Source organism: Pseudomonas canadensis (genome assembly GCF_000503215.1).
Lineage (GTDB): Bacteria > Pseudomonadota > Gammaproteobacteria > Pseudomonadales > Pseudomonadaceae > Aquipseudomonas > Aquipseudomonas canadensis.
In genome coordinates, this window is the sequence record NZ_AYTD01000001.1 from 57672 (window position 1) to 171123 (window position 113452).

Below are 113452 nucleotides of genomic sequence, written 5' to 3' on the forward strand. Positions count from 1 at the left end.
GCACCGCCATCAGCGTCAACCCGGCCGATCAGGTTTCGACCTTTGAAATCAACCAGCAGGCCGGTGAAATCCGCAGTAATTCCGGCACCGCGATTGATGCAGCCAACCTTGCGACGCTGAATTGGACGGGTGGCAACATCATCGGTGACGTGCTGAACCTGAACGCGGTGAACATCGACGGCCAGGCGGGTTTCACAGGCAGCCGCATCATTGCGCCGGTGTCGATCAACTCAGGTTCCCTGAACCTCTCCGCGCCAGGCACTGCCATTACCGGCAACCTCAACGTAGCCAGCGGCGCCGGCATTGATATGCACCTTTCCGACAGCGTAGTGCCGACCACGCCGTACTTGACCGTCAACGGCGCAGCCAACTTTGCCCAAGCCTCGAAGCTGACGGTAAGCGCCAACCCAGGTGATTTCGCCAGCACCAACAGCGGCACCCAATACACCCTGCTGCAAGCCACCAGCGTGCAAGATGGCGGGCTGTCCGTGGCCAGTTCTTCGTCGCTGCTGGACGTGCTCAGCTATTCGGACGACGCACAAACGGTCAAGGCTGTGGTGGCGGTCAAAGACAACCAGCAAGTGCAGCAGGAACTGGCTGGCGTAGGCGCGAGCGCGGCTTCGGCCACGGCGGTCAACACCTTCAAGAACGACGTATTGAGCCGACTCGGCCAAAACGATCAGGTGTTCCAGGCCCTGGCCAACGCCGGTACGGCGCAGCAACTGGCGCAGATCGGTGACCAGCTCAAGCCTGACGTCAACCGTGGCGCCCTGGATGTGGCGTTGTCCGGGCAAACCGTCATCAACGGCGCGATCTTCAATCGCCTCACTGACCAACGCGAAAGCCACCAGGCCGGTGGCGTGTGGGTGCAGGGCCTGAGCAGCAACATGGACCAGGACGGCCGTGGTGGTGACAACGGCTACTCGGCCAACAGCAGCGGCATGGCGGTGGGTGTGGACAGTCGTGTGAACGACACCACCACGTTGGGTGTGGCGTACAGCTACCTTAATTCCAACATCCATTCCGACCTTGGCAACAAAACCGATGTCGAGGGCCACGCGCTGTCGCTGTACGGCAACTGGGCGCTGCAGAACTGGTTTGTCGACGGCAGCCTCAGCTACGGTCATAACGACAACGACAGCAAGCGCCACATTGCTGGCACCACGGCCAAGGGCAGCTACGACAGCAATGTGTTGTCGGCCAGTGTGATCGGCGGCTACAGCTTCAAGCCGTCCGAGACGGTCGTGATCGAGCCTCGTGTGGCTGCGCGTTACGCCAACGTACGCATGGATGGCTACGACGAGAAAGGGTCGTCTGCCGCCCTGAGCACACGTTCGCAGCGTTATGAAGTGGGCGAACTGGGCGCCGGTGTGCGTCTGGCCGGCAACCTGCCGATGGGCGCAGGCAGCCTGCAGCCGGAAGCGACGTTGATGGCGTATCACGACTTGATGGGCGATCGCGTGGCGCAAACTTCCAGCTATATGCTCGGTGGTTCGGCATTCACTGTGACCGGCGCGTCAGTGGCACGTGATAGCTACGAGGCCAGTGTGGGTGTGAACTACCAGGTTTCAGACTTCACCGTAGGCGCCAGCTACACCCGTCAGGCGCGCAGTGGGTTTGATGCCGATGGTGTGATGCTCAAGGCGCGGTATGCGTTTTAAGCTCGGTTAAGGCATTACGCTGTACCGGTGGCGAGGGAGCCCGCTCCGTCGCCACCGATTTCATCAGAACAACTTGCGCTGCACCGCCTCATCCAGCGTACTGCGCGTCAACGCTTCGACCACTTCCCGCGTGTCGGTCTGGAACGGCAGGCCCACGATCAACACCAGGTGCACCCAGGTGCGCACCGACTCACTCTTTTTGACCCGGCCCAATTCCTTGCCGTCCTTGTCCTTGAACACCGTTTCAAGGGTGAAGATGTTCTTTGCGGTGGTGGGGATGATGCAGATCGTGAAGCCGGTGATGAACGCCGACACCGGGCTGTACTCTTCATTGTTGTGCAGCGTGGCATCCACATAGAGGTCCGAGTCGACCTTGTCGGTGCTGACCCGCGAAAAGCGATTGGACTGTTGGAAAGTGTCGGACACCGCCTTTTCCCACAGTACGACCGGGGCCCCGACCGCCGCATTGCCTGGACCGCCGTTGACGTGGTTTTGCGCCGTGGTGCGCACATACACCGTCGGTTTTTGCGCCGGCGCGTTAGCCGTCGGAGGCCAGGTCTGGACCGCTGGCAGTTCGTGTTGTGAGTAGGACACACAGCCGGTCAGCAAGACGGCCGCGAGTACCAGGCAGTGTTTGATCAATCCTTTCATGTGTTGCTCCTGAAACTAAGGTTTCGCCAGGTTGGCGGTAGCGGTGTCGAGCAGTTGCGTGACCAGTTTGGTCAGTTGCTGGCCGCCCATCGACGGCGCCCAGTACTGGCCGCTGTACAACCCGACGTTGTGTTCGAACTTGATCGACTCCTTCGCCGACGCCAGTTCCTTGCCATCGCGATCGACGATGACCAGGTCGCCGGCGACGTCAAAGCTGTCGACGTAGATCGGTCCGTTGACCCAGATCCAAATGGTCAGCGTCAGCAGCGCGCCGGGTACATAGGCCGGGTGCGGGGCGCGATGCCCCTTGAGGGAAGTCATATTGAATTTGAGGGTGACGTCGTGTTCGCCCAGGCGTACCGGATACTCGGTCACCTGCTTGAAATAGCCCGCCGAGCGTACGTACTGATTGATCTGGGCCGTCAGGGAGCGGCTGATGGCCGTTTTGTTGGCCTCGTTGACGTCGCTGGCATTCACCGTCACATCGGCGACTTGGGCACTGCGCGCGCTGCTGACGGATGCTGGGTGGAGTGGGGCGCCGATAGGGCCGGTGACGGTGTAGGAGACACAGCCGGTCATCGACAACGCCGTCAGCAGGGCCGCAGCCCGAAGCAGTACTTTAAACACGCAATATCCCTATAAGTGAGCAGGCCAAGTCAGTGTCTCGACTGGGCGGCGGATAACTTGAGGCGTATTCGTCACTGTACGAAACCTGTCGAAACACCTTGAGAACCGCTCTCAACCCCGTAAAATGCCGCGATTGTTTAAAGCACGATACTTTTCAGGGACGAATTCAGACATGCGCTTGCTTGCCGTGTTTCTCGCGGCCTGCCTCATGGCGGGCTGTGCCTCCAAGCCGGACTACTACATCTCTCCGGCGCCGGTGACTATTCCCAAGACGGCTACTTACTGGCTCGACACCTTCGATGTTGAGGTGGTGGGAAAGAACGAACGCTTCCTGCCGGATGACAAAGTGCGCCAGCAACTGGGTGTCGATCTGGTCGACCGCCTGCTCAAGGCCAAGCGCTACGCCAGCAGCAAGGACAAGGCCGATTACCTGCTGGATGTGAACGTCATTTATACCCGGCGCATACAAGACACCCAAGGCGGTTTCATGACGGCCATTGTCGATGACAAGACCATCCTCGCCAGTGTCGACTTCAACTACCAGGTCAAGGTCAAGAAAGCCGGCGCCGAGGTGCTGCATTTCTCTCAGGTTCGCCAAGGGTTGATGCCAGGTGGGTACAAGGGCGACTGGCAGAACATGAAAACGATGGCCGGTGTGCTGACCAACTCTGGCAATTCCAGCGTCGAGACCTTCTACACCGGTTTATTGAGCCGATTCATCGTTGACGACCTTCGCGACATTCCGTCCCGCTAGCCTTAGCTGCCGCACCCGTTTTTCCACTTAGGAGCACCCTGTGAAAACACTGTCAAAAATCCTGCTGTCCGGCCTCACCGCCGCAGCGCTGTTGACCGTGGCCGGTTGCGCCACGGAGAGCAACCGCGCCATGCCGGTGGAACAAGTCGCCAGCGCCAACGTCGCCTATTCAGGCGTGCGTGTACCGATTGCCGTGGGCAAGTTCGACAACCGCTCCAGCTACATGCGCGGCATCTTCTCCGACGGCGTTGACCGCCTCGGCGGCCAGGCCAAGACCATCCTGATCACCCACCTGCAGCAGACCAACCGCTTCAGCGTGCTCGACCGCGACAACATGGGCGAGATCTCCCAGGAAGCCGCGATCAAAGGCACCGTGCAGAAGCTCAAGGGCGCTGACTACGTGGTGACGGGCGACGTGACCGAGTTCGGCCGCAAAGAAACCGGCGACCGCCAGCTGTTTGGCATCCTTGGCCGTGGCAAGACCCAAGTGGCTTACGCCAAAGTCGCGTTGAATATCGTCAACATCAGCACCTCCGAAGTGGTGTATTCCACCCAGGGCGCCGGTGAGTACGCGCTGTCCAACCGTGAAGTGATCGGCTTCGGCGGCACCGCCAGCTACGACTCCACCCTCAATGGCAAGGTCCTCGACCTGGCCATGCGTGAAGCTATCAACCGCCTCGTCGACGGCATCAACGCCGGCGCCTGGAACCCACGCAACTGATCAGCAGCACCTCAAGGAGCAGTACAAGGATGAGCAAGGCAGTCAAGTTGGCGCTGGTGCTGACAGCAGTGGCGACGGTCGCGGGGTGCCAGACGGCGCCCCAACCCCTGTATCAGTGGGAAAGCTACCAGCCGCAGGTCTACGAGTACTTCAAGGGCGAGCCCAAGGAAGCGCAGGTCGAGGCGCTGGAGCGGGATCTGCAGAAGATCAACGCCAGTGGCCGCAAGGCCCCGCCGGGTTACCACGCCCACTTGGGCATGCTGTACCTGAGCATGGGCAAGGATGACCAGATGGTGCAGGAATTCCGCACCGAGAAGGCGCTGTTCCCTGAGTCCGCTGCGTACATGGATTTCCTGCTGAAAAATGCCAAGACTGGAGTCGCAACCAAATGAGCCTGTTGAAACTCACCGGCGCCTTGCTGGCCCTGGCCTTGCTCGGCGGTTGCGCGGCCCCCAAGACCATCGACTACACGGCGTACAAGCAGGCGCGGCCCAAGTCGATCCTGGTACTGCCGCCGCTCAATGAGTCGCCGGAAGTGCAGGCTTCCTACAGCATGGTCTCGCAAGTGACCTACCCGTTGGCCGAAGCCGGTTACTACGTGTTGCCGATTGCCCTGGTGGATGAAACCTTCCGCCAGAATGGCCTGACCACTGCCAACGATATCCAGGCCGTGCCCCCGGCCAAGCTGCATGACATCTTTGGCGCGGATTCAGCGTTGTACATCACCGTGACTGATTACGGCACCAAGTACATGCTGATCTCCAGCGATACCTCCGTGACGGCCTCGGCCAAACTGGTCGACCTGCGCACCGGCACCACCCTGTGGACCGGTTCGGCGCACGCGTCCAGCGAGGAAGGCAACAACAACGGCGGCGGCATCGTCGGCATGCTGATCACGGCGGCGGTCAAGCAGGTGATCAACAGCTCCACCGATGCGGCGCACCCGATCGCCGGTATTACCAGTGCGCGCCTGCTGTCGCCGGGGCAGCGTGCGGGGATCCTGTACGGTCCGCGTAACCCGAAATACGGTACTGACTGATTGAGCGGTTCGGCGGGGCAGGTGTTTCTGTCCCGCCGAACGGTTTAACCCGAACAGCCAGCACCTTGCGTCTGACCTTGTGAACGGATCATTCATTCACGAGGTTTAGCCCATGTCCCATCCTCTGCTCTTCCTGCGTCCTGCTGCCCAGGGCTTTGCGGTTACCTTGCTGGTGACGCTGACCGGTTGTGGGCTGTCCTCTTCCCATGATGTGGCCAAGCGTGACGAAGCGGCGCCTGTTTCCGAGTTGCAAAGCATCCCCGTGCAAGGCGCGTTAGCTAAACGCATGCCCATGCCCGCACCCATGAGCGCCAGAATGGTGATGCAGGAGTCCGCGGCGATGGATTACCGCAGCGAACCTCGCGAACACTACGAAAACCTGCCGGACAACCCGGTGCATCGCGTGGCTGAAACGCCGGTGTCTACCTTCAGTGTCGACGTCGACACCGGCAGTTACGCCAACGTAAGACGTTTCCTCAACCAAGGCAGCCTGCCGCCCGACGGCGCTGTACGACTGGAGGAAATGGTCAACTATTTCCCCTACCACTACGCGCTGCCCACCGACGGCTCGCCCTTTGGCGTGACCACCGAAGTCGCCGCCACACCATGGAACCCGCGCACCCAACTGCTGCGCATCGGCATCAAGGCCTCCGACCGCGCCGTGGCGCAGTTGGCGCCGGCCAACCTTGTATTCCTGGTGGATGTGTCCGGTTCCATGGATCGCCGCGAAGGCTTGCCACTGGTGAAAAGTACGCTGAAATTGCTGGTGGATCAGTTACGTGAACAGGACCGCGTTTCATTGGTGGTCTACGCCGGGGAATCCCGTGTGGTACTCAAGCCCACGTCCGGACGGGACAAGGTGAAGATCCGCAACGCCATCGACCAACTCACTGCCGGCGGCTCAACGGCGGGCGCATCCGGCATCGAACTGGCCTACCAGATGGCCCGCGAAGGGTTTATCGACAAGGGCATCAACCGCATCCTGCTGGCGACCGACGGTGACTTCAACGTGGGTATCAGTGACTTCGACAGCCTCAAGCAGATGGCGGCTGAACAGCGTAAAAGCGGCGTGTCCCTCACCACCCTGGGGTTCGGTGTGGATAACTATAACGAACACCTGATGGAACAGCTGGCCGATGCAGGCGACGGTAACTACGCCTACATCGACAACCTTCGCGAAGCGCGCAAGGTACTGGTGGACCAACTCAGTTCGACCCTGGCGATTGTGGCTCGGGACGTGAAACTGCAGGTGGAATTCAACCCTGCGCGTGTCAGCGAATATCGCCTGCTGGGCTATGAAAACCGCGCCCTGAAGCGTGAGGATTTCAACAACGACAAGGTCGACGCGGGTGAAATTGGCGCAGGGCATACGGTCACGGCGTTGTACGAAATTGTGCCGAAGGGCCAGAAGGGTTGGCTGGAGCCCTTGCGCTACGCTGCTGCGTCGACCGCCGAAGATAAATCCACTGAGCTGGCGATGCTGCGTGTGCGCTACAAGCCTGCGGCGGGTGGTGAAAGCCAGCTGATCGAGCGGCCCATCAGTAATGAGTCCACCAACGCCAGCGATGACCTGCGCTTCGCGGCAGCCGTGGCCGCTTTCGCCCAACAGCTCAAGGGCGATGGCCGCTACACTGGCAGCATGAGCCTGCAGGACACTGCCGCACTGGCCCGCTCAGCCCGAGGCAATGACCCGTTCGGCTTGCGTAACGAGTTCGTGCAGTTGGTGGAGCTGGCTCAAAGCCTCAAACACTGAATTTGCCTGCAGCGTCGAACCAATGTGGGAGCTGGCTTGCCTGCGATAGCATCAATGCGGTGTGACTGAAACACCGAAGCGTCTGCATCGCGGGCAAGCCCGGCTCCCACAAGAAATCTGCATTGATCCATCGAAAGGAGTTCGCCACCTACATGGCCGTACCCGATGATTCACCCAGCGACGAAGCGCTGCTGGCCCGCTACCGAACCGGCGACAGCGCCGCGTTCGAAGCCCTGTACGCCCGGCACCGCCAGGGCTTGTACCGATTCCTCGTGTCCTTGAGCAACAAGGCCGAACTGGCCGAGGAAATCTACCAGGAGACCTGGCTCAGCCTGATCCGCAGCGCCACCCAGCCACAAGGCCGGGCGAGTTTTCGTACATGGTTGTTCCAGATCGCCCGCAACCGCCTGATCGATTACTGGCGCAAGCACGGCATCCACAACCCGCTGCACGACAGTTACGACGAGCAACTGCACGCCCAGGCCGACGACAGCGCCGGCCCCGAGCAGCAACTGAGCCTCAGCCGCGACCAGGCGCGACTCGACGCCGCGCTGCAAGACCTGCCCGAAGACCAGCGCGAAGTCTTCCTGCTGCGCCTGCACGGCGACCTCGAAGTCCCGCAAATCGCCGCTCTCACCGGCACCCCGCTGGAAACCGTCAAAAGCCGCCTGCGTTACGCCCAGCAGAAACTGCGCCGCCTGCTGGCCGAGGAGATACCCGCATGACCGACTCCCGCCACACCCAGGACCCCGACGACGTGCTGCTCCAGCACATGCGTCAACACAGCACCGGCGAGCCGCCCGCGTCCCTCGACGCCTTCATCCTCAACGCCGCCCGCAGTGAAGCCCCGGCACCGCAGCCAAGCCTGTGGCAACGCTGGCTGCAAGCCTGCCAACGACCACGCTGGCAGATGGCATTCGCCACCGTCGCAGGCTTGGCATTGATGATCGGCGTGGTGACGCGCGAACCCGTGCCGCAACCCGAAATCTCCACCGCGACCTTCTCCGCGGTTCATGAGGAAGCCGCGCGTCCCGCCCCGGCACCGATGTCCGCGCCGGCGCCGGTGGCCCGACTGGCTGTAGCCCCCAAGGCTGAGAGCGCGCAAGTCATGGGCTCGATGGCGGATGAATCGAGCGCCAAGCTCAGCAAGCGCGCGCCGGTGGTGTTGCCGGGGTTGGAGGAGGGGTTGCAGGAGATTGTGAGCCTGCGTGAGGCTGGGGAAACCAAGGCGGCGGATGAAAAGCTGTTGGAGTTGTACAAGCGCTTTCCCGGTGAAGATTTGCCGGCGCTGTTGGAGGCGTTGCAGAAACACTGAATCGTCGTCCACAAAAAAGCCCCAGGCCTTTCGACCTGGGGCTTTCTCATCATATCTGGTGCCCCGGCGGGCCTTAAACCTGACAACTAAATAGATGATTTATAAGGGTTTTTATTTTATTTTATTTGCTGGGGTACACAGAGGGATACATGTTTTTAGCGACTGGCAAGGGGCGCGCGTGCTGTGAGTCGTCATGAGTAGTGAAAGATGGCCTCACCCCTTAGTGTGTGCCTCATCCTAAAATGAGGCTCCCGGATAGGCACCTAGCATGGAGGTGTTCAGCACCTCATATCCGAGTAATCGCCCAAAAAGCAGGCGTGGAGGGTATATTGACCATCTCCCACTAGGCTATTAAGCGACACTAATAAACTTCTTTCAACTCTTTTTTCTCAAGCATATTGAGTAAATCAATTTCGGTCCAATTAATAAACCACGGCATAGTTAAGGCCTTCTTTAGAAAACCATTAATTTGCTGGTCATTAGGGATCTTTTGCCCAATGCTTCTGTAAAAACGTTTCACATATTTCGACTTCCTATCGTCATCTAAATATGGGCAAGAGATTGAGTCTAGAAAAATGCAGGCTTTCTCCGTGTTTGTCGATAAGTCAGATAAATCACGGAGCGATAGATCTATACCTCTTTCCACGATCGTTTTTGTCGGTGAATATGCTTCGAGATTTTTTATATAATACAGGCAGCTCATAAGATCATAATATGAACTCTGCGCCGTCAAAAGCTCGTTAAGAACTACGGGTGGAAGCATGCAATCAACTCCGAGTTCAGAGCAGGCCAGTACAATATTAAGAGCTTCTAAGTAAACAAAATTTCTAGTGGTTGATTTGAAGTAAATCAAGTCGCCGGTTAGCAATTGTAGCGTTAGTTCATGGACGCGTTGGTTTATTGAGGCGTTATGCTCTGGAAGGTATTTTTTGGTGAATCGAGATATCAGTATGATAGAGGTTGATAGCTTATAAGAAGCATTGACTGATGGTGCTGTGGTATAAAAGAAAAATAAAACTTCAGTTAGTGTGTCAAGTGCATCAGTGTAGTGGCTCGTTACTTCTATCTCTTCAGGGCTTTTGATATTTATTATTTTTTTAATACGGTTGGTTATCGCAGAAATTATGTACGATGACACAGAGTCATAATCTACCTGGTTGCTTGAACAAATTGACTTCACACTGTCAATGAAGCTTTTTGTTAATTTTTTAGAATTATAGATACGTTTTGGAATAAGCTTTTCATTGTTTTCACGAGAGTCTAGAAAGTTGTCGCTGAAAGTGTTGATTGCGAAATTGGTTTCTGTGATCACTCTGGATTTTGTTGAGAAAAAAGGGCGTGAGTATTGTACTACCTTATTCCGGTTGACATGTAAGTTGTAATTGTTGAGCTCTTCTGTATATATTTCCGCTATGAGTTTGGTATGCTCATTAGTTTTGGCGAATATAAATATATCGTCTACATATCTTCTTATTGTATAATCTTTTCCATTTGTCGCTGGAGGGCTTAAACTATCTAGCCGCTGCTCTACTGTGCTGTCAATACGTTGAAAAATAATTTCTGCGAAGATTCGACTAATTTCCGGTCCGATAAGGATTCCGTTAGTTTCATTGTAGTTGGATTGTTGCATTAGGCTATCGAAAACTTGCCCAAAAGTTGTAGTGATTCTTAGATTGCTCTTAGTGTTTTCTTTGGATTTTGTAGCCCAGGCTATTGAGTGTGTATAGATACTGTCAAAACACTTGGAGACATCTAAGCACAAAAAAATTCCGTAATCTTTTTCTATATTCAAAAAATCTTTCGAGTTATAGAACTTGAAAAGCCTATCGTGTCCGCGGTATGCGAAATATGAACTGCTGTGCTTTGTCAACTGATCTGTATCTACGTTGCTGACATCGCCCCGTTTAAACTCGCTTATGTTTTCCCAGGAGTTTTTATAGAAGAAAGTACTCGCTACTTTGTAAGGTGCTCTTATAGAAAATGCGCTGGAGTTACAAAAGTGACAAATTAATTTCCCATATTTTTTGTAGAACTCTACAAATTTCAGCTGTGAGGCGGGGTGTATGATCGCTAACGTGCGAAGCTCTGTAGTGGTTTTTCTGATTTTGTACTTGTAGGGTATTGTCGGTTTGAGGTTTTGTTGCTTAATGATATTATTGATAATGGCTACAAAAATTTCATTCTTGTCTCCGTTCTTGATATTTTTATGAAAGCCATCATTTGAATGTATTAACGGTGTTTCATAAGGTAACGTCTCCGTAGAAAGAATCCGGAGAAAATCGTCTTTCCTTATCTTTTCCCTTATGATTCCTTTAGACATATTTCCAGCACCGTTGTATCTCAGAAAGACGCTTTTCTGAGAAATGTAAGTAGATTTTTTTCTCGTGGCCCCGTCGAAAGCTCCACTGCAATAAATTTCTTCTTTGTGTGTCATTTGTATTGCAAAAGAATAGATGACAGGCCCTTCCATGCCCTGAAGTTATAACCTTTTTCAGGAATAGGTCTAACTCGCTTAAAGCTTCAGATTTCTCGTGGGAAATTCGGTGATAATTATGATAAATACCGGCCAGCCTTTTTCTGTCTCGATCCGAATCAATTACGCTAAAATTGGAGCAGAGAAAAGAAATCCTATCCTCTAATAGCTCGAAATCTTTATCGCTTGCGTATGAGAGGAGACTTTTGATTATTCTGGTCTTTATTTTATTGACCTTTGTATCTGCGATATCTAAATCCACTATTCTCGGTTTTTTTCCGTCGTTTGAAGTTTGCTCTTTCACCTTGAATTTGTAGCCTAAGAACTCAAAGTCTATCGCGGGCTCTTTTGTATTTATCGCTTGAATTGCTGCGCCTTTTTCGTTGTACACGCGCGATCTTTCTTTTATGACTTGTTTCTTGCTGTTTAGTGTTAATCCCGTTGGTAGCCAAGACTTAATGAGTTTAGTGAATTTTCGCCTATTCTCGTCTCCGCTCGTTATTAGGATTATATCGTCGACATATCTGGAGAAATAGAAAACTTCCGCATGGCTTGAGACTTTTTTATCGAAGTCGGAAAGTATTAGTTCGGAAAGCGTTGCGCTTACAGATAGTCCCCTAGGTATACCATTCTGACCTGATCTTTGAAAGTATCGTAATATATCTAATATGTGTCTTTTTGTTGGTGAAGAAAGAAGTTTTATCGATTCAATTCGCGATGAAATATCAGCTAAAGAAATTGACTCGTAAAAGCTTTTTATATCGAGTCGATAAATCCGGTATTGAATGCCTTCTGATAGTAGTGCTTCAATATTAGCTACAATGGAGTCTCTATCCATCATTCTAATATTTGCCAGTTTTAGGACGTTTGCGTTGATTTTTCTCAGAGTGAGTTCGTCCGAAAATTTCGGGACTTTAACTACGCACTTGCCTCGAATTGTACTTATTGTGAAAGCACTTAGGTCTGGAAAGCCATCCTTGCCCCGAGTACAAGCGTCAGTTATTTGCTTTTGTCGTTCACTATCGTTGTGTAACGCTCGATATTTCCGGAAGTCCGATTTTCTGATCTCTCGGCTAAGAGAGGTTTCGTTGAAGCTTTGATCGAACATTTGGCCTCCTAGCCTCTGGGAAGAGATCCAGATTGTGGTGAGCGTTAGCGTTTAACTTAATCTTCGGGGTGCTTCTTCAAACCATTGAGGTCGATAGTCGCATAGACTTTCGATCCCGCCCAGTGCCAATGCGAAAGGAGTATCAATCTCGGGTTTGGATTGGCCTGATCACCGAACAGATCTCATTCATGTTGTGAATACCGCGTTTTAGAGTCCAGGGTATGAGCTTTTTTGAGCCCCCCGAATACCCCAGAAGCCAACTCGTTAGGCGTCAGTTACATTTTTCTTTAGGGCTGCTCGGTTTTGCGGTCATTGATGTGGACCAAATCAGGCTGGCGTGCAGGGATTCGCAGGGTAATTTCATAGGTTGCTAAAGGCTGATCGTATGCTGTGGCAATGGGCTAGGACATCCGCAGCGTATGCAGGGAAATCGAGGTATTTAGCCCGCAGGTGTGGTGGGGGACAACGGCGCGCGCCGGGTGGAGCGCCAGCCGGCCAGTGGTGGTTTTCCTAAACAGTGGGATCAGTTGCGTCATTGCGGCTCACGTGGCTACCGGATCGCGTCGCCACCGATCTGTCATTTGCATTCGTGCTGACAGGGGGAATCAGTCAGGAGGAGACGTCGGCTAAGAACTCAAGGACTGCAACTGATCCGTAGCGGCCACCTACTGGCGATTCTGACGGGCCTGCTTCAATGCCTCAGATGCTGAGCTCGCGGTCAATCAGCTTTGCATTTCCCTTTCTGCCCGGCACTGTTCAGCATGCCAGTTTTGCCAGGTTGACAACTCATTTTTAAATGTTTCTGAGCAAACCAGTCTGGGCCGGATCAAGTGCACATCACTAGCTTCCTCAGCAAAGACGTAGCGATCAGCATGCTCAATGATCATCTTCCGTATCAAGCTAGCCGTCTTAACATCAAGTGTGGTACCTCGCGGCCACACTTGGTTACCGATGCAGGTGTAGAGTAAGTGCTTCGGACTTAGGGGCAGGAGTATGTCTCCATTATTGACTCCCCACCCACCACCAAAGTCATAGTTCTTCGAGTCCTGAAAATTAAGACGTATAAGCGGGTTGTCAGATGTGGGCCATGACATACCATCCGGAGCATGCAAGATAGTCCATTTGTGAGTTGGTAAGCGGCCTAGCGTTTTGGTTAACAGGTGCCTCATTTGCCAAATCCACAATCGCCTTCCCACAACGGTTTCTGCTTTTACTTGACCGCCTCCCTCCGGGAGAGTCTCGATGGATATTTTGAAGAGAGAGGGGGCAACGCTTTCATCCGAAGATATTGGGAATGGTTGGTTCCTCTGAGCGGCCTGCTCCATTTTAAGGGCGGAACGTTGCATGCTTTCATCCATTAATGTCTGCAATGTCTCGTTCTGTCGGCGTATGAACTGTCTCAGACGAGCCGGAGTGCGTACGTCTAGGGCAACCGCGAACCGCACCAGCCGTCTCCAGTGCTCGGGCAGCATCCGATCTTCTCGAACAACTCGACGGATAGCTTCCTCCGCAGGATTTTCAAATTCATTGTCGAGCCAGCGTTCGAACTCGTCTGTTTCTTCCTGCCCTGCAAGGTAGGTGTAGAGGTGTTGGTGAAAGGCAATTCCTTTCAGCGACTGTTTTTTCCACAGGGGAACATTATTGCTAGGGACCAATAGCCGATAAGTGAGGATTTGGCCCGTATCAGCCCACTGCTTCAGGTAAAGCTTGGGCACGTAATGGTTGTCTTTACGCAGTTGCGGCATCGGCGCATTTTCCCGTTGTGAAGGGGGAGGTCAGGGCAATCATACATGCTCAGTGCCGCCGGACTGGCAACCACTGCCATAGGCTCTCGTGGCTCTGTACTCCTTAAACAACCGCGGTTTCTAATTGGTAAAGCTCACAACAATAATCTGGTATTCACGGCCGACCGCTTTGGCCCTGCGTTGCCGCTGCTAGGTGTTACGTGCGTTGGGAGTAAGGCATTCTTATAGGAGTGAAAATGGGGAAAATAGGGACAGATTTATTTACGTTCAGACCAAAGCCCTATTCATTGCGTGACAACACACCTAACGCAGAATTGCAGGCTAGGAGCAATGCCAGCTGCCGCCCTGAGATCACAAGAGCCATATGAGATGCAACTATCTGAAAATTCCAGAAAGTTGCGCCCCAAGGCTTACAAAAAATCGCCCACAAAAAAGCCCCAGGTCTTTCGACCTGGGGCTTTTTCATCATATCTGGTGCACCCGGCGGGATTCGAACCCACGACCCCTGCCTTCGGAGGGCAGTACTCTATCCAGCTGAGCTACGGATGCTTGTGCGGGCGACATCATACCCATGTCGACCTTGGGCGTCCATGCTGGTCTTTGGGCGTTTATACGTAGGAGTTGGCCCCGCAGAGGCCCTGCGCCGGGTGCCGCTGATCGATGTGCTGGAACCTGGCTGAAACACGCTGATCAGAAAGTTTCGGCAAATGCGCCGTTTTCGTTCTTTTTTTCGAACAGACTATTGCCCTGCACCCCCATTGATCCTAGGATTCGTTTGAGATTTCAAACGCTCTGTCTCCCGCGCGCGCTTCCACTTCTCTTGCGCGCTGGGGCTGATTTCCCTGACGGCAGCCCACAAGGCGCCTTTCAACAACTCTAATTCGCTCCGCGTGCGCGCGGTGCTGTTAAGGAAAGCCGACATGCAGCTTAAAGATGCCCAGTTGTTCCGCCAGCAAGCCTTTATCGATGGCGCTTGGGTCGATGCGGACAACGGTCAGACCATCAAGGTCAACAACCCTGCCACGGGCGAGATTCTTGGCACCGTGCCAAAGATGGGCGCCGCTGAAACCCGCCGCGCCATCGAAGCCGCCGACAAGGCGCTGCCGGCCTGGCGTGCACTGACCGCCAAGGAGCGCGCCAACAAGCTGCGCCGCTGGTTCGAACTGTTGATCGAAAACCAGGACGACCTCGGCCGCCTGATGACCCTCGAGCAAGGCAAACCACTGGCCGAAGCCAAGGGCGAAATTGTCTACGCCGCCTCCTTTATCGAGTGGTTCGCTGAAGAAGCCAAGCGCATCTACGGCGACGTGATCCCGGGCCACCAGCCCGACAAGCGCCTGATCGTGATCAAGCAGCCGATCGGCGTGACCGCTGCGATTACCCCGTGGAACTTCCCGGCCGCGATGATCACCCGTAAAGCCGGCCCGGCCCTGGCCGCGGGTTGCACCATGGTGATCAAGCCGGCTTCGCAAACGCCGTTCTCGGCCCTGGCCCTGGTTGAGCTGGCGCACCGTGCCGGTATCCCGAAAGGCGTGCTGAGCGTTGTGACCGGCAGCGCTGGCGACATCGGCGGCGAGCTGACCAGCAACCCGATTGTGCGCAAATTGTCCTTCACCGGCTCGACCGAAATCGGTCGTCAGCTGATGGCCGAATGCGCCAAGGACATCAAGAAAGTCTCCCTAGAACTGGGCGGCAACGCGCCGTTCATCGTGTTCGACGACGCGGACCTGGATAAGGCCGTCGAAGGCGCGATCATTTCCAAGTACCGCAACAACGGTCAGACCTGCGTCTGTGCCAACCGCCTGTACATTCAGGATTCGGTGTACGACGCCTTTGCCGAAAAACTCAAAGTGGCAGTCGCCAAATTGAAAATCGGCAACGGTCTGGAAGACGGCACGACCACTGGCCCGCTGATCGACGAAAAAGCTGTGGCCAAGGTCCAGGAACACATTGCCGATGCCCTGAGCAAAGGCGCCAAGCTGTTGGCCGGTGGCAAGGTGATGGAAGGCAACTTCTTCGAGCCGACTATCCTGGTCGACGTGCCGAAGGACGCTGCCGTGGCGAAGGAAGAAACCTTCGGCCCGCTGGCGCCGCTGTTCCGTTTCAAGGACGAAGCCGAAGTGATCGCGATGTCCAACGACACCGAGTTCGGCCTGGCCTCCTACTTCTATGCCCGCGACCTGGGCCGTGTGTTCCGTGTGGCCGAAGCCCTGGAATACGGCATGGTCGGCGTCAACACTGGGTTGATCTCCAACGAAGTGGCGCCGTTTGGCGGCATCAAGGCCTCGGGCCTGGGCCGTGAAGGCTCCAAGTACGGGATCGAGGATTACCTGGAAATCAAATACCTCTGCCTGGGCATCTAAGCTCAGCAAGAGATCGCAGCAAACGCAGAGGGCACGAGAGCGCTGACCCTTTGCGTGTTTCACCCCGTAATTCGTAGTGGCCGGGAAAGCTGTGGCAGTCGATCATCGCATGCTGCCGCAGTTGCCTCCCCGCCACGTATTCCTTGGACCACGCCACCCGATGAGTGGCGAATGAGGACTTTATGAGCAAGACCAACGCATCCCTGATGAAACGCCGCGAAGCCGCTGTCCCGCGCGGTGTTGGCCAGATTCACCCGATCTTCGCCGAATCCGCGAAGAACGCCACCGTGACCGACGTTGAAGGTCGCGAGTTCATCGACTTCGCCGGCGGTATCGCCGTGCTGAACACCGGCCACGTGCACCCGAAAATCATCGCGGCCGTGACCGAGCAACTGAACAAGCTGACGCACACCTGTTTCCAGGTACTGGCCTACGAGCCTTACGTGGAACTGTGCGAAAAAATCAACGCCAAGGTCCCAGGTGATTTCGCCAAGAAAACCCTGCTGGTCACCACCGGTTCCGAAGCCGTCGAAAACGCCGTGAAAATCGCCCGCGCCGCCACGGGCCGTGCCGGTGTGATTGCCTTCACCGGCGCCTACCACGGCCGCACCATGATGACCCTGGGTCTCACGGGTAAAGTCGTGCCTTATTCGGCCGGCATGGGCCTGATGCCAGGCGGCGTGTTCCGCGCGCTGTTCCCGAACGAACTGCACGGCGTGAGCGACGACGACGCCATCGCCAGCATCGAACGCATCTTCAAGAACGATGCCGAGCCGCGTGATATCGCTGCGATCATCATCGAGCCGGTGCAGGGCGAAGGTGGGTTCTACGTCGCGCCTAAATCCTTCATGAAGCGCCTGCGTGAACTGTGCGACAAGCACGGCATCCTGCTGATCGCTGACGAAGTGCAAACCGGTGCCGGCCGTACTGGTACTTTCTTCGCCATGGAGCAGATGGGCGTTGCCGCCGATCTGACCACCTTCGCCAAGTCCATCGCCGGCGGCTTCCCGCTGGCTGGTGTGTGCGGCAAGGCCGAGTACATGGACGCCATCGCGCCAGGCGGCCTGGGCGGCACCTACGCCGGTAGCCCGATCGCTTGCGCCGCGGCCCTGGCCGTGATGGAAGTGTTCGAAGAAGAGCACCTGCTGGACCGCTGCAAGGCTGTCGGCGAGCGTCTGGTGACCGGTCTGAAAGCTATCCAGGCCAAGTACCCGGTGATCGGCGAAGTGCGCGCTTTGGGCGCAATGATCGCGGTCGAGCTGTTCGAAGGTGGCGACAGCCACAAGCCAAACGCCGCTGCGGTTGCCGCCGTGGTAGCCAAGGCACGTGACAAGGGCCTGATCCTGTTGAGCTGCGGCACCTACGGCAACGTGTTGCGCGTACTGGTCCCGCTGACCTCGCCGGACGAGCAGTTGGACAAAGGCCTGGCGATCATCGAAGAGTGCTTCTCCGAGCTGTAAGCGGATGCTGACCTGATCGACAGAAAAAACCCGCTTCGGCGGGTTTTTTTATGCCCATTGCCGCACATTCAGGCCGTGTTCATTGTACGCAGGCGTCTGCATTGTCTAAGGTTGCAGCATTGCCGATGGAGCGTGCTGGATGACTGCTGTTGATTTACCCGCTGTACCCCGTGTGTTGATTGCCGAGGCGGACCCTTGGTCGCGGGATTTGCTCAAGCAAGTGCTGTTGAATGTGCGCTGCGACGCGCGGCTGGATGTGTGTGCCGATGGGCAACAGGCGGCGACGTTGCTGCGAGAGAAAGCCTACGATCTGATCCTGGCCGATTGGGAGCTGCCGGGTGTCGACGGCTTGAGCCTGTTGCGCACTGTACGCCAGAAGCGTCGCTCGCCCGGTCTGCCGTTCATTCTGCTGAGCAGTCGCAATGACAGCGCCAGCGTGCGCGAAGCCTTGCCACTGGCGCCCACGGCGTACCTGACCAAACCCCTGAACATGGAAGGCCTGACCCAGCGCCTGCAAGACCTGCTGCTCAATGAAGGCGAAACGGTGTACTGCGAGATTCCGCCGCTGGCGCCGGGCATGACCTTGCCGGTGTTCCTTGAGCGCCGCCGCGAAGCGTCCGATGGCGCACCCTTGCGAGTCGATGTGAAAGCCGCCGTGCAACACAGTCTCGGCCCCGATGGCTTGGACCTCAAGCGCCTGGAAGACCAGGTGCGCATGGACCCGCAAATCACCGCCGTGCTGATCGCCGCCGCCAACAGCGCCGGCCATCACGGTACCCCCGTGCAAACCTTGCCTGCTGCGTTGCAAAAGCTGGTGCCGGGGCAAAGCATGAACCTTATTCTCGGCCTGGCGCTCAAGCACAACGTGGTGTTGGGCGACCCGGCCTTGGTGGCCTATGCGGAGCGCCATTGGCAGTTGTCCCAGGACACCGCCGACTACGCTCGGCGGCTGGCACGCATGCTGGAGTTGGACCACGAACGCTGCTACAGCGCTGGTATCCTCCATCGGCTCGGTGACCTGGCGCTGTTGCGCTGCCTGGAAGATTGGCGCCAGGGCGGTGGTGCACTGGATGAGGAAGCGATTGGTGAGTCGCTCTACACCTTCGGCGCAGCCTATGGTTCGGCACTGCGCGCGCGTTGGCGTTTGCCGCTGGAACTGCGCCAGTTGATCGCGGCGATTTACTCGTTGGAGGGCGGTGTGTATGCCAGGGATGCATTGGTGGTGAACCTGGCGGCGCAGATGGCGCGTTTGACTGAGCATGAAGGTTTGGAAGCGCTGGCCAGGGGCAAGACTGCGCGATTACTCAAGGTCGGCTTGGCGGAACTGACGCGGATCCGCAAGGCCTGAAGTCCACACCGAACCCCTGTAGGAGCTGGCTTGCCAGCGATAGCAGTGGAGGCTGACACACCGCCATCGCTGGCAAGCCAGCTCCTACAGGGTGATCGGTGTTAGCCCGCTATGACACGGTTCTTGCCCTGGCGCTTGGCCTCGTACATCGCTGCATCGGCGCGGGCGAACAGGCTGTCCAGTGTCGAGTCTTGTTCGGTGAGGCTGGCCAGTCCCTGACTGATAGTCACGCTGAAAACCTGGCCTTCATAGCTGAAACTCAGTTCCTGAATTTCCCTGCCCAGCCGCTCCGCCACTTGCAAGGCCATTTCCGGCGCGCAGCCGGGCAGGACGGCTGCGAATTCTTCGCCGCCAATGCGCCCGAACAGGTCGCCACGGCGCAATACCCCGCGACCGCTCTCGGCGATGCGGCGCAACACCTGATCACCTTCCAGGTGGCCATAGCTGTCGTTGACGTCCTTGAAGTCATCGATGTCCAGCAGCAGGAAAGCCAACGGCGCACCTTGGGCACAGGCCGTATCGAAGGCCTGGTTGGCGCATTCGAAGAAGTGCCGACGGTTGCTGCTCTGGGTCAGCACGTCGGTGGTGGCCAGACGGTGCAGTTCCAGCTCCAGTTGTTTCTTTTCAGTGATGTCTTCGGCCATGCCCACCACGATCAACGGTTCGCCGGGTTCGACCTGCTGGTTGATGTAGCACTTGTCGCTCAGCCAGCGGATCTGCCCGTCGGCGGTGATGATGCGATACTCGCGGTCCTCCACGGCACCCTGTTCCAGCACGCGGGCCAGGCTGTGCTCGGCGTAGTCGAGGTCTTCGGGGTGAATACTGTTGCGCCATTCCCGATGGTCGGCCAGCAGCAGTCCGGCGGAACGTCCGAAAACGCGTTCATAGGCTGGGCTCACGTACAGCACGCGGCGCGTTTCCCAATCGATGGCCCACAGCACGGCGTTCACGCTCACCAGCATCGAACTCAACAGCTGTTCGCGCTCGCTCAACCGCTCGACTTCACCCTGGGCATGCACCAGCGCCAACAGGGTCGCGGCGGCAGCCGGACGCGGATGTTCAGCGGTGGGAGGATCGGGCAAGTATGGATTTTCGTGAACCATCGGCACAACTCTCTCTGGGCGCGCCGCAAGTTGGAACAGCGGTCACTACAAGGGGCCACCATGATGGCGAAGTGTTCATTGAGAGAGGCGAATTGCAGTGAAGTTCCGTCAACAGGACCGATTGCCGGTGTCCGAGAAATGACGCCAAAAAGCCGATGGCTGGGAGGGCAGGCCCTCCCAGCGCACTGTCAGACCGCTGCAGGACGCAGTGAATAGGTCTTCAATTGGTGGGCAAAATCCCGCAGGGACTGGATGCCGCTGGCCTCGGCCTCATGCACCCATTCCTTGATGGCCGCGAGCATATCGTGGCCATTGGAACTGGTCTTCAGCCAGATCTGCTGCAGCGCCAGGCGCTTTTCGTAGATCACTTTCAGCGCCTGGCTGTGTTCCAGCATGCTCTGGATACGCACATGGTGGCGGTCATCCAGCAAACTGGTTTCTCGCGATAACAGGCGCTTGGCACGGTGGAATTGGTGGCGAACGGAGTGATCGACCTTTTCCAGCTCCTGCTTGACCAATGGGGCGATCACCAACTTGCGGTACTGGGCCATGATCTGGAAACGGTTATTGAGGATCGCCATGGCGGTGTCCATGTCCAGATGACCCTTGCCTTCCACACGGTGGGCGATGGGCGCGACGCGTTGCACCTTGGCCAGGCGCAGGAAGCTGAAGACTTTGATCCATGCCCAGCCCATGTCGAATTCCCACTTCTTCACCGACAGCTTGGCGGAGTTGGGGTAGGTGTGATGGTTGTTATGCAGCTCTTCGCCACCGACGATGATGCCCCACGGCACCAGGTTGGTCGCCGCGTCACGGCATTCGAAATTGCGATAACCCACGGCATGCCCCAGGCCGTTGATCACGCCGGCGGCCCAGAACGGGATCCACATCATCTGGATCGCCCAGATGGTGATGCCGATGGTGCCGAACAGCAGCAGGTCGATCACGCCCATGATCGCCACGCCCAGCAACGGGTAGGGCGTGTAGATTTTGCGTTCGATCCAGTCTTCCGGGCAGTTCTTGCCGTAGATGCGCAACGTCTCGGGGTTTTCGGCCTCGGCGCGGTACAGCTCGGCGCCTTTGCGCATCACGGTGGACAGACCCTTGATGACCGGGCTGTGCGGGTCGTCGACGGTTTCGCACTTGGCGTGGTGCTTGCGGTGAATGGCGGTCCACTCGCGGGTGTTCTGCGCCGTGGTCAGCCACAGCCAGAAGCGGAAGAAGTGTTTCAGGCCGGCATTGAGCTCCAGGGAGCGATGGGCTGAATAACGATGCAGATAGACTGTGACCGCAACGATGGTCACGTGGGTCATCAACAGAGTGACCGCCACCAGTTGCCAGGCTGACAGGTCAAGAAAACCGTTGTACCACATAGGCTGTATGGCCCTCAGATAAAGAAAAGAACAGCTCACGCATTATCACTAAGCCTACAGAGAAAACCAGCCGCCCTTTCAGATAGGAGTGACTGGATGTTTCTTATTCTATAATCCGCAGCCTTTGTAGGGCGATTCTGTTTTTTGGTAAGGATTACTGACCATATGCTGTTTTCATACCGAGGTGCCCTGCGTGCCGGGCTGGTATACCTGCTGGTTTCCGTTCTGTGGATCGGCGTAACCCAGCGCGTATTGATCGAGTTTCTCGATAACCCGAGTGAGCTGACCCACTGGCTGCAGGTGCGCGGCTATGTGTGGGTGGCGCTCAGCGCCCTAGCGATTTACCTGATCTGCGCCCGGTTTGCCCGGGCCAACCAGCTGCAACAGCCCCTGAAAGAAAACCGTGAACGCCTGCGCCAGGCCGCCGCCGTGTTCGATTGCACTCGCGAAGGCGTGTTGGTCACCGACGCACAGGGGCTGATCGTGCACGTTAACCGGGCGTTCATGGAGATCACCGGCTACAGCCGCGAAGACGTCATGGGGCATCAGCCCAGCCTGTTCAAATCCGGTCGCCATTCGTCGAATTTCTACCAACAGATGTTCCAGAGCCTGGAACGCACCGGCGAATGGAGCGGTGAAATCTGGAACCGACGCAAAAGCGGTGAGATTTATCCACAGTGGCAAACCATTCGGGTGATTCACGATGACCAGGGCAAGGTCAGCCATTATGTGGCGGTGTTTTCCGACATCAGCGCCATCAAGGACTCCGAGCACGAACTGGCCCACCTCGCGCACCACGATCCGCTGACCGACTTGCCCAACCGCCTGCTATTCACCGACCGCGCCGAGCAGGCGCTGGCCTCGGCGCAGATCCACAAGCGTGGCTGCGCCTTGCTGTTGCTGGACCTGGACCACTTCAAGATCATCAACGACAGCCTGGGCCATAACGTCGGAGACCAATTGCTCAAGCTGGTGGGCGAGCGGCTCAAGGCACTGTTTGGCCCCGGTGTGACCCTGGCGCGCCTGGGTGGAGATGAATTCGCCGTACTGGCGGAAAGTTGTCCACAGGTGGCCCAGGCGGCGGGTCTGGCGCAGCGCATGCTGGAGGCGATGAAACAGCCCTTCATCTTTGATGGCCACCAGCTGTTTATCAGCGCCAGTATCGGGATCAGCCTGTTTCCCAACGATGCCCTGAGCGCCGAGCAGTTGCTGCGTAACGCCGACTCCGCGCTGTTCAAGGCCAAGAGCGCCGGGCGCGAGGGCTACGCCTTGTACACCGAGGAACTGACTGCCCACGCGCAGAATCGCGTGGAAGTCGCCAGCGAACTGCGCCGCGCCCTCGAACAGCAGGAACTCTGCGTCTATTACCAACCCGTGCACGACCTGCACAATAGCCGTCTGATCGGCGTCGAAGCGCTGGTGCGCTGGCAGCATCCGGAACGCGGCCTGGTGCCGCCGGGGGAATTTATCCCGATCGCCGAGCGCACCGGGTTGATTGCCGAAATTGATGCCTGGGTGATGGACCAGGCGTGTCGGCAGATGTGCCAATGGCTGGCCGAGGGGGCACCGTTGAGTTTTATCGCCATCAATGTGTCTAGCCGCCTGTTTGCGCGGCGTGAGCTGTATGAACAGGTCGCCCAGGTGCTGCATGACACGGGCCTGGATCCGGCCTTTCTCGAGCTGGAAGTCACCGAAAGCGCGGTGATGGAAGACCCGGAGGTCGCGCTGGAGCAGATGCACCGTCTCCGAGAGTTGGGGTTGCGCCTGGCGATCGATGATTTTGGCACCGGTTACTCGTCACTGCTGCGCCTCAAGCGCCTGCCGGTGCAGAAGCTCAAGATCGACCAGGGCTTTGTTGCCGGTCTGCCCTGGGACGAAGATGACGCGGCCATCGTGCGCGTGGTGATCGCCCTCGCTAAAAGCATGGGCATGCAGGTGCATGCCGAGGGGATCGAGCAGGTTGAACAGGCGCGGTTTCTGTTGGATCAGGACTGCGATATGGGGCAGGGGTATTGGTTTGGCCGGCCGATGCCGGCCCACGAAATTGATTGGCACCGAGCCCCCCCAATCCAGACCTGAAATGCAGTCAAAAGGTGGGAGCGGGCTTGCCCGCGAATGCGGTGCATCAGTTAACACATTTTTAGCTGACACACCGCTTTCGCGGGCAAGCCCGCTCCCACATTTGGATCTTCTCTAGGCTTTATTTACGTACTTGGGCACCAAACCCGCACGCAACCCCACGTTCCACCAGAAAATTCTTTCTGGTTATATAAACATTCTTAAATAGTATTTTTAAGAATATCCGCGCTTATCTACTATCGCTCTCACGCCGCAAGCAGTGCCGCCACTGCGAGGCACTATTCATTTCAGGAGCGAGACCATGAGCGCATCTTTACGTAGCGTCGACGGCCAGGACGAAGCAGCCATTTTGCGTGAGATCCAGAGCGCCTTGCGCGATCTGCGGTTTGGCGCGGTGGAAATTACTGTGCACAACGCTCAAGTGGTACAGATCGAACGCAAAGAAAAATTCCGTTTGCAGAACCCGGGTAACAAACCGAGCTAAGCACTGACGGCGATAGACCCGCACTTAATAAGAAAAAGCCAACACCCCAGAATTTCAGGAGCTTCTATGTCGTCGATTCGCCGTTATGCCCTGGCCGCCCTGGCCAGCGCCGTGTTTGCAGGTTCCGCCGTTGCCAAGGACTACGAGTTGCTCAACGTCTCGTACGATCCGACCCGTGAGCTGTACCAGGACTACAACGCTGAGTTCACCAACTTTTGGAAACAGTCCCACCCCGGTGACAACGTCAAGATCCAGCAATCCCACGGTGGTTCGGGCAAGCAAGGCCGCGCTGTGATCGACGGCCTGCGCGCCGACGTGGTCACCCTGGCCCTGGCCGGTGACATCGACGAAATCGCCAAGCTGGGCAAGACCCTGCCGGAAAACTGGCAGACCCGCCTGCCGGACGCCAGCACCCCGTACACTTCGACCATCGTGTTTCTGGTGCGCAAGGGCAACCCTAAAGGCATCAAGGACTGGGGCGACCTGATCAAGAAAGACGTGTCCGTGATTACCCCGAACCCGAAAACCTCCGGCGGCGCCCGCTGGAACTTCCTCGCCGCCTGGGCCTACGGCCTGAAAACCGGTGGCAGCGAAGCCAAGGCCCAGGAATACGTGAAAGAGCTGTTCAAGCACGTGCCTGTGCTGGACACCGGCGCTCGCGGCTCGACCATCACCTTCGTCAACAACGGTCAGGGTGACGTGTTATTGGCCTGGGAAAACGAAGCCTTCTTGGCCCTGAAAGAAGACGGCGGTGCTGACAAGTTCGATATCGTCGTGCCTTCCCTGTCGATCCTCGCGGAGCCGCCAGTGGCCGTGGTCGACAAGAATGCCGAGAAAAAGGGTAACACCGAGATCGCCACCGAATACCTTAAACACCTGTACAGCCCGGCTGGCCAGGAGATTGCGGCGAAGAACTTCTACCGCCCACGCGATGCAAAAGTGGCCGCCAAATACGCCCAGCAGTTCCCGAAACTGGACCTGGTGACTATCGACAAAGACTTCGGCGGCTGGAAAACTGCCCAACCGAAATTCTTTAACGACGGTGGCGTGTTCGACCAGATTTACACCGCGCAGTAACCAACACAATCTGGTGGCGCACGCTATGCCCTGTGGGAGCTGGCTTGCCTGCGATAGCATCGCCGCGGTGTGACCGACATACCGCGACGCTTGCATCGCAGGCAAGCCAGCTCCCACAGGACGTGTGTGCCTCCAGTGGTTTCCCCTTAACCAAGGACTCTTATGTCGCGTCGTATCTCCCCCGTCATACCCGGCTTCGGGCTGACGCTGGGCTACACCGTGGTGTACCTCAGCCTGATCGTACTCATCCCCCTCGCGGCGATGTTTGTACACGCCGCTCAACTTACCTGGGATCAGTTCTGGAACATCATCTCCGCACCGCGCGTGCTGGCTGCGTTGCAACTGAGCTTCAGCACCGCGCTGTACGCCGCGCTGATCAACGGCGTAATTGGTACGCTACTGGCCTGGGTGCTGGTGCGCTACACCTTCCCCGGCCGCAAGATCATCGATGCGATGATCGACCTGCCATTCGCCTTGCCCACCGCTGTGGCCGGTATCGCACTGACGGCGCTGTACACACCTAACGGCCTGGTTGGCCAGTTCGCCGCCGACCTGGGCTTCAAGATCGCCTACACGCCGCTCGGTATCACCCTGGCGCTGACCTTCGTCACGCTGCCGTTCGTGGTGCGCACGGTGCAGCCGGTACTGGCCGATATCCCCCGGGAAGTCGAAGAAGCCGCTGCCTGCCTGGGCGCCAAGCCGTTGCAGGTGTTCCGTCACATCCTGGTGCCCGCGTTGCTGCCTGCCTGGTTGACCGGTTTCGCCCTGGCGTTCGCGCGTGGTGTCGGTGAGTACGGCTCGGTGATCTTCATCGCCGGCAACATGCCGATGAAAACCGAGATCCTGCCGCTGCTGATCATGGTCAAGCTCGACCAATACGACTACCGCGGCGCCACGTCCATCGGCGTGCTGATGCTGGTGGTTTCCTTTGTCCTGCTGCTGCTGATCAACTTGTTGCAGCGGCGCATCGAACGTCCATAAGGAGGCGCGGAACATGTCCCAATCGTCTATTTCCGCCGCGTCCTCGGCCAACGCTGCCCGGCGTGGCAGCGCTGCATCGCGACGTATCCTGATCGGCCTTGGCTGGCTGGTATTTGCGCTGTTCCTGCTGTTGCCGCTGTTTATCGTGGTGACCCAGGGCTTGAAGAACGGCCTCGGCGCGTTCTTCACCGCGATCCTCGAACCCGATGCGCTATCGGCGTTGAAACTCACGGTGATCGCCGTGGTGATTTCGGTGCCGCTCAACCTGGTGTTCGGCGTCAGCGCCGCCTGGTGCGTGAGCAAGTACTCGTTCCGTGGCAAAAGCATCCTGGTGACGCTCATCGATTTGCCGTTCTCGGTGTCGCCAGTGATCGCCGGTCTGGTCTATGTGCTGATGTTCGGCGCCCAGGGCTTTTTTGGGCCGTGGCTGCAGGACCATGACATCCAGATCGTGTTCGCCTTGCCCGGTATCGTGCTGGCAACCATCTTCGTCACCGTGCCCTTCGTGGCCCGTGAACTGATCCCGCTGATGCAGGAGCAGGGCACCCAGGAGGAAGAGGCCGCGCGCCTGCTCGGTGCCAACGGCTGGCAGATGTTCTGGCATGTGACCGTGCCAAATATCAAATGGGGCCTGATCTACGGCGTGGTGCTGTGTACCGCACGGGCCATGGGTGAGTTCGGCGCGGTGTCGGTGGTGTCCGGCCACATTCGCGGCGTAACCAACACCCTGCCGCTGCACGTCGAGATTCTCTACAACGAATACAACCACGTTGCCGCGTTTGCGGTGGCGAGTCTGCTGCTGATCCTGGCGCTCTTCATCCTGCTGCTCAAGCAGTGGAGCGAGAACCGTATTAATCGCCTGCGCGCCGGTGCGGCTGAGGAATAAGTCATGTCGATCGAAGTCCGTAATGTCAGCAAGAACTTCAACGCCTTCAAGGCCCTGAACAGCATCAACCTGGACATCCAGAGTGGCGAGCTGGTGGCGTTGCTTGGCCCGTCCGGCTGCGGCAAGACCACCTTGTTGCGCATCATCGCCGGCCTGGAAACCCCGGATGACGGCAGCATCGTGTTCCACGGTGAAGACGTCTCAGGCCACGACGTGCGTGATCGCAATGTCGGCTTTGTATTCCAGCACTACGCGCTGTTCCGCCACATGACCGTGTTCGACAACGTGGCGTTCGGCCTGCGCATGAAACCGAAGAACCAGCGCCCGAACGAAAGCCAGATCGCGGTCAAGGTGCACGAGCTGTTGAACATGGTGCAGCTGGATTGGTTGTCGGATCGCTACCCGGAGCAGTTGTCCGGTGGTCAGCGCCAACGTATCGCCCTGGCCCGCGCCCTGGCGGTCGAACCCAAAGTGCTGCTGCTGGACGAACCCTTCGGCGCCCTCGACGCCAAGGTGCGTAAAGAACTGCGCCGCTGGCTGGCACGCCTGCACGAAGACATCAACCTGACGTCGGTGTTCGTGACCCACGACCAGGAAGAGGCCATGGAAGTCGCCGACCGTATCGTGGTGATGAACAAGGGCGTGATCGAGCAGATCGGTTCACCGGGTGACGTCTACGAAAACCCGGCCAGCGATTTCGTTTATCACTTCCTGGGTGATTCAAACCGCCTGCACCTGGGTGAAGACAAACACGTGCTGTTCCGTCCCCACGAAGTGTCGCTGTCACGGCATGAGCTGGAAGACCACCATGCTGCTGAAGTGCGGGATATTCGCCCGCTGGGCGCGACCACGCGTGTGACGTTGAAAGTGGAAGGCCAGAGCGAGTTGATCGAAGCTGAAGTGGTGAAAGACCACGACAGCCTGACCGGCCTGGCGCGCGGCGAGACGCTGTTCTTCAAACCCAAGGTTTGGCAAAAAGCCTGAGCCTAAAACACCGCAAAACCCTTGTGGGAGCCGGGCTTGCCCGCGATGGCGGACTTTCAGTCGACAATGATGTTGGCTGGTCCACCGTCATCGCGGGCAAGCCCGGCTCCCACAGTGGATCTTCATTAATCTTCAGACCGTGGCGCGTTTTCCTCTAACGGCCACCGGGCCCGAACGCTCCTCGATCTGTTGCTTGAGGTCATGGCGCAACCCCAGCAGAAACGCCAACTCCGCCACCACAAACAACGGCCCCACGATCAGCCCCGACACGTCATCCACAAACGCCGGCTTCTTGCCTTCGTAGTAATGCCCGACGAACTGAATCACCCAACCCACCACAAACATCCCAATGCCGCTGCTGAGCCACACCAACGTGCTCTGCGCCGCCAGCACATGCCCGGCCCATACCGACAAGCCCATCAGTAGCGTCATCAACACACCCAGCGCCAGTTCCAGGCGTAGGTAAAACCACGCCGACAGCAGTGCGACGATCGCCGCTGGTGAAATCCACACCCCACCGATCGCCCATTCCGGGCGCGACAGCAGCACGGCCACCGCAACAACAATCAGTGGAATGCCGACAAAGTGGCTGGCGATATTGCGCGGGTCGCGGTGGTAGGCAGCGTATTGACTGAGGTGGTCGACGAGGCTTTTCATTGTTATTCCTCCTGTAGGATGTTTAATCATCTCCCGTCAGGCGGCGACTGACTGTCAACTGGGCGACAATCTCTGGAGTTCTCATGATTGCGGCAACCTGGCATGCCCGATTGGCCACCGGCCAGTGGTTCAGCCACCTGCCTGTACCGCTACAGGATAGTTTGCTGGCGGCGGCTCGGCTGCGTCAGCTGACGGCGGGGCAGTACCTGTTCAGGCGCGGTGATCCGCCCTGTGGGGTGTATGCGGTATTGGAGGGGGCGGTGCGGGTCAGCGCGGTCAATGCGCAGGGCAAGGAAGCTATTCTGAGCCTGGTTGAAACGCCTTACTGGTTCGGCGAGATCTGCCTTTTCGACGGTTTGCCGCGTACCCACGACGCCTTGTCGGTTGGGCCGTGCACGCTGTTGCAGGTACCGCAATCGGCGATGCTCGAGATTCTTGACCAAAGCCCGACGTATTGGCGCGACATGGCGTTGTTGATGAGCCAGAAGTTGCGCCTGTCGCTGATCAATATCGAACAGATGAGCCTGATGCCGGCGTCGACACGTATCGCTCACCGGCTGCTGATGATTGCCGGCGGGTACGGCGAGATAGAGCATTCCCGTCGCGTCCTGCAACTGCCCCAGGAAGATCTGGCCGCGATGCTGAGCCTGTCGCGCCAGACCACCAACAGTTTGCTCAAGGCGTTAGAGCAGCAGGAGATCATCAAGCTGAGTTACGGCGCGATTGAAGTGCTCGACCTGCCGCGCTTGCGGCAGGCCGCGGGGGCTGGCTAGGAACCGCGATACGTCGAAAAACCGTAAGGGCTCAGCAGCAGCGGGATGTGGTAGTGCTGGTCGGCCTGCTTGACCTCGAATATCACCGGGACTTCCGGGAAAAACGTCTCGCGATTGGCTTTCTTGTAGTAGTCACCGGTCTTGAACACCACGCGATACTCGCCCGGCTTCATGGCTTGGTTGGCCGGGAACAGTTCGGCGATGCGCCCCTGCTGGTTGGTGACACCTTCGGACAGCGACTGCCAGTGATCGCCTACGTGTTGCTCCAGGGTGACGCTGACACCGGCAGACGGCAGGCCGTTTTCCAGGTTCAGCACATGCACGCTCAGCGGGTTGCCGGCCGCCAGGGCCAGGCTGCTCAGGCCGCTCAGGCTGAGGGCGGCGAGGGTCATAGTCAGGGTTTTCATCGAGGTTTCCTCAAGGGGTGATTGTCAGGCCAAGTTGATTGGCCGCCTTTACCGCGCACGCTTCGTCCTGCTCGGCACCGCCGGCACCGGCAATGCCAAGCGCGCCTACCAGTTCAGAGTCGGCGAACAGCGGCACGCCGCCCCCGAGCAACAGCAATTCGGACAAGCTGTTAAGGTTGGCGGCCTCGGGGTTGTTGCGCGCACGCTCGGCAAACAAGCGAGTGGGGGTTTTAGTCGACAACGCCGTGTACGCTTTGCGTTGGCTGGCGATGCTGTTGTGTGGACCTACGCCGTCGGCCCGCAGGCTCAGCAACGGATTGCCGCCCCGGTCGAGTACGGTAAGTGCCGCCGTGCACTGCGCCAGGCTGGCGTCTGCCAGTTGGCGTGCGGTGTGCAAATCCAGGTCGGCGTGGCGCGGCAGCGGTGGTGCTGCCAGGACGCTGGCGCTGATGGCGAAGCTCAAGAAGAAGGCATTACGGTACATGGGAACGGCTCCAGAAAGCAGGCCGCTACCTTAGCCAGCGGTCTCGGTCAAAAGCCGAACAATTCGATTACAGGTTTGTAATGAACCAAGAGGTAGGCATGCAGGTGTTGTTAGTGGAAGACCAGCCGAAATTGGCGCAAGTCATGGCCCAGGGCTTGAGTGAGGCCGGCTTCGCAGTGGAAGTCGCAGCCAATGGCATGGCCGCTCAGCGGTTTGTGGAAAGCACTGACTATGACTTGGTGATCCTGGATGTCATGTTGCCGGGTTTGAATGCCTGGAAGTTGCAGCAGGCGATTCGCAAGAAGGGCGAGACGCCGGTGTTGTTCTTGACGACCCCGGAAGGGATCGAGGACCGTCTGCGCGGGTTGGAACTGCATGAGGATGATTACTTGCTCAAGCCGTTTGAAGCCAAGGCCTTGGTGGTGCGGGTGAAGAAGTTGTTGCGGCGTGACCGTGGGCGCTGATTGATCCGGCATCTTCAATACCTGGACCACCGCCATCGCAGGCAACCAGCTCCCACATTTGGAATGCATTCCCGTGTGGGAGCGGGGCTTGCCCGCGATGGGGCCATCACGAACACCGCACATCCACCTACCGCAACCCATCCCTGAACTGCCCCGGCGTCATCCCCGTCCAGCGCTTGAACGCGCGGTTGAAACTGCTGGTATCAGCAAACCCCAGCAAATGACTGATTTCCGCCAATGAGCATTGCGGATCCCGCAAATGCAGCAACGCCAAATTCTCCCGGCACTCATTGAGCAACGCATCAAACCGGCAGCCTTCATCCGCCAGATGGCGTTGCAGGCTGCGCAGGCTCAGGTGCAGCGCCTGCGCAACCCGCTCGGCGCTGGGTTCGCCGTCGGGCAACTGCGCTTCGATCACCCGTCGGACCTTGCGCTCCCAGGTCAGCGGTTGCAGTTGGGCGAGGGTGCGCTTGAGCACGGTTTCATTGTGCTCGGCCAGTTCGGGGTTGGCGTCGTCCAGGTGGCTGTCGAAATCCTGCGCGGCGAACTCCAAGCGGTCTTCCTCAGCGCCGAAAAACACCGGCGCGCGAAACACCGTATGCCATGGCTTGGGATCGGCCGGTTCCGGCCTTCGCAGGTACACCGCCAGCGGCGCGTATTCGCGCCCCAGGCGATTGCGACAAGTGCGCACATAGATCGCCGCAAACGCATCGATGGCCTCGAACGCTGGCGCTGGGTTTCCCGGTAGTTGCAGCAAGCGGAACCGATAGCGTTCGCCGTCGCCACTCAGCTCCAGGCTCAAGGCATCGCTGACCACCTGGTGATACCGCACGATGCGCTCGAACACTTCCCGCAAGCTGCCACTGGCCACCAGCGCATACCCCAACGCATGAAACGTGGTGGGGCTGACGAACCGCGACACCCGCAGCCCAATCGCTGGATCGCTGCTGGCCTGCACCGCCAGCTCCCACAAGCGCGTGGTGGCCGACAGCGGGTAGCGCGCATTCGGGTCGTCCATCTGCTGTGGGTCGAGCCCGGCTTGCACGCACAGCGCGGCGCTGTCGAGGCCCAGGGCGTCGAGCTGCTTGCGCAGGGCGCGGGTCCAGCTGGCAAGGGAAGTGGGTTCGGTCATGGCGATTGGCGCTTGCGGTCAACAGGTTGGCGTCCGGGGCTAGCATCCTGATTGATCGCTTGGGGCAGGATGTGAGCACCAATAAGCAAGAGGATGGAAGCATGGACGGTACTTCTGCAAGTCCCCAGCAGATGAACGCGCAACAGCGTTCGGCGCATATCCGTGAAGTGGTGCTGGCCGAAGGCGTACGTCTGCGCCAGCAGCACCCCTGGTTGCTGCATCAGGACGCGTTGGGCGCAGGCATCCTGGCGTTTGCGCTGCTCGGCATGCTGGGCTCGGCGGCGCTCTACATCACCGGGCGCATGGCCTGGTGGGTGTGCCTGCTGCTCAACGCGTTCCTGGCGTCATTGACCCACGAGCTGGAACACGACCTGATCCACAGCATGTATTTTCGCAAGCAGCGCCTGCCCCACAACCTGATGATGGGCCTGGTGTGGCTGGCGCGGCCGAGCACGATCAACCCGTGGGTGCGCCGGCACCTGCATCTCAACCATCACAAGGTCTCCGGCACCGAGACCGATATGGAGGAGCGCGCGATCACTAACGGCGAGCCCTGGGGTTTCGCGCGGTTGCTGATGGTCGGCGATAACGTCATGTCGGCCTTCATCCGCATCCTGCGGGCCAAGACCTGGAAGCACAAACTCACGATCCTCAGGCGCTCGCTGCTGGTGTATGCACCGCTGGCATTGCTGCATTGGGGCGCGTGGTACGTGTTCCTTGGCTTTCATGCCGCCAATGGCATTGCCAGTCTGCTCGGTGCGCCCATCGAGTGGTCAGCCAGCACCGTGCAGATGATGCAGGTGATTGATATCGCTACCGTGGTGATCATCGGCCCTAACGTGCTGCGCACCTTTTGCCTGCACTTCGTCAGCTCGAACATGCACTACTACGGCGATGTGGAACTGGGCAATGTGATCCAGCAGACCCAGGTATTGAACCCTTGGTGGTTGTGGCCGTTGCAGGCGTTCTGCTTCAACTTCGGCAGCACCCACGGCATCCACCATTTTGTGGTGAAGGAGCCGTTCTACATCCGCCAGATGACCGCCAAGGTGGCGCACAAAGTGATGGCTGAGATGGGCGTGCGCTTCAATGATTTCGGGACGTTTGCGCGGGCCAATCGGCTGGGTTTTCCACCGCCTGCAGGGTTTCGATCAGCGCCTTCGCGGCAGGCGACAAACGCACCCCAGCGCGGCTGATCACCCCGCAACGGTTGCTGAGGCTGTCCAACGCATGTGGCAGATTACGCCAATGCAGCACCTGTAATTGACCACTGGCGAATGCCTCGACGAAAGCCTCTTCGGCGCCCAGGCCGATGGCGTCGCATTGCTTCACGATGGTGGCCAATGCGGCCAATTGCTCAAGCTCGATGGCAGGCGCAAAGTCGACGCGCCCGCTGAGGTTGGCCAGCAGCTTGCGAATGCCGGGCGCGATCAGGGGGGTGGCCAGCGGGTAGGTGAACAGGTCGTTGGTGGAAAGGCTGTCCTTGGCCAGTAGCGGGTGCCCGGCGCGGCAGAAAAACACGCTGCGCCGAGGCGTCAGGGCCTGGGTCTGAAAGTTCGGGTCAGCCTCGAAGTGACGCACATCGGCGATAAAGAATTCGATCTCTTCACGGTTCAGGCTGCGTCCGAGTTTTTCCCAGTTATCCACCTGCAATGCAGTGCGCACCTTGGGGTAGGTGGAGACAAAGCGCGCCATCGTCTGGGGCACCAGGTTCACGGCGGCCACCGCATCGCTGCCGAAGCGCACTTCGCCGGCGTCGAGCTTGGTCATGCGCGTGACTTCATGGCTCAGCAACGCCGCGCCTTGCACCAGGCTCAATGCGTGTTGCAGCACCACCTGGCCTTCGGGGGTGGGACGCAGGTCTTTGTTCGCACGGTCCACCAGCACACAGCCGAATTCCTGCTCCAGGCCTTGGATGCTGCGGCTGAATGCTGGTTGCGTGATGCCCATGGCGTCCGCCGCGCGCACGAAACTGCGGTGCTCGTTGAGCGCGATGAAGTAGCGCAGTTGGCGAAGGTCCATGGTATGCCCGGCATCCTGTAGGGGAACCGGGATTTTAAGGGCGATGCTTATTCCGTCAATGAAGCATGTTTGTTTTATCTAGATCTTAAATGCATATCTATAGAGCGGGTGCCGTGCGGTAAGTGGCGGGGCTGAATACCCGGGTCACCACCAGCATCGCGACCGCCGTCACCGTCAGCACCACCCAGGCGCTGACAAAACTGCCGGTGAGTTCACGCAGCCAGCCGGTCAGCCACGGCGAAATCGCATTGATCAAAAAGCCCACGCCCTGCACGAACGCCGCCAGTTGCCCGGCCTGGCGCGGGTCGCGGTGGTGGTCGAGGGTCAATAACAGGCTTAGGGCAAAACACGCGCCCAGGCCGAAGCCACACAGCGCCACCCACAGATGAGGAAACTGCAACGGCGCGATCAACAGGCCGAGGTAGCCAATGGTCTGGGCCAGCAGGCTGATCCACAGCAGTGGCCGCCGATCGATCCCGCGTTGTGCCAGCACCGGCATCAACAGCGCGGCGATGACCTGAAAGATCGTCATGAAGGCCAGCAATGAACCACTGGGCAACACGCCCCAACCCAGTTGCTGATAGTAGGCCGGCAGCCACGCCACCATGCTCATGTAGCCGCAATTGACCAGGCCGAAGTACAGCGCCAGCAGCCACGCACGGCGATTGCGCAGGCCCTTGAAGGCGGGGATGACATTCGCGCTTTTTGCCGCACCCAGGGGCAACCAGGCCCACAACAACAGTGCGGCCAATGCCGGCAGCAACCACACACCGAGCCCGGCTTCCCACCGCTGAAAATGCGTGGCCACCACTGGGCTGAGCAGCGCCGCCAGCCCACCACCGGCCATCAGCGAGGCTGAGTAAACCCCCATCGCCACCGGCACGCGGTGATGAAATTCGCGCTTGATCATCGCCGGCACCAACGCCTGGATCAAGGCGACACCGGCCCCACCGAGCAGTGCGGTCACCAGCAGTGTCGAGCCCTGGCCCATCAGCCAGCGGGCCAGGCACGCCAGCAGGATCATCATCAAGCCCAGGGCAATGCCACGCCGCTCACCGAGTTGCGCTTCAACACGCACGCCCACCAGTGCCACCAGGCCCATGCACACCACGGGCAGGCTGGTGAGCAAGGCACTGCTCTGGAAACTCAAGCCGGTGGCCAGGCGAATCTCGCCGAGCAACGGGCTGATGGAGCTGAGGATCGGCCGCAGATTGAGGCCGAGGACCACCAACAGGCCCCAGCCGGCGAGGGATTTATTCAGGGGCATGCAGGTTTTTCCAGTGCTGGTACAGCGTAGTCATGGCCGCATCAGGCAGATGCCGGATCGGCAGGCGCTGCTCACTCACTGGCAGGCCCACCTGCTGCCCGATCGCCGCCGTGGACAGGCCAAAGGGCTCGGCCATTTCGTTGCTGGCTGCAAACACCACCCGTTCCACACCGCACAGGTACATGGCACTCAGGCACATAGGGCAGGGTTGGCCGCTGGCGTAGATGACGCAACCGTCCAGGCGCGCGCCGAGTTGCTGGCTGGCAGCGCGGATCGCCAACAATTCGGCGTGAGCGGTAGGGTCCTGGGTCAGATGGATTTCATTCACCGCTTCAACCAGCACTTCGCCGTCGCGCGTCAACACCGCGCCAAACGGTCTGCCACCTTGGGTGACGTTGGTCTGGGCAAGTTGGATCGCGCGTTGCAGGTGCTGGTGATCGTCGGTCATGGAGATCCCTCCGGGCATGATTGGAGGGTGAAGTATGGTGAGTCGTCAGGGTATTCTGAAATTAAATATAACCATGCCAAGCAGTGGCAAATGGAATGGTAAACGCCCATGTTCGATCCCGTGTTGTTGCGCAGTTTTGTCGCCGTGGTGGATTGCGGCAACTTCACCCGCGCCGCCGAGCGCCTGCACTTGACTCAGTCCACGGTCAGCCAGCAGATCCGTCGCCTGGAAGAGGCGGTGGCGTGTCAGTTGCTGGACCGTAATCAGCGCCGCGTGGTCGCTACTGCGGAAGGCGAGCGCTTGCTGGCCTATGCACGACGCATCCTCGCGTTGCATGAAGAAGCCGCCGACGTATTGATCAGCCAGCAAAGCGACGGGGTGCTGCGCCTTGGTGTGCCGGAGGACTTTGCGTCCGAACGGCTGATGCCGCTGCTGTCGGCGTTTGTGCTGGCTTTCCCTAGGGTGCGCCTGGAGGTCACCAGCGGTCTCGGTCCCGAGTTGCAGCGCCAGTACCGCAGCGGAGAGTTCGACGTCTTGCTGGTCAAGCAGATGGGCGACAGCGACGACTGCCTGGCCTCATGGCCGGAGCCCTTGTGCTGGGTTGATAGCCGCAGCACGCCGTCCCTGGGCCGCGCCCCGTTGCCGTTGGTGGCATTTCCCGTGGGCGGCCTGTACCGCAATGAAATGCTGCAGCACTTGGAAGTTGGCGGCTGGCGCTGGCGCATCGGGTATTCCAGTGCGAGCCTGGCGAGCGTGTGTGCGGCGGTGGCGGCGGGGTTGGGCATCAGTTTGTTGCCCCGTCGAGTCGTACAGCCAGGGCACAGCGTATTGGGTCCGGACAGCGGCTTGCCCAGGGTGGAAGGTGTGCGGCTGGCACTGTATGGCCGCAGTGGCTTGGGTGCGGCTGGGCAAAGCCTGCAACGCCAATTGCTTGATTTGTGTGCGAACAGCCCTGTCTGAGCGATGCCTTTTCTGAATATTTTTTATGCCTGAAAGGCATTCAAAAGCAACGCCTATGCGCCAGCCCGCGCAGGACGGGGCTTTGCCGTTTCTGCATGTTTCATTTATTCAATTTAGATCTATCTATAACTTTAAAGATTACTTTAAGAGATAAGCGTCTGGCCCCGATGATTCAGCCCTCGACGGCCTTCCATGCAGGCCTGTCGGTTTTTTGTGTCAAAAACCGTAGGGAGTGAATCAATGGGCAATGTCCAGACCGCCGCCAGTGCACACGAGGCGCCATGGCGCCAGGCACCGGGTGGTGAGTTGGTCGACCTTGGCCGGCCGCACCGCGCGCCGTTGGGGCAGCTGCGCACGCAGAAAACGCCGAAGCGTTTCTCCAGTCGCCGCGAAGGGATCCTGCTGGGTTTGCTGGTGTTGGCCCTGCACGGTGCGGTGATTTACTGGGTGAGCCAGAAGCCGACCCCGGTGCTGCCGATTGTGCCACCGGAAATTCCGCCGATGACCATCGAATTTTCCCAGCCGGCCCCCCCTGTGGTGGAACCGCCACCGCCCGTGCCGCCACCGCCACCGCCGCCTGTGGTCGAGCCACCGCCGCCGGTGGTGGATGAATTGGCTGCCAAACCGGCGCCGCCAAAACCGATTCCCAAACCCAAGCCCAAGCCGGTTCCAAAGCCTGAGCCCAAGCCCGCGCCGAAACCTGTCGAGCAGCCGCCTGCGCCACCGACACCGGCACCGCCTGCGCCTCCAGCACCACCGGCGCCGGCCCCGGTAACACCCGCTTCGGCCAACGCTGCGTACCTGAAGAACCCGGCACCGGAATACCCGTCACTGGCTCAACGACGCGGCTGGGAAGGCACGGTGTTGCTCAGGGTGCATGTCCTGGCCAGTGGCAAGCCGGGCGAAATCCAGGTCCAGAAAAGCAGCGGTCGCCAGCAACTCGACGACGCCGCGTTGTCAGCGGTGAAGCGTTGGAGCTTCGTACCGGCCAAGCAGGGCGATGTGGCCCAGGACGGCTGGGTCAGCGTACCGATCGATTTCAAGATTCACTAACTATTCGGCTGCGGTGTGTTGCACACGCCGCGACCTGCACAGAGGGAAAACATCATGGCATTAGCATCTCCACTTGAATCCATCGAAAGCGCGGTGATCTGGCTGCTGGTGGTCTTTTCGGTCGCCACCTGGGGCCTGGCCCTGCTCAAGGGCGTGCAGTTCGGTCGCCTCAAGGCGCAGGATCGCAAGTTCCACAAACAGTTCTGGGCGGCGTCGAGCCTCGACTCGGCTGCCGAGCTGGCCGAAACCCAGCCGGGCGCCGCTGCCCGCGTGGCCCAGGCCGGTTATGCCGCGATCCAGGTGGGCGAAACCCCGCACGCGGCGGACCTGAGCCAGGCGATTAACCACCAGGACCGCCTCGAACGCGCCCTGCGTCAGCAGATCGTGCGTGAGCGCCGCTCCCTGGAAACCGGCCTGGCCGTGGTCGCCAGTATCGGCAGCACCTCGCCGTTCATCGGTCTGTTCGGCACCGTGTGGGGCATCATGGAAGCCCTCAAGGGCATCAGCGCCGCCGGTTCCGCCAGCCTTGAAACCGTGGCCGGCCCGATTGGCGCGGCATTGGTCGCCACCGGTGTGGGTATCGCCGTCGCGGTGCCTGCGGTGCTGGTCTACAACTATTTCCTGCGTCGCCTGAAGCTGACGGCTGCGGACCTAGACGACTTTGCCCACGACTTCTACAGCCTGGCGCAGAAAAATTCCTTCCGTGTGCTGCTGCACCCGACCCTGAACAAAACCACTGCCAGTAACCCGCAAAAAGTGAAGGAGGCGTCCTGAGATGGCCTTTTCCACGCAAGACAGCGATGAGGTACTGAGCGAGATCAACGTCACGCCGCTGGTGGACGTGATGCTGGTGCTGCTGGTGGTGTTTATCGTCACTGCGCCGCTTTTGACCAACGCAATCCCGATCAACCTGCCCAAGACTGAGGCGGTCGCGCCGGTGGAGCAGAAAGACCCGCTGGTGGTGAGCATCGACGGCGCCGGCAAACTGTTTATCAACAAGGACGAAATCCAGCCGGACCTGCTGGAGTTCAACCTGCAGGCGGCCAAGGCCAAGGACCCCGATGTGCGGGTGCAACTGCAGGCTGACGATGGCGTGAACTACGGCGAAGTGGCGCGAGCCATGGCGTCTATCGAACGCGCAGGGATTACCAAGCTGTCGGTGATTACCGCTCGTTAAGTTACACAAGCCTCGACAATTTTTTGGCCGTCTCCTTGGCAGGGTGCGGCCTTTTTTTTGTGTAAAACCCATATGCATTTTTGGTTATTAATAAATAGCTTCTTATTCCTTAACGAATATAACACCCGTCCCTATACTGTTCAGCAACGTTAAACGCTGCAGGAGGGCACACCCATGCACAGCGAGTCGATTCGTTATCTGATCGTGCCGGGCTGGCAAGGATCGCCAGAAGATCATTGGCAAAGTCACTGGCAGAACAGCCTGCCCAATAGCGCCCGCGTGGAGCAGGCCGACTGGCTGACCCCGCGTCGCGAAGACTGGGTCGCCGCGCTGGCCGAGGCCATTGCGGCCGACAGCACGCCAGTGATCCTGATCGCCCATAGCCTGGGCTGCATCACCGTGGCGCACTGGGCGGCCACTGCGCCGGTGCAGTTTCTGCGTCAGGTACGCGGCGCCTTGCTGGTGGCGCCGGCCGATGTCGAGCGTCCTGCTTGCTCTCCGGCATTGCGTAATTTCGCGCCGATCCCGACCGATCTGTTGCCGTTTCCCAGTCAGGTGGTCAGTTCCGATAACGACAGTGCCGTCAGCGCACCAAGGGCCCTGGAATTGGCGCGTAACTGGGGTGCCGAAGCGGGCATTCTCTCCGGTGCTGGCCATATCAATGTCAAGTCCGGCCACCAACGCTGGGAGCAGGGATTTGCTTACCTGTACCGCCTGCAAAGTCGCCTTGAGCATCATGCCCGGCGCACTGCCTGAACATTTTTCAACGCCCCGTCCCTTAAGTGGATTTGGGGCGGGAGCCTGCCATGAGTCTGCATGAAACCTACGGTCAGCCATTGCTGACCTTTCCCGACGCGGAAAAAAGCCCGCTGAGCATCCGCGCCAAGGCGCTGGTGTTTGTCGATCCCCGTTCGCGCCAATTGCGCGAAGACCTCGAGAGCCTCGCGCCGCGCGCCTTGCCCGTATTGATTCGTGGCGAAACCGGTAGTGGTAAAGAGTTGCTGGCGCGGCATATCCACCGTGGCAGCGACCGTACCGGCTTGTTTGTCTCGGTCAATTGCGGTGCGATCAGCCCGACCTACGCCGATGCTGAATTGTTCGGCTACGCCGCCGGTAGCCACAGTGGTGCAGCCAGCAGCCGGGCCGGTTGGTTCGGTTCGGCGAATGGGGGCACCTTGTATCTGGATGAGATTGGCGATTTGCCGTTGCCGATCCAGGTAAAACTGTTGGCCGCGCTGGAAAACCACGAAGTCACCCGTGTCGGTGCCCATCAGCCGAGCCCGGTGGATGTGCGCCTGGTCGCCGCCACCAGCATCGACCTGGCTCAGGCCGTGGCGGCCGGCAAGTTCCATGAGCGCCTGTTCCACTATCTGAGCGAAGGTCGGTTGGATTTGCCGGCGCTGCGCGAGCGGGTCGGTGACATCTTGTCCCTGGCCGAATACTTCCTGGGCATCTACAGTCAGCGCCTGGACCTGCCGGTGCCGCTGATCAGCGATGCCGCGCAGCGTGTGCTGGAACACCACAGCTGGCCGGGCAATACCCGTGAGCTGGAAAACGTCATTCACTTCGCGTTGCTGGTGAGCAGCGGCGACGAGATCCTGCCCGAGCATTTGAACCTGCCGGTCGCAGGTTCGCCGTTGGAACAGGTGCAGCGCATTTTCCAGAGTGCCAGCCCCGCCGAGCAGGAAACGCTGCGTAAATTCCTACATGAACAAAATGGAATATCAACGTGAATAAAAGATATTGTTCGGGAATAAAAAATCTAGGTATTGTCCCCTCCACGCCGCGATAGCACTTCGCTGGCACACCTCATAAAAAACGGTCGTCAGAGACGCCCCGGAATTTCGATAAGGACACTGCATGAAAAAGGTTCTGTTGTTTACCGCACTGGCGGCTGCCCTGACTGCAAGCTTCGCCCAGGCCAACGAGAAACTGGTGGTGGCCGCCACCCCGATCCCGCACGCCGAGATCCTCGAACTGGTCAAGCCTACCCTCGCCAAAGAAGGCGTGGACCTGGAAATCAAAGTCTTCACCGACTACGTACAGCCCAACGTACAGGTTGCCGAGAAACGCCTGGACGCCAACTACTTCCAGACCCTGCCGTACCTGGAAAACTTCAACAAGGGCAAGGGTACCAACCTGGTGACTGTGGTCGGCGTGCACGTTGAACCCTTCGGCGGCTACTCGAAAAAGATCAAGAACATTTCTGAGCTCAAAGATGGCGCCACCGTGGCCATCCCGAACGAAGGCTCCAACAGCGGCCGTGCCCTGTTGCTGCTGCAGAAAGCTGGCGTGATCACCCTGAAAGACCCGACCAACGCCCTGGCCACGCCAAAAGACATCAAGGACAACCCCAAGCACCTGAAATTCAAAGAGCTGGAATCGGCCCTGCTGCCACGCGTGCTGGACCAGGTTGACCTGGACCTGATCAACACCAACTACGCCCTAGAAGCTGGCCTGAACCCAGCCAAGGACGCGCTGATCATCGAAGACGCCAAGTCGCCATACGTGAACTTCTTGGTGGCTCGTCCGGACAACAAGGACAGCGATGCTATCCAGAAACTGTCCAAGGCCCTGACCAGCCCGGAAGTCAAAGCGTTCATCGAAAAGAAGTACAACGGCGCGGTAGTGCCTGCGTTCTGATGTAACCCAAACCCCCTTCAAGGTTTGAACGCCGACGGCTGTTACAGCGTCGGCGTTTTTTTATGCTCGGCATTGGAATGCGGTTAAAACTGTGGGAGCTGGCTTGCCTGCGATGGCGGTTTGTCAGCTAATGGCGTGCTGGCTGATCCACCGCTATCGCAGGCAAGCCAGCTCCCACCTTTGTCGGCGGTGTATTTTAGAGAGCGCGGCTGTTGATAGCCCGCCGCAGCGCCACCAACCATTTCACCAGCTCCTGCGGATCAATCGGTTTCACTTCCTGCATGGTTCGATCCCTCGAATCTCAGACCCTCCAACCATAGCTGTCACCCGTCAAACCCGCGAATCCGGGGGTTATCTTTTTGGGTGATATCAATATGCTATTTAGGTATTTAAATTTTCTTTTTTATACCTTTAAAGTTCGCGCTACCCGGCGTTACCCATGCCGGATCGGATTGCGCTCGCTGCATTACCCTTGCGGCGTCATGGACTGGAAATGACCTTCGATTTCGCTTTTATCCTCAGCACGCTCCCGGCGTTTCTGAAAGCCGTGGGCGTGACGCTGCAAGTCGGCCTGTTCGCCATTGCCACCTCGTTACTGGTGGCGCTGATCAACGCGGCGCTGCTGGTGTTTCGCATGCCGTACCTGTCGCGCCTGGTGGCGCTCTATGTGGAGCTGGCGCGCAACACGCCGCTGTTGATCCAGCTGTTCTTCGTGTACTTCGCGCTGCCGGCCCTGGGTTTCAATATCTCCGGGTTCTGGGCGGCGATCATCACCATGACTTTCCTCGGCGGCGCCTACCTCACCGAAGTGTTGCGTGCGGGCGTGGAGGCCGTGCCGCTGGCGCAGATCGAGTCGGGCAAGTCCATCGGCCTGTCCGACTGGCAACTGCTGCGCCATGTGATCCTGCCTCAGGCCGGTATCCTCAGCCTGCCGGCGTTGTTCGCCAATTTCATCTTCCTGCTCAAGGAGACCACCGTGGTTTCCGCCGTGGCGGTGCCGGAGATTCTCTACACCACCAAGAGCTACATCGCCCTCTACTACAAGACCTACGAAATGCTCGCCGTGCTGACGTTGATCTGCGTGTTGCTGTTCTTGCCGCTGTCGCTGTTGCTCAGCCGCCTGGAAAGGAGGCTCCAGCATGGCCAGTTCGGGTCTTGAGTTGCTGTGGGTGTCGTTGCCGCAACTGGGCAAGGGCGCTGCGCAAACCCTGTCGATCTCGTTCTTGAGCATCGCGTTCAGCACCATCGGCGGCGTGTTGTATGGCGTGCTGCGCACGTTGAACAAACGGTTGATCAACGCGGTGCTGCGGGTGTACCTGGAGCTGTTCCGCGCGATCCCGGTGTTGGTGTGGTTGTACCTGCTGTTTTTCGGGCTGCCGATTTTCTTCGGCCTGAGCATTCCGAGTTTCTGGTGTGCAGTGCTGGTGCTGTCACTGTGGGGCGCCAGCGAGGTGGGCGAAGTGGTGCGCGGTGCCTTGCATTCGCTGCCACGCGGGCAACGTGAAGCGGGGTTGTCGATTGGTCTCTCGGACCCGCAGCTCTATGGCTACGTGCTGCTGCCCCAAGCCCTGAAACGCATGACGCCGCCGACCATCAACGTCTACACACGCATCATCAAGACCAGCTCCCTGGCGGTGCTGATCGGCGTGGTGGACGTGATCAAGGTCGGCCAGCAAATCATCGAACGCACCTATGAGTCTGTATTGATCTACGGCGTGCTGTTCCTGTTTTTCTTCTTTATCTGCTACCCGTTGTCGGCCGCCTCCAAGGTGCTGGAACGGCGCTGGGCCCAAGCATGAGTGCATTGATCGAGTTCCAGGGTTTCAACAAATTCTTCGGCGAGGCGCAGGTGCTCAAGGGCATCGACCTGAGCGTGCAAAGCGGCGAAGTGCTAGTGATCCTTGGCCCCAGCGGCTGCGGCAAAAGCACCTTGCTGCGTTGCCTCAACGGCCTGGAAGTGGCGCATAGCGGCAGCCTGCGGTTTGCCGGCAAAGAACTTTTGGACAAACACACCGACTGGCGCCAGGTGCGTCAGGACATCGGCATGGTGTTCCAGAGCTACCACCTGTTCCCGCACATGAGCGTGCTCGACAACATTCTGCTCGGCCCACTGAAAGTGCAAAAGCGCGACCCGCGCGAAGCCCGCGAACAGGCCGAGAAACTGTTGGAACGCGTGGGCTTGGCCGACAAGCGCGACGCCTTCCCGCGCCAGCTGTCCGGTGGCCAACAGCAACGCATCGCTATCGTCCGCTCGTTGTGCATGGACCCTCAGGTCATGCTGTTTGACGAAGTCACCGCAGCCCTCGACCCGGAAATGGTCAAGGAAGTGCTGGAAGTGATCCAGGGCCTGGCCCGCGATGGCATGACCTTGCTGATCGTTACCCACGAAATGGCTTTCGCCCGCGCCGTCGCCGACCGCGTGGTGTTCATGGAGGCCGGTCGCATCCTCGAACAAAACACCCCCGAGGCATTCTTTACGAACCCGCAAACCGCACGAGCGCAGCAGTTCCTGGAGAAGTTCTCCTTTGTTTCAACACTGCCCAAGAAAACCAAGGAACTGGAGCTGATATGAAAAAGTTACTGCTGCCACTGTTTGCCGTCGCTCTGCTGGCCGGCTGCGATAAAAAGGCCGAAGAGCCTGTAAAACCTGCCGCTGTCAGTTACATCGATAAGATCAAGGCCCGTGACAAACTGATCGTCGGTGTCTTCACCGACAAACCGCCGTTTGGTTTTGTGAACGAAGCTGGCCGTTACGTAGGCTTCGATACCGACATCGGTCGCCAATTCGCCAAAGACCTGCTGGGCGATGAAAACAAGGTCGAGTTCGTTGCCGTCGAGCCGGCCAGCCGTATTCCGTTCCTGCAAAGCGATAAGGTCGACCTGATCCTCGCCAACATGACCGTGACCCCGGAACGCAAGGAAGCAGTCGACTTCACCAACCCCAACCTGAAAGTCGCGGTGCAGGCCCTGGTACCAAACGACAGCGCGGTAAAAAGCCTGGATGACCTGGCCACCCGCACCACCATCGTCACCACCGGCACCACCGCCGATATCTGGCTGACCAAGAACCACCCGGACTGGAAACTGCTCAAGTTCGAGAAAAACTCCGAGTCGTTGCAGGCGTTGTCTGCCGGCCGTGGTGATGCCTATGCCCAGGACAACCTTGTGCTGTTCAGCTGGGCCAAGCAGAACCCGGGCTACCGTGTGCTGGAAGAAACGCTGGGTGATGAAGCGCCGATTGCACCCGCGGTGAAGAAGGGCAACATCGAACTGCGCGACTGGGTGAACACCGAGTTGGCGAAGTTGGGCGAGGAGAAGTTTCTGCTCAAGCTGTACGACCAATATGTGCGTAAAGAACTGAGCGATGACACCAAGCCGGAAAGTGTGATTGTTGAAGGCGGGAAGTGGCAGGGCTGATTCAGCTATCGCCGGCAAGCCGGCTCCTAAAGGTCACCGTAGTCCTTGTAGGAGCCGGCTTGCCGGCGATGAGGCCCTCCCAGTCACCGGCTATTGCGGCCAATGCCACGCCGGCGCGTCCAGAATCCCTTGCCCAACTATCCGCGTCTCCCCCAACACCTTCTCCAACACAATCGAATTGCACCCCTCATCCTGCTGCAACGCCGCAATCAAGCGGCTGGCATGGGACACCACCCACACCTGGCACTGTTGGGATGCCTGGATGATCAAGCGCGCCAACGCAGGTAGCAGGTCCGGGTGCAGGCTGGTCTCCGGTTCGTTCAGTACCATCATGGTCGGTGGGCGAGGTGTGAGCAGCGCCGCGATCAGCAGTAAATAACGCAAAGTCCCGTCCGACAGCTCCGCCGCCGACAATGGCCGCAGCAAACCTTCCTGATAAAACTCAATCGCAAAGCGCCCGCCCTGCAAGGGCTCGATATTCAGGCGTGCGCCGGGGAAAGCGTCGCTGACTGCGCGCTGCAATGCCTCGGGATCGCCGATTTCACGAATGGTCTGTAACGCCGCCGCCAGGTCGCGCCCGTCGTGATGTAGCACTGGCGTGCGTGTGCCCAGTTGAGGTTGGCGCACCGGCGCGTCGACATCGCTGCGAAAGTGATCATAAAAGCGCCAGCCACGGATGCTTTCGCGCAGCAGCAACACCTCCGGCGAACCGCGCAGGCTGCCAACCTGATCAAACAGGCTGTGGTAGTTCGGCGTGTGCTGGGCGAGCACATCCCAGGCGCGGCCCTCACGCGCCCGCACCATCGGCCCGGAACGCTGCACCAGCAGGCTGGCCGGGCGGTAGATAGGGCCGGCCCAGATGCATTCCTTCTTCACTTCCGGGTCCAGCGAGAAATAGGACAGCGTTTTTTCCGGCAGCCCCAGGGAAATGGCGTAGCTGAAATCTTCCCCGGCAAAGCCCAGGCGCAAGCGTTTGACGTCCTGACGCACGATGGGCTCGACCGGCACCTCACCGCTGCGCATGCGCCGGCTGATGGTCTCCGGCCCGGCCCAGAAGGTCGAATCCAGCCCACCCTCACGGGCCAGCGCATTTATCACTCCGCCCTGGGCGGTTTCCGCCAGCAGGCGCAGGGCGCGGTACAAGTTGGACTTGCCGCTGCCATTGGGGCCGGTGACCAGGTTGAGTCGGTCCAGGGGCACTACCAATTTATTGATCGAGCGGTAATTGGCCACCGCGAGGGTCTTGAGCATGGGCATTCAGTCGGCGTGGGAACCATTGGAGTATGGGAGCCTCCATGCAGATAAGGAACCCTGAACTAAGCTCACAGTCGCATACACACTGGCACGTCGGCATCACGCACAAGGAGCCTGCATGGGCGGTCGCATTTGCACCTGTATTTTCGGAATTGGCCTACTCGCGCTGCTGAGCGGCTGTGGCGAGGAAAAGGCTGAGCCCAAGCAGCACTCGCGGGTATTCGTGCAGACCGTGCAGCCGGCGGATTTTGCCGCAGCAGTCACGTTGACCGGCGATATCCAGGCCCGTGTGCAAACCGATCTGTCCTTCCGTGTGGGCGGCAAGATCATCCAGCGCATGGTGGACGTGGGTGATCGCGTCAGCGCCAAGCAAGTGCTGGCCAAGCTCGATCCCAAAGACTTGCAGACCAACGTCGATTCCGCCCAGGCCCAGGTTGTGGCCGAGCAAGCGCGGGTCAAACAGACGGCCGCCGCCTTCGTGCGCCAGGAAAAGCTCCTGCCCAAGGGCTACACCAGCCGCAGCGAATACGATTCCGCCCAGGCCGCGTTGCGCAGCAGCCAAAGTGCCCTGGCCGCCGCCCAGGCCCAACTGGCCAACGCCCGCGAACAGCTCGGCTATACCGCGCTGATCGCTGAAGCGCCGGGAGTGATTACCGCGCGCCAGGCAGAAGTCGGCCAGGTAGTGCAGGCCACCGTGCCGATCTTCAGCCTGGCGCGCGATGGCGAGCGCGATGCGGTGTTCAACGTCTATGAGTCGCTGCTGGTGGAGCCGCCGCCGGAGGCGCCGATCACCGTCAGCCTCTTGGATAACCCGAGCATCAAGGCCGTGGGCAAGGTGCGTGAAGTCACGCCTGCCGTGGCGGCCAACACGGGTACCGTGCAGGTGAAGATCGCTCTGCAAGCGCTGCCCAAGGGCATGGAGTTGGGTTCTGTAGTGAGCGCTACCGCCAACGGCCCGGCCAAGGCCAGTATTGAATTGCCTTGGGCCGCGCTCACCAAGGACCTCAGCGAACCTGCCGTATGGCTGATCGACAGCGACGGCAAGGCGCAATTGCACAAAGTCACCGTGGCGCGCTACCTCACCGGCAAAGTCATCATTGGCGATGGCCTAAAGGGCGGCGAAAAAGTCGTGGTGGCTGGCGGGCAATTGCTGCACCCCGGCATGATCGTCGAGATCGCCCAGCAAGGAGCCCAGCCATGAAGCGCCTGATGGTGTTACTCGCCGCCAGCCTGTTGCTGGTGGCTTGTTCGAAGGAAGAGCCAACACCCGAACCGGTGCGCCCCGTGCTGTCCATGGAAGTGAAAGCCGAGGACCAGGAAAACCTCGGCCGTTTCGCCGGCACCATCCAGGCCCGTTATGAAAGCAACCTGGGTTTCCGTGTGCCAGGCCGCATTGCCCGCCGCGCCGTGGATGTGGGCGCCGAGGTGGAGAAGGGCGCCTTGCTCGCCGTCCTCGACCCTACCGATCAACAGAACCAGTTGCGCGCAGCCCAGGGCGACCTGGCCCGCGTCCAGGCGCAATTTATCAACGCCCAGGCCAACGCCCGGCGCCAGCAGGAACTGTTCAACCGGGGCGTCGGCGCCCAGGCCCAATTGGATATTGCCCAGACCGACCTGAAAACCACCCAGGCCTCTCTCGACCAGGCGCAAGCGTCCGTCAACCAAGCCAAGGACCAACTCAACTACGCCGAACTGCGCACCGACCACGCCGGCATCGTCACGGCCTGGAATGCCGAGGCCGGCCAGGTAGTCAGCGCCGGCCAGCAAGTAGTGACCCTGGCCCGCCCGTACATCAAGGAAGCGGTGATCGACCTGCCCGCCGGCCTGGCCGAGCGCCTGCCCCATGACGTGGTGTTCCTGGTCGCCGGGCAATTGGACCCCAGCGTCAACACCACCGCCATCGTGCGCGAGATCGAACCCCAGGCCCAGAGTGCCACACGCACCCGTCGTGCGCGCCTGACCTTGGCCGAAACACCGCCCGCGTTCCGCCTTGGCACGGCGATCAGCGTGACCTTGAGCACCGCCATCGCGCCGCGCATCGAATTGCCCCTGAGTGCCTTGCAGGAGGTCGACGGCAAGACCCGCATCTGGCTGCTCGACACCCAAAGCCAGACCGTGCAACCGCGCGACATCACGGTGATCAGCCGTGACGCCAGCAGCGCCTTGCTCAACGGCGGCGTCAAACCCGGCGAGCGTATTGTCACCGCCGGCGTGAACAGCCTGAAGCCTGGGCAAAAAGTCAAAATCGACGAGGACAGCCCGCGATGAAAGGGAGCTTCAACTTATCCGACTGGGCCCTCAAGCATCAGTCCTTCGTCTGGTACCTGATGTTCGTCGCGCTGTTGATGGGCGTGTTCTCGTACATGAACCTGGGTCGCGAGGAAGACCCTTCGTTCACCATCAAGACCATGGTGATCCAGACCCGCTGGCCGGGTGCGACCCAGGAAGAAACCCTCAAGCAGGTCACCGACCGCATCGAGAAAAAACTCGAAGAGCTCGACTCCCTCGACTACGTGAAAAGCTACACCCGGCCGGGCGAGTCCACGGTGTTCGTGTTCCTCAAGGACACCACCAGTGCCAAGGCCATCCCCGAGATCTGGTACCAGGTCCGCAAGAAAATCGACGACATTCGCGGCACCTTCCCTCAGGGTTTGCAGGGGCCGTCGTTCAACGATGAGTTCGGTGACGTGTTCGGCTCGGTGTACGCCTTTACCGGCGACGGCCTGTCGATGCGTCAGTTGCGTGACTATGTGGAGCAGGTGCGCGCCGAGATCCGTTCGGTACCGGGGCTGGGCAAGGTCGAGATGATCGGCCAACAGGACGAAGTGATTTACCTGAACTTCTCCACGCGCAAACTGGCGGCCCTGGGGATTGACCAGCGCCAGGTCGTGCAGAGCCTGCAATCGCAGAACGCGGTGACGCCGGCCGGTGTGATCGAGGCCGGGCCGGAGCGCATTTCGGTGCGCACGTCGGGGCAGTTCGCCTCGGAAAAGGACCTGGCCAACGTCAACCTGCGGCTCAACGACCGCTTCTATCGCCTGGCGGACATTGCCGACATTAGTCGAGGCTATGTCGACCCGGCGCGGCCGATGTTCCGCTTCAACGGCAAGCCGGCAATCGGCCTGGCGATTGCCATGCAGAAGGGCGGCAATATCCAGTCGTTCGGCAAGGCCCTGCACACGCGAATGGACGAACTGACCGCCGACCTGCCGGTGGGCGTCGGCGTGCATAAGGTGTCCGACCAGGCGGAGGTGGTGGAGGAGGCCGTCGGCGGCTTTACCAGTGCGCTGTTCGAAGCGGTGATCATCGTGCTGGTGGTGAGCTTTATCAGCCTCGGCATGCGCGCCGGGCTGGTGGTGGCGTGCTCGATTCCGCTGGTGCTGGCGCTGGTGTTTGTGTTCATGGAATACAGCGGCATCACCATGCAGCGGGTGTCGCTGGGCGCGTTGATCATCGCCCTCGGCCTGTTGGTGGATGACGCGATGATCACCGTCGAGATGATGATCACGCGTCTGGAAAAAGGCGAAACCAAGGAGCAGGCGGCGACCTACGCCTACACCTCCACGGCGTTCCCGATGCTCACCGGTACCCTGGTGACGGTCGCCGGTTTTGTGCCGATCGGTCTCAATGCCAGCTCGGCGGGCGAGTACACCTTCACCCTGTTCGCGGTGATTGCCGTGGCGATGCTGGTGTCGTGGGTGGTGGCGGTGCTGTTTGCGCCGGTGATCGGCGTGCATATCCTCAGTGCCAATGTGAAGCCTCACGATGCTGAGCCGGGGCGGATTGGCCGGGCGTTCAATGGCGGCATGCTGTGGGCCATGCGTAACCGTTGGTGGGCGATTGGCATCACCGTGGCGCTGTTTGTGGGGTCGGTGTTTTCCATGCAGTTCGTGCAGAACCAATTCTTCCCGTCATCGGACCGCCCGGAAATCTTGGTTGACCTGAACCTGCCGCAAAACGCCTCGATCAACGAGACGCGCAAGGCCGTCGACCGCCTGGAAGCGATCATCAAGGACGACCCGGACATTGCACGCTGGAGCACCTACATTGGCCAGGGCGCGATCCGGTTCTACCTGCCCCTCGACCAGCAACTGGAAAACCCCTACTACGCGCAGTTGGTCATCGTGAGCAAGGGCCTGGAAGAGCGCGGCGAATTGATCGCGCGCCTGCAAAAGCGCCTGCGCGATGACTTCGTCGGCATTGGCAGCTTTGTGCAGCCGCTGGAAATGGGTCCGCCGGTAGGTAGGCCGATTCAGTATCGCGTGTCGGGCAAAGACACCGATCAAGTGCGCAAACACGCCATCGAATTGGCGACCTTGCTGGACAAGAACACCCACCTGGGCGAGATCATCTACGACTGGAACGAGCCGGGCAAAGTGCTGCGTATCGACATCGCCCAGGACAAGGCGCGGCAACTGGGGCTGTCGTCGGAAGACGTGGCGCAGTTGATGAACAGCGTGGTCAGCGGTGCCTCGGTGACTCAGGTACACGACGATATCTACCTGATCAACGTGGTCGGCCGTGCCGAAGATGCCGAGCGCGGTACGCCGGAAACCTTGCAGAACCTGCAGATCGTCACGCCTAACGGCACCTCGATTCCGCTGCTGGCGTTCGCCACGGTGCGCTATGAGCTGGAGCAGCCTTTGGTGTGGCGTCGCGACCGTAAACCGACGATCAGCATCAAGGCGTCGGTGCGTGATGAGATGCAGCCGACGGACCTGGTGAAACAGCTCAAACCGGAGATTGACAAATTCAGCGCCGGCTTGCCGGTGGGCTACAAAGTCGCCACCGGTGGCACCGTGGAAGAAAGCGGCAAGGCCCAGGGCCCGATTGCCAGCGTGGTGCCATTGATGCTGTTCCTCATGGCGACCTTCCTGATGATCCAGCTGCACAGCGTGCAGAAGATGTTCCTGGTGGCGAGTGTCGCGCCGCTCGGTTTGATTGGCGTGGTGTTGGCGCTTATCCCCACCGGCACGCCCATGGGCTTTGTGGCGATTCTGGGGATCCTGGCGCTGATCGGCATCATCATCCGTAACTCGGTGATTCTGGTGACGCAAATTCATGAGTACGAAGTGGCGGGCTATACGCCGTGGGATGCGGTGGTGGAAGCCACCGAGCATCGACGCCGGCCGATCCTGCTGACGGCGGCAGCGGCGAGCCTGGGCATGATCCCCATCGCCCGTGAGGTGTTCTGGGGGCCGATGGCCTACGCGATGATTGGCGGGATCATCATTGCGACGTTGTTAACACTTTTGTTTTTGCCTGCGCTGTATGTGGCTTGGTACAAGATCCGCGAGCCCAAACACGAACAGAGCTGAACATGCCCCACTTCCTGCGCCACGGTTTGTTGATCTGCACCCTGTTGCTGTCGCCCGTGGCTTTGGCCGGTACCGTTCTGGAAAACGCGCTGTGGCGGGTCGAACTCGACCCGGCCACCCTTGCGATCCGCGTGACCCCCGGCGGGCAACCGACAATACAAGCTTCCAGCGGCGTAGCGGCGCGTGCTGTCAGTCAGCTTGCACACAGCGACCAACAGGCCGATTGGCAGTGGGATGACGGTGCCTTTCGTGTGAGCGCTACCCTTGAGCAGCGCGACCTGGCGCTGTCCATCCGTGCGCGTGAGCCGGGTGAAATCCCCATTCTTCAACAACCGGCCAGTGCCTTGGGCAAAGGCTTTATGTGGCCTTTGGCCGAAGGGCATTACGTACCCGCCGATAACGCCGTATGGAAAACGTTTCTGCTGGAGCAAGGCGACCTCAATACGACCCAGGATCTCAGCCTGCCGCTTTGGGGTGTCGACCATGGCACGTTTACCCTCAACTGGTTGCTGACCAACCCCTACAACAATCGCCTGCGCTGGCAACAGGACCGGGCGCTGTCCCTGGCCCATGAATTCACCTCGCTCGACCCTGGGGCGCCGATGACCTTGCGGTTGCATCTGGGCGATGGCGATCCTTTGGCCGGCGCCAAGCGCTATCGCCAGTGGCTGGTGGAGCAGGGGCGGTACGAGCCTTTGGCGGACAAGCTGCGCCAGACGCCCGAGGCGCAGAAGTTGCTGGGCGCCAGTCATATCTACCTCTGGGGCAATGACCTGCTGGCATTGGAGGATGTGCTTGACTGGCCGCTGCTGCTCAAGCGCTTGCGTGGGCATGAACTCAAAGGCTTGCTGGATAAGGAGTCTGCCAAGGTACTGGCGCAGGCCTCGGCGTTGAACCGCTATGAGCAGACGGTGCTGCTGCGAGGTCTGAACGCAGCGATCAACAAGAAGGCCCGGCAGAGTTGGCAGATAGCAGAGCCCGATATGGCACGGCTCGCTGCGCGCTATGGCGAATTGCGCAGCGAGTTGGCCGTGGACTTTGCCGGTGCCCTCAGTGAAAACCCGTCAGCCTGGGGCAACCCGGTGATTCAATCGCTGAGCAACGCCGGCTTGCCCCGTGTATTGCTGACCCTTGGCGAAGGCTGGGAAGGCGGCCTGTGGCACCCCGAGGCGATTCGTGCCGGTGTCGATGCGGGTTTCCTGATGGCGCCCTACGACTCTTATGAAACTGCGTTATCTGCCACGGAAAACCCCGATTGGACCACCGCCCACCTTGGCAGTAATGCCTACCGCAACTGCGCGATTGTGTTGAAGGGCGGCAAGGTCAAGACCGGTTTTCAACAGTCCGGGCACTACACCGACCCGCGCTGTGTGCGGTCGTTGCTGGAGGCGCGGGTGCAGGCCGTCCAAGCCAAGGCCGGCTTCAACGCCTGGTTCCTGGATGCCTACGCCACCAGCATGGTGTTTGACAGCTACCGCGACAGTGCGCCGATGACCCAGGCGCAAAACGCCGAGGGCAACATCGACGCCTCCCGCTGGATCAATACCGCGCTCAAGTTGCCCACAGGTTCTGAAGACGGCAACGCCATCACGGCACAGGGCATTCTGTTTGCTCATGGCATGCAGACGCCGGTGATCGGTTGGGGTGATCCAGCGATGACCAAGGACAAGCAGTCACCCTATTACGTCGGTAACTGGTTCCCGCCGGAGCAGCCGGCGGTGTTCTTCAAGCCGGTGCCGCTGAAAGAACCGTTTCGCACGCTGTACTTTGAGCCGAGCATGCGCTTGCCGCTGTATCAGACGGTGTTCCATGGCTCGGTGATCACGACCCATCACTGGTTGTTCGATAGCCTGAAACTGAGCAATGTGCAGGTAGAAAACGAGCTGACCCAACTGCTCTACAATGTACCGCCGCTGTATCACTTGAGTGCTGCGACCCTGAAGCAGCGACTGCCACTGATCCAACGCCAGGATGCCTTTTTCCGCCCACTGCATCAGCGTTTGGCCACGCAGGAACTGACCGGGTTTCGTTGGCTGACAGCGGATCGGTTGGTGCAGGAAACCACGTTTGCCGATGGAACACGGTTGGTGGCGAATTTTTCCAGTGAGAAAAAAGCAGGGTATGCCGCTCGGAGTGTGACGGCGCTACTGAAGGGTGAAAAAGCCGAGGTATATCAGGTGAAATAACCTGTGGCGAGGGAGCACGCTCCCTCGCCACAAAAAGCGGTCAGGGTTTGCGCCAGACGCTGGCTAGCCAAGGCTGCTGGTCACGAGGCAGCCCGGCGGGGCGGTAGTAGTGTTCCAATTCGACAAAACCTGCGGCGGTGAGCAACGTTTGCCACGCCTCCAGGTCGTGATAAGACCCATACCGCGGCCCATTCCAGCCTTCCTGATTCTCGCCCCGAGGATTGGAGCTGAACAACACACCGCCTGCCTTCAGTGCCCCGTGCAACTGTTTGAGCACACGCGGCAATTCCTGCTTGGGAATATGAAACAGCACCGCATTGGCAAACACCCCGTCGAAGCGCTCGACAGGCAAGTCCAACTTCAGGAAATCCTGCTGCAACACCTCGCAACCACTGTCTTCCCGTGCCATCTGCGCAAACCGCTCCGAGCCGTCCAACCCCACGGCGATATGCCCCATGCGCGTAAACGTCTGCAAATCCCGCCCCGGCCCACAGCCAAAATCCAGCACGGTAAACGGCCCTGTGCCCTGGATATGTCGCAACAGCGCGTCGATGTTCTGGCTCACATCGTGATCGCGGGTGCCTTCACGGAAGTTCTCGGCCACCTTGTTGTAGTGGCCGAGGGTGGTGGAGGTGATCTGGTCGAGGTCGTCGGGGGCGAGTTTCATAGCGAGACACTTGGGCGGTTAATCGGTGACTATATCCCATGTTTCGCTAACAGGCTTGGGGCGGTGAGTGGCTCACATATCTATATCGTATATACCTCCAGATCGTATTTCATTACCGAAGACACGAAGGTAATAACTGAGCTGTATTGGGTCGCTAATGTGCTGGCCTAGCTGGAGGATCTGCCCCTCGGAACGGGTGGGTTCAACCACGGAGGCATAAGTTTCTGCCAAATAAATACGAATAGTGGCGTTAAGCGGCGTTGCTACTGCATTGCCTACACCAGTTGCCATAAACATGAGTACAAGCGTCGCGCACCTGCCGAAGCTGAGGATGTTGAACATATTATTCGTCTTCCAGAGTCAGTTAATTATGGCCTCACCGCGCATGTGCGCAAATACAGCATTGACTGCACACCCATCACAGCAGTGGCGCTACCACCGCATCCAGGTTCTGTGCACTATCAACATTCGTCCCTGCGGCATAACTCCCGCTCTGCGAGAGCGCGTTCAGTTTGTTTTTCTTGCCGCCACCGATTGAGGCAAGGCAACTGATAGTCGCGGGATTATTACTCGTCGCCGGCGCCCAGATACACCCAGTGCTGTATTGATTACTGTCAGTGCTATTGAGCGCCACGGTGCTGTTGTCAGCGACGCTGAACGCTTGCGCCCAAACCGCCCCGGTGGGGGGGACAATCAGTTGAATGCCTAACACCCCAGCACTGGGGAGCCACGTCAGATAGCTGGTTCTGCCCGTAGCATCCTGGCGAGCTACCAACGCAATTCCCACGTTGTTGATTGCCAGTCCGGCGTTCTTGGAGTTAACCGCGAGGGTCAGCGTCAGCGGTGCTGTATTAGGCGTGTTCCAGACAGTCGTCCGGGTCAGGTTGATGTCGGCCTGGGGGTACTCGCAATCACCCACCGCTTGCACCGAGTTATTGATGCCGCGGACAGTGCAGCGGTTGGCCCCACCCGCGATAGGTAGGGACGTGACGGCATAGCCGGAGGCATTCGCCTGGGCAATTTGGGCTGTGGTAATGCCGTTTGTGCCTGGGCAATTCAGGGCAATGCTGGGATAGCCGCTGGCCAGGGTGTTGTTCACGTCGGTGGGGATGCACTTATCGTTGTAGCCGAGCAGCCCAAGCAGAGACGAAAAAATTCGCACAGGCGTGCCACTGCCGGCTAACCACACGACAGTGGAGCGCTCTTCGTTACTGCTGATGCTCCACCCAATCATGTCTCCGCGCTGGTTGAACGCAGTGATAGTGGTTCGCACATCTGCGGCACGCAGCAATGTGCCCGGAAGCGGCGCGAGGGCAATCGGTGGGCTGCCTGGCGTCGCTGCGTTCCAGACCACTGCCGTGTAGACATTGTTGGCATTGCTGCAGGTACCCCCAATCCAGCCACCAGTGGAGACGACGCTGACGAAACAGGGTTGATGAGCAAGCAGTGGTGCCAGTGGCGTCTGCGAGTTGGGTGTGTTCACGTTTGCAACAAAGGGTACGTTGTTGGCGCTGGTACTGGCAGGAGAGCAATTGCCGACGGCGATACCGTTGTCGTTGACGCTAGCGGTTTCGCACTGCTCGCCTGCCGCATGGCCTAGGTTGACGTACGTGGCGGCGTTGGCGTTCAACCCAAATGCGCCCGCCAGCAGGAAGCCTATGAAGCTCTTCAGGAGCTTGTTCATTTTGAGCCCATCCTTGGAGAGAGATGGGCTGATTAGAGGCGAAAAGAAAAAAGGCAACAACTGTCAGAGTTAACAGGTACAAACCAGTACTCACCGCTTGTTCAGCACCCGCGCCAACCGATCACCCCCCAACTGAATCACCGCCACCAGAATCACCAGCAACACGATCACCGTGAGCATGATCTCCGTATCAAAGCGCTGATACCCATAACGGTAGGCAATATCGCCCAATCCTCCCGCGCCAATCGCGCCAGCCATGGCCGACGAGTTGATCATGGTCACCAGGGTGATGGTGAACCCGCCGACAATCCCCGGCAGCGCTTCCGGCAGCAGCACATGCCAGATGATGTGCCAGCGACGGCAGCCCATGGCTTGCGCAGCCTCGATCAGACCGTGATCGACTTCACGCAGGCTCACCTCGGCGATCCGCGCGAAAAACGGCGTGGCGGCGATGGTCAGCGGCACGACGGCGGCCCATACGCCATAGGTGGTGCCGACGATCAACCGGGTGAACGGAATCAACGCCACCATCAGGATCAGGAATGGAATCGAGCGGAACAGATTGACGAACGCCCCCAGCACGCGGTTAAGCGTCGGTGCCTGGTAGATGCCGCCTTTGTCGCTGGTCACCAGGAACACCGCCAGCGGGATGCCCACCAGCAACGCAATCAGCGACGACACGCCGACCATCAACAAGGTGTCGATGGCGCCCTGCACTAAACGATCAAACCACATAGCCCAGCACCTCCGCCTGTTGTGCCCAATTGCCGGCGCGGATGCGCAGCTCGTTGGCGTCGTGGGTCGATCCACTTACCGCCAGCAGCAGTTGCCCGAGGGCATGTCCCTGGATGCGTTCCACGCCGCCTTGCAGCAAACGCACGCGCCCGCCGAGGGCGCTGAACAGCGCAGCCAGGTCCGGCTCGTCGGTATCGCTGCCGGTGAACTGCAAGCGCAGCACCACGGCGGCGTCGGCGGATGCCGGTGTGGCTTGCAAACGGCTCTGCAACTCGTCCGGCAGCCCGTGTTGCAGCGGCGCCAGCAGGGTTTTGCTGACGTCATGCTGCGGGTTGCCGAACACTTGCCACACCGGGCCTTGTTCAACGATATGCCCGTGTTCCAACACCACCACGCGGTCGCAGATTTCGCGGATTACTGCCATCTCATGGGTGATCAATACGATGGTCAAGCCCAGGCGCTTGTTGATCTCGCGCAGCAGGCCGAGGATCGACTGGGTGGTTTCCGGATCCAGGGCCGACGTGGCCTCGTCACACAGCAGAATCTGCGGGTCGTGCACCAGCGAACGGGCGATACCCACGCGTTGTTTTTGCCCGCCGGACAGTTGCGCCGGGTAAGACTTGTGTTTGTCCTGCAAGCCCACCAGCTCCAACAACTCGCGTACCTTTTGCTCGCGTTGCAGCTTCGGCACGCCCGCCACTTTCAACGGCAACTCGACGTTCTGCCACACCGTCTTGGCCGACATCAGGTTGAAATGCTGGAAGATCATGCCGATGCGCCGACGCAGTTCCACCAGGCGGTCTTCATCGAAGCCGCCGATGTCCACCTGATCGATCAGCACGCGCCCGCTGCTGGGTTGCTCCAGGCGGTTGATGGTGCGGATCAGCGACGACTTGCCGGCACCGCTGCGGCCGATGATGCCGAACACTTCACCGCGCTGGATCGCCAGGTCGATGCCTTGCAAGGCGTGCACGGTGCCGTCGTAGGTCTTGCCCAAGTTGATAAAGCGTACATGGGCGCGGTTCAGGTCAGGGTGCAGCTCGGTCTGCTCGGCGTCCCTGGGCGGCAGGCCCAGGTCGCGCAGTTGGGCGTTGGCGGCGGTCATTTTTTATCTTCCCAGCCGACCTGGTAGAGCTTGCCCAGGGATTTGTCCAACGCGGCGCGCACGACCGGCGAATGTTGGTAGATATCGACGAACTTGATCACCCGAGGGTCGGTTTTGCTTTTCGGCTGGATCACGAACTGGATCACGTATTCCGGGTGGTCGAGGCCGTCGAACAGCAGTGCCGACTCGGCATCGAAGGTCTTGGACAGGCGGATATACGCCGGGTAGCCCTGCACCAGATCGGCGTCGTCGTAGGCGCGTACCAGTTGCACGGCCTCAACCTGCAGGATCTTGATCTTCTTTGGATTGGAAACGATGTCCTCTTCGGTGGCCTTGTAGCCCACGCCCGGCTTGAGGGTGATCAGCCCGGCCTTGGCCAGCAATTGCAGGCCGCGACCGCTGTTGATCGGGTCGTTGGCAATCGCCACGCTGGCGCCTTGGGGCAGGTCGTTGATGCTCTTGTACTTCTTCGAATACAGGCCGACGTTGTTGATGATCCCCGGCGCGTACGGCACCAGGTCAAAACCGGCAGCGGCCTTGGCGTTTTCCAGGAACGGGATGTGCTGGAAGTAGTTCACGTCGATATCGCCGGCCGCGAGGCTGACGTTCGGCGCGATCCAGTCGGTGAATTCCACCAGCTCGACCTTTAAGCCTTGCTTGCCGGCTTCGGCCACGGCGGCTTCAAGAGGAATTGCAAAGGCCGCAGTGGTGCCGATTTTCAACGGCGCATCGGCGGCGAACACGGCCGAGCTGAACAGTCCGAAAGCCAGGGCCAGTGCTTTGACTGGGTGAGCGAGCAGTGTCTTTTTCATAGGGTATTTCCAGTCAGAGAAGCCGTTTGGCGGTAGGTGGAACCGGTGTGTTGTTCGGGTAGACGGGCGCTGCCGTGGAAGACTTTTTCGCGCAGCGTGCCGGTCTCGTACGCGGTCTTGTAGGACCCGCGCTTTTGCAGCTCCGGCACCACCAGGTCGATGAAGTCCACGTAGCTTTCCGGCGTGACGATGCGCGTGAGGTTGAAGCCGTCCAGGCCGGTTTCGCTGATCCAGGATTCCAGCTCGTCGGCGACCTGTTCGGGCGAGCCGACCAGGGTGATGTAGCGGCCGCCCAGGGCGTGTTGCTCCAGCAACTTGCGCCGGGTCCAGTCGTTGTTCTGCAGGTTCTTGGTGGCCGATTGGATCGCGTTGCTTTTCACGTACTGGATCGGTTCGTCCAGCTCGTACTGGGCGAAATCAATCGCAGTAGACGCCGAGAAATGCGCCACGCCCGCCTCCGGACTGGCGTAGCTCAGGTACTCGGCGTGCTTCTCCCAGGCCAGCGCTTCGGTGGCGCCCACGATCACGTTGAGGCCCATGAACACCTTGATGTCATCCGGATTGCGCCCGGCCTCGACCGCACTGGCACGCACCTTGTCCACCTGGACCTTGGTCGCCGCCTTGTTCTGCCCGCTGATAAACACGCACTCGGCATGCCGGCCGGCGAACAGCAACCCCCGATCCGAACTGCCGGCCTGGAACAGCACTGGCGTACGTTGCGGCGAGGGCTCGCACAGGTGATAACCCTCCACCTGGTAGAACCCGCCGTGGTGCTCGACCTTGTGCACTTTGCCGGGCTGCGCATATACCCGCGCCTGCGGATCGTTGAGCACCGCGCCGTCTTCCCAGCTGCCTTCCCAGAGCTTGTACAGCACCTCCAGGTACTCGTCGGCCTGGTCGTAGCGACGGTCGTGCTCGACCTGCTCGGTCAGGCCCATGGCCTTGGCGGCGCTGTCGAGGTAGCCGGTGACGATGTTCCAGCCGACCCGGCCACGGCTCAGGTGATCCAGCGTGGACATGCGCCGGGCGAACAGATACGGCGGCTCGTAGGTGAGGTTGGCGGTGAGGCCGAAGCCGAGGTTTTGGGTGACGGCCGCCATGGCCGAGACCAACAGCAACGGGTCATTCACCGGCAACTGGATCGACTCTTTGAGCGGTACGTCTATCGAGTTCTGATAAACGTCATACACGCCGACGATATCGGCGATGAATAAACCATCGAACAGCCCGCGTTCCAGCGTCTTGGCCAGCTCGGTCCAATACTCGATGGTCTTGTATTGGGTGGACGTGTCCCGTGGATGGGTCCACAGGCCGTGGTTGATGTGCCCGATGCAGTTCATGTTGAAGGCATTGAGCAGGATTTTCTTCTTAGCCATCAGATGGTCCCCCGCAGCGGTGGGTTTTCATCGTTGAGGTAGTAATTGCCCACCGCGTGGTACTTCCAACGCACCGGGTCGTGCAGGGTGTGCACGCGGGCGTTGCGCCAGTGGCGATCCAGACCGTGCTCGGCCAGGGTCGCCTGGCTGCCGGCGAGTTCGAACAAGGTGCTGCCGGCGGCCAGGGAAATTTCGGTACTCAAGGCGCGTACTTCAGCGACGGCGATCGAGGCGGCCGCAACCGTCTCGGCATTGCTGTCGGCCTGGGCCCGGTCGAGGAATTCACCCGAGCGCTCCAGCAGCGCCTCGGCGGCGTGCAGGCGGATGCTCAGGTGCCCGAAGCTTTTCAGGGTCAGAGGGTCTTCGGTGGCTTTGTCGTTGCCGGAGTCGATCCACGGGCGGGTCTTGGTGCGCACAAAGTGCAACGCATCCTCAAAGGCCGCGCGCGCGATGCCTGTGTCGATGGCGGCGTGAAGGATCTGCGCCAGGGGGCCGACGGTTGTGGGGCGTTCAAAGGCGCTCTGGAACGGGATCACGTCTTGCGCGGCGACCCACACGTTGTCGAACACTACCGACCCACTGCCGGTGGTGCGCTGGCCGAAGCCGCTCCAGTCGTCGATCACGCTCAGGCCTTCGCTATCGCGCGGCACAAAGGCGAGTTGCTGCACGCCCTGTTCATCCACCACCGACGTAGGGATGCGTTGCGCGTAGATCGCGCCGGTGGAGTAGAACTTGCGACCGCTGATACGGAAACCGTCACCGTCGCGGGTGATGGAGGTTACGCGGTCGTGAGCGGTCTTGGTGCCCAGTTCCGCCAGCGCGTTGCCGAAGCGTTGGCCGGCGAGGACTTCGGCGTACAGGCGTTTTTGCTGCGCCGGGCTGCCGTTTACACGCAGCACTTCCAATGCATAAAAATGGTTCTGAGGAATCTGGCCCAGGGAAGCATCCGCCTGGGCGATCAGTGCAATGACCTTGGCCAGGGTGACGTTGGACACACCCGCGCCACCGTACTCCTTGGGCACGCTGATACCCCACAGTCCGGAACGCGAGAATACATCCAGCTCAGGCAGCGGCAGGCGGCGCTCGCGGTCGCGCTGGGCGCTGTCGCGGCGGAAGTCTTCGGCCAGGTCGCTGGCGACAATAAGGGCTTGTTCGTCGCTGGTGATAACCGCGACGTGAGTAGAGACAGTCATTGTGTTCTCCAGAGGTCTGGTCGGTTAAATCCAGGAGTGACGAGCCGGCAACGTGCCGTTCAGTCGATAGGCGCCGATGGCGTGATATTTCCAGCGCACCGGGTCGTGCAGGGTGTGCACGCGGGCGTTGCGCCAGTGGCGGTCGAGGTTGAATTCGGCGAGGGTCGCGCGGCTACCGGCCAGCTCGAAGAGTTTTTCGCTGACCAGCAGCGATACCTCGGTCGTCAGCACCTTGGCCTCGGCCACGGCAATCGACGCACGGGCCGCAGACTGCGCGGTGATCGGCGCAGCGCTGACCTGGTCCAGCACCTGGCCGGCCTTGCGCAGCAGGGCTTCAGCGGCGTGCAGTTCGATTTTCAGCTTGCCGATATCGGCGATCACATACAGGTCATCGCTGGCGCGTTCGACCTTGGCATCGATCCATGGGCGTGAGCGTTCACGTACGAAGGCGATGGTGTCATCCAGTGCGCCGCGTGCGATGCCGGCGTCGATGGCCGCCTGGATCAATTGGGATACGGCGCCCTGGATATTCGGGGTTTCGCCGATGCGCCAGTTTTCCACGACCAACTCGGCATCGACCGGCACCTGGTCCAGCAACACGGTGCCGCTGGCGGTGGTGCGTTGGCCAAAGCCGGACCAGTCATCGACGATGCGCAGGCCGTCGGCACCCCGACGCACGAAGGCCATGACCTGCTTGCCGTCATCGTTGAGTGCCTTGACGGCAACCCAGTGGGCGAAGAGCGCACCGGTGGAATAGAACTTTTGGCCGCTGATCACATAGCCGTCACCCTCAGCGGTGATGCGAGCCTTGAGTTCCAGGGTGTTTTTGGTACCGCGTTCCGGGCCGCCATTGCCGATGCGCCAGCCGTCGAGGACGCTCTGGAACAGCTGTTTTTTCTGGCGATCGGTGGCGGCGCCCTGCAACAGGTGCAGGATGCCGAAATGGTTCTGCGGGATCTGCCCGAGGGCTGGGTCTGCCGCACTGATGATCGCGAACACATCGGCCAGGGTCACGAAAGACACCTGTGGGCCGCCGTATTCACGGGGAATGGAAATACTGCCCAACCCACTGCGGGTGAACTGTTCGATCTGTGCCCATGGCAGCTTGCGTTGCTGGTCGCGCTTGGCGGCTTGCAGGCGCGCAGCCTGGGCGAGTTCATGGGCAGCCTTCAGCGCCTCTGCATCGTTGCGCAGCACGGCGGCTGGCAACAGCAGGGGGGCAATGTCCAGATCGCTCTGGGGGGGTGTTTGAGCCAAGTTAGACATCAGCGCCGCTCCTTGGCTGCACGTAATGCCCTGGCGTTGTGCACCGGGGTAATCCTGACCATACCGACCTCGCATTCAATGAAATAAAAACAGAAAAATCAGCGATGTCCGGTGGTCCGGTGCATATACCCTAAGCGTGTTAAATATTTAAATAAACTAACTTTTGGGAATATGCATAGAAGGTCTGTCACCCAGGTTCGCAGGGCGATCCCAGTGGACGCGGTTGATAGATCAGCGCCGCCCCGGCCTGGCGGGGCGGCGCCTCGGCGGCAATGCGTAATGTCCGGGCGGGCGCCCAGCGTGAGTTGTTGCCGACGCGATCCAGAATGCAGTACGTCACCTCCAACCGACAGTCGTCGCCGGCTTCGGTGATCATCGAGGAGGGCACCCATACCTGCACCGCCAGGCCGACCTCAAGGGCCTGGATCTTCGGCAGGTCCAGGCGCACATCGCCCCAGCGCAGGGTGATCGCATCGCCAGTGTCCATGTTCAGGTAGGGCGCGATGGTCAGCGGGATACCGCGCCGCACCTGGCTGGCGTTGACGCCGAAGCGGCGGATGGTGTCTGGCAACCCCACGGGGGCGAGGTTCTGGTTTTCGTCGCGGTACAGGGGCGAAGGCTGGCCGCCCGGGCAACAGGTCTTCACACGTACCCGCCTGACGGCAGAGCGGGCCGCGCAGTGGCCGACTTGCATCACCTGGTAATGCACCCGGGCCGGGCCATCCAGCACGAAACTCTCCGGCACCCGCAGGTGAGTGAACGCGCCGACCTTACAGGCGGTTATCCGACGCGAAGCGGCAAAACAGTTATTCCAGAACAGCTCAATCAAGTCGCCTTCGTCCATGCCGGGATAGGGGGCGATGTCGACCTGCAGGTGGGTGGCGGCCAGGGCATTGATGCCATCGCCGATGGCCTGGGGCAGTGTCGGGGCGGTGAGCAGGGGGTATGTCATAAATAATCTCCTTGATGCAGCCAGCAGCAATCGCTCCGGACCCTTGGCGCAGGCAAGCGCGGTGGGCCGAACAGAACGATTCAGTGAGTAGCCGGGATAGGATCCAATCCTCTGGGCGCTAGATAAGAGGGTTGGGCACGGAGCGTCAATGGCGGCAAAGGGCTAAACGGCGGGTTTGGAGATATTCAGAAGGGTCTGACTGGTATGGGGATATTCGGGCGGATGCGGTGGGTGTGTTTTACCTGTTGGAGCAGCGATTCCCGTGTAGGAGCTGGCTTGCCAGCGAAGAACGTCAACGATTACGCGGTCATCAGATTTACCGCGTTGTCTGGTCGTTTTTCGCTGGCAAGCCAGCGCCTGCAGGAGGGGATGTCAGTGGGCGAGAAACTTGCTCAGGAACTGTTTGGTACGCTCTTCCTTGGGGTTGGCGAACAGTGCCTTGGCTTCGCCTTGCTCCACGATCACGCCCTTGTCGAAGAAGATCACCCGATTGGCTACGTCGCGGGCAAAGCTCATCTCGTGGGTGACGATCACCATGGTGCGGTTTTCTTCGGCGAGGCTGCGGATGGTTGCCAGCACTTCACCCACCAGTTCCGGGTCGAGGGCGGAGGTGGGTTCGTCGAACAGAATCACCTCCGGCTCCATGGCCAACGCACGGGCAATCGCCACGCGCTGTTGCTGGCCGCCCGACAGACGCCGGGGATATGCGTCCTCCTTGCCCGCCAGGCCGACCCTGGCCAGCAGCTTGCGGCCGAGGGCGTCAGCCGCTTCCCGTGGCATCTTCTTGACCACGGTGGGCCCTTCGATGACATTTTCCAGCGCAGTGCGGTGGGGGAACAGGTTGAAGCTCTGGAACACAAAGCCCACGTGCTGGCGCAGGCGCCGCACCAGGCTTGCCTGCTGGTTGATCGGCTTGCTGCTGTCGATCTCGATATCACCCACCTTGATACGACCGCTGGTGGGTTGTTCGAGGAAATTCAGGCAGCGCAGGAAGGTGGTCTTGCCGGAACCGCTGGGGCCGATGATGGCGATGACTTCGCCTTCCTTGACCTCCAGGTCGATGCCGTTGAGCACCACCTGTCCCTTGAATTGTTTGGTCAGTTTTTCAACCACGATCATGCTTCAGGACTCCAGGTCATGCCGGTTGACCCGGTCTTCCAGGCGATTCTGCAAATGCGCCAGGATGCTCGCCAAAATCCAGTAGATCAGGGCAGCGGAGAGATACATGGTGAAGATTTCGAAGGTCCGCGCCGACACCAGTTGCGCCTGGCGAAACAGCTCGGGCACCTGAATAGTGGCGGCAAGCGCCGTGTCCTTGACCAGCGAAATGAAGCTGTTGCCCAGCGGCGGCAAGGCCGTGCGCATGGCCTGCGGCAGGATGGCCCGGCGCAGGGTCTGCGCACGGGTCATGCCGATACTGGCCGCAGCTTCCCATTGGCCGCGTTCGATGGAACCGATGGCGGCGCGCAGGATTTCACAGGCGTAGGCCGCCATGTTCAGCGAAAAACCGATCATGGCCGCCGGGATCGGATCCAGCTCGATGCCCACTTGCGGCAAGCCGTAGTAGATCAAAAACAGCTGTACCAGCAAGGGCGTGCCGCGAAAGAACGACACGTAGACTCGGGCGAGCCAGCTCACCAGCTTGAAGCGCGACAACCGCATCAAGGCCAGGCCGAAGCCCAGCAGCAAGCCAAAAAACATCCCGCCGAGGCTGAGGATTACCGTGTAATACGCGCCCTTGAGCAGAAAAGGCGCGGAGTCCAGCGCGAGTTGGAAACCTGCTTCCATTATTGAGTGACGTCAGCGTTGAAGTACTTCTGGGACAGCTTCTTCAAGGTGCCATCGGCGCGCAGTTTGTCGAGAGCCTTGTTCACCGCATCGAGCAGTTCTGGCTCGCCTTTGCGCAGGGCAATACCGGCTTCCTGACGGGAGAAAGCGTCGCCGGCGGCGGCGGTATCTGGCGCTTTCTTGGCGTATTCCAGGGCGGCCAGGCGGTCGATCAGGATGGCGTCGATGCGGCCGATGCGCAGGTCCTGGAACTTGGTCGGGTCGTCGTTGTAAGTCTTGATGATGGCTTTAGGTTGGTTGTCCTTGAGCCATTGTTCGTAGTTGGTGCCCAGGCCCACACCGACTTTCTTGCCGGCCAGGTCGTCGGCGGTCTTGATCGCGTCAACGTTCTTCTTCAGGACCAGTGCCTGGATACCGGACACGGTGTAAGGCTTGGAGAAGTCGTACTTTTTCTTGCGCTCTTCAGAGATGGTCACTTGGTTGACCACGGCGTCCAGACGCTTGGATTCCAGGGCGGCGAGGATGCCGTCCCATGGCGTCGCTTGCAGCTTGACCTTCACGCCCAGCTCCTTGGCCAGCGCTTCGGACAGCTCCACTTCGAAACCACTGAGCTTGCCGCTTTCATCGACGAAGCTGAACGGCGGGTAGGTGCCTTCCAGGCCGATCTTGATCTCGCCTGCTTTCTTGATGTTGTCCAGCTGTTCACCCGCGACCGCTTGGCCGATCAGGCCAGCCCCGAGTGCCAGGCCCAAAGTGCCCACCAGCAATGTGCGACGGAATACAGAAATAGTCATGAAGAGCCCCTGTGTTTTTTATGTTGAGCGAAGCAGGTGACGCAGTAGTCGTATCCTGCCCTAAAGCGCGTAGCGCGTCTTCGCCTACGGCGCGACTATAAAGCGGGTTTTTAAGACTTGAAAATAATATAAATCTGAATTGATATTCATATTTGGAATATGTGGCAGTTTCAATGTGGGAGCGGGCTTGCTCGTGAATGAGCAGTGTCATCCAGCATATGCGTTGACTGATACACCGCATTCGCGAGCAAGCCCGCCCCCACATTTTGATCCCTGTTCCTTCAGCTGAATGCGGCGCCATAAGCAAACAACGCTGGCGCCCCACCCGTATGCAGGAAAATGATCGGCCCGTCCTCAAAGCGCTGACGCCCGATGCCATCCAGCAAGCCAGCCATGGCCTTGCCAGTGTAGACCGGGTCCAGCAGCAGGCCTTCCTGGCTCGCCAACAGCTTGACCGCCGCCAGGGTGCCGGCGTTCGGTTCGCCATAGCGCGGGCCGAAGTATTCGTCCCACAGGATCACCTTGAAGGCTTCGGGAATATCCACACTCAGCAACTCGGCGGTACGCTCGGCCAGGCCCTCTACTTTCGGACGCTGGGCTTCTTCAGTGCGTGAGACGGTGACGCCAATCACGGGCAGGTCTGGCAATACCTCGCTCAAGGCCAACGCCAAGCCACTGTGCGTTCCCGCACTGCCGGAGGCCAAGACCACGGCGGCGAACTCGATGCCACTGTCTTCGATCTGCCCGGCCAGCTCCAGCCCGGCGCGGACATAGCCGAGGGCGCCGAGGGCATTGGAGCCGCCAATAGGCACCAGGTACGGCTTCTTGCCGTTGCTGCGCAAGCGGTCGGCGAGGGCGTTGAGCTGGCCGTCGACGTTATCAAGGTTCTCCACCAACTCCACCTTGGCGTCGAACAGTTCCAGCAGCAGGCGGTTGCCGTTGCCCAGGTAATTGGGGTCTTCGGTGCCGGTGGGGTTTTCCAGCAGGGCGACGCAGCCCAGGCCGAGCTTGGCGGCCAGCGCGGCAGTCTGGCGTACGTGGTTGGACTGGATCGCGCCGGCGGTCACCAGCGTGTCGGCGCCTTGGGCGATGGCATCGGCGGCGAGGTATTCGAGTTTGCGCAGCTTGTTGCCGCCCATGGCGAGCGGTGTGGTGTCGTCGCGTTTGACGTAGATATCCCTGCCCAACCAGGCCGACAGCCGCTCGAGTTTTTCCAGGGCAGTGACGCCGCCCAGCAGTTCCAGGCGGTTAAAACGGTCGAGCTGTTGTTTGATCATGGCTACGCACGGTTGATGAGTATGAGGCGACTATAGGCAGGCACTTTTCATCGGGCAACCGCAATCGCTTATTCCGGATGGTTCTTAGTATCACACCATTGGTTCTTAAGGCCGGCCAGGGTGCATACCGTAAAGTGATGGGCATTTCGTCAGGAGTGAATACCGTGAGTGAGCGTTCCAGTCATTGGCAATTACAGACCATCGTCGGCCAACTGCGCAGTGCCCGGGACCAGTGGCGAACGCGCAATGGCCGCTTGAGTGGCGAGCATGGCGGGCGCGAGCTGCCGTCCCGCGAGGCTGTGGCGCAGATTCTAGAGTCGTTGTGCGGCGCACTGTTCCCCATGCGCTTGGGGCCGGTGGACCTGCGTGAAGAGAGTGAAGACTTCTACGTCGGCCACACCCTCGACGTCGCCTTGAATGCCTTGCTCGGCCAGGCCCGCCTGGAGCTACGCTACGCCGCACGCCAAGGCGCTAAAGATGACAGCGAAGTCGACGCGCTCGCCATCCGCCTGATCCAGGATTTCGCCCTGGCCCTGCCGTCCCTGCGCAGCCTGTTGGACACCGACGTATTGGCGGCCTATCACGGCGACCCGGCCGCGCGCAGCGTGGATGAAGTGCTGTTGTGCTACCCCGGCATCCTGGCGGTGATTCATCATCGGCTGGCCCACCACCTGTACCGCGCCGGCCTGCCGCTGTTGGCGCGGATCAGCGCAGAGATCGCCCACTCGGCCACCGGTATCGATATCCACCCCGGCGCACAAATCGGCCCAAGTTTCTTTATCGACCATGGGACCGGTGTGGTGATCGGCGAAACCGCGATCATCGGTGAACGCGTGCGCATCTACCAAGCCGTAACGTTGGGCGCCAAACGCTTCCCGGCGGACGAAGACGGGCAGTTGCAGAAAGGCCACCCTCGTCACCCGATCGTCGAGGATGACGTGGTGATCTACGCCGGGGCGACGATCCTGGGGCGCATCACCATCGGCCAGGGTTCGACCATCGGCGGTAATGTGTGGCTGACCCGAAGCGTGCCGGCGGGGGCGAATATCACCCAGGCCAATCTGCAGCATGATGATGGCACGCAAAAATAAGTCGAACACGGACCCACATGTTTGTGCGCGTTTCACGCCGAAATCGCTGAACGATTTGCCATCTCCATCCGTCATACCTTTCCTTGAGCTAGTGTAGGAATGACCTACCACTCAGCCCTGCGATTAGTCCCAAACCGCCTATCCATGTTTAACTTGAATGCTCGTTCAAGTTAAACCCGGTGGTTCGCTGCCCGCTCACAACAGGAGGCTTACCTTTGCTGAGTCCGTTATTGACAGCCACATCTCATACCCTCGGGGTGCATCGCTCATGAGTGCATCGTCCACCCCATCCAGCGGCCTGGTGCGCATGAATGCGCCGGTCTTCTACTTCGCCGCGACGTTTATCCTGCTGTTCGGCATCACTGTCATCGCTATCCCGCAACAGGCTGGTGCCTGGCTGCTGGCCGCGCAAAACTGGGCGGCCAATACGGTCGGCTGGTACTACATGCTGGCGATGACCCTGTATCTGGTCTTCGTGGTGGTCACCGCGTTATCGGGCTACGGCAAGATAAAACTCGGTGCCGACCACGACGAGCCCGAATTCAGTTACCTGTCCTGGGCCGGCATGCTGTTCGCCGCCGGGATTAGCATCACGCTGTTTTTCTTCTGCGTCTCCGAGCCGCTGACGCACCTGGTGCAGCCGCCTCAGGGCGCGCCGATGAACGCCGACGCCGCGCGCCAGGCCATGCAGATCCTGTTTCTGCACTGGGGCTTGCACGGTTGGGGTGTGTTCGCGTTTGTCGGCATGGCCCTGGCGTACTTCGCCTACCGGCATAACCTGCCGCTGGCACTGCGTTCGGCGCTGTACCCACTGATCGGCAAGCGCATCAACGGCCCTATCGGTTACGCGGTGGATGGCTTCGGCATCATTGCCACGGTGTTCGGCCTGGGCGCCGACATGGGCTTCGGCGTGTTGCACCTCAACTCCGGTCTCGACTATCTGTTCGGCATCGCCCATACCCAGTGGATCCAGGTGGGTTTGATCACGCTGATGATGGGCGCCGCGATCATCGTCGCCGTGGCCGGTGTCGATAAAGGCGTGCGCGTGATGTCCGACATCAACATGCTGCTGGCCTGTGCGCTGCTGCTGTTCGTGTTGTTCGCCGGGCCCACCCAGCACTTGCTCAATACCCTGATCCAGAACATTGGTGACTACCTGGGCGCCTTGCCGACCAAGAGTTTTGACGTATACGCCTACGACAAACCCAGCGACTGGCTCGGCGGTTGGACGGTGTTCTACTGGGCCTGGTGGATCGCATGGTCGCCGTTCGTGGGCCTGTTTATCGCGCGTATTTCCCGTGGCCGCACCATCCGTGAGTTCGTGTTCGGCGTGCTGCTGATCCCGCTGGGTTTCACCCTGGCGTGGATGTCGATCTTCGGCAACAGTGCCATCGATCAGGTGCTCAACCACGGTATGGCCGCGCTCGGTCAGTCGGCCATCGATAACCCGTCGATGAGCCTCTACCTGCTGCTGGAAACCTACCCATGGAGCAAAACCGTCATTGCGGTCACGGTGTTCATCAGCTTCGTGTTCTTCGTAACCTCCGCTGACTCGGGCACCGTGGTGCTGTCCACTCTCTCGTCCAAAGGCGGCAACGCTGATGAAGACGGGCCGAAATGGCTGCGGGTGTTCTGGGGTGCGATGACCGCGCTGGTCACCAGTGCCTTGCTGTTTGCCGGCAGCATCGACTCGCTCAAATCGGCGGTGGTGCTGACCTCGTTGCCGTTCTCGATGATCCTGCTGCTGATGATGTGGGGGCTGCACAAGGCGTTCTATCTGGAGTCGCAAAAGCAGATCGCCCAGCTGCACTCATTGGCGCCGATTTCGACGGCTCGCAAAGGACGTGGCGGCTGGCGCCAGCGTTTGAGCCAGGCCGTGCACTTCCCGTCGCGAGACGAGGTGTACCGTTTCCTCGACTCGACGGTGCGCCCGGCGATCGAAGAAGTGACGGCGGTGTTTGTCGAAAAGGGTTTGAATGTCGTGACACAACCTGACCCCGCCAACGACAGCGTCAGCCTGGAAATCGGCCATGGCGAGGAGCGTCCCTTCATCTACCAGGTGCAGATGCGCGGCTACTTCACGCCGTCATTTGCCCGTGGCGGGATGGGCTCCAAGGAGCTCAACAACCGTCGCTACTACCGGGCTGAAGTGCACTTGGCCGAGGGCAGCCAGGACTACGACCTGGTGGGCTACACCAAGGAACAGATCATCAACGACATCCTCGACCAGTACGAGCGCCACCTGCAGTTCCTGCATCTGGTGCGTTGAGGTTCAGGCCCTGATCACCAGCTCCGACATCAGGAGCTGGTGTCGGTGCTTTATCCGCACAACCGACACCTGTCGCCCAGGGTGCGAGTGTTCGTCGACTGGCTCGCCGAAATCTTAGAAAATGCCCGCTAAGCCGCGTAGTAGAAGGGTTTCTTAAATTTAATTTCATCCGTCCGCGCCGCTGTTTGACGCGCAACTGTCATCTGGCCACTGCGTAATTGTGTGAAGCGTTTGACGCTTTCATTTCAGAACAGTGACGGAGACCGGTAACAATGAAGACGTTGATAAGCCCCATGGTGGGTGCCGCCATGGCGAGCTTTATGCTGTCCGCCCACGCCGATTTTATCGATGACAGCCACGCCGATGTGACCCTGCTCAACCGCTACCTCAACCAGCAGGGGCGGGATGTGGTGAACAGCAATGCCAAGGCCCACAGCATTCGCGATTGGGGCCAGGGGTTCGAGTTCAACTTCAAGTCCGGCTACACCGAAGGCCCAGTGGGTTTTGGCCTGGACCTGCAGGCGTTCTACGGGTTGAAACTGGACTCCGGCGGCGACCTCAACGACAAGGATCACCAGGGCCGCTACCCCGGCAGCATGTTCCCGTTGGACAACGGCAAATCCGCCGACCAGTTCGGCGTGTTGAGCCCGACGTTCAAGGTGCGTTTTGCCAAGGATGAACTGCGTGTCGGCACGCTCTACGGCAACAACCCGATACTCGCCAACACCGACGGGCGTCTGTACCAGCAGACCAATACCGGTGTGCAACTGGTGTCCAAGGACCTCAGCGACTTCACCTTCACCGGCGGCGACATCTTCAAGACCAAGATCCGCAACGAAACCGGCGATCAGGGCATGATCACCGCCGGCGGCACCAAAGAGAGTGATCGCTTCGTGTTTGGCGGTGCGGATTACACCGGCATCCAGAACACCACAGTCAGCCTGTGGTATTCCAACCTTGAGGATTACTACCAGCAGTTCTTCCTCGGCGCCAAGCGGCATGACGCGTTGTCCGTGGGCGCCATCGACACCGACGTGCGCGTGTTCCGCAGCCTCGGTGTGGGCGGCAACGCCGACGGTGACAAAGACTTCGCAGCGGCTGGCCTCTACGGTGACGGCACGGGCAAGGGCCGTATCAACCAGACCACCGCCAGCTTGCTTGAGAGCTACAGCCTCGACGGTCATACCGTCGGCCTGGGTATCCAGAAGAACAGCGGCGACAGCGACTTCCCCTACCTTGATTCCGGCCTGAACAGCGGCGACAACCGCCAGGGCCCAGGCTCAGGCGCCGACACTCCGGCGCTGACCAACATGCAGTTGAATAAATTTCAACACGCCGGTGAGCGCACGTGGCTTGCGCAGTACAAGTATGACTTCGGTAAGCTTGGCCTCACGGGCCTGACGTTCTCAGCCGCCTATGCCCACGGCGATGACATCCGCACGCCGCAAGGCACCACCAGCGAATGGGAACGTAACGTCGCCGTGGCTTATCAAGTGCCCACCGGTACCCTCAAAGGCCTGGGTGTGACCTGGAAAAACGCCCACGCCAGCCCCGACATCAGCGGTGCCACCGTGCAAGATGAAAACCGCTTCTATGTGAGTTATGTCGTTCCACTCTGGTAGGCAATTGCTGTAGAACGGAACGGCAGACTTAAGCGATTCAGCTGGTTAAAAGGCCTGGGAATAACCTTATTCCCAGGCCTTATTTGCCGACGTCCAAGAGAGGATTCGATGACTTACATTGCTGCCGAAAACCGCTATGAATCTATTCCGTACCGCCGTGTAGGCCGCAGTGGATTAGTGCTGCCTGCACTGTCCCTGGGCCTGTGGCACAACTTTGGCGACAGCACCCCGATCGACACCCAGCGCGCCCTGCTGCGCACCGCGTTCGACCTGGGCATCAACCACTTCGACCTGGCCAACAACTACGGCCCGCCCTACGGCAGCGCCGAGATCAACTTCGGCCGTTTACTGCGCGAAGACTTCAAGCACTATCGCGACGAACTGATCATCTCCAGCAAGGCGGGTTGGGACATGTGGCCCGGTCCTTATGGCCAGGGCGGCGGCTCGCGCAAGTACGTGCTGGCCAGCCTGGACCAGAGCCTGCAACGCCTGGGCGTCGACTACGTGGACATCTTCTACTCCCACCGTTTTGACGCCGACACCCCGCTGGAAGAAACCGCCAGCGCCCTCGCCACTGCCGTGCAACAAGGCAAGGCGTTGTACATAGGCATCTCGTCCTACTCGGGGGTAAAAACCCGCGAAATCGCCGCGCTGCTCCAAGAGTGGAAAGTACCGCTGCTGATCCACCAGCCGGCCTACAACCTGCTCAACCGCTGGGTGGAAAAAGACCTGCTGGACACCACCGAGGAACTCGGTGCCGGGGTGATTGCCTTCACACCGCTGGCTCAAGGGCTGCTGACCGACAAGTACCTCAACGGCGTGCCGGCGGATGCGCGAGTGAATCGTCCGGGGGGTGGTTCGTTGCAGGCCAAGCACCTGTCCGAAGCCAACATCGCCCACGTGCGCGCGCTCAATGAAATCGCCCTGCGTCGTGGCCAGAGTCTGGCGCAATTGGCGTTGGCCTGGACCCTGCGTGATCCACGGGTGACCAGCGCGCTGATCGGTGCGAGCCGGCCGGAGCAGATCATCGAAAACGTCGGTGCGTTGAAGAACTTGAACTTCAGCGCTGAGGAATTGGCAGAGATTGATCGGTTTGCCCAGGAAGGCGGAATCAACCTGTGGGAAAAGCCATCCACGGCTGAATAACCTGGCGTAACCCGGTCACTGTGGGAGCCGGGCTTGCCCGCGATAGCGGTGTGTCAGTCAATGAATCTGTCGCTGACTCACCGCCATCGCAGGCAAGCCAGCTCCCACAGTGATTTTCAGTGTGTTTGAGAGCTAGAACGGCACATCCCCCAGAATCGTTGCGCGATGCATCACCCGCCGCTGCGGCCGGTAGTCGTCCACCGCGTAGTGCTGGGTCACGCGGTTATCCCAGAACGCCACATCGTTTTCCTGCCAACGCCAGCGAATGGTAAATTCCGGGCGTGTCGCGTGGGCGAACAAGAGCTTCAGAATCGCTTCACTCTCCGCCGACTCAAGTTCATTGATCTTGGTGGTGAACCCATCACTGACAAACAGCGACTTGCGCCCACTCACCGGGTGCGTACGCACCACCGGATGCGACAGCGGCGGGTTCTTCCTGCGAGTCTCTTCCCAACGCGCCAGGTCTTCAGCGGTGTTGCCAAAGCGCTCCAGCGGGAAGGACTTAGTGAAGTCATGGGTCGCCGTCAGCTCATCGAGCAAGCGCTTCAACGGCTCGGACAACGCCTCATACGCCGCAATCCCACTGGCCCACAGCGTATCGCCGCCAAACGCCGGCAGCAGCTTGGCGCTGAGTACGGCGCCCAACGCCGGCGTCGGCAGGAAGGTCACGTCGGTGTGCCACACGGCGTTGTCGCGCACGTCGGTGACGGCGGTGTCGAGGATCAGCACTTCGGGCTGCTCCGGCACGTTGGGGTAGATCGGGTGGATATGCAAGTCACCAAAATTCGCCGCGAACCGTGCCTGCTGTTGCGGGTTGATCGGTTGATCACGGAAGAACAGCACCGAGTGTTTGAGCAACGCCTGTTCAATGGCATCGCGTTCTTCAATGTTCAACGGCTGGGTGATATCGACGCCACTGATCAGGGCGCCCAATGCGGTGCTGATGGGGGTAACGGTCAGGCTGCTCATACGGTTCTCACTCAATGTGCCTGGCCATGCCAGGGCACCCATTTACGCTGCAGGGCACGCAGGCCCATTTCCATGGCAAAGGCGATCAGGGCGATGACGAGGATGCCCAGCACCACCACGTCAGTGACCAGGAACTGCGCCGCCGACTGCACCATGAACCCCAGGCCGCTGGTGGCCGCGATCAGCTCGGCGGCGACCAATGTCGACCAGCCCACGCCCAGGCCGATGCGCACGCCGGTGAGGATGTCGGGCAGGGCACTCGGCAGGATCACATGGCGAATCAGCTGTGCGCGGGTAGCGCCCAACGACTGCGCCGCGCGCAGCTTGGCCGGGTCGACTGTGCGCACGCCGGTCGCGGTGGCGATGGCAATCGGCGCGAAGATCGCCAGGTAAATCAGCAGCACCTTGGACAGCTCGCCAATGCCGCACCAGATCACGATCAGCGGCAAGTAAGCCAGGGGAGGAATCGGGCGGTAGAACTCGATCAGCGGGTCGAGAATGCCCCGCGCAATCCGGTTGGAGCCGATGGCAATCCCCACCGGCACGGCGGTCAGCACCGCAAAACCCAGGCCCAGGCCGATACGGCTGAGGCTCGCGCCCAGGTGCTGCCACAGGGTCGAGTCCATGTACCCCGTGGTCGCCAGCAGCCAGCCTTTTTGCAGTACGGCGGACGGCGGTGGCAGGAACAGCGGCTCAATCAAGCCGGTGGCGGTCACGGCCCACCAGATGACCAGCAACGCGACCAGGGTCAGCAGGCTGATCCAACGGGTGCTCAAGCTGCGTCGCACCGGGACAACTGCGTGCGCCACCGGTTTGGTGGCGGTGGCGGGAAGTTCGTAGCTGCTCATGCGGACACCTGCCGTTGGGAGAACACTTTGCCCAGCACGTGTTCGCGGGTTTCGATAAAGCGCGGGTCGGACTTGATCGCCCGCGCCGACTCACCGGCGGCGTAGCGTTGGCCAAAGTCCAGGCACAGGCGTTCGACGATCTGGCCGGGGTTGGGCGCCAAAAGAATCAGGTCGGTGGCGAGAAATACCGCCTCTTCGATGTCGTGGGTAATCAGGAACACCGGCTTGGCCGTGCGCCGCCAGACTTGCAGCAGCAACTCCTGCATCTGTTCGCGGGTGAAGGCATCGAGGGCGCCGAAGGGTTCATCCATCAGCAACACGCGAGGGTCGGCCGCCAACGCGCGGGCTAGGCCTACGCGTTGCTTCTGCCCACCGGAAAGTTGCCAGATACGGCGGCTGTCGAAACCGGCCAGGTCCACCAGCGCGAGCATTTCCCGAGCGCGCACTTCGCGTTGCGCCTTGGGCACACCGGCCAGCTCCAGGCCGAAGCCCACGTTGGCCAGCACATCCTGCCAGGGCAGCAGGGCGTCGTCCTGGAACACCACGCCGCGCTCGGCGCTCGGGCCTTTGACCGGCACGCCGTCGAGGGTAATGCGCCCGGCGGACGGTTCGACAAAGCCGGCAATCAGGTTCAACAGCGAAGTCTTGCCACTGCCGGACGGGCCGAGGGCCACCAGCAATTGCTGGGGCCCCAGGTCGATTGAAATGTCTGAGAGTACCGGTTCTGTGGCGCCTGGGTACTGTGCGCTGATGCGCTCCAGTTGTAGCAAGGCCATCGCAATGAACTCCTGATCAGTTAGTAATGAACTTGGCGCTGACGTAAGGGGCGTAGTCCGGCAGCACGGCGTCGACCTTGCCTTGCTCCTTGAGGAACGCGGCGGTATCGGTCACGGCCTTGGTGGTTGGCGCGCCCAGCAAGGTCACCTGGTCAGCGGCCAGCGGGTAGACGTTGCCTTGCAGCAGCAGGGGGATGTCGCTGGCCTTGGCGCCGGAGAGTTTCACCAGCTTGTCGACGTTGCCTTTGTCAGCGAGCCAGGCTTGTGGGTCTTTGCGGTAGGCGGCGTAGGCATCCAGCGTCACTTTGGCGAACGCCGTGACGATTTCCGGGTGCTTCTCGGCATAATCCTTACGCACGATCCAGGCATCGAAGGTTGGCGCGCCGAACTTGGCCAGTTCGCCGGAGGTGATCAGCACCTTGCCGTTTTCCTTGGCCACACCCAGGGCGGGGTCCCATACGTAGGTGGCGTCGATATCACCGCGCTTCCAGGCGGCGATGATGGCGGGTGGTGCGAGGTTGAGGATGGTCACTTTGGACGGGTCGATGTTCCAGTGTTTCAGCGCGGCCAACAGGCTGTAATGGCCGGTGGACACGAATGGCACGGCGATTTTTTTGCCGATCAGGTCCTGCGGGCCGTTAATCCCCGAGCCGTTGCGCGCCACCAGCGCTTCGGCACCGCCGATCTGGGTGGCGACGAGGAAGGTTTCCACCGGCACTTTGCGAGTGATCGCAGCGGTCAGCGGGCTCGAACCGAGGTAGCCGATCTGCACATCGCCGGACGCGATGGCGGCGATGATGTCCGCGCCATTGTCGAATTTGCGCCAGTTGATCTTGGCGTTGGTGGCTTTTTCATAGGCGCCGTCGGCCTGGGCGACTTTGGCCGGGTCCACGGTGGTCTGGTAAGCGATGGTCACATCCGCCGCCTGGGCAAACAGGCTGGCACCGGCCAGGGACAATGCGGCCAAGAGGCGCAGAGGGGTAAGCAGTTTCAAGGGGAAGCTCCTCAATCAGGCGGCCGAGGGTCGGCGTGTGAGGAGACTAAATGATCTAAGAATCCGAAAATAAATAACATTTTCGAATTAGCTTATGAGAGGAAATGTTGTCGCGGCTAATACGACAAAACCCTTGTAGGAGCCCGGTGTGTCAGCTCGTTGATCGTTCCCATTCAAAGCGTGGGAACGATCAAGGGGGTGAGTCAGTTGCTGATGGCGAGGATGCTGGCCTGGTACGACCCAACAAACACATCGAAATCGCCCACTTCGTTCTGCTCCAACTCAGCTTGCTGCGCCAGCGAGGTCCGTGCCAGCTCCTCAAAGCGCGCCTGCTCTTCAGCCGGCAACGGCTCCTTACGGAAATGCTCGGCGTGCAACTGGCTCTGGTGCAGGGAGAACTGCGCAAAACTTTCCTTACGCTCGGCCATCGTCGCCAACACCTGGGCTGACGGGGTCAGGGACGAATCCTTGACCTTCGCCAGCTGAGCATCCAGCGCCTGGCTGTGCTCGGTGATGCCGTGGCTCTCATCCAGCAAGGCGGCCAGTGGCGCAATCTGCTCCAGCAGTTCGGCAGCCCATTCCTTCATGTCCACAGGCTGGCCCTGACGCTGCAATTGCAGGCCGGGACGACGACCTTCCTTGACCACGCTGAGGAAGTTGGAGGTGGCGTTACCGCACTCGTTGTCGGCGAACAGCGGGCTGTCGTTCAACGCGCAGTACAGCAGGAAGGCGTCAAGGAAACGCGACTCCGGCAGGTCGATACCCATCGGCAGGAAGGGGTTGATGTCCAGGCAGCGCACTTCGATGTACTGGATGCCACGGGCCATCAGCGCCTGGATCGGCCGTTCGCCGGTGTAAGTCACACGCTTGGGGCGGATGTTGGAGTAGTACTCGTTTTCGATCTGCAGGATGTTGGTGTTGAGTTGCACCCATTCACCGTCCTGATGCGTGCCGATTTCGACGTACGGCGCGTAGGGCGTTGCCACCGCCTCGCGCAGGCTGTCGGTGTAGCTGGCCAGGTCGTTGTAGCACGGTGTGAGGCCGGCCTGGGCATTGCTCTGATAACCCAGGTCGCTCATGCGCAGGCTGGTGGCGTAAGGCAGGTACAGCGTGTCGGCGTCGAGCACTTCCAGTTGGTGCGAACGACCGCGCAGGAAACCGGCGTCCAGGGCAGGGGATGCGCCGAACAGGTACATCAGCAGCCAGCTGTAGCGACGGAAGTTACGGATCAGCGCGATATAGGCAGTGGACTGGTAATCGCGGTCGGTGCCGACAAACCCTTCCGTCTCTTTGAGCAACGGCCACAGCGCTTCCGGTAACGAGAAGTTGTAGTGGATACCAGCGATGCACTGCATGGTCTTGCCGTAACGCAGGGCCAGACCCTTGCGATACACGTACTTGAGCTGTCCGATATTGGAGGTGCCGTAGTAGGCAATCGGAATATCTTCCTCGGCCGGCAACGGGCACGGCATCGAGGGGCTCCACAGGTATTCGCTGCCCAGCTTGGTGTAGGCAAAGCGATGGATCTTGTCCAGGCTGCTCAGGGTATCGGCCGGGTTGGGCAGGGCGGGAGTGATGAACTCCAGCAGCGATTCCGAGTAGTCGGTGGTGATCTGTTCGTGGGTCAACGCGGCGCCCAGGGCTTCAGGGTGCGGCGTTTGCGCCAGTCGACCCTCACCGGTGACACGCAGGCATTCGCGCTCGATGCCGTGCAAGCACTGCTCTAGCAGGGAGAGGTGTTCGCGCTTGCCGAGCAGGGCCAGGCGGCGGTTGAGAAGTTCGCTCAAGTTGGATTCCTTCACGCGTCAGTCGCCCCAATATGGGGGTGGGCAGGACGGTCTACAAGGGTGAAGTTAAAACTGGCGTGATCGCCTGGTTTAGAGTCGATTTAACCCGCTCTGAAAATGCCGACTTCACTCCATGAATTTGGCTACAGCGCAGCGAGAAAATTCCGACGCCGTGATTGCAGCGCCGAAATTAACTCAAATCGGGGGTGGGGAGCTATAGGACAGCGAAGGTGCCCTGCGCTTTTGCGACAAGTCTTTCGTCTTGATACACGTCTGCCTCGACCACCAACGTGCGGCGACCGGCATGAATCACCCGGCTGGTGCACAGCACGTCACCGTCAGACACGGCGCGGATATAGTTGATCTTGCACTCGATGGTCGCGCTCTGCTGGTCGAAACCATGGGAGCTGGAACACGCCAGCCCCATCGTAATGTCCACCAGGCTGAAAATCGCCCCGCCATGGAGCTTGCCCGCGCGGTTGCGCAGTTGCGGCTCCAGGGTCAGGGCCACCTCGGCAACGCCCTCTTCAAGGCATTGCAGACGGCAGCCGATCAGTTCGCTGAACGCGCTCTGGGTCAATCCGGCCGGGATTTCCATCAGCGTTTCTTCAACTGTTTGGCGTTGGCGAACAGCGAGGCCATGGCGTTGTTGCTTGGCGCTGCGGTGGCGGTTTCCTTGCGCGGTGCGTTGTTCTGCGACTGGCGCGGCGCCGAACCCGGACGCGCGCCACGGGCACCGTCGATTTTCTCGCCGGGGGTGTCGCTCATGCGCATCGACAGACCAACGCGTTTGCGTGGGATGTCGACTTCCATGACCTTGACCTTGACCACGTCACCGGCTTTCACCGCTTCACGCGGGTCCTTGATGAATTTCTCCGAAAGCGCGGAGATATGCACCAAACCGTCCTGATGCACGCCGATGTCCACAAAGGCGCCGAAGTTGGTCACGTTGGTGACCACGCCTTCGAGGATCATGCCCAGCTCCAGATCCTTGAGGTCTTCGACGCCGTCCTGGAACTCGGCAGTCTTGAACTCGGGACGCGGGTCGCGGCCCGGTTTTTCCAACTCTTGCAGAATGTCGGTGATGGTCGGCACGCCGAAGGTTTCGTCGGTGTACTTCTTTGGATCCAGGCGCTTGAGGAACGCGGCGTCGCCGATCAGCGAGCGGATGTCGCGGTCGGTCTCGGCGGCGATGCGTTGCACCAGCGGGTAGGCTTCCGGGTGGACTGCGGAGGAGTCCAGCGGATTGTCGCCGTTCATTACGCGTAGGAAACCGGCGGCTTGTTCGAAGGTTTTCTCGCCCAGGCGTGCGACCTTTTTCAGCGCTGCACGGGTTTTGAACGCGCCGTTTTCGTCACGGTGGGTCACGATATTCTGTGCCAGGGTGGCGTTGAGGCCGGAAATACGTGCCAGCAATGCAACAGAGGCGGTATTCACGTCCACGCCCACGGCGTTTACGCAGTCTTCCACCACCGCGTCCAGGCCGCGCGCCAGTTTCAGCTGCGACACATCGTGCTGGTACTGGCCGACGCCGATGGATTTAGGGTCGATCTTCACCAGTTCGGCCAGTGGATCCTGCAGGCGACGGGCGATGGACACCGCGCCACGGATCGACACGTCGAGGTCCGGGAATTCCTTGGAAGCCAGTTCCGACGCCGAGTACACCGAAGCGCCGGCCTCGGAGACCATGACCTTGGTCATCTTCATGGCGGGATACTTTTTGATCAGTTCGGCGGCCAGTTTGTCGGTTTCACGGCTGGCGGTGCCGTTGCCGATGGCGATCAGGTCCACCGCGTGCTTGGCGCACAGGGCGGCCAGGATCGCGAGGGTCTGGTCCCATTTGTTGTGCGGCACATGCGGATACACCGTGGCGTGGTCCAACAGCTTGCCGGTGGAGTCGACCACGGCGACCTTGCAGCCAGTGCGCAGGCCCGGGTCAAGGCCCAGGGTGGCGCGCGGACCTGCCGGGGCGGCCAGCAGCAGGTCGTGCAGGTTGTGGGCGAACACGTTGATCGCCTCGGTCTCGGCGCCGTCGCGCAACTCTCCGAGCAGGTCGGTTTCCAGGTGGGTGTAGAGCTTGACCTTCCAGGTCCAGCGCACCACCTCACCCAGCCACTTGTCCGCAGGACGGTTCTGATTCTGGATGCCGAATTGTTGACCGATCATGCCTTCGCAGGGGTGCATGGTGCCCGGCAACTCGTCGCCGACCTTCAGCGCAGAGCTGAGAATGCCTTCGTTGCGACCACGGAAAATGGCGAGCGCACGGTGGGACGGCATGCTTTTCAGCGGTTCGTCGTGTTCGAAGTAATCGCGGAACTTGGCGCCTTCCTCCTCTTTGCCGGCGATGACGCGGGCACTGAGAATGGCTTCCTGCTTCAGGTAAGTACGCAGTTTTTCCAGCAGGCTGGCGTCTTCGGCGAAGCGCTCCATGAGGATGTACTTGGCGCCTTCGAGGGCGGCCTTGACGTCGGCAACGCCTTTTTCGGCATTGATGAACCGGGCGGCTTCGGTGTCCGGAGTCAGCGATGGGTCGTTGAAGAGGCCGTCGGCCAGCTCGCCCAAGCCGGCTTCCAGGGCGATCTGGCCCTTGGTGCGGCGCTTCTGCTTGTACGGCAGGTAGAGGTCTTCGAGGCGGGTCTTGGTGTCGGCGAGCTTGATGTCGCGCTCAAGCTGTGGGGTCAGCTTGCCCTGTTCCTCGATGCTGGCGAGGATGCTGATGCGCCGTTCGTCGAGTTCTCGCAGGTAGCGCAGACGCTCTTCCAGGTGACGCAACTGGGTGTCGTCGAGGCTGCCGGTCACTTCTTTACGGTAACGGGCGATGAAAGGCACTGTGGAGCCTTCATCCAGTAGAGCGACGGCCGCTTCGACCTGTTGTGGGCGTACACCGAGTTCCTCGGCGATGCGGCTGTTGATGCTGTCCATAAAACCACCTGAAATTCTGAAAAGCAGCTCGCAGGCCCGGAAAACAAGGCCCTGGGAGGCTGGTTGAGCGGCCCGACTGGCGCCGCTGCCTGGGTCAAGAGGCAGCCTATTGACCCTCGAAATCGAAAAAATCACACAAGCGGGTAAAAAAAGCCTCGGCATCAAACGGTAACGATCGGACGTTGCCCTGCACGACGGCGCCGCATTATAACCAGCGTTCTGCCCTAGGGGGGGATTGCGCCAACGGTTGTACGGCGCGGGTTCGCTGGCAGTAGAGGAAAAATCTGCTAACAATGCACACGGTGCGTATAACGGCAGCTAGGCCATAATGCGCGCCGAGATAAGAGGAGCATCTAATGAGCAGCACTGCACAAACTGCTGAAGGCGAAAAAATTCTCATCGTTGATGACGATCCGGGGCTGAGTAGCCTGCTGGAGCGTTTTTTCAACTCCAAGGGCTACCGGGCCCGCGCGGTGCCGAACACCGAACAGATGGACCGCCTGTTGGGGCGTGAGGTGTTCAACCTGGTCGTACTCGACCTGATGCTGCCCGGCGAAGACGGCCTGACCGCCTGCAAACGCCTGCGCGGCGCAAACAACCAGATTCCAATCATCATGCTCACCGCCAAGGGCGATGAGCTGAGCCGCATCAAGGGCCTTGAACTGGGCGCCGATGACTACCTGGCCAAGCCGTTCAACCCTGACGAACTGATGGCTCGGGTCAAAGCCGTACTGCGTCGCCAGGCACCGCCGGTTCCAGGTGCCCCAGGTAGCGAAGACGAGAGTGTCACCTTTGGCGACTACGAACTGTCGCTGGCGACCCGTGAGCTCAAGCGTGGCGATGAAGTGCACATGCTCACTACCGGTGAATTCGCCGTGCTCAAGGCTCTGGTGATGAACGCTCGCCAGCCGCTGACCCGCGACAAGCTGATGAACCTGGCCCGTGGCCGGGAATGGGATGCGCTGGAGCGCTCCATCGACGTGCAGATCTCCCGTCTGCGCCGGATGATCGAGCCGGACCCTTCCAAGCCGCGGTATATCCAGACGGTGTGGGGCGTGGGTTATGTGTTTGTGCCGGACGGCAATAAAACCAGTTGATCGGTGATTTGCAGGGGCGGGCATCCTGGCGTTTGACTCCATAAGAGTCGGCGGGGTGTCCGGCGTCTGCAATTCTGCGAGCGCCGCTCGTTTCTGCAAGGTATCTAGCAGTCTTCTATGAAAACCCCGCTGTGGTTCCCCCAAAGTTTCTTCTCCCGCACCCTTTGGCTGGTGCTGATCGTCGTTCTGTTTTCCAAGGCACTCACGCTGGTTTATCTGTTGATGAACGAGGACGTGCTGGTGGATCGACAGTACAGCCACGGTGTCGCCCTGACGCTGCGCGCCTATTGGGCGGCGGACCCTGAGAACCGCGAGAAAATCGCCAAGGCCGCGACCCTGGTGCGTGTCGCCGGCGCGGGAGTGCCGGAGGGCGAGCAGCATTGGCCCTACAGTGAGATCTACCAGCGCCAGATGCAGGCCGAACTCGGTGAAGACACTGAGGTGCGGCTGCGCATGCACGTGTCGCCTGCGTTGTGGGTGCGTGCGCCAAGCCTGGGCGAGGATTGGCTGAAAGTGCCGCTGTACCCGCATCCGCTGCGGGGGCAGAAGATCTGGAACGTGTTGGGCTGGTTCCTGGCGATCGGTTTGCTTTCAACGGCGTCGGCGTGGATTTTCGTGCGCCAGCTTAATCAGCCTTTAAAACGCCTTGTGTTTGCCGCCCGTCAATTGGGCCAGGGGCGCAGCGTTCGACTGCCGGTCAGCGACACGCCCAGTGAGATGACCGAGGTGTACGGCGCGTTCAACCAGATGGCGGAGGACGTCGAACAAGCCGGCCGCGAGCGCGAGCTGATGCTGGCGGGGGTGTCCCACGACTTGCGTACCCCGTTGACGCGACTGCGTTTGTCGCTGGAGTTGATGGGCAACCATACCGACCTCACCGACGACATGGTCCGCGACATTGAGGACATGGACGCGATTCTCGACCAGTTCCTGGCGTTTATCCGCGATGGCCGCGATGAAGTGGTGGAAGAAGTCGACCTGACCGACCTGGTGCGAGAGGTGGTGGCGCCCTATAACCAGAACGGTGAACAGGTGCGCATGCGCCTGGAGCCGATCCAACCGTTTGCGTTGCGTCGGGTATCGATGAAACGCCTGTTGAACAACCTGATCGGCAACGCCCTGCACCACGCCGGTTCCGACGTGGAAGTGGCGGCGTATGTGTCTGGCGACAGCGCTGCGCCGTATGTGGTGCTGAGCGTGATGGACCGTGGCGCGGGCATCGACCCGGATGAGTTGGAAGGCATCTTCAACCCCTTTACCCGTGGCGACCGTGCCCGAGGTGGCAAGGGGACAGGCCTGGGGTTGGCGATTGTGCGGCGTATAGCCTCGATGCATGGCGGCAATGTTGAGCTACGCAACCGCGAAGAAGGTGGCCTGGAGGCGCGCGTGCGTTTGCCGCTTGGGCTGATGTTGCCCCGCGACGCGGTCTGACCTTGTGTAGGAGCCGGCAAGCGGGCTCCTACAGGTATTACGGTGGGGTCAGCCCTTGCCTTTGGTCCTGGTCATATTCGGCCCACCATTCTTCTCCAGATGCTGAATGATGATCCCCGCCACGTCCTTGCCCGTGGTGGTTTCAATGCCTTCCAGGCCCGGTGACGAATTCACCTCCATCACCAGCGGCCCGTGATTGGAGCGCAGGATATCCACACCCGCCACACTCAACCCCATCACCTTGGCGGCCCGCAGCGCGGTCATGCGTTCTTCCGGGGTGATCTTGATCAGGCTGGCGCTGCCGCCACGGTGCAGGTTGGAGCGGAACTCCCCCGGCTTCGCCTGGCGCTTCATCGCTGCAATCACCTTGTCGCCCACCACGAAGCAGCGGATGTCCGCACCGCCGGCTTCCTTGATGTATTCCTGCACCATGATGTTCTGCTTGAGGCCCATGAATGCCTCGATCACGGACTCCGCCGCTGTCGCGGTTTCACACAGCACCACGCCGATACCTTGGGTGCCTTCCAGCACCTTGATCACCAGCGGTGCGCCGTTGACCATGTCGATCAGGTCGGGGATGTCGTCGGGAGAGTGGGCAAAGCCCGTCACTGGCAGGCCGATACCCCGGCGCGACAGCAACTGCAGCGAGCGCAACTTGTCCCGTGAACGGGCAATGGCGACCGACTCATTGAGGGGGAACACCCCCATCATTTCAAACTGGCGCAACACTGCGCAGCCATAGAACGTCACCGAAGCGCCGATGCGTGGGATCACCGCATCAAACCCCTCCAGCGGCTTGCCCCGGTAGTGGATCTGCGGCTTGTGGCTGGCAATGTTCATATAGGCCCGCAACGTGTCGATCACCACCATTTCGTGGCCACGTTCGGTGCCGGCCTCAACCAGGCGGCGGGTGGAATACAGACGCGGGTTTCGCGACAGCACAGCAATCTTCATGCAGCACCTGGGACAGAAAGAGTAGAGACCGGGAACACCGGCTTGTCTTGAACGTACTTGATGCCGGGGTTGACCACCAGTTGGCCGTCAATCAAGGCTTTGGAGCCCAGCAACAGCCGGTAACGCATGGCTTTGCGGCAGGCCAGGGTGAACTCCACCCGCCATACCCGATCACCCAGCGCCAGGGTGGTGCTGATGACATAGCGCACCTGCGCATGCCCGTTGGAGCTCTTGATGGTTTTCATCGTCACCAGGGGCGCTTCGCAGCGGCGGTGACGCAGTTGCACAACGCTGCCCAGGTGCGCGGTAAAACGCACCCACTTCTCACCGTCGCGCTCAAATGGCTCTATATCGGTAGCGTGCAGGCTTGAGGTGCTGGCACCGGTGTCGATCTTTGCGCGCAGGCCTGCCACTCCCAAGTCGGGAAGTGCCACCCACTCACGCAGACCCACAACGGTCAAATGGTCAAATGTCTTCAATATGGGTAACCGATCAATTCGCCCAGGCCTGAGGGGAAACCTCGGCCAGGGCCTTGAATGCAGGCTTGGCGAACCAATAGCCCTGCATCAGAAAAATTCCGCAGTCGGACAGGAAGTCACGCTCGCCGGCACTTTCGATGCCTTCGGCGATGACAGTAACCCCCAACTGCTCACAGATTGTGACAATCCCCTGAACGATGACCTGACGAACACGATCCTGATCGACATCGCGAATCAGCGCCATGTCGAGTTTGATCAAGTCAGGTTGGAAATCGGCCAGCAGGTTCAGCCCCGAATAGCCCGCGCCGAAATCGTCGATGGCGGTCTTGAAGCCGAATTCGCGGTATTCACGCAGAATATTCGTCAAATGGCGATAGTTATCTACGTGCTCGCTTTCGAGTGTCTCGAAAATCAGCTGGTTCAACGGAAAATTATGCGCGCGAGCCGCCTCCAGGGTGCTACGGATGCACAATTCCGGACGGTACACGGCGTTGGGCATGAAGTTGATCGAAAGGTGGGTTTGCATGCCAAGGGCCGCTGCCCCGGCAATTGCCTGGGTTCGACAGCGTTGGTCGAAGCGGTAGCGGTTGCTTTCGTTGACCTGGTCGAGCACCGACAGAGCCCCTTCGCCGTGGGGGCCACGCACCAGGGCCTCGTGGGCAAAGATCGAATGATCCCGCAGGTCTACGATAGGCTGGTAAGCGAATGCAAAATCGAACCCGAGGGGCTCGCTTTGCTGGCAACCCACGCAGCGCTGGTTGGGCGAGGTGAGTGAAAGGGGGAATTCGGTCACAGCATATCCTCGCGAAAACAGGGTGCTACCTGGCGTATCTTAGGTGAGCCTTGGGGTTTATGCGTCGAAGGGTTTCAACGGTAAAGTTGCGACATTTTTCAGAGCGAGGAATTCAAGTGGCTCAAAAGCAGGAAGAGGAAGAAAAGGTCCGTCTGGACAAGTGGCTATGGGCGGCGCGTTTCTATAAAACCCGTGCCCTGGCGAAGGCCGCTATCGAGAGCGGCAAGGTGCATCATCGTGGCGAGCGCTGCAAGCCAGGCAAAGAGCCACGTGTCGGCGATGAGTTGCAGATTCGTGTTGGATTTGATGAAAAGACGGTCGTGGTTCAGGCGCTTTCCATCGTGCGCCGTGGTGCGCCTGAAGCACAGGCGTTGTACACCGAGACCGAAGCCAGCATCGCCAAGCGTGAAAACGCGGCCGCCATGCGCAAGGCGGGCGCCACCGGTATGACCACCGATGGCAAGCCGAGCAAGAAACAGCGCCGCGATCTGTTCAAGTTTCGCGGCAGCGGCAATGACGACTAGCCTGAGTCGAATGGGCCTTTGTGGTGAGCGGGCTTGCCCCGCGCTGGAGTGCGTAGCGCTCCCGTTTTTTTGAGGCCGCTCCGCAGCCCAGCGCGAGCAAGCTCGCTCACCACAAATTATTGCGCAGTTCTAACGACGCTCATTCGCCCGACGATTGGTAGGCGTGCAGCCAGCCCGAACACCGGCGCCGTGAGCCGCAGCAACCCAGCCGACACCTTCGCTGCGAACGGCGTGTAATACCCCCACCCCAGCGCCAACAGCGCCAGCAATACGCCGCCGATGTAATCGTCCTGGCCCCAATGGGCGCCGGCCACCAGGCGCGGCATCATGAACAGCAGCGCCAGGCCCCAGATCACGAGCAACTGGCCGACGCGCTTGGCGAACACCGTCATGAACATCCCCCAGATCAACAGCACCGATGCGTGATCCCCTGGAAAACTCTGGCTCGAGCGATCCTTCAATTCCCAGGTCTTTTCCAGCCCCGGGAAGTAGTCGCTCATCTGGATCGCTCCGCTGATCACCATCGATGGGCTGCTGTGTTGCCAGCCCATGTGCGCCGCGAATTTGGAAAACAGCATGCGGATAAACAGCAACAGCAGCAGAACGCCGACAAAACCGAACAGTGCCTGGCGCACCTGCACGGCCTTGAACACCCAGTCGCCGCGAATCAACAGCGCCAGCAGGATGACCCCGACCACCGCATCGAACGGCCGCAGACTGGCTACCGCCCACACGTGCAGCCAGGTCGAGTTGCTGGCCAGCGGGTCATTGAGCAGATGAAACAGCCACTCGTCGAAAAGCACACACAGCATCTGGCCCGTGGGCCACAGCCAGAAACACAGCAGCCCGATAGCCAGTAGATTGCAGAAGGCCCATCGCCCGAGGTTCCACTTGGCTTGGAACAAACCCGGATTGTTCATAAACTGTCCCTCACGGCTCTAGAAAACCGCACCAAAACGGTGCTAAAGCGTTTAATTCTATAAACTTTGTAATCAATTTGTCATCAATTCAGATACCCAGACCTATGACTGATCTACCGGATACCGACTTCACCCAACGCTTCATCTTTGACGAGAGCGACGCCCGCGGCGAGCTGGTCTCGTTGGAGCGCAGCTATGCCGAAGTCCTTGCCAAGCACCCCTATCCGGAGCCGGTCGCGCAACTGCTCGGGGAGCTGATGGCGGCGGCGGCGCTCCTGGTGGGCACCATGAAATTCGACGGGTTGTTGATCCTGCAGGCACGCTCCGAAGGGCCGGTGCCGATGCTGATGATCGAATGCTCCAGCGAGCGCGAAATCCGTGGTTTGGCCCGTTACGAAGCCGACCAGATTGCCCCGGACGCCACGTTGTCCAACCTTATGGCCAACGGCGTGCTGGCGATCACCGTCGATCCGACTGAGGGCCAGCGCTACCAAGGTATCGTCGATCTGGACGGCGAAACCCTGTCGGACTGCTTCACCAACTATTTCGTGATGTCCCAGCAGGTCGGCACCAAGTTCTGGCTCAACGCCGACGGCAAACGCGCCCGCGGGATGCTGTTGCAGCAATTGCCACCAGATCGCATCAAGGACGAAGACGAGCGCACTGACAGCTGGCGCAAGCTGACGGCGCTGGCCGGCACCCTCACCGCTGAAGAGCAACTGGGCCTGGACAACGAAACCATCCTGCATCGCCTGTACCACGAAGAAGCCGTGCGACTGTTTGACGCACAAGGCCTGCACTTCAATTGCAGCTGCTCGCGCGAGCGTTCGGCCAATGCCTTGGTCAGCCTAGGCCTGGAAGATGCGCAAAACCTGGTGGTGGAGCACGGCGGCCATATCGAGATCGACTGCCAGTTCTGCAACGAACGCTACCTGTTCGACGCGGCTGATGTCGCCCAATTGTTCGCCGGCGCAGGCATCGACACCCCTTCCGACACCCGCCACTAAAACGTTTAAGCACAGGTAAATCACCTGACAAACGCCGGATTAGCGCAGTTCTGACGGGAGGGCCCTACTCTTTTTGGGCTTTTCTGGCATAATCCGGCCCACTTTTTTCGCGGTAGTAGTGCGCAACTTTCTACTACAAAACGTTTGGAGCACTCGGCCATAGGCCGACGGGGAACCTCATGACGCAAGCCAACAACGCCGTATACACCGATCTGAGTGTTGACGATCTGGTTAAAGAAGCCCTGCAGCGTGGTGAAGGCGTGCTCGCCGATACTGGCGCGCTGGTCGTCGAAACCGGTCACCGTACTGGCCGTTCGCCGGTCGACCGTTTCATCGTTGAAGAGCCTTCCACCCAGGCTTCCATCGCCTGGGGCCCGATCAACCGCAAGTTCCCTGCCGACAAGTTCGATGCCCTGTGGGCTCGCGTCGAGGCATTCAACAACGCGCAAGAGCATTTCGTTTCCCACGTTCACGTAGGGGCGGCTGAAGACCACTACCTGGCCGTGAAAATGACCACCCAGACTGCCTGGCAGAACCTGTTCGGTCGTTGCCTGTTCATCAATCCGGCCCAGTACAACCCGGCCGGTCGTGAAGAATGGCAAGTGCTCAACGTGGCCAACTTCGAGTGCGTGCCAGAACGTGATGGCACCAACTCCGACGGTTGCGTGATCCTCAACTTCGCCCAGAAGAAAGTGTTGATCGCCGGCATGCGTTACGCCGGTGAGATGAAGAAAGCCATGTTCTCGGTGCAGAACTTCCTGCTGCCGGCTTCCGACGTGCTGCCGATGCACTGCGCTGCCAACATCGGCGAAGCCGGCGACGTGACCCTGTTCTTCGGTCTGTCGGGCACCGGTAAAACCACCCTGTCCGCCGACGAAAGCCGTTACCTGATCGGTGACGACGAACACGGCTGGGGCGAAGGCGTGGTGTTCAACATCGAAGGCGGTTGCTATGCCAAGTGCATCGACCTGTCCGAGAAGAACGAGCCGGTCATCTGGAAAGCCATCAAGCACGGCGCCGTGCTGGAAAACGTGGTGATCGACGAGGCCAAGCACGCCGACTACACCAACGTCAGCCTGACCCAGAACAGCCGCGCCGCCTACCCGCTGGAGCACGTTGCCAAGCGTTCCGAGAAGAACCTGGGCGGCGAGCCAAACGCGGTGATCTTCCTGACCTGCGACCTGACCGGCGTACTGCCGCCTGTGTCGATCCTCAGCGAAGAACAAGCGGCCTACCACTTCCTGTCCGGTTACACCGCACTGGTGGGCTCGACCGAAATGGGTTCCGGCGGCGGCATCAAGTCGACCTTCTCCACCTGCTTCGGCGCACCGTTCTTCCCGCGCCCGGCTGGCGAATACGCTGAGCTGCTGATCAAGCGCATCCGCGGCTTCGGCTCCAAGGTCTACCTGGTCAACACCGGCTGGACCGGCGGCGGCTACGGCGTTGGCAACCGTTTCAACATCCCGACCACTCGCGGCGTGATCGCAGCGATCCAGAGCGGCGCGTTGATCGGTGCAGAAACCGAACACCTCGACACGATCAACCTCGACGTGCCACTGGCCGTACCGGGCGTTGAAACCGGCCTGTTGAACCCACGTAACACCTGGGCTGACAAGGCTGCCTACGACGAAGCGGCGAAGGCGCTGGCGGGTCTGTTCATCGAGAACTTCAAGAAGTTTGAAGTGAGCGATGCGATCAAGGCTGCGGGTCCTAAGTTGTAAGATTCGAGCGTTGTGAAAAAGCCGCCTCTTGCAGGCGGCTTTTTTGTGCGCGAACGCTTAGTCGGCGATGTGCAGAACCACTGCGCCGACCAGTACCAGCACGACGCCCAATACCTGCACCACCGACAACCGCTCCTTGAAAAACACAAACCCCAAAATCGCCGCAATACCACCTGACAACGTACTGATCACCGTCACCACCGACACCGACCCCGCCATCGCCCCCCAGGAAAACGCCGAGAACCCACCCAGGTTCATCAAGCTCGCACCGGTCAGCGTCGCGCAGTTTTTCAGCGGTGGGATTTTCAGGCCGTCCTTGACCTTCAGCACCATCACCACCAATACGCATAGCCCCACCAGGTAACCGAGCCAGAGCATGGTGATCGGTCCCAGCGCCGGCAGTGTGTAGCGGCCTTGCAGCCAGAAACTGGTGCCATACAGCAAGGCGGCGAGCATGGCGTAGGCGATGGACAGGCGTGGATTGTTGTGGGGGACGCCATTGTCCTTATGAATGCTGGAGAGGATCACGCCGATCACGCACACGGCGATGCAGCCCAGTTGCGTCAGGCTGATGTGCTCGCCGCTGGCCCAGGACAGCAGTGTGGTCACCACGCCGTAGGACGTCACCAGCGGCGCGACGATGGCGGCTTTGCCAAGGGCGAAGGCCTTGGACAGCGCAAGGGCGCCGGAGACGGTGAGCAGGGCGGCGGCGACGCCCAGGAGCCAGACGCTCAGCGGGGCGTCGAGGGATTTGAACAGCAAGCTTGGGAGAATGACCAACAGCAGGGTCATGATCAGAAAGCCCAGGGCCTGACCGAAATACACCGCGCGTTTAACGCCCACGGCTCGGGCGTTGAGGCCCACGAGAAAATCCGTACCACCCCAGAGCAGGGCGGCCAGCAGGCCCATCATTACGTCCATGTAAGGTCCTTTTCGAAGGCTCAATTTCCTGTAGGAGCCCGGCTTGCCGGCGATGAGGCCCTCAGGACCGCCATCGCCGGCAAGCCGGCTCCTACAGTTAGCTCAGGTTTTCCAGCGTCTGCGTGTCCCAGCTGTGGGTCTTGATGGCCAGGTAGAGCATGCCCAGCGTCAGCGGCACTTTTTCGCCGCGGCCCTTGGCGCGGCGTTTGAGAAACACATCGAACGTCGGCGGATTGAAGTAACGATAAGTGTCGAAGTCGCCCAGGTCGAGCGCAAATTCCTGCTCCAGTGCTTCCATCAGTTGCTTGGCCTCACTGCCGTCGCAGCCGAGGTCGAAGTTGATTGAGGTTTGCAAGCGGATCGTCTTGTGTCTTGGCAGGCCGATTTCCTCGTGCAGCAGTTGCAGGAGTTGCTGCATGACGGGGTCTTCGGGGAAGTTGGGGGCGAGGTTCATGGTGGGGGCTCGCAGGAGTGGGTGATTGGCTTTTACTTTGCAATAGATATTCTGGGTGCTCAACAACCCGATGCCTGTCACAAAGACAATTATCGGCAGACTTTCAAGCTGTGCCCCTCTGATCCATGAGATGGCATAGAACAGAAGTACTGGGCCGGTTACCAAGAGGCAGAGTCCAGCCCATCTCCTGAGTACGGGCAACGTTATTATCCTGTCGATTATGGCGGCCAGTGCGAGGAGGAGGAGATAGATCCACTGGGTGTATTCGCTCATCGTCTTGGCCACCCCGGAGCTGTAGATCCATGGCCGATATGTTGAGTCCTTTCGATGTTCAAAGGTGTTTGCCAGGGTCTGTTGAAAGGGCGCTAGTTTCGGTCAGAGAAAGGTGGGTTTTGTAGAGTGGCGGGCAGGAGTTTCAAGTAGTTTCGGAAGGGGATGTCGAGGCGTATGGAGGTTTCTTACAGGGCTTTCCGGGATTTGCGGTTTGCAGTGACTTAACAGCAAAACAGGTGAGTGGTGTGGGTCGAGCTGGCGTGTGATCAGTTGCCGACAGGCCGAGTCACACACCGCTCAAAAATCGCCTCCAGCCCCCGGTAATCACACGCCACCGCATCGATATTCGCCGGTATCCACGCCGCGTGTTTCACCAGCCACCAATTCACCGAAAACCCCGCGTTGACGATGATCTGCTCGAACAAGATCCGTTGCGCCCGACCGTTGCCTTCGCGGAAGGGGTGGATGACGTTGAGGTCGCCATAGGCCTCGGCAATCTGCGTGATCAGCTCAGCCTGACTCACACCGACATACCAGTTGGACGCTTGCATACGCCGGATGATCTTTGCCGCTTCCGGCGGGATGCGTTCCGGGGTGCAGAACAGGGTATCGCCTTTCTGGATATTGACGCTGCGCAATTCGCCGGCCCAGTCGTAGAGGTCGCCGAACAGGGTGCGGTGGATATGTTGCAGGCGGTCGAGGTCGTAGGGCGGTGGGAAGAGGGGAAGGTTGCCTACGGCGATTTCGGATAACTCCCGCTCGGCCTGGTGCAAGCGGGTCTCGTCGTGCAAATCGAGGCGGTTGCGCAGGACGCTGCTACCGGGATAGCAGTACGGATCCTGGCCCACCCCGTATTTGTCGAGCATCAGCGTGGGGTGTTGCGGTACTTGGCGAGGACGGCTTCGCGGGTCGGCAGGGGTTTGTCGACGTCGGCGGGCTGGGTGTCGAACCCTTCGAGGCGCAGGCTGGCCAGGTAATTGGAACGGCGGATCTTGTGGTAGTGATCCTGTTTTTGCTCAAACGTCGGTTCGCTCATGGCAGCGTACTCCTGGGTAGCAAGGCTTGATTGTAGCGCAATGCTTCAGTAGGTAGGCGTGATAAAAACCACGTCACATTTTGTACAAAAATTCCGCCAGCGGCCGGATTTCAGCGTATGTTTCACCGCAAAATCTTGTAGGGCGATTCCGTCCACTACTTAAAGGGAGTTAAGCATGGGTTTGCTGCGTGTCGCCTCGGCGATGTCTTTGTGTGCGGTGGCGTTTTCTGTCCAGGCCGAGCAATTGCCGATTGAAGTGCTCAGTGCGGTGGTCAAGGACCAGAAAATCGCCGACGCCGAAGTGCTGCTGCAGCGCAACGGCGCGCAAAACGTGGTGGGCCGCACCAACGCCCAGGGCCAGGTCACGCTGACCAGCGAAGCTGCTGACGACGCCACCAGCCTGCTGATCATCAAGAAACCCGGCTACTCCAACCTGGTGGTGAAGTGCCCGTGCAAAGGCATGACCTACGCCATCAGCCCGGTCATGGAAAACCTCGACGGGCTGCGCGTGGTACTGACCTGGGGCAAAACCCCGGAAGACCTCGACTCCCACATGATCTTCCCCGGCAACAATATCTACTTCGAGAACAAGACCGGCACCGACGCCGAACTGGATGTGGACGACGTCGACAGTTACGGCCCGGAAACCATCACTCTGCAGAAAAAGCACTACGGCGAAAGCTACGTGTATGCCGTGCATGACTTCACCAACGGCGGCAATCCAAGCTCGCGCCAACTGTCCAACAGCGAAGCCAAGGTATTTGTGTACATGGGCCAATCCCTGGTACGCACCTACTACGTGCCGAAAAACCGCAGCGGTAACCTGTGGACCGTGTTCCGCATGACTGGCAGCGGCGACTTCCAGGACATCAACACCTTCAGCGGCGTGACCGTGAATGCCGCGAATGTGCTGAACGAAGTCAAACCGCTGCTGGATGACAGCGTGGCCGTGACCGCTGTTGCGGTCAGCTCTTCCGCACAAACCGATGCGAAACGTCTGAACGTCCAAGGTGAAGCGGCCTACCAGGCGGGTAACCTCGACCAGGCCATCGACCTGTTCCGTCAGGCGATCGAGTTGGACAATGGTTTCGGCAAGGCCTACGGCAACCTGGGCTTGGCGTATCAGAAGGCTGGCAACACGGCCGAGTCGATCTGGGCCAATCGCAAGGCCATTGCCCTGGCAACCGGTGCGAATGCTGCGACGGTGCGTGCTGGCGCCTATTACAACATTGCGCGGATCTATGAAGCGGCGGGGCAGTTTGCCGATGCGTTGCGTCACTACCAGTTGGCCAAGGAGCAAAAGGCCAATCCGGTGTACGACACGGCGATTGAGCGGGTGCAGAACCGCTGATCGATAGCCAACACGTTTACCGACAACGCGCCCCAGTGGCGCGTTGTTTGTTTGGGGGATGGCTAGAGTCGCGAGGCTGCGTCGAGGTCCATCAATCCCCGTCCATAGGCGCCACTGACCAACGCTGCGGCCGGTGATGTCCCGGTGGTGGGTCTGTAGCTGCCATCCTTGTCGGGGTAGGTGATTTGGCGTGTTACTGTCTGCGTTTTTGCGCGGGCTTGCTGGTTTTCTCTGTATCAGTTTGTAGCGTTTATCCCCGACCTTTTCTTGATCGCTGATCTATGTTTTTGATTCCTTCAGCGGTCAACGGAGTGACAGCCTATGCATGACACCCTCCAGCAGGTTTTTGGTTATCCACAGTTTCGTCTGGGCCAGGAAGAGACAGTCAGTGCGGTACTGGCCGGCCGTTCGGCAGCGGCTATTTTCCCAACGGGTTCGGGCAAGTCCCTGTGCTACCAGTTGTCGGCGGTGTTGCTGCCGCACCTCACGCTGGTGGTGTCGCCACTGTTGGCGCTGATGCAGGACCAGTTGGGTTTCCTGCAGCGCCACGGCATTTCGGCGGGCAGTATCGATTCGGCCCAGAGCCGCGAGGACGCCAATGAGGTGATGACCCGCGCGCGTTCGGGCGAGTTGAAGATCCTGATGATTTCCGTTGAGCGCCTGAAGAACGAGCGCTTTCGTAACTTCCTGCAAAGCGTGCGGATCTCGCTGTTGGTGGTGGACGAGGCGCACTGTATTTCCGAGTGGGGCCACAACTTCCGTCCGGACTATTTGAAGCTGCCGGACTACCAGCGTCAGTTCAATATCCCACAAGCGCTGCTGTTGACGGCTACAGCAACGCCCAAGGTGATTGCCGACATGCAGGCCAAGTTCGCTATTGCGCCGGACGATGTGGTCACCACGGGCTTCTACCGGCCCAATCTCAACCTGTTGGTGGAGCCGGTCAGCGGCGCGGACAAGCGTTGCCGGTTGGTGCAGTGGATGAGTGAGCGTGCCGATCAGCCGAGTATCGTCTACGTCACCCTGCAGAAAACCGCCGAACAGATTGCCGATCATTTGAACCGCAACGGCATCCAGGCCGAGGCGTATCACGCCGGTTTGCCTCACGATAAACGCGAGGGTATCCAGCAGCGTTTCATGGGCGGGCGCTCCAATTGCATCGTCGCGACCATCGCGTTTGGCATGGGCATCGACAAAAGTGATATCCGCAATGTGGTGCACTTCGACCTGCCCAAGTCCATCGAGAACTACAGCCAGGAAATCGGCCGCGCGGGGCGTGATGGGCAACCATCCGATTGCCTGGTGTTGGCCAACCGCGACAGCCTCAATGTGCTGGAAAACTTCGTGTACGGCGATACGCCGGAGCAGGAGGGCATTCGGCGGGTGCTCGAAGAATTGCAGGCCGCGCGAGGCGATGGGCAGTGGGAGTTTTTGCTCAGGTCCTTGTCGGACCACAGCAACATCCGCGAGCTGCCGCTGAAGACGCTACTGGTGCAGTTGGAGCTCAAGGGCGTGATTGCGCCGCGCTATGCGTTTTATGCAGAGTACCGTTTCAAGTATCTGATCGAACCTGAGGCTTTGCTCGCGCGCTTCTCTGGTGAGCGGCAGCAGTTCGTCGCGGCGATCATCCAGGTGTGCAAGCGGGCCAAGACCTGGGCGACGGTGGATTTTGACGCGCTTTATCAACAGCACAACGCCGAACGCAGCAGGGTGGTGAAGGCGCTGGATTACTTCCAGGAGCAAGGCCTGATCGAACTTGAGAGCAAGCAGATGACGGAGGTCTATAGCTTGCTTGATACCGCGTTTGACCCTGATGTATTGAGCAAAGAGTTATACACAGGCTTCAAGCAGCATGAGGTGGGCGAAGTCGCACGGATTCACGCCATGCTCGATCTGTTCGCCACCGAACACTGCCTGGGTCAACGCCTGGCGCAGTATTTCGGCGATGAGAACGCGCCCCAGCGCTGTGGGCACTGCTCGGTGTGCCACGGCAACGTGGCGCACCTTCCACCGCCGCCAGGTTTGCCGCCGCTTGTGGATAAAAACTTCATGGGGCTTTGCGGTGATTTTATCCACAGGCATCATGAACACACCGGCCACTTGCCGGGAGCGGAACGCCTGACGCGTTTCCTCGGCGGCATCAGTGTGCCGTTATTCACCAAGTTGAAGGCGCGGGGCATTCCGGGCTTTGCTGCGTTGGAGGATTATCCGTACGCCGAGGTACGCGAGTGGGCCCAGGCCCATTTGAATGACCTGTAACTCACTTTAACGAGATGACCCGATGCCTGACTCAGTGCCTCAACGCAGCGATTACCCGCACTTCCAACCGATCATCACGCGCTGGCACGACAACGATGTGTATGGCCATGTGAACAACGTGACCTACTACAGCTTTTTCGACACGGCGGTGAATACCTACCTGATCGAGCAAGGTGGGCTGGATATTCATGACGGTGAAGTGGTGGGGTTTGTGGTGAGTTCGGCGTGTGATTATTTTGCGTCGATCGCCTTTCCCGAGCGCATCGAAATCGGCCTGCGGGTGGGCAAGCTGGGCAACAGTTCAGTGCAGTACGAATTGGCGGTGTTCAAGGCAGGCGAAGAAGAAGCGTGTGCGGCGGGGCGCTTTGTGCATGTGTTTGTGGATCGGGGTTCGAACCAGCCGATGACGATTCCGGGGATGTTGCGCGAGGCGTTGCAGCGGTTGGTGGTGTAGGCGCGAACGCCTACACCCTCAGGCCTTAGCGGTGACGGTAGTGATGCTTGTTCTTGCGATGGCCATAGGCATGCCCGCGGCCAGGGTGATCATCGCGGTCATAACGACGGTTATCACGCCCACGGGAGCGACGATCATCGTCATCGCTCTTGTTGCCCATGTAGTTGCCCAGCGCGCCACCTGCACCGCCGCCGGCCGCTGAGCCGATCAGAGCACCGGTGCTGCCGCCGACACTGCGGCCCACTACGTTGCCGCCGGCCGCGCCCAAGGCGCCACCAATGGCCGCTTCGCCACGGCTGCGTTTGTCCGCACCCACCGCACTGCCGCCTGCGCCGCCCAGGGCTGCGCCGATGGTCGAGCCGGTGTTGCCGCCGATCGACTGGCCGACTACCGAACCTAAAACCCCGCCCAATGCGCCGCCTACACCGGCTTCGGTGGTGCCACCGGCCATGGCTGCGCCACTGACCAGGCCAAGGGACAACAAGAGAATCGAGGAGAACTTCATTAGGGGAAACCTCAAGGGGATGACGGCGCGATCCTGAGGCTGTATCGGGAGGGTGACAACAGAAATCCGACCAGTAACACGAGTTGTACACAATTCTCTAAGTTACTGTTTTTGCTGGGGAACTTAAGTCGTTTTTGTGAGTCTTTAACTACTTCGGACAGGCCGCTTTTATGCAAAAGCGGCCTTTTTTGTGCCCGAAGATTTATGCAGAGCGCGCCATGATCAGGCCATTATCACTCGCCGCTTCCAACCGAATTGCCACGAACTTCGACGTCGGCGTATGGCTGCCATCCCCGGTGCTTTCCAGCGGCACCAGCGGGTTCACTTCCGGATAATAGGCCGCAGCCTGCCCGGCCGGAATATCAAACGCCAGTAGGGTAAAGCCCTTCACCCGGCGCTCGCGGCCGTCTTCCCACAGCGACACGATGTCGGCCTTCTGCCCCGGCTTGAAGCCCAGGCGGATGATGTCGGCCTCGTTGACGAACAGCACGTCACGCTGGCCCTTGACCCCACGGTAGCGGTCATCCAGGCCATAGATGGTGGTGTTGTACTGATCGTGGGAGCGCATCGATTGCATGATCAGGTCTGGCACCTTGCCTGTCGCGTGGGTGCGCTCGTGGATCAGGTCCTTGGGCAGGATGTTCGGACGGAAGTTGGCGCGCCCCGACGGGGTGTTCCAGCGGCGTGCGCCGGCGGAGTTGCCCAGATAGAAACCACCCGGATTCTTGATCTTCTCATTGAAGTCCTTGAAACCCGGGATGGTATCGGCAATCAGGTCGCGGATGCGGCCGTAATCGGCCACCAGCCAGTTCCAATCCACAGGCTTACTGCCCAGGGTAGCGGCAGCGATACCGGCCAGAATCGCAGGCTCTGACTTCATCAGCTTCGACAGCGGCTGCAACTGGCCGTTGGAGCCGTGGACCATGCTGAACGAGTCTTCCACCGTCACCGCTTGCGGGCCGTCGGCCTGGATGTCGATGTCGGTACGGCCCAGGCACGGCAGGATCAGCGCGTCTTTGCCGTGCATCAGGTGGCTGCGGTTGAGCTTGGTGCTGATCTGCACGGTCAGGTCGCAATTGCGCAGGGCTTCGAAGGTGCGCGGGCTGTCCGGCGTGGCTTGGGCGAAGTTGCCACCCAGGCCGATAAACACTTTGGAACGACCTTCGAGCATGGCGTGAATCGCTTCGACCACGTTGTGGCCGTTGACGCGCGGCACTTGGAACTGGAAGCGACGTTCCAGGGAGTCGAGGAACGCCACGGGCGGACGTTCGTTGATGCCCATGGTGCGGTCGCCCTGCACGTTGCTGTGGCCACGCACTGGGCACAAGCCGGCGCCTGGGCGTCCGATGTTGCCGCGCAGCAGCATCAGGTTGGCGATTTCCTGGATGGTCGGCACCGAATGGCGATGCTGGGTGATGCCCATCGCCCAGCACATGATCACGTTCTTGCCTTTGGCGTACATGCGCGCCGCTTGCTCGATCTCGACCAGGGTCAGGCCGGACTGCTCGACGATTTCATCCCAGGAGGTGTCGTCGATCTTGCCCAGGTACTCCAGCACGTTGGCCGTGTGTTCGTTGAGGAAGTCGTGGTCGAACACGGCTTCTTTGCCTTCGGCCTGGGCCTGGCGCTCCCACAGCAGCAGGAACTTGGCCATGCCGCGCAGGATGGCCATGTCGCCACCCAATGCAGGTCGGAAGTAGGCAGTGTTGGTCGGTTTGTCACCGTTGGTGAGCATTTCCAGTGGATGTTGCGGATGCTGGAAGCGTTCCAGGCCGCGCTCTTTCAGCGGGTTGATGCACACCACTTGGGCGCCGCGTTTGACCGCCTCGCGCAGCGGTTCGAGCATGCGCGGGTGGTTGGTGCCGGGGTTCTGGCCCCAGACGAAGATCGCATCGGCATGCTCAAAGTCATCAAAGGTCACGGTGCCTTTGCCGACGCCCACGCTTTGCGCCAGGGCAACGCCGCTGGCTTCGTGACACATGTTCGAACAGTCGGGAAAGTTGTTGGTGCCGTAGGCACGCACGAACAGCTGATACAGGTACGCTGCTTCGTTGCTGGCGCGGCCCGAGGTGTAGAACTCGGCCATGTCCGGGCTCGGCAGGGCGTTGAGATGCTTGCCGACCAGGTCGAAGGCCGCTTCCCAACTGATGGGCTGGTAGCGGTCGGTTTCGGCGTCATAGCGCATCGGCTCGGTCAGGCGGCCCTGGTATTCCAGCCAGTAGTCACTTTGCTCCAGCAGGGCAGTCACGCTGTGTTTGGCGAAGAACGCCGCGTCGACGCGGCGCTTGGTGGCTTCCCAGTTCACCGCCTTGGCGCCGTTTTCGCAGAACTTGACCATGCCGCTTTCCGGCGAATCACCCCAGGCGCAGCCAGGGCAATCGAAGCCGCCGTTCTGATTGGTCTTGAGCATCATGCGCAGGTTTTTCAGCGCGTTGTCGCTGGTCAGCCAGGCCTGCGCCACGCTGATCAGTGCGCCCCAGCCGCCGGCCGGGCCCTTGTAGGGCTTGTAGCGCGGGGTTGGGGTTTGGTCGGCTTGGTGGTGCTGGCTCATGGCTGATTCTCCATCGCAGGACTGTAGACCCGCGGCGCACTTTTCTGCGGCAGGTGGATGAGATTGAGGTTATGCCGGCGGGCCCATTGCAGGGCCAGGCCGGTGGGTGACGACAGGCTGACCAGGGTCTGGATGCCCGCGCGCAGGACTTTCTGGATCAACTCCAGGCTGCAACGGCTGGTGACAATCGCCAGGCCGCCTTCGGTCGGAATCTTTTGGCGGATCAAGGCGCCGATCAATTTATCCAGGGCGTTGTGCCGGCCGATGTCTTCCCGGCCGAGCAACAACTCGCCCTGGCCGTTCATGAACACCGCTGCATGCACGGCGCCGCTGTATTGGCCCAGGGGTTGAAAGGCGCTGATGCGTTGGCGCAGGCCATCCAGCCATTCGGCGGGCGGCAAGGGTGCGCCGGGCAATACCTGGAGGTCTGGCAGGGCCTGTTCAACGGCTTCCACGCCACACAAGCCACAGCCGCTGGTGCCGGCCAACTGGCGGCGCTGCTGCTTGAGGTTCCAGAAGGCGCGGCTGGAGATTTGCACCTGAGCGTATTGGGTCGAGCCCGAACCGCTGAGTTTCAAGTCATAAATATCGCTAATGTCGGCGATAATGCCGCTACCGATACTGAAACCGACTATAAAGTCTTCCAGGTCCGTCGGCGTTACGAGCATCACCGCTTGGCTGATGTCGTTGTAGGCAATCGCCAACGCCACTTCTTCTGCCAAGGCGGTGGTGGCGGATTCCGTGTGTTCGAGATTGCAATACTGGTAGCTCTGGCTGGCGGCGGGCGCTGGCGTTTCGAGAGCGGGCGCCGCGCAGACTGGGCGCTTGGCGTTCATGGGGCAGTACCACCGGCGGATTGATCAGTGCTTAGACTAGGCGCGACAAAGCGTCGCGTCTAATTGCCAGTACTGATCTACCGATAGATGACGTCGATCAAGGTTCGTTTTGCGATTTCTGATACAGCGCGAAACACGCCTCGGCCAGTGCGGAGCGCGGGGCGCTGCGCCGCATGATCAGCCCTAGGCGCGCTAGGGTGTGGGCGTCTTCGATCGGCTGCAGCCGCAGGTGCTCGGTGAGTGCGTCCAGGCCGCCATCTAGCGGCATGACCGCGCAACACAATCCACCGTGCACGGCTTGTAACAATTGATGGACGGCGTCGGTCTGCAGCAGCGGTTGCGGGTTGAGCCCACGGCTGTGGAAGTTGTGGTCGATGGACTGGCGAAAGTGCATGCCGCTGGTGAGCATGCCCAGCGGCAACTCGATCAGCGCCTCCCAGCTCAACGGCGTATCACCGAAGCTGAAGAAGCGCTGGTCGTAGAGCAGGCCCATACGGGTTTCGCCCAAGGCCAGCGAGTCGAAGCGCTCGTTATCCAGACGCTCCAGGTAAGACACGCCCAAGTCCAGCCGGTTACTCGCCAGCTGTTCAAGAATCTGCTCCGAGCTGAGGGCCGACAGCTCGAAGCGCAGGCTTGGGTGTTCTTTATGCAGTTGCTGCATCAATGCCAAAGGATCAAAGCTCGACAGCGGCACCACGCCCAGGCGCAACGTACCCACCAGGTTGCCGCGACAGGCTGCCGCCTCGGCCTGCAAGCCGTCATAGGCGGCCAGCACGGTGCGTGCCCATGCCAACACGCGCTCGCCCGGTGCGGTAAAGCTTTCAAAGCGCTGGCCGCGATTGACCAACGGCAGGTCAAGCTCTTCTTCAAGGTTACGCAAGCGCATCGACAGGGTCGGTTGGGTGATGTGGCAACGCGCCGCCGCCTGGCCGAAGTGACGGGTTTCGTCGAGCGCGATGAGGAATTTCAGCTGTTTGATGTCCATCTTCGCTCCAGGGCTTATTCCAATGGCGGGGGGATTCTAGCGCGTTTGGGTCTTTGGTCGGGCTGGAACCCAAATCTGTAGGACTGGTCTAGTCTTGGGCATCTGGAAATCAAAACCCAAGGAGAGCGCACTATGAGTATTTTCAGCTTTGTAAAGGAAGCGGGCGAGAAGTTGATTGACCTGCTGACTCCGGGTAACGCCAACGCGAGTGAGGACCTGAAAAAACATATTGAGAAAGTCGGCCTGGGCAATCCAGACGTTCACGCCACCGTCGAGGGCGACAAGGTCACGCTTACCGGGACAGTTGCCACTCAGGAAGAGAAAGAAAAAGTCCTTCTTGCGGCAGGTAATATCGCCGGTGTGGCCAGTGTTGATGACCAGATCACCGTATCCGGCCCGGCCGTGGCTGCCGCCCGTTTCGTCGTGGTGAAAAAGGGCGACACCCTGAGCGCGATCTCCCTGGCGGTGTATGGCAATGCCAACCAGTACAACAAAATCTTCGAGGCCAACAAGCCGCTGTTGTCGCACCCGGACAAAATTTACCCAGGGCAGACACTGCGTATTCCTGAGTAAAACGCAGAGCAAAATGTGGGAGCGGGCTTGCCCGCGAAAGCGGAGTGTCAGTCACTGGATGTGTTGCTGATACACCGCATTCGCGAGCAAGCCCGCTCCCACATTGGTTTAGAGCCCGGCAATGAGGTCGCGATAGTCATCCACCGCTGCGAACTCCGCCGTGTCCTTTGGCCCCTTCTGGCTGTCCGGTTCCTTCACCGCCAGCAAATGCCCCACGCCAAAGTCCCGGGCGCTACGAAGGATCGGCAGTGTGTCGTCAATAAACAGGCTGCGGGCCGGGTCGAAGTGGATGTCGGCTTGCAGGGCATCCCAGAACTGCGGGTTTTCCTTGGCGAAACCGTAATCATGGGAGCTGATCAATCGTTCGAAATACGGCGCCAGTTCAATGCGTTCCAACTTCAATGACAACGAATCACGATGAGCGTTGGTAATCAGGATCACACGTTTGCCGGCCTGTTTGATTGCCGCGAGGAAGGTGTCCGCATCCGGGCGCAGGGCGATCAGGTGGGCGGTTTCCAGCTTGAGTTCGCGTACCGGGATCTTCAGTTCCGCACTCCAGAAATCCAGGCAGTACCATTGCAACTGTCCGGCGTTACGCTCGAACAGGGGCTGCAACTCCATCTCCGCCATGGCCCGGCTCACCCCGTGCAGTTCGGCGTAGCGTTGAGGCAGGTGCTCCATCCAGAAGTGGTTGTCGAAATGCAGGTCGAGCAAGGTGCCGTCCATGTCCAGCAGGACAGTGTCGATGGCGTGCCAGGGCAAAGAGGGCATGGGGCGTTCTCATGTAAGTAAAGATATCCGACACAGACAATCGGAAAAGCCACGGTATAGTAACCCGATCACGCCAAGGAGCCGCTCATGCGCCAGAAACCCACCGTCCTCGCCCGCGAAATAGTCGCCAGTAGCCGTTTGTTCCGCGTGGAGGAAGTGCAACTGCGCTTTTCCAATGGCGTTGAACGGACCTACGAGCGTCTGGTGGGCCGCGGTGCCGGTTACGGCGCGGTGATGATCGTGGCGATGATCGACGCGGACCATGCGTTGCTGGTGGAAGAATACTGCGGTGGCACCGACGAATATGAATTGTCCTTGCCCAAGGGCTTGATCGAACCCGGCGAAGACGTACTGGCCGCCGCCAACCGCGAGCTCAAGGAAGAGGCTGGCTATGGCGCGCGGCAGTTGGAACACATCACCGAACTGTCGCTGTCGCCTGGCTACATGAGCCAGAAAATCCAGGTGGTATTGGCCACCGATCTCTATGAAGAACGCCTGGAAGGCGATGAACCTGAGCCGATGCGTGTGGACCGGGTCAACCTGCGTGAGCTGTCGATGCTCGCGCAAAACGAGCAATTCAGCGAAGGCCGCGCCCTGGCCGCGCTGTACCTGGTACGAGACCTGTTGACCCAGCGTGGAGCGTTTACCGCATGAGCGAACTGTTTTTAGGCCATCCGTTTATTGCCCCTGTGATCGAACTGGCTCGTCAGGCCGGTGAAGTGATTTTGCCGTACTGGCGCGCCGACGTGGCCGTGACCTCCAAAGCCGACGATTCGCCCGTGACGGCAGCGGATCTGGCCGCTCATCACCTGATCCTGGCGGGTCTGACCGCGCTGGACCCAAGCATTCCGGTGCTGTCCGAGGAAGACGCCGACATCGACCAGAGCGTGCGCGCTGGCTGGCAGCGCTGGTGGTTGGTGGACCCATTGGACGGCACCAAGGAATTTATCGCCGGCAGCGAAGAATTCACCGTGAACATCGCCCTGATCGAACAGGGCCGCGTGGTGTTCGGCGTAGTGTCGATGCCCACCAGCGGTCGTTGCTATTTCGGTGGCGCCGGCCTGGGCGCCTGGCGTTCGGATGTGAATGAGGCACCCAAGCAGATCCAGGTGCGCCAGGCACCGGCAGCGGGCGAGTCGTTTACGGTAGTGGCCAGCCGTCGGCATTCCAGCCCCGAGCAGGAGCGTCTGTTGGACGGTTTGAGCGAAGGCCTGGGCGCATTGAAGCTGGCGAATATCGGCAGCTCGTTGAAGTTCTGCCTCCTGGCCGAAGGCAGTGCGGATTGCTACCCGCGACTGGCGCCGACGTCACAGTGGGATACCGCCGCCGCCCAGGGCGTGCTGGAAGGGGCGGGGGGCGAGGTGTTGGAGTTGAGCGGTGAACCGTTCAGCTATCCGGCGCGGGCGTCGTTATTGAACCCGTTCTTCCTGGCGTTGCCGGCCAAGGCTGCATGGCGTGAGCGGTTGCTGACCCTGGCCCAGTCCTGACTTCTTCTGTAGGAGCGAGCTTGCTCGCGAAAAACCTGAGAGCGCCGCGATCAACCAGGATCGCTGCATTATCGTTGACGATTTTCGCGAGCAAGCTCGCTCCTAGAGGGCGGTCCCGCGGCTTTTAGCGGTGCAGGACGTATTGGCCGGTGAAAGCGACTGCGTGCTCCTCACTCCCCTCATTCACAATCCATGTTTCCAGCGTCAGCCGCGCGCGGCCATAGCGCTTATAAGTCGCCACAAACCGCTTCCACACCCTCTCCTCCGGCGTCGCGCAAATTGCGGTCGCATCCCGCGTGACCGGTAGCGGATAACTGATCTGCCCTTCCTGAATCACGATATGCCCGTCTTCAATCCCGTCTTCACGCAATTGCAAGTGCAGCCAGCCCCATCCCGCCAGCACTGCGCCGCAGTACAGGCTGCCGCCGAACATGGTGCTCTTGTGGTTGATGTTGGCCTGCAAGGGCAGATGCAGTTCCAGCCGCCCCTGTTGCCAGTCGAGCACCTTGAGGCCCATTTCCCGGGTGAGGGGGATGTCGTGGTGCAGGATGGATTCCAGGTAACGGCTGTCGCGGCTCATGGGGGCCTCTTGGCGGGTGGGTGCTGTCATTCATCGTCGCTGCTTTGGTTGGCGAAGTTCAGGCCATGCTTGCGCAGCTTGTCGTGCAGGGTCTTGCGCGGAACACCCAGGGCTTCGGCGAGGCTGCGCATGGAGCTGTGGGGACGGGTCAGTTCGGCGGCGATCAGGCTTTTTTCGAACTGCTCGACCTGTTCACTCAGACCGCCGGGCGTAGAGGTCAGGACACCGGCCGATGGATTGTCCGGCGTGTTATCCAGCGCCAGCTCCAGGCCCAGCGCGAAACGTTCTGCAGCATTCTGTAGCTCACGCACATTGCCCGGCCAGCTATGGCGCAACAGCAGTGCGCGCTGGCCCGGTTGCAGTTCGTGCAGCGGCAAACCGTGACGGCTGCTGGCTTCATCGGCGAAGTGCTGGAACAGCATCAACGCATCTTCCCCACGCTCGCGCAGCGGCGGAATACGCAGCGGCGCGACGTTGAGGCGGTAATACAGGTCGGCACGGAAACGGCCCTGATCGGCGGACTGGCGCAGGTCTTCCTTGGTGGCGGCGATGATGCGGATATCCAGCGGGATCAGCTGATTGCCGCCCAGGCGTTCCACCACCCGCTCCTGCAACAGGCGCAACAGCTTGACCTGCACATCCAGGCTCATGCTTTCGATTTCATCCAGGAACAAGGTGCCGCCGTTGGCGAATTCGAACTTGCCGATACGGCGTTTCTGCGCGCCGGTGAAGGCGCCTGGCTCGTGGCCGAACAGTTCGCTCTCCACTACCGACTCGGCCAATGCCCCGGCGTTGATCGCTACAAACGGGCCACTGCGACGGCTCGACAAATCATGCAGCGCGCGCGCCACCACCTCTTTGCCGGCACCGGTTTCGCCGAGGATCAGCACATCGGCCTTGGTCGCGGCCAGTGCGCCGATCTGCTCGCGCAGGCGCAGCATTTGCGGCGAGTGGCCGACCAGGCGCGTGCTCAGTTGCTGACGGTCGCTGAGGGCCAGGCGCAGGCTGCGGTTGTCCAGCACCAGGCGGCGCAGGGCCAGGGCGCGGCGCACACTGTCGAGCAGGGCGTCACTGGCGAACGGTTTTTCCAGGAAGTCATAGGCCCCGGCGCGCATGGCCTGCACCGCCAGTGGTACGTCGCCGTGGCCGGTGATCAGCAGCACAGGCAGCTCCGGGTCCTGGCCGTGCAGTTCGGCGAGGAGCTCCAGGCCGTCCATACCGGGCATGCGGATGTCGCTGACCACCACGCCCGGCCAGTCCCGCGACAGGCGCGCAGTGAGGCCAGTGGCTTCACCCAGGGTCAGGACTTTCAGCCCGGCCAGGTCCAGGGTCTGGCACAGGGCCTGACGCAGGTGTGGATCGTCGTCGATCAACACCACCTGAATCTGGTTATCGATACTCATACACTGCGGTCCTCGGACGGTTGCAGACTGACGCCCGGCGCACCGGCACGCAATTTCAAGGTTAACAGCGCGCCGCCTTCCTTGTGGTTGGCGAACAGCAGTTCGCCGCCAAAGGCACGCATCAGGGTGTCACAGATCGCCAGCCCCAACCCCAGGCCCTGAGTGCGGGTCTTGGTGGTGTAGAACGGCTCGCTGGCGCGGCCGAGGGCTTCCATGCAAAAACCCGGGCCGTTGTCGCGAATGTACAGGTTGACGCCCTGTTCGGTGGTTTCGGCACTCAGCCAGAGTTTACGCGGCGGGCCTTTTTCAGTGAGGGCGTCGAGGGCGTTGGCCAGCAGGTTGCCCAGCACTTGGCGCAGGCGGGTTTCACCGGCCTGTACCCACAAGGTCGCTTCGGGCAAATCGCGAATCAGCTCCACCTCCATCGACCGCCGCCGCTTGGCGAGCAACGCCAGTGCATCGTCCAGCGCCGGTTGCAGGGCCACGCTCTCGGGCGCATGGCGGTCGCGGCGGGCAAAGGCGCGCAGGTGGGCGATGATCGAGGCCATGCGACCGGTCAGTTCGCTGATCAGCTTGAGGTTGCCCCGAGCATCTGCGGTGCGTTCATGGTCGAGCAGGATTTCAGCATTCTCTGCATAGCTGCGAATGGCTGCGAGGGGCTGATTGAGTTCGTGGCTGATGCTTGCGGACATGGTGCCCAGTGCCGACAACTTGCCTGCCTGCACCAGGTCATCCTGGGCGCGTACCAACTCCTGCTGGGCGTGTTCACGTTCCAGCACTTCCTGCTTCAGGCGCCGGTTGAGGCCTTCCAGATCACTGGTCCGCTCGACCACACGCGCTTCCAGCTCGCGACGGGCCTTGGCTTCGAACGCAATGCGTTCCAGGTAATGGCGGCGACGTTGCATCATCAGGCCGAGCAGCAACATCAACACCAACAGCGTGGCGCCGCCGACTGCAACCACCGTGCGCACGGGGCGGTTGATCAGTGAGCGCGGCGCGAGGATCTCCACGTTCCAACCGGTCTCGGCGATGGCCGTGGATTGGCGCAGCCAGGCGGTGTTGCTCAGGCTCAGCGGCTGCGGGTCGCGAGTCGGGTAGGGCTGGATGGCGATGATGGCCTGGCGCTCTTCAGCGGTCAGTGGCCGGGTGGCGCGGAATCGCCATTGCGGGCGCGAGGTCAGGATCACCACGCCATTGTGGTCGGTGACCAGCAGTTGTTCCGGCGTGTTACCCCAAAGGCTTTCGGTGTGGTCCAGGTCGACCTTGACCACCAGTACGCCGATGATCGTATCGCCATCGCGCACGGCGGCGGCGAAGAAGTAACCGCGCTTGGCCGAGGTGGTGCCCAACCCGAAAAACCGCCCCAGGCGCCCGTCCATGGCTTCGCTGAAATAAGGCCGAAACGAGAAGTTGCGCCCGACGAAGCTGTCTTGCTTGTCCCAGTTGGACGCGGCCAGGGTCTTGCCGGTGGTGTCCATCAGGTACATCACCTCCACCCCGGCCTGGGCGGCGACGTCCTTGAGCAGCAGGTTGGCGTTGACCAGGTTGGTGCTCACCCCAGGCGCATCCAGCGCGGTGCGCAAGGCCGGCAAGTCGCCGAGGATCTGCGGCAGCACTTCATAACGGTGCAGGGTCCCGAGCAGGTTGGCCACGTACAGGTCGAGGGTCTGGCGGTTCTGGCCGGCCAGTTCGCTGCGGTAATAACGCTCGGCCAGGTGCTCCAGCGGCCACAGCAGCGGTGCCAGGCACAACGCCAACAAGGCGAGGCTGCGCCAGCGGGGTCTACGCGGGAGGGGTGGAGTCATGGGAGTCGTGCGCCTGTGGGTACAGGCGCATTATGCCTAGTGCTGCTATGCAAGACACTCGCGCAATGCATCTTGCCAGTGTGGCTGGCTGACGTGCCATTGCTGTAGCAGTCTGCTGCAGTCCAGGCGCGAGTTCAGCGGACGCTGGGCGGGTGTCGGATAAGCGCTGGAAGGGATGGGCTCCAGTTCGGCGCAGGCTTTGCCCTGTTCGCGCAGGTGCTCGCCAATGGCCTGGGCAAAACCGAACCATGAGGTCTCCCCTCCGGCGGTCAGGTGATAAATGCCCCATTCTCCCTGTTCGCCTGCTTGCCAGCGCTCGATCAACGTACGCGTGCTGTTGGCAATGCTGCCGGCCCAGGTTGGCGCGCCGATCTGGTCGGCGACGATGCGCATCTGCGGTTTCTCTTGCAGCAGGCGCTGCATGGTCAGCAGGAAGTTCTTGCCGTGGTTGGAGTAGACCCAACTGGTGCGCAGAATGAGATGTTTGCCACCGACGGCCGTAATCGCCTGCTCGCCCGCCAATTTGCTTTGGCCGTAGACGCCCAGCGGGTTGGGCGTGTCGGTTTCGGTATAAGGCGCAGGTTTGCTGCCGTCGAACACGTAGTCGGTGGAATAGTGGATCAGCGGGATGCCCAGCGCCTTGGCTTCCTCAGCGAGAATGCGCGGGGCGATGGCGTTGATGGCAAACGCAGCGTCCGGTTCGCTTTCGGCCAGATCGACGGCAGTGTGGGCTGCTGCGTTGATGATCAAGCCTGGGCGATGGGCTCGCACTTGCTGGCGGATCTGGTCTGCGTCAGCCAGGTCAAGCTGGTCGCGTCCCAGGACGATAAGCTCGCCCAGGCCTTGGAGACGCAGTTGCAGTTCGCGGGAGACTTGGCCATGTTGGCCGGTGATCAAGATCTTCATGGGAACAGGTCGGCTTCCAGCAAGGGTTTACCCGCCTGGTCCTTGGCGGACAACTGTGGCGCCTCGCCCAGCTCCCAGTCGATGGCCAGTGTCGGGTCATTCCACAGGATGCAGCGTTCGGCACTGGGCTGGTAGTAGTCCGTGGTTTTGTACAGGAATTCGGCGTGTTCACTCAGTACCACGAATCCATGGGCGAAACCTTCCGGCACCCAGAGTTGGCGGTGGTTCTGGGCCGATAAGCGTACACCTACCCACTGGCCGAAATTCGGCGAGCTTCGGCGGATATCGACGGCTACGTCCAACACTTCACCGGCGGTGACACGCACCAGTTTGCCCTGGGTGTGTTCGAGTTGGTAATGCAGGCCGCGCAGCACGCCTTTTTGCGAGCGCGAGTGATTGTCCTGCACAAAGTGACGCTTGAGACCCGTCGCCTCTTCGAAAGCCCGGGCGTTGAAGCTTTCGTAGAAGAAGCCACGCTCATCACCGAACACTTTGGGTTCAATGATCAGCACGCCGGGCAGTGATGTTTCAATGACGTTCACTGGTTTTCTCCGGCCAGCGAGTACAGGTATTGACCATAACCGGTCTTGCCGAAGTACTTGGCACGTTCCAGCAGGTGGTCGCGGTCGATCCAGCCGTTTTCATAGGCGATTTCTTCGAGGCAGGCGACTTTCAGGCCTTGGCGGTGCTCGATGGTCTGCACGTACTGCGAGGCTTCCAGCAAGCTGTCATGGGTGCCTGTGTCGAGCCAGGCAAACCCACGGCCAAAACGCTCTACATGCAGGTCACCGCGCTTGAGGTAGGCGTTGTTGACGTCGGTAATCTCAAGTTCCCCACGAGGCGAAGGCTTGACCGCCTTGGCGATCTTGATCACGTCGTTGTCGTAGAAATACAGGCCGGTCACCGCGTAGCTGGATTTTGGCTTCGCCGGTTTTTCTTCGATGGAGAGGGCACGGCCCGCGCTGTCGAAATCGATCACGCCAAAGCGCTCAGGGTCCTTGACCCAGTAACCGAAAACGGTAGCGCCAGAAGGCCGTTTGGCCGCCCCAAGCAGTTGTTCACCGAAATGCTGACCATGGAAGATATTGTCGCCCAGGATCAGGCACACAGGGTCATTGCCAATGAATTCCTCGCCGATGATGAACGCCTGGGCCAGGCCATCCGGGGTGGGCTGCTCGGCGTAGCTGAAACGCACGCCAAACTGGCTGCCATCGCCCAGCAGGTTGCGGTATTGCGGCAGGTCCACGGGTGTGGAAATCACCAGGATTTCCTTGATACCCGCTAGCATCAACACCGAGATCGGGTAGTAGATCATCGGCTTGTCATACACCGGCAACAGTTGTTTGGACACACCCAGGGTAATGGGGTGCAAACGGGTGCCGGAACCGCCGGCCAATACGATTCCCTTCATCATGCGATCAAATCCTTAAAGTCGGTGTTGCCTAAACGTTCGCCCTGATAGCTGCCATCCTGGACCCTACGGCACCATTCCAGGTTATCGAGGTACCACTGCACGGTTTTGCGCAAACCGGTTTCGAAGGTTTCTTCAGGAACCCAGCCTAGCTCACGTTCAATCTTGCTGGCGTCGATCGCATAACGCTGATCGTGGCCGGGTCGGTCTTTGACGAACGTGATCAGGTCGGCGAATTTTTCGACGCCGCTGGGGCGTTGGGGTGCCAACTCTTCCAGCAATTGGCAGATGCCACGCACGACATCGATGTTTTTTTGCTCATTGTGGCCGCCGATATTATAGGTTTCGCCGACGACACCCTCGGTTACCACTTTCAGCAGCGCGCGGGCATGGTCCTCGACGAACAGCCAGTCACGTACTTGTAAGCCATCACCGTAGACCGGCAATGGCTTGCCCGCGAGTGCGTTGAGGATCACCAGGGGGATCAGCTTCTCGGGAAAATGGAACGGCCCATAATTGTTCGAACAGTTCGTAAGCAGCACCGGCAAGCCATAGGTGCGTTGCCATGCGCGTACCAGGTGGTCGGATGCGGCCTTGCTCGCAGAGTACGGCGAGCTGGGCGCATAGGGCGTGGTTTCGGTGAACAGGTCATCCACACCGTGCAGGTCACCGTACACTTCGTCAGTGGAAATGTGATGAAAACGGAAGCTGCCTTTGGCGGGCTCGGCCAATTTCTGCCAGTAGGCGCGAGCGGCTTCCAGCAGGCTGTAGGTGCCGACGATATTGGTTTGAATGAAGTCCGAGGGGCCATCAATCGAGCGGTCCACATGGGACTCTGCCGCCAGGTGCATGATCGCCTGGGGCTCGAAGCGCTCCAGTACAGCGCTGACAGTGGCCTGATCGATGATATCGGCCTGGACAAACTCATAACGGCTGTTGGACGCGATGCTGGTCAGCGACTCCAGATTGCCCGCATAGGTGAGTTTGTCCAGGTTGAGGACTTCGTGCTCAGTGTGTTGAATCAGGTGTCGGATCAGGGCAGAGCCAATAAAACCGGCACCACCGGTGATGAGAATGCGCATGTCGGAGGGCCTTTTCCTTATACGGACATTAAGCGAATGGAGCATAGCTTGAGTTGTGTGGCGAGGTGGTGCAAGCGCGGTATGCGTAGGGGTTGCGTTATCCACCAGAACAATGGCGATATAGACGCCTAAAAAAATCGAGGTCGTCACAATGCCGCTCGCCACTCTGGTCCATCGCGCCAGCCTACCCTGCCCGCAAGTGGGCTCCGATCAGGCGGCTCACCTGCTCAAGCAACATTACGACCTCACTGGCACCTTGCAATCATTGGGCAGCCAGCAAGACCTCAACTACAAAGTCGACAGCCCCCGCGGCCGGTTTGTTCTGAAAATCTGCCGGGGCGACTACGACGCTGTTGAGTTGCACGCCCAGCACGCGGCGCTCAACAGCCTGCAGGCTGTGCGCGTACCCAAGGTCATCAAGTCTTTGACGGGGGAAGAGTTGTTGACCCTGACCCTCGACGGCCAAGCCCTGCACGTGCGGGTACTGGATTACATCGATGGCCAGCCGTTGACCCATCAGCCTCACTTGGGGCGTGGGGTGATCGCAGGGTTTGGTGACCTGTGTGGGCGGATGAGCCAGGCGCTGGCGCGGTTTGAGCATCCGGGCCTTGCGCGCACGCTGCAGTGGGACCCGCGCCATGCCCAGGCATTGATCAAGCATCTACTGGCGACGCTGGTAAACCTCCCGCATCGCGCGGCACTGGAGCAAGTGGCTGAGCAGGTCGAGGAGCGTATCCGCCCCCTGGCCGATCACCTGCCGTGGCAGGCGGTGCATATGGACATCACCGACGACAACGTGGTGTGGCAGCGCGATGCGCAACGGCACTGGCAGGTTCAGGGCGTGATCGACTTCGGCGACCTGGTGCATACCTGGCGCATTGCCGACCTGTCGGTGACCTGCGCCGCGCTGCTGCACCATGCCGAGGGCGATCCCTTTGCGATCTTGCCGGCGATTCAAGCGTGTCACGCGGTGACGCCGTTGCAGCACGAAGAATTGCGGGCGCTGTGGCCGTTGATCGTCGCCCGTGCGGCGGTGCTGGTGTTGAGCAGCGAGCAGCAGCAACGCCTGGATCCGGATAACAGTTACCTGCTGAAAAACGCTGAACATGAGTGGGAAATCTTCCATGTAGCGACGTCAGTGCCGTTTGAATTAATGGAGGCGG

107 protein-coding genes, 1 tRNA gene and 1 pseudogene (2 of these 109 only partly in view) are annotated in these 113452 nt (G+C 60.0%); 52 read left to right on the forward strand and 57 right to left on the reverse strand.

Translation table 11 applies throughout. The annotated features are described in order from the left end of the window. A protein-coding gene (locus U367_RS0100200; protein ID WP_028615237.1) for an autotransporter family protein crosses the window boundary here: on the forward strand, positions 1-1661 show its 3' portion. 928 nt of this gene lie to the left of the window's left edge; the window shows 1661 of its 2589 coding nt (coding positions 929-2589); its start codon lies off the left edge, out of view; its stop codon occupies positions 1659-1661. A gap of 63 nt (positions 1662-1724) precedes the next feature. Here the strand turns inward: U367_RS0100200 and U367_RS0100205 are convergent, their stop codons facing one another. Next, on the reverse strand, positions 1725-2312 hold the full coding sequence (locus tag U367_RS0100205) for a hypothetical protein (RefSeq protein WP_028615238.1): 588 nt from the start codon (positions 2310-2312) through the stop codon (positions 1725-1727). Positions 2313-2327: 15 nt separating this feature from the next. After that, entirely contained in the window at positions 2328-2939 is a 612-nt protein-coding gene (locus U367_RS0100210; RefSeq protein WP_028615239.1) for a hypothetical protein, read from the reverse strand. A 172-nt stretch (positions 2940-3111) separates the two neighbouring features. Between U367_RS0100210 and U367_RS0100215 the strand changes: the two genes are divergently transcribed. The 7 genes from U367_RS0100215 to U367_RS0100245 all read left to right on the forward strand — a co-directional run bounded on the left by U367_RS0100215 (position 3112) and on the right by U367_RS0100245 (position 8521). Beyond that, entirely contained in the window at positions 3112-3693 is a 582-nt protein-coding gene (locus tag U367_RS0100215; protein ID WP_028615240.1) for a hypothetical protein, read from the forward strand. A 40-nt stretch (positions 3694-3733) separates the two neighbouring features. Beyond that, positions 3734-4414: a CsgG/HfaB family protein gene (locus tag U367_RS0100220; protein ID WP_010214228.1), complete on the forward strand. Its 681-nt coding sequence runs from the start codon at positions 3734-3736 to the stop codon at positions 4412-4414. Between the two features lie 29 nt (positions 4415-4443). Then, entirely contained in the window at positions 4444-4806 is a 363-nt protein-coding gene (locus U367_RS0100225; RefSeq protein ID WP_028615241.1) for a DUF4810 domain-containing protein, read from the forward strand. Next, positions 4803-5453, forward strand: a complete 651-nt coding sequence (locus U367_RS0100230) for a DUF799 domain-containing protein (protein ID WP_028615242.1) — start codon at positions 4803-4805, stop codon at positions 5451-5453. Before U367_RS0100225 ends, U367_RS0100230 begins: the two co-directional genes overlap by 4 nt. Positions 5454-5565: 112 nt before the next feature. Further along, positions 5566-7206 (forward strand): vWA domain-containing protein, encoded by a 1641-nt coding sequence (locus U367_RS0100235; RefSeq protein WP_028615243.1) that lies wholly within the window; start codon positions 5566-5568, stop codon positions 7204-7206. Positions 7207-7358: 152 nt separating this feature from the next. Next, positions 7359-7931, forward strand: a complete 573-nt coding sequence (locus tag U367_RS0100240) for an RNA polymerase sigma factor (RefSeq protein WP_028615244.1) — start codon at positions 7359-7361, stop codon at positions 7929-7931. Then, positions 7928-8521, forward strand: a complete 594-nt coding sequence (locus U367_RS0100245; protein WP_028615245.1) for a hypothetical protein — start codon at positions 7928-7930, stop codon at positions 8519-8521. Before U367_RS0100240 ends, U367_RS0100245 begins: the two co-directional genes overlap by 4 nt. Positions 8522-8882: 361 nt before the next feature. Here U367_RS0100245 and drt3b read toward each other — a convergent pair whose 3' ends face one another. The 4 genes from drt3b to U367_RS0100265 form a co-directional block, all read right to left on the reverse strand. Then, a complete protein-coding gene (gene drt3b / locus U367_RS01000000129815) occupies positions 8883-10841 on the reverse strand; it encodes an antiviral reverse transcriptase Drt3b (RefSeq protein WP_050587818.1) in 1959 nt (652 codons plus the stop codon). Further along, the gene (gene drt3a, locus U367_RS1000000130585) at positions 10834-12102 is read right to left on the reverse strand and encodes an antiviral reverse transcriptase Drt3a (RefSeq protein ID WP_073859981.1); all 1269 of its coding nucleotides are present in this window, start codon (positions 12100-12102) and stop codon (positions 10834-10836) included. The genes drt3b and drt3a overlap by 8 nt, the downstream gene beginning before the upstream one ends. A gap of 722 nt (positions 12103-12824) precedes the next feature. Beyond that, positions 12825-13847, reverse strand: coding sequence for a DUF4238 domain-containing protein (locus tag U367_RS0100260; RefSeq protein WP_028615248.1), 1023 nt, complete (start codon positions 13845-13847; stop codon positions 12825-12827). A 472-nt stretch (positions 13848-14319) separates the two neighbouring features. Then, positions 14320-14396: transfer RNA gene (locus U367_RS0100265), tRNA-Arg, on the reverse strand. A gap of 371 nt (positions 14397-14767) precedes the next feature. Between U367_RS0100265 and gabD the strand changes: the two genes are divergently transcribed. The 3 genes from gabD (at position 14768) to U367_RS0100280 (ending at position 19018) form a co-directional block, all read left to right on the forward strand. Then, entirely contained in the window at positions 14768-16210 is a 1443-nt protein-coding gene (gene gabD / locus U367_RS0100270; protein ID WP_028615249.1) for an NADP-dependent succinate-semialdehyde dehydrogenase, read from the forward strand. Between the two features lie 182 nt (positions 16211-16392). After that, complete coding sequence (gene gabT / locus U367_RS0100275) at positions 16393-17670, forward strand: 4-aminobutyrate--2-oxoglutarate transaminase (protein ID WP_028615250.1); 1278 nt, start codon at positions 16393-16395, stop codon at positions 17668-17670. Between the two features lie 139 nt (positions 17671-17809). Beyond that, positions 17810-19018 (forward strand): HDOD domain-containing protein, encoded by a 1209-nt coding sequence (locus U367_RS0100280; protein WP_028615251.1) that lies wholly within the window; start codon positions 17810-17812, stop codon positions 19016-19018. A 101-nt stretch (positions 19019-19119) separates the two neighbouring features. Here the strand turns inward: U367_RS0100280 and U367_RS0100285 are convergent, their stop codons facing one another. Further along, positions 19120-20121, reverse strand: a complete 1002-nt coding sequence (locus tag U367_RS0100285) for a sensor domain-containing diguanylate cyclase (RefSeq protein WP_028615252.1) — start codon at positions 20119-20121, stop codon at positions 19120-19122. Positions 20122-20309: 188 nt separating this feature from the next. After that, entirely contained in the window at positions 20310-21494 is a 1185-nt protein-coding gene (desA, locus tag U367_RS0100290; protein WP_028615253.1) for a delta-9 fatty acid desaturase DesA, read from the reverse strand. 165 nt (positions 21495-21659) lie between these two features. Here desA and dibA point away from each other — a divergent pair, with 165 nt between their 5' ends. From dibA to U367_RS0100320, 6 genes are all read left to right on the forward strand, one after another. Further along, positions 21660-23573, forward strand: a complete 1914-nt coding sequence (gene dibA, locus U367_RS0100295; protein WP_028615254.1) for a phosphodiesterase DibA — start codon at positions 21660-21662, stop codon at positions 23571-23573. Between the two features lie 301 nt (positions 23574-23874). Beyond that, the gene (gene oscA, locus U367_RS0100300) at positions 23875-24057 is read left to right on the forward strand and encodes a sulfur starvation response protein OscA (protein ID WP_003170956.1); all 183 of its coding nucleotides are present in this window, start codon (positions 23875-23877) and stop codon (positions 24055-24057) included. A gap of 66 nt (positions 24058-24123) precedes the next feature. Next, positions 24124-25134 carry a sulfate ABC transporter substrate-binding protein gene (locus tag U367_RS0100305; RefSeq protein ID WP_028615255.1) on the forward strand — a complete coding sequence of 337 codons (1011 nt, stop codon included), beginning with the start codon at positions 24124-24126 and terminating at the stop codon, positions 25132-25134. A gap of 162 nt (positions 25135-25296) precedes the next feature. Then, entirely contained in the window at positions 25297-26115 is an 819-nt protein-coding gene (gene cysT / locus U367_RS0100310) for a sulfate ABC transporter permease subunit CysT (RefSeq protein ID WP_010214167.1), read from the forward strand. Positions 26116-26128: 13 nt separating this feature from the next. Continuing rightward, entirely contained in the window at positions 26129-27001 is an 873-nt protein-coding gene (cysW, locus tag U367_RS0100315; protein WP_010214166.1) for a sulfate ABC transporter permease subunit CysW, read from the forward strand. Positions 27002-27004: 3 nt separating this feature from the next. Beyond that, a complete protein-coding gene (locus U367_RS0100320) occupies positions 27005-27985 on the forward strand; it encodes a sulfate/molybdate ABC transporter ATP-binding protein (RefSeq protein ID WP_028615256.1) in 981 nt (326 codons plus the stop codon). A gap of 132 nt (positions 27986-28117) precedes the next feature. On the opposite strand, the gene U367_RS0100325 is transcribed toward U367_RS0100320, so the two are convergent. Beyond that, positions 28118-28642, reverse strand: coding sequence for an Mpo1 family 2-hydroxy fatty acid dioxygenase (locus U367_RS0100325; protein ID WP_028615257.1), 525 nt, complete (start codon positions 28640-28642; stop codon positions 28118-28120). Positions 28643-28725: 83 nt separating this feature from the next. Between U367_RS0100325 and U367_RS0100330 the strand changes: the two genes are divergently transcribed. Beyond that, positions 28726-29415, forward strand: a complete 690-nt coding sequence (locus tag U367_RS0100330; RefSeq protein ID WP_028615258.1) for a Crp/Fnr family transcriptional regulator — start codon at positions 28726-28728, stop codon at positions 29413-29415. Here U367_RS0100330 and uraH read toward each other — a convergent pair. After that, positions 29412-29822, reverse strand: coding sequence for a hydroxyisourate hydrolase (uraH, locus tag U367_RS0100335; RefSeq protein ID WP_028615259.1), 411 nt, complete (start codon positions 29820-29822; stop codon positions 29412-29414). The two genes, U367_RS0100330 and uraH, sit on opposite strands and share 4 nt — an antisense overlap. Before the next feature lie 10 nt (positions 29823-29832). Then, positions 29833-30306, reverse strand: coding sequence for a GlcG/HbpS family heme-binding protein (locus tag U367_RS0100340; RefSeq protein ID WP_028615260.1), 474 nt, complete (start codon positions 30304-30306; stop codon positions 29833-29835). A 98-nt stretch (positions 30307-30404) separates the two neighbouring features. On the opposite strand from U367_RS0100340, the gene U367_RS0100345 reads away from it, so the two are divergent. After that, a complete protein-coding gene (locus U367_RS0100345; protein WP_028615261.1) occupies positions 30405-30770 on the forward strand; it encodes a response regulator in 366 nt (121 codons plus the stop codon). 127 nt (positions 30771-30897) lie between these two features. Here the strand turns inward: U367_RS0100345 and U367_RS0100350 are convergent, their stop codons facing one another. After that, positions 30898-31902 carry an AraC family transcriptional regulator gene (locus U367_RS0100350; RefSeq protein WP_028615262.1) on the reverse strand — a complete coding sequence of 335 codons (1005 nt, stop codon included), beginning with the start codon at positions 31900-31902 and terminating at the stop codon, positions 30898-30900. A gap of 101 nt (positions 31903-32003) precedes the next feature. Between U367_RS0100350 and U367_RS0100355 the strand changes: the two genes are divergently transcribed. Next, positions 32004-33098, forward strand: coding sequence for a fatty acid desaturase (locus tag U367_RS0100355; RefSeq protein WP_032864025.1), 1095 nt, complete (start codon positions 32004-32006; stop codon positions 33096-33098). Here the strand turns inward: U367_RS0100355 and U367_RS1000000130595 are convergent. The 3 genes from U367_RS1000000130595 to U367_RS0100375 form a co-directional block, all read right to left on the reverse strand. Continuing rightward, positions 32989-33924: a LysR family transcriptional regulator gene (locus U367_RS1000000130595; protein ID WP_073859982.1), complete on the reverse strand. Its 936-nt coding sequence runs from the start codon at positions 33922-33924 to the stop codon at positions 32989-32991. The two genes, U367_RS0100355 and U367_RS1000000130595, sit on opposite strands and share 110 nt — an antisense overlap. Positions 33925-34021: 97 nt before the next feature. After that, positions 34022-35191, reverse strand: a complete 1170-nt coding sequence (locus tag U367_RS0100370; RefSeq protein WP_028615266.1) for a CynX/NimT family MFS transporter — start codon at positions 35189-35191, stop codon at positions 34022-34024. Next, entirely contained in the window at positions 35178-35639 is a 462-nt protein-coding gene (locus U367_RS0100375) for a nucleoside deaminase (RefSeq protein ID WP_028615267.1), read from the reverse strand. The genes U367_RS0100370 and U367_RS0100375 overlap by 14 nt, the downstream gene beginning before the upstream one ends. A gap of 108 nt (positions 35640-35747) precedes the next feature. On the opposite strand from U367_RS0100375, the gene U367_RS0100380 reads away from it, so the two are divergent. The 11 genes from U367_RS0100380 to U367_RS0100435 all read left to right on the forward strand — a co-directional run bounded on the left by U367_RS0100380 (position 35748) and on the right by U367_RS0100435 (position 44889). Further along, the gene (locus tag U367_RS0100380; RefSeq protein ID WP_028615268.1) at positions 35748-36599 is read left to right on the forward strand and encodes a LysR family transcriptional regulator; all 852 of its coding nucleotides are present in this window, start codon (positions 35748-35750) and stop codon (positions 36597-36599) included. Between the two features lie 240 nt (positions 36600-36839). After that, positions 36840-37652 carry an energy transducer TonB gene (locus U367_RS0100385; RefSeq protein ID WP_028615269.1) on the forward strand — a complete coding sequence of 271 codons (813 nt, stop codon included), beginning with the start codon at positions 36840-36842 and terminating at the stop codon, positions 37650-37652. Between the two features lie 51 nt (positions 37653-37703). Further along, positions 37704-38426 (forward strand): MotA/TolQ/ExbB proton channel family protein, encoded by a 723-nt coding sequence (locus U367_RS0100390; protein ID WP_099491561.1) that lies wholly within the window; start codon positions 37704-37706, stop codon positions 38424-38426. Between the two features lies 1 nt (position 38427). Beyond that, positions 38428-38829 (forward strand): ExbD/TolR family protein, encoded by a 402-nt coding sequence (locus tag U367_RS0100395; RefSeq protein ID WP_010565408.1) that lies wholly within the window; start codon positions 38428-38430, stop codon positions 38827-38829. Positions 38830-39003: 174 nt separating this feature from the next. Next, positions 39004-39585 (forward strand): alpha/beta hydrolase, encoded by a 582-nt coding sequence (locus tag U367_RS0100400; RefSeq protein ID WP_016975008.1) that lies wholly within the window; start codon positions 39004-39006, stop codon positions 39583-39585. A gap of 50 nt (positions 39586-39635) precedes the next feature. Then, positions 39636-40562 (forward strand): sigma 54-interacting transcriptional regulator, encoded by a 927-nt coding sequence (locus U367_RS0100405; protein ID WP_028615271.1) that lies wholly within the window; start codon positions 39636-39638, stop codon positions 40560-40562. Positions 40563-40689: 127 nt separating this feature from the next. Further along, positions 40690-41472 carry a MetQ/NlpA family ABC transporter substrate-binding protein gene (locus U367_RS0100410; RefSeq protein WP_028615272.1) on the forward strand — a complete coding sequence of 261 codons (783 nt, stop codon included), beginning with the start codon at positions 40690-40692 and terminating at the stop codon, positions 41470-41472. Positions 41473-41965: 493 nt separating this feature from the next. Further along, complete coding sequence (locus U367_RS0100420) at positions 41966-42631, forward strand: amino acid ABC transporter permease (protein ID WP_028615273.1); 666 nt, start codon at positions 41966-41968, stop codon at positions 42629-42631. Next, a complete protein-coding gene (locus tag U367_RS0100425) occupies positions 42612-43271 on the forward strand; it encodes an amino acid ABC transporter permease (RefSeq protein WP_028615274.1) in 660 nt (219 codons plus the stop codon). Before U367_RS0100420 ends, U367_RS0100425 begins: the two co-directional genes overlap by 20 nt. Beyond that, positions 43268-44044 (forward strand): amino acid ABC transporter ATP-binding protein, encoded by a 777-nt coding sequence (locus tag U367_RS0100430; RefSeq protein ID WP_028615275.1) that lies wholly within the window; start codon positions 43268-43270, stop codon positions 44042-44044. Before U367_RS0100425 ends, U367_RS0100430 begins: the two co-directional genes overlap by 4 nt. Next, positions 44041-44889: a transporter substrate-binding domain-containing protein gene (locus U367_RS0100435; protein ID WP_028615276.1), complete on the forward strand. Its 849-nt coding sequence runs from the start codon at positions 44041-44043 to the stop codon at positions 44887-44889. Before U367_RS0100430 ends, U367_RS0100435 begins: the two co-directional genes overlap by 4 nt. Before the next feature lie 90 nt (positions 44890-44979). Here U367_RS0100435 and U367_RS0100440 read toward each other — a convergent pair whose 3' ends face one another. Next, complete coding sequence (locus tag U367_RS0100440; RefSeq protein ID WP_028615277.1) at positions 44980-46140, reverse strand: AAA family ATPase; 1161 nt, start codon at positions 46138-46140, stop codon at positions 44980-44982. 121 nt (positions 46141-46261) lie between these two features. On the opposite strand from U367_RS0100440, the gene U367_RS0100445 reads away from it, so the two are divergent. From U367_RS0100445 to U367_RS0100460, 4 genes are read left to right on the forward strand one after another with little or no spacing between them, the layout of a single operon-like run. After that, positions 46262-47344, forward strand: coding sequence for an efflux RND transporter periplasmic adaptor subunit (locus U367_RS0100445; protein WP_028615278.1), 1083 nt, complete (start codon positions 46262-46264; stop codon positions 47342-47344). Continuing rightward, entirely contained in the window at positions 47341-48411 is a 1071-nt protein-coding gene (locus U367_RS0100450; protein ID WP_028615279.1) for an efflux RND transporter periplasmic adaptor subunit, read from the forward strand. Before U367_RS0100445 ends, U367_RS0100450 begins: the two co-directional genes overlap by 4 nt. After that, a complete protein-coding gene (locus U367_RS0100455; RefSeq protein WP_028615280.1) occupies positions 48408-51461 on the forward strand; it encodes an efflux RND transporter permease subunit in 3054 nt (1017 codons plus the stop codon). Before U367_RS0100450 ends, U367_RS0100455 begins: the two co-directional genes overlap by 4 nt. 2 nt (positions 51462-51463) lie before the next feature. After that, the gene (locus U367_RS0100460) at positions 51464-53647 is read left to right on the forward strand and encodes a glycoside hydrolase (RefSeq protein ID WP_032864030.1); all 2184 of its coding nucleotides are present in this window, start codon (positions 51464-51466) and stop codon (positions 53645-53647) included. A 40-nt stretch (positions 53648-53687) separates the two neighbouring features. On the opposite strand, the gene U367_RS0100465 is transcribed toward U367_RS0100460, so the two are convergent. From U367_RS0100465 to U367_RS0100530, 14 genes are all read right to left on the reverse strand, one after another. Next, positions 53688-54314 carry a class I SAM-dependent methyltransferase gene (locus tag U367_RS0100465; RefSeq protein WP_028615282.1) on the reverse strand — a complete coding sequence of 209 codons (627 nt, stop codon included), beginning with the start codon at positions 54312-54314 and terminating at the stop codon, positions 53688-53690. A 72-nt stretch (positions 54315-54386) separates the two neighbouring features. Beyond that, entirely contained in the window at positions 54387-54656 is a 270-nt protein-coding gene (locus U367_RS0100470; RefSeq protein ID WP_028615283.1) for a hypothetical protein, read from the reverse strand. A 76-nt stretch (positions 54657-54732) separates the two neighbouring features. After that, positions 54733-55998 carry a hypothetical protein gene (locus U367_RS0100475; protein WP_028615284.1) on the reverse strand — a complete coding sequence of 422 codons (1266 nt, stop codon included), beginning with the start codon at positions 55996-55998 and terminating at the stop codon, positions 54733-54735. A gap of 90 nt (positions 55999-56088) precedes the next feature. Then, positions 56089-56733, reverse strand: coding sequence for a methionine ABC transporter permease (locus U367_RS0100480; protein ID WP_028615285.1), 645 nt, complete (start codon positions 56731-56733; stop codon positions 56089-56091). Next, a complete protein-coding gene (locus tag U367_RS0100485; protein ID WP_028615286.1) occupies positions 56723-57838 on the reverse strand; it encodes a methionine ABC transporter ATP-binding protein in 1116 nt (371 codons plus the stop codon). Before U367_RS0100485 ends, U367_RS0100480 begins: the two co-directional genes overlap by 11 nt. Continuing rightward, on the reverse strand, positions 57835-58650 hold the full coding sequence (locus U367_RS0100490) for a MetQ/NlpA family ABC transporter substrate-binding protein (protein ID WP_016974992.1): 816 nt from the start codon (positions 58648-58650) through the stop codon (positions 57835-57837). The genes U367_RS0100485 and U367_RS0100490 overlap by 4 nt, the downstream gene beginning before the upstream one ends. Further along, complete coding sequence (locus U367_RS0100495) at positions 58647-60026, reverse strand: LLM class flavin-dependent oxidoreductase (protein WP_028615287.1); 1380 nt, start codon at positions 60024-60026, stop codon at positions 58647-58649. The genes U367_RS0100490 and U367_RS0100495 overlap by 4 nt, the downstream gene beginning before the upstream one ends. Next, entirely contained in the window at positions 60026-61219 is a 1194-nt protein-coding gene (locus tag U367_RS0100500) for an SfnB family sulfur acquisition oxidoreductase (RefSeq protein WP_028615288.1), read from the reverse strand. Before U367_RS0100500 ends, U367_RS0100495 begins: the two co-directional genes overlap by 1 nt. 24 nt (positions 61220-61243) lie before the next feature. Continuing rightward, complete coding sequence (locus tag U367_RS0100505) at positions 61244-62485, reverse strand: SfnB family sulfur acquisition oxidoreductase (protein ID WP_028615289.1); 1242 nt, start codon at positions 62483-62485, stop codon at positions 61244-61246. A gap of 187 nt (positions 62486-62672) precedes the next feature. Beyond that, on the reverse strand, positions 62673-63437 hold the full coding sequence (locus tag U367_RS0100510) for a hypothetical protein (RefSeq protein ID WP_028615290.1): 765 nt from the start codon (positions 63435-63437) through the stop codon (positions 62673-62675). A 372-nt stretch (positions 63438-63809) separates the two neighbouring features. Beyond that, on the reverse strand, positions 63810-64556 hold the full coding sequence (gene tcyN, locus U367_RS0100515; protein ID WP_016974987.1) for an L-cystine ABC transporter ATP-binding protein TcyN: 747 nt from the start codon (positions 64554-64556) through the stop codon (positions 63810-63812). 3 nt (positions 64557-64559) lie between these two features. Continuing rightward, positions 64560-65225 carry a cystine ABC transporter permease gene (tcyL, locus tag U367_RS0100520; RefSeq protein ID WP_010214112.1) on the reverse strand — a complete coding sequence of 222 codons (666 nt, stop codon included), beginning with the start codon at positions 65223-65225 and terminating at the stop codon, positions 64560-64562. Next, positions 65225-66019: a cystine ABC transporter substrate-binding protein gene (tcyJ, locus tag U367_RS0100525; RefSeq protein WP_028615291.1), complete on the reverse strand. Its 795-nt coding sequence runs from the start codon at positions 66017-66019 to the stop codon at positions 65225-65227. Before tcyJ ends, tcyL begins: the two co-directional genes overlap by 1 nt. Before the next feature lie 281 nt (positions 66020-66300). Continuing rightward, on the reverse strand, positions 66301-67296 hold the full coding sequence (locus U367_RS0100530; protein WP_028615292.1) for a D-cysteine desulfhydrase: 996 nt from the start codon (positions 67294-67296) through the stop codon (positions 66301-66303). 164 nt (positions 67297-67460) lie between these two features. On the opposite strand from U367_RS0100530, the gene epsC reads away from it, so the two are divergent. From epsC to mgrA, 5 genes and pseudogenes are all read left to right on the forward strand, one after another. Then, entirely contained in the window at positions 67461-68387 is a 927-nt protein-coding gene (epsC, locus tag U367_RS0100535; RefSeq protein WP_028615293.1) for a serine O-acetyltransferase EpsC, read from the forward strand. A gap of 307 nt (positions 68388-68694) precedes the next feature. Then, a complete protein-coding gene (betT, locus tag U367_RS0100540; RefSeq protein ID WP_162834914.1) occupies positions 68695-70656 on the forward strand; it encodes a choline transporter BetT in 1962 nt (653 codons plus the stop codon). A gap of 39 nt (positions 70657-70695) precedes the next feature. Beyond that, positions 70696-70788: pseudogene (locus U367_RS1000000132270) on the forward strand (LysR family transcriptional regulator); the annotation flags it as partial. 161 nt (positions 70789-70949) lie between these two features. Then, positions 70950-72278 carry an OprD family outer membrane porin gene (locus U367_RS0100545; protein WP_028615295.1) on the forward strand — a complete coding sequence of 443 codons (1329 nt, stop codon included), beginning with the start codon at positions 70950-70952 and terminating at the stop codon, positions 72276-72278. Positions 72279-72386: 108 nt separating this feature from the next. Next, positions 72387-73424, forward strand: a complete 1038-nt coding sequence (mgrA, locus tag U367_RS0100550) for an L-glyceraldehyde 3-phosphate reductase (RefSeq protein ID WP_028615296.1) — start codon at positions 72387-72389, stop codon at positions 73422-73424. Positions 73425-73556: 132 nt separating this feature from the next. On the opposite strand, the gene tauD is transcribed toward mgrA, so the two are convergent. From tauD to U367_RS0100585, 7 genes are all read right to left on the reverse strand, one after another. Continuing rightward, positions 73557-74393: a taurine dioxygenase gene (gene tauD / locus U367_RS0100555; RefSeq protein ID WP_028615297.1), complete on the reverse strand. Its 837-nt coding sequence runs from the start codon at positions 74391-74393 to the stop codon at positions 73557-73559. An 11-nt stretch (positions 74394-74404) separates the two neighbouring features. Beyond that, on the reverse strand, positions 74405-75241 hold the full coding sequence (gene tauC, locus U367_RS0100560) for a taurine ABC transporter permease TauC (protein ID WP_028615298.1): 837 nt from the start codon (positions 75239-75241) through the stop codon (positions 74405-74407). Continuing rightward, a complete protein-coding gene (gene tauB, locus U367_RS0100565) occupies positions 75238-76017 on the reverse strand; it encodes a taurine ABC transporter ATP-binding subunit (RefSeq protein ID WP_028615299.1) in 780 nt (259 codons plus the stop codon). Before tauB ends, tauC begins: the two co-directional genes overlap by 4 nt. Before the next feature lie 16 nt (positions 76018-76033). Beyond that, positions 76034-77011 carry a taurine ABC transporter substrate-binding protein gene (gene tauA / locus U367_RS0100570; protein WP_028615300.1) on the reverse strand — a complete coding sequence of 326 codons (978 nt, stop codon included), beginning with the start codon at positions 77009-77011 and terminating at the stop codon, positions 76034-76036. Positions 77012-77214: 203 nt separating this feature from the next. Beyond that, positions 77215-78798 (reverse strand): glutamate--cysteine ligase, encoded by a 1584-nt coding sequence (gene gshA, locus U367_RS0100575; RefSeq protein WP_028615301.1) that lies wholly within the window; start codon positions 78796-78798, stop codon positions 77215-77217. 214 nt (positions 78799-79012) lie between these two features. Beyond that, a complete protein-coding gene (locus U367_RS0100580) occupies positions 79013-79396 on the reverse strand; it encodes a PaaI family thioesterase (RefSeq protein ID WP_028615302.1) in 384 nt (127 codons plus the stop codon). Then, entirely contained in the window at positions 79396-81720 is a 2325-nt protein-coding gene (locus tag U367_RS0100585) for a Tex family protein (RefSeq protein ID WP_028615303.1), read from the reverse strand. The genes U367_RS0100580 and U367_RS0100585 overlap by 1 nt, the downstream gene beginning before the upstream one ends. A 356-nt stretch (positions 81721-82076) precedes the next feature. Here U367_RS0100585 and ompR point away from each other — a divergent pair, with 356 nt between their 5' ends. Together ompR and U367_RS0100595 are read left to right on the forward strand one after the other, a co-directional pair. Next, entirely contained in the window at positions 82077-82817 is a 741-nt protein-coding gene (gene ompR / locus U367_RS0100590) for an osmolarity response regulator transcription factor OmpR (RefSeq protein WP_016979041.1), read from the forward strand. Positions 82818-82934: 117 nt separating this feature from the next. Beyond that, positions 82935-84248: an ATP-binding protein gene (locus U367_RS0100595; RefSeq protein WP_021491614.1), complete on the forward strand. Its 1314-nt coding sequence runs from the start codon at positions 82935-82937 to the stop codon at positions 84246-84248. A 48-nt stretch (positions 84249-84296) separates the two neighbouring features. Here U367_RS0100595 and rimK read toward each other — a convergent pair whose 3' ends face one another. Genes rimK through rimA form a run of 3 tightly spaced genes read right to left on the reverse strand, consistent with a single transcriptional unit; the run spans position 84297 to position 86474 of the window. Continuing rightward, on the reverse strand, positions 84297-85202 hold the full coding sequence (gene rimK / locus U367_RS0100600) for a 30S ribosomal protein S6--L-glutamate ligase (RefSeq protein ID WP_010214091.1): 906 nt from the start codon (positions 85200-85202) through the stop codon (positions 84297-84299). After that, on the reverse strand, positions 85199-85681 hold the full coding sequence (gene rimB / locus U367_RS0100605; protein ID WP_016979043.1) for a retropepsin-like aspartic endopeptidase RimB: 483 nt from the start codon (positions 85679-85681) through the stop codon (positions 85199-85201). The genes rimK and rimB overlap by 4 nt, the downstream gene beginning before the upstream one ends. Before the next feature lie 13 nt (positions 85682-85694). Continuing rightward, a complete protein-coding gene (gene rimA, locus U367_RS0100610; RefSeq protein WP_028615304.1) occupies positions 85695-86474 on the reverse strand; it encodes a S6 modification regulatory phosphodiesterase RimA in 780 nt (259 codons plus the stop codon). Between the two features lie 116 nt (positions 86475-86590). Here rimA and U367_RS0100615 point away from each other — a divergent pair, with 116 nt between their 5' ends. Further along, entirely contained in the window at positions 86591-86998 is a 408-nt protein-coding gene (locus tag U367_RS0100615; RefSeq protein WP_028615305.1) for an RNA-binding S4 domain-containing protein, read from the forward strand. Positions 86999-87114: 116 nt separating this feature from the next. Here the strand turns inward: U367_RS0100615 and U367_RS0100620 are convergent, their stop codons facing one another. Then, complete coding sequence (locus U367_RS0100620; RefSeq protein WP_028615306.1) at positions 87115-87918, reverse strand: phosphatase PAP2 family protein; 804 nt, start codon at positions 87916-87918, stop codon at positions 87115-87117. A 104-nt stretch (positions 87919-88022) separates the two neighbouring features. Here U367_RS0100620 and hslO point away from each other — a divergent pair, with 104 nt between their 5' ends. Together hslO and U367_RS0100630 are read left to right on the forward strand one after the other, a co-directional pair. Then, on the forward strand, positions 88023-88925 hold the full coding sequence (gene hslO / locus U367_RS0100625) for an Hsp33 family molecular chaperone HslO (RefSeq protein ID WP_028615307.1): 903 nt from the start codon (positions 88023-88025) through the stop codon (positions 88923-88925). A gap of 179 nt (positions 88926-89104) precedes the next feature. Further along, positions 89105-90646, forward strand: a complete 1542-nt coding sequence (locus tag U367_RS0100630) for a phosphoenolpyruvate carboxykinase (protein ID WP_016979047.1) — start codon at positions 89105-89107, stop codon at positions 90644-90646. A 57-nt stretch (positions 90647-90703) separates the two neighbouring features. Here U367_RS0100630 and U367_RS0100635 read toward each other — a convergent pair whose 3' ends face one another. From U367_RS0100635 to U367_RS1000000131280, 4 genes are all read right to left on the reverse strand, one after another. Next, a complete protein-coding gene (locus tag U367_RS0100635) occupies positions 90704-91567 on the reverse strand; it encodes an EamA family transporter (protein ID WP_236639963.1) in 864 nt (287 codons plus the stop codon). A 97-nt stretch (positions 91568-91664) separates the two neighbouring features. Next, positions 91665-92021 carry a DUF1493 family protein gene (locus tag U367_RS0100640; protein ID WP_028615309.1) on the reverse strand — a complete coding sequence of 119 codons (357 nt, stop codon included), beginning with the start codon at positions 92019-92021 and terminating at the stop codon, positions 91665-91667. Between the two features lie 539 nt (positions 92022-92560). Continuing rightward, a complete protein-coding gene (locus U367_RS0100645; RefSeq protein ID WP_028615310.1) occupies positions 92561-93160 on the reverse strand; it encodes a putative adenosine monophosphate-protein transferase Fic in 600 nt (199 codons plus the stop codon). Continuing rightward, positions 93160-93330, reverse strand: coding sequence for a YhfG family protein (locus U367_RS1000000131280; protein ID WP_016979054.1), 171 nt, complete (start codon positions 93328-93330; stop codon positions 93160-93162). The genes U367_RS0100645 and U367_RS1000000131280 overlap by 1 nt, the downstream gene beginning before the upstream one ends. Before the next feature lie 175 nt (positions 93331-93505). Here U367_RS1000000131280 and U367_RS0100655 point away from each other — a divergent pair, with 175 nt between their 5' ends. The 3 genes from U367_RS0100655 (at position 93506) to U367_RS0100665 (ending at position 97394) form a co-directional block, all read left to right on the forward strand. Next, positions 93506-94681, forward strand: a complete 1176-nt coding sequence (locus U367_RS0100655) for a tetratricopeptide repeat protein (protein ID WP_028615311.1) — start codon at positions 93506-93508, stop codon at positions 94679-94681. A 321-nt stretch (positions 94682-95002) separates the two neighbouring features. After that, positions 95003-96940 carry a RecQ family ATP-dependent DNA helicase gene (locus U367_RS0100660; RefSeq protein WP_028615312.1) on the forward strand — a complete coding sequence of 646 codons (1938 nt, stop codon included), beginning with the start codon at positions 95003-95005 and terminating at the stop codon, positions 96938-96940. 22 nt (positions 96941-96962) lie between these two features. Next, positions 96963-97394, forward strand: coding sequence for an acyl-CoA thioesterase (locus U367_RS0100665; protein WP_028615313.1), 432 nt, complete (start codon positions 96963-96965; stop codon positions 97392-97394). A gap of 25 nt (positions 97395-97419) precedes the next feature. On the opposite strand, the gene U367_RS0100670 is transcribed toward U367_RS0100665, so the two are convergent. The 4 genes from U367_RS0100670 to U367_RS0100685 form a co-directional block, all read right to left on the reverse strand. Beyond that, positions 97420-97899 carry a glycine zipper domain-containing protein gene (locus tag U367_RS0100670; protein WP_028615314.1) on the reverse strand — a complete coding sequence of 160 codons (480 nt, stop codon included), beginning with the start codon at positions 97897-97899 and terminating at the stop codon, positions 97420-97422. 202 nt (positions 97900-98101) lie between these two features. After that, a complete protein-coding gene (locus U367_RS0100675) occupies positions 98102-100450 on the reverse strand; it encodes an FdhF/YdeP family oxidoreductase (protein WP_028615315.1) in 2349 nt (782 codons plus the stop codon). Beyond that, positions 100447-101286 (reverse strand): formate dehydrogenase accessory sulfurtransferase FdhD, encoded by an 840-nt coding sequence (gene fdhD, locus U367_RS0100680; protein WP_028615316.1) that lies wholly within the window; start codon positions 101284-101286, stop codon positions 100447-100449. Before fdhD ends, U367_RS0100675 begins: the two co-directional genes overlap by 4 nt. 97 nt (positions 101287-101383) lie before the next feature. After that, a complete protein-coding gene (locus U367_RS0100685; RefSeq protein WP_028615317.1) occupies positions 101384-102271 on the reverse strand; it encodes a LysR family transcriptional regulator in 888 nt (295 codons plus the stop codon). A 132-nt stretch (positions 102272-102403) separates the two neighbouring features. Between U367_RS0100685 and lysM the strand changes: the two genes are divergently transcribed. Next, positions 102404-102844, forward strand: coding sequence for a peptidoglycan-binding protein LysM (gene lysM, locus U367_RS0100690; RefSeq protein ID WP_028615318.1), 441 nt, complete (start codon positions 102404-102406; stop codon positions 102842-102844). A 108-nt stretch (positions 102845-102952) separates the two neighbouring features. Here lysM and yrfG read toward each other — a convergent pair whose 3' ends face one another. Continuing rightward, positions 102953-103615, reverse strand: a complete 663-nt coding sequence (gene yrfG, locus U367_RS0100695; protein ID WP_028615319.1) for a GMP/IMP nucleotidase — start codon at positions 103613-103615, stop codon at positions 102953-102955. Between the two features lie 87 nt (positions 103616-103702). Here yrfG and nudE point away from each other — a divergent pair, with 87 nt between their 5' ends. Both nudE and cysQ read left to right on the forward strand, forming a co-directional pair. Then, positions 103703-104269 (forward strand): ADP compounds hydrolase NudE, encoded by a 567-nt coding sequence (gene nudE, locus U367_RS0100700; protein WP_028615320.1) that lies wholly within the window; start codon positions 103703-103705, stop codon positions 104267-104269. After that, entirely contained in the window at positions 104266-105102 is an 837-nt protein-coding gene (gene cysQ, locus U367_RS0100705) for a 3'(2'),5'-bisphosphate nucleotidase CysQ (RefSeq protein ID WP_028615321.1), read from the forward strand. Before nudE ends, cysQ begins: the two co-directional genes overlap by 4 nt. 124 nt (positions 105103-105226) lie before the next feature. On the opposite strand, the gene U367_RS0100710 is transcribed toward cysQ, so the two are convergent. From U367_RS0100710 to rfbB, 7 genes are read right to left on the reverse strand one after another with little or no spacing between them, the layout of a single operon-like run. Beyond that, a complete protein-coding gene (locus U367_RS0100710; protein WP_028615322.1) occupies positions 105227-105682 on the reverse strand; it encodes a YiiD C-terminal domain-containing protein in 456 nt (151 codons plus the stop codon). A gap of 26 nt (positions 105683-105708) precedes the next feature. Beyond that, positions 105709-107085 (reverse strand): sigma-54-dependent transcriptional regulator, encoded by a 1377-nt coding sequence (locus U367_RS0100715; RefSeq protein ID WP_028615323.1) that lies wholly within the window; start codon positions 107083-107085, stop codon positions 105709-105711. After that, positions 107082-108890 carry a sensor histidine kinase gene (locus U367_RS0100720; RefSeq protein WP_028615324.1) on the reverse strand — a complete coding sequence of 603 codons (1809 nt, stop codon included), beginning with the start codon at positions 108888-108890 and terminating at the stop codon, positions 107082-107084. Before U367_RS0100720 ends, U367_RS0100715 begins: the two co-directional genes overlap by 4 nt. 45 nt (positions 108891-108935) lie before the next feature. Continuing rightward, on the reverse strand, positions 108936-109796 hold the full coding sequence (rfbD, locus tag U367_RS0100725; RefSeq protein WP_028615325.1) for a dTDP-4-dehydrorhamnose reductase: 861 nt from the start codon (positions 109794-109796) through the stop codon (positions 108936-108938). Continuing rightward, positions 109793-110338, reverse strand: a complete 546-nt coding sequence (gene rfbC, locus U367_RS0100730) for a dTDP-4-dehydrorhamnose 3,5-epimerase (RefSeq protein ID WP_028615326.1) — start codon at positions 110336-110338, stop codon at positions 109793-109795. Before rfbC ends, rfbD begins: the two co-directional genes overlap by 4 nt. After that, positions 110335-111210, reverse strand: coding sequence for a glucose-1-phosphate thymidylyltransferase RfbA (gene rfbA, locus U367_RS0100735; protein WP_016979071.1), 876 nt, complete (start codon positions 111208-111210; stop codon positions 110335-110337). The genes rfbC and rfbA overlap by 4 nt, the downstream gene beginning before the upstream one ends. Continuing rightward, positions 111207-112289 (reverse strand): dTDP-glucose 4,6-dehydratase, encoded by a 1083-nt coding sequence (gene rfbB / locus U367_RS0100740; protein ID WP_028615327.1) that lies wholly within the window; start codon positions 112287-112289, stop codon positions 111207-111209. The genes rfbA and rfbB overlap by 4 nt, the downstream gene beginning before the upstream one ends. 151 nt (positions 112290-112440) lie before the next feature. Between rfbB and U367_RS0100745 the strand changes: the two genes are divergently transcribed. Beyond that, positions 112441-113452, forward strand: partial view of an aminotransferase gene (locus U367_RS0100745; RefSeq protein ID WP_028615328.1) — the 5' portion only. Its footprint extends 1889 nt past the window's final position; 1012 of the gene's 2901 nt are visible here — the first part of the coding sequence; the start codon lies at positions 112441-112443; the stop codon falls past the right edge of the window.

Excerpts from the sequence above, each read along its gene's own strand:
- U367_RS0100440 (WP_028615277.1), bottom strand. The coding sequence starts at position 46,140 with ATGCTCAAGACCCTCGCGGTGGCCAATTACCGCTCGATCAATAAATTG.
- desA (WP_028615253.1), bottom strand. The coding sequence starts at position 21,494 with ATGTGGTACAACGGTTTTCTTGACCTGTCAGCCTGGCAACTGGTGGCG.
- rimK (WP_010214091.1), bottom strand. The coding sequence starts at position 85,202 with ATGAAGATTGCTGTGCTGTCGCGAAACCCGCGTCTGTATTCCACCCGC.
- U367_RS0100545 (WP_028615295.1), top strand. The coding sequence starts at position 70,950 with ATGGTGGGTGCCGCCATGGCGAGCTTTATGCTGTCCGCCCACGCCGAT.
- U367_RS0100450 (WP_028615279.1), top strand. The coding sequence starts at position 47,341 with ATGAAGCGCCTGATGGTGTTACTCGCCGCCAGCCTGTTGCTGGTGGCT.
- tauC (WP_028615298.1), bottom strand. The coding sequence starts at position 75,241 with ATGAGCAGCTACGAACTTCCCGCCACCGCCACCAAACCGGTGGCGCAC.
- dibA (WP_028615254.1), top strand. The coding sequence starts at position 21,660 with ATGCTGTTTTCATACCGAGGTGCCCTGCGTGCCGGGCTGGTATACCTG.
- U367_RS0100430 (WP_028615275.1), top strand. The coding sequence starts at position 43,268 with ATGAGTGCATTGATCGAGTTCCAGGGTTTCAACAAATTCTTCGGCGAG.
- U367_RS0100715 (WP_028615323.1), bottom strand. The coding sequence starts at position 107,085 with ATGAGTATCGATAACCAGATTCAGGTGGTGTTGATCGACGACGATCCA.
- U367_RS0100720 (WP_028615324.1), bottom strand. The coding sequence starts at position 108,890 with ATGACTCCACCCCTCCCGCGTAGACCCCGCTGGCGCAGCCTCGCCTTG.
- fdhD (WP_028615316.1), bottom strand. The coding sequence starts at position 101,286 with ATGAACGCCAAGCGCCCAGTCTGCGCGGCGCCCGCTCTCGAAACGCCA.
- yrfG (WP_028615319.1), bottom strand. The coding sequence starts at position 103,615 with ATGCCCTCTTTGCCCTGGCACGCCATCGACACTGTCCTGCTGGACATG.
- U367_RS0100675 (WP_028615315.1), bottom strand. The coding sequence starts at position 100,450 with ATGAGCCAGCACCACCAAGCCGACCAAACCCCAACCCCGCGCTACAAG.
- U367_RS0100235 (WP_028615243.1), top strand. The coding sequence starts at position 5,566 with ATGTCCCATCCTCTGCTCTTCCTGCGTCCTGCTGCCCAGGGCTTTGCG.
- rfbA (WP_016979071.1), bottom strand. The coding sequence starts at position 111,210 with ATGATGAAGGGAATCGTATTGGCCGGCGGTTCCGGCACCCGTTTGCAC.
- U367_RS0100595 (WP_021491614.1), top strand. The coding sequence starts at position 82,935 with ATGAAAACCCCGCTGTGGTTCCCCCAAAGTTTCTTCTCCCGCACCCTT.
- U367_RS0100420 (WP_028615273.1), top strand. The coding sequence starts at position 41,966 with ATGACCTTCGATTTCGCTTTTATCCTCAGCACGCTCCCGGCGTTTCTG.
- ompR (WP_016979041.1), top strand. The coding sequence starts at position 82,077 with ATGAGCAGCACTGCACAAACTGCTGAAGGCGAAAAAATTCTCATCGTT.
- U367_RS0100395 (WP_010565408.1), top strand. The coding sequence starts at position 38,428 with ATGGCCTTTTCCACGCAAGACAGCGATGAGGTACTGAGCGAGATCAAC.
- U367_RS0100665 (WP_028615313.1), top strand. The coding sequence starts at position 96,963 with ATGCCTGACTCAGTGCCTCAACGCAGCGATTACCCGCACTTCCAACCG.
- U367_RS0100685 (WP_028615317.1), bottom strand. The coding sequence starts at position 102,271 with ATGGACATCAAACAGCTGAAATTCCTCATCGCGCTCGACGAAACCCGT.
- U367_RS1000000131280 (WP_016979054.1), bottom strand. The coding sequence starts at position 93,330 with ATGAGCGAACCGACGTTTGAGCAAAAACAGGATCACTACCACAAGATC.
- betT (WP_162834914.1), top strand. The coding sequence starts at position 68,695 with ATGAATGCGCCGGTCTTCTACTTCGCCGCGACGTTTATCCTGCTGTTC.
- U367_RS0100460 (WP_032864030.1), top strand. The coding sequence starts at position 51,464 with ATGCCCCACTTCCTGCGCCACGGTTTGTTGATCTGCACCCTGTTGCTG.
- tcyN (WP_016974987.1), bottom strand. The coding sequence starts at position 64,556 with ATGATCGTGGTTGAAAAACTGACCAAACAATTCAAGGGACAGGTGGTG.
- U367_RS0100465 (WP_028615282.1), bottom strand. The coding sequence starts at position 54,314 with ATGAAACTCGCCCCCGACGACCTCGACCAGATCACCTCCACCACCCTC.
- U367_RS0100230 (WP_028615242.1), top strand. The coding sequence starts at position 4,803 with ATGAGCCTGTTGAAACTCACCGGCGCCTTGCTGGCCCTGGCCTTGCTC.
- U367_RS0100205 (WP_028615238.1), bottom strand. The coding sequence starts at position 2,312 with ATGAAAGGATTGATCAAACACTGCCTGGTACTCGCGGCCGTCTTGCTG.
- U367_RS0100385 (WP_028615269.1), top strand. The coding sequence starts at position 36,840 with ATGGGCAATGTCCAGACCGCCGCCAGTGCACACGAGGCGCCATGGCGC.
- U367_RS0100345 (WP_028615261.1), top strand. The coding sequence starts at position 30,405 with ATGCAGGTGTTGTTAGTGGAAGACCAGCCGAAATTGGCGCAAGTCATG.
- U367_RS0100485 (WP_028615286.1), bottom strand. The coding sequence starts at position 57,838 with ATGACCGCCGCCAACGCCCAACTGCGCGACCTGGGCCTGCCGCCCAGG.
- U367_RS0100505 (WP_028615289.1), bottom strand. The coding sequence starts at position 62,485 with ATGTCTAACTTGGCTCAAACACCCCCCCAGAGCGATCTGGACATTGCC.
- U367_RS0100455 (WP_028615280.1), top strand. The coding sequence starts at position 48,408 with ATGAAAGGGAGCTTCAACTTATCCGACTGGGCCCTCAAGCATCAGTCC.
- U367_RS0100245 (WP_028615245.1), top strand. The coding sequence starts at position 7,928 with ATGACCGACTCCCGCCACACCCAGGACCCCGACGACGTGCTGCTCCAG.
- U367_RS0100260 (WP_028615248.1), bottom strand. The coding sequence starts at position 13,847 with ATGCCGCAACTGCGTAAAGACAACCATTACGTGCCCAAGCTTTACCTG.
- mgrA (WP_028615296.1), top strand. The coding sequence starts at position 72,387 with ATGACTTACATTGCTGCCGAAAACCGCTATGAATCTATTCCGTACCGC.
- U367_RS0100305 (WP_028615255.1), top strand. The coding sequence starts at position 24,124 with ATGTCGTCGATTCGCCGTTATGCCCTGGCCGCCCTGGCCAGCGCCGTG.
- U367_RS0100580 (WP_028615302.1), bottom strand. The coding sequence starts at position 79,396 with ATGGAAATCCCGGCCGGATTGACCCAGAGCGCGTTCAGCGAACTGATC.
- gabD (WP_028615249.1), top strand. The coding sequence starts at position 14,768 with ATGCAGCTTAAAGATGCCCAGTTGTTCCGCCAGCAAGCCTTTATCGAT.
- U367_RS0100215 (WP_028615240.1), top strand. The coding sequence starts at position 3,112 with ATGCGCTTGCTTGCCGTGTTTCTCGCGGCCTGCCTCATGGCGGGCTGT.
- U367_RS0100330 (WP_028615258.1), top strand. The coding sequence starts at position 28,726 with ATGATTGCGGCAACCTGGCATGCCCGATTGGCCACCGGCCAGTGGTTC.
- U367_RS0100240 (WP_028615244.1), top strand. The coding sequence starts at position 7,359 with ATGGCCGTACCCGATGATTCACCCAGCGACGAAGCGCTGCTGGCCCGC.
- U367_RS0100490 (WP_016974992.1), bottom strand. The coding sequence starts at position 58,650 with ATGAAAAAGACACTGCTCGCTCACCCAGTCAAAGCACTGGCCCTGGCT.
- drt3a (WP_073859981.1), bottom strand. The coding sequence starts at position 12,102 with ATGTTCGATCAAAGCTTCAACGAAACCTCTCTTAGCCGAGAGATCAGA.
- U367_RS1000000130595 (WP_073859982.1), bottom strand. The coding sequence starts at position 33,924 with ATGGACCTTCGCCAACTGCGCTACTTCATCGCGCTCAACGAGCACCGC.
- U367_RS0100530 (WP_028615292.1), bottom strand. The coding sequence starts at position 67,296 with ATGATCAAACAACAGCTCGACCGTTTTAACCGCCTGGAACTGCTGGGC.
- U367_RS0100435 (WP_028615276.1), top strand. The coding sequence starts at position 44,041 with ATGAAAAAGTTACTGCTGCCACTGTTTGCCGTCGCTCTGCTGGCCGGC.
- U367_RS0100660 (WP_028615312.1), top strand. The coding sequence starts at position 95,003 with ATGCATGACACCCTCCAGCAGGTTTTTGGTTATCCACAGTTTCGTCTG.
- tauB (WP_028615299.1), bottom strand. The coding sequence starts at position 76,017 with ATGGCCTTGCTACAACTGGAGCGCATCAGCGCACAGTACCCAGGCGCC.
- U367_RS0100425 (WP_028615274.1), top strand. The coding sequence starts at position 42,612 with ATGGCCAGTTCGGGTCTTGAGTTGCTGTGGGTGTCGTTGCCGCAACTG.
- drt3b (WP_050587818.1), bottom strand. The coding sequence starts at position 10,841 with ATGTCTAAAGGAATCATAAGGGAAAAGATAAGGAAAGACGATTTTCTC.
- U367_RS0100585 (WP_028615303.1), bottom strand. The coding sequence starts at position 81,720 with ATGGACAGCATCAACAGCCGCATCGCCGAGGAACTCGGTGTACGCCCA.
- U367_RS0100355 (WP_032864025.1), top strand. The coding sequence starts at position 32,004 with ATGGACGGTACTTCTGCAAGTCCCCAGCAGATGAACGCGCAACAGCGT.
- U367_RS0100400 (WP_016975008.1), top strand. The coding sequence starts at position 39,004 with ATGCACAGCGAGTCGATTCGTTATCTGATCGTGCCGGGCTGGCAAGGA.
- U367_RS0100640 (WP_028615309.1), bottom strand. The coding sequence starts at position 92,021 with ATGAACCTCGCCCCCAACTTCCCCGAAGACCCCGTCATGCAGCAACTC.
- U367_RS0100340 (WP_028615260.1), bottom strand. The coding sequence starts at position 30,306 with ATGTACCGTAATGCCTTCTTCTTGAGCTTCGCCATCAGCGCCAGCGTC.
- gabT (WP_028615250.1), top strand. The coding sequence starts at position 16,393 with ATGAGCAAGACCAACGCATCCCTGATGAAACGCCGCGAAGCCGCTGTC.
- U367_RS0100710 (WP_028615322.1), bottom strand. The coding sequence starts at position 105,682 with ATGAGCCGCGACAGCCGTTACCTGGAATCCATCCTGCACCACGACATC.
- U367_RS0100410 (WP_028615272.1), top strand. The coding sequence starts at position 40,690 with ATGAAAAAGGTTCTGTTGTTTACCGCACTGGCGGCTGCCCTGACTGCA.
- U367_RS0100635 (WP_236639963.1), bottom strand. The coding sequence starts at position 91,567 with ATGGACGTAATGATGGGCCTGCTGGCCGCCCTGCTCTGGGGTGGTACG.
- U367_RS0100510 (WP_028615290.1), bottom strand. The coding sequence starts at position 63,437 with ATGACATACCCCCTGCTCACCGCCCCGACACTGCCCCAGGCCATCGGC.
- U367_RS0100470 (WP_028615283.1), bottom strand. The coding sequence starts at position 54,656 with ATGTTCAACATCCTCAGCTTCGGCAGGTGCGCGACGCTTGTACTCATG.
- U367_RS0100380 (WP_028615268.1), top strand. The coding sequence starts at position 35,748 with ATGTTCGATCCCGTGTTGTTGCGCAGTTTTGTCGCCGTGGTGGATTGC.
- U367_RS0100475 (WP_028615284.1), bottom strand. The coding sequence starts at position 55,998 with ATGAACAAGCTCCTGAAGAGCTTCATAGGCTTCCTGCTGGCGGGCGCA.
- U367_RS0100280 (WP_028615251.1), top strand. The coding sequence starts at position 17,810 with ATGACTGCTGTTGATTTACCCGCTGTACCCCGTGTGTTGATTGCCGAG.
- U367_RS0100350 (WP_028615262.1), bottom strand. The coding sequence starts at position 31,902 with ATGACCGAACCCACTTCCCTTGCCAGCTGGACCCGCGCCCTGCGCAAG.
- tcyL (WP_010214112.1), bottom strand. The coding sequence starts at position 65,225 with ATGGAAGCAGGTTTCCAACTCGCGCTGGACTCCGCGCCTTTTCTGCTC.
- hslO (WP_028615307.1), top strand. The coding sequence starts at position 88,023 with ATGACTGATCTACCGGATACCGACTTCACCCAACGCTTCATCTTTGAC.
- cysW (WP_010214166.1), top strand. The coding sequence starts at position 26,129 with ATGTCCCAATCGTCTATTTCCGCCGCGTCCTCGGCCAACGCTGCCCGG.
- U367_RS0100285 (WP_028615252.1), bottom strand. The coding sequence starts at position 20,121 with ATGGTTCACGAAAATCCATACTTGCCCGATCCTCCCACCGCTGAACAT.
- oscA (WP_003170956.1), top strand. The coding sequence starts at position 23,875 with ATGAGCGCATCTTTACGTAGCGTCGACGGCCAGGACGAAGCAGCCATT.
- cysQ (WP_028615321.1), top strand. The coding sequence starts at position 104,266 with ATGAGCGAACTGTTTTTAGGCCATCCGTTTATTGCCCCTGTGATCGAA.
- U367_RS0100480 (WP_028615285.1), bottom strand. The coding sequence starts at position 56,733 with ATGTGGTTTGATCGTTTAGTGCAGGGCGCCATCGACACCTTGTTGATG.
- U367_RS0100500 (WP_028615288.1), bottom strand. The coding sequence starts at position 61,219 with ATGACTGTCTCTACTCACGTCGCGGTTATCACCAGCGACGAACAAGCC.
- U367_RS0100325 (WP_028615257.1), bottom strand. The coding sequence starts at position 28,642 with ATGAAAAGCCTCGTCGACCACCTCAGTCAATACGCTGCCTACCACCGC.
- U367_RS0100630 (WP_016979047.1), top strand. The coding sequence starts at position 89,105 with ATGACGCAAGCCAACAACGCCGTATACACCGATCTGAGTGTTGACGAT.
- U367_RS0100225 (WP_028615241.1), top strand. The coding sequence starts at position 4,444 with ATGAGCAAGGCAGTCAAGTTGGCGCTGGTGCTGACAGCAGTGGCGACG.
- U367_RS0100370 (WP_028615266.1), bottom strand. The coding sequence starts at position 35,191 with ATGCCCCTGAATAAATCCCTCGCCGGCTGGGGCCTGTTGGTGGTCCTC.
- U367_RS0100405 (WP_028615271.1), top strand. The coding sequence starts at position 39,636 with ATGAGTCTGCATGAAACCTACGGTCAGCCATTGCTGACCTTTCCCGAC.
- U367_RS0100320 (WP_028615256.1), top strand. The coding sequence starts at position 27,005 with ATGTCGATCGAAGTCCGTAATGTCAGCAAGAACTTCAACGCCTTCAAG.
- U367_RS0100670 (WP_028615314.1), bottom strand. The coding sequence starts at position 97,899 with ATGAAGTTCTCCTCGATTCTCTTGTTGTCCCTTGGCCTGGTCAGTGGC.
- rfbB (WP_028615327.1), bottom strand. The coding sequence starts at position 112,289 with ATGCGCATTCTCATCACCGGTGGTGCCGGTTTTATTGGCTCTGCCCTG.
- tcyJ (WP_028615291.1), bottom strand. The coding sequence starts at position 66,019 with ATGACTATTTCTGTATTCCGTCGCACATTGCTGGTGGGCACTTTGGGC.
- lysM (WP_028615318.1), top strand. The coding sequence starts at position 102,404 with ATGAGTATTTTCAGCTTTGTAAAGGAAGCGGGCGAGAAGTTGATTGAC.
- U367_RS0100495 (WP_028615287.1), bottom strand. The coding sequence starts at position 60,026 with ATGGCTAAGAAGAAAATCCTGCTCAATGCCTTCAACATGAACTGCATC.
- cysT (WP_010214167.1), top strand. The coding sequence starts at position 25,297 with ATGTCGCGTCGTATCTCCCCCGTCATACCCGGCTTCGGGCTGACGCTG.
- uraH (WP_028615259.1), bottom strand. The coding sequence starts at position 29,822 with ATGAAAACCCTGACTATGACCCTCGCCGCCCTCAGCCTGAGCGGCCTG.
- nudE (WP_028615320.1), top strand. The coding sequence starts at position 103,703 with ATGCGCCAGAAACCCACCGTCCTCGCCCGCGAAATAGTCGCCAGTAGC.
- U367_RS0100445 (WP_028615278.1), top strand. The coding sequence starts at position 46,262 with ATGGGCGGTCGCATTTGCACCTGTATTTTCGGAATTGGCCTACTCGCG.
- rfbD (WP_028615325.1), bottom strand. The coding sequence starts at position 109,796 with ATGAAGATCTTGATCACCGGCCAACATGGCCAAGTCTCCCGCGAACTG.
- U367_RS0100655 (WP_028615311.1), top strand. The coding sequence starts at position 93,506 with ATGGGTTTGCTGCGTGTCGCCTCGGCGATGTCTTTGTGTGCGGTGGCG.
- U367_RS0100375 (WP_028615267.1), bottom strand. The coding sequence starts at position 35,639 with ATGACCGACGATCACCAGCACCTGCAACGCGCGATCCAACTTGCCCAG.
- U367_RS0100620 (WP_028615306.1), bottom strand. The coding sequence starts at position 87,918 with ATGAACAATCCGGGTTTGTTCCAAGCCAAGTGGAACCTCGGGCGATGG.
- tauD (WP_028615297.1), bottom strand. The coding sequence starts at position 74,393 with ATGAGCAGCCTGACCGTTACCCCCATCAGCACCGCATTGGGCGCCCTG.
- U367_RS0100645 (WP_028615310.1), bottom strand. The coding sequence starts at position 93,160 with ATGCTCGACAAATACGGGGTGGGCCAGGATCCGTACTGCTATCCCGGT.